100 protein-coding genes and 3 pseudogenes (2 of these 103 only partly in view) are annotated in these 115343 nt (G+C 71.7%); 55 read left to right on the top strand and 48 right to left on the bottom strand.

All coding sequences use genetic code 11. From position 1 onward, the window contains the following. The 4 genes and pseudogenes from M8J73_RS02870 to ppk2 form a co-directional block, all read right to left on the bottom strand. Positions 1–1129: pseudogene (locus M8J73_RS02870) on the bottom strand (globin domain-containing protein); it reaches 180 nt to the left of the window's first position. A 236-nt stretch (positions 1130–1365) separates the two neighbouring features. Beyond that, a complete protein-coding gene (locus tag M8J73_RS02875; RefSeq protein WP_055538332.1) occupies positions 1366–1776 on the bottom strand; it encodes a pyridoxamine 5'-phosphate oxidase family protein in 411 nt (136 codons plus the stop codon). 131 nt (positions 1777–1907) lie between these two features. Continuing rightward, the gene (locus tag M8J73_RS02880) at positions 1908–2609 is read right to left on the bottom strand and encodes a response regulator (RefSeq protein ID WP_055538333.1); all 702 of its coding nucleotides are present in this window, start codon (positions 2607–2609) and stop codon (positions 1908–1910) included. A gap of 646 nt (positions 2610–3255) precedes the next feature. Then, positions 3256–4059 (bottom strand): polyphosphate kinase 2, encoded by an 804-nt coding sequence (ppk2, locus tag M8J73_RS02885; RefSeq protein WP_055538334.1) that lies wholly within the window; start codon positions 4057–4059, stop codon positions 3256–3258. A 49-nt stretch (positions 4060–4108) separates the two neighbouring features. Here ppk2 and M8J73_RS02890 point away from each other — a divergent pair, with 49 nt between their 5' ends. Next, positions 4109–6490, top strand: coding sequence for a phosphoketolase family protein (locus tag M8J73_RS02890; RefSeq protein WP_055538335.1), 2382 nt, complete (start codon positions 4109–4111; stop codon positions 6488–6490). A 65-nt stretch (positions 6491–6555) separates the two neighbouring features. Here M8J73_RS02890 and M8J73_RS02895 read toward each other — a convergent pair whose 3' ends face one another. Continuing rightward, the gene (locus tag M8J73_RS02895; RefSeq protein ID WP_055538336.1) at positions 6556–6933 is read right to left on the bottom strand and encodes an STAS domain-containing protein; all 378 of its coding nucleotides are present in this window, start codon (positions 6931–6933) and stop codon (positions 6556–6558) included. Positions 6934–7117: 184 nt separating this feature from the next. Between M8J73_RS02895 and M8J73_RS02900 the strand changes: the two genes are divergently transcribed. The 6 genes from M8J73_RS02900 to M8J73_RS02925 all read left to right on the top strand — a co-directional run bounded on the left by M8J73_RS02900 (position 7118) and on the right by M8J73_RS02925 (position 14963). Then, positions 7118–8188, top strand: coding sequence for a zinc-dependent alcohol dehydrogenase family protein (locus M8J73_RS02900; RefSeq protein ID WP_055538337.1), 1071 nt, complete (start codon positions 7118–7120; stop codon positions 8186–8188). Between the two features lie 342 nt (positions 8189–8530). Beyond that, a complete protein-coding gene (locus M8J73_RS02905) occupies positions 8531–10249 on the top strand; it encodes a sensor histidine kinase (protein ID WP_249828186.1) in 1719 nt (572 codons plus the stop codon). Positions 10250–10403: 154 nt separating this feature from the next. Further along, positions 10404–11213, top strand: coding sequence for an MBL fold metallo-hydrolase (locus M8J73_RS02910; RefSeq protein ID WP_055537290.1), 810 nt, complete (start codon positions 10404–10406; stop codon positions 11211–11213). Between the two features lie 110 nt (positions 11214–11323). Continuing rightward, positions 11324–12670: a flavin-containing monooxygenase gene (locus tag M8J73_RS02915; RefSeq protein ID WP_055537291.1), complete on the top strand. Its 1347-nt coding sequence runs from the start codon at positions 11324–11326 to the stop codon at positions 12668–12670. Next, positions 12667–13545 (top strand): SDR family NAD(P)-dependent oxidoreductase, encoded by an 879-nt coding sequence (locus tag M8J73_RS02920; RefSeq protein ID WP_055537292.1) that lies wholly within the window; start codon positions 12667–12669, stop codon positions 13543–13545. Before M8J73_RS02915 ends, M8J73_RS02920 begins: the two co-directional genes overlap by 4 nt. After that, positions 13542–14963 (top strand): aldehyde dehydrogenase family protein, encoded by a 1422-nt coding sequence (locus tag M8J73_RS02925; RefSeq protein WP_055537293.1) that lies wholly within the window; start codon positions 13542–13544, stop codon positions 14961–14963. Before M8J73_RS02920 ends, M8J73_RS02925 begins: the two co-directional genes overlap by 4 nt. A gap of 41 nt (positions 14964–15004) precedes the next feature. Here M8J73_RS02925 and M8J73_RS02930 read toward each other — a convergent pair whose 3' ends face one another. After that, complete coding sequence (locus tag M8J73_RS02930) at positions 15005–16108, bottom strand: AraC family transcriptional regulator (protein WP_055537294.1); 1104 nt, start codon at positions 16106–16108, stop codon at positions 15005–15007. 113 nt (positions 16109–16221) lie between these two features. After that, positions 16222–17094, bottom strand: coding sequence for an NAD(P)-dependent oxidoreductase (locus M8J73_RS02935; protein WP_443739052.1), 873 nt, complete (start codon positions 17092–17094; stop codon positions 16222–16224). Positions 17095–17285: 191 nt separating this feature from the next. Between M8J73_RS02935 and M8J73_RS02940 the strand changes: the two genes are divergently transcribed. Beyond that, positions 17286–17882, top strand: coding sequence for a TetR/AcrR family transcriptional regulator (locus M8J73_RS02940; RefSeq protein ID WP_249828187.1), 597 nt, complete (start codon positions 17286–17288; stop codon positions 17880–17882). A gap of 5 nt (positions 17883–17887) precedes the next feature. Here M8J73_RS02940 and M8J73_RS02945 read toward each other — a convergent pair whose 3' ends face one another. From M8J73_RS02945 to M8J73_RS02955, 3 genes are all read right to left on the bottom strand, one after another. Next, positions 17888–19072: a pyridoxal phosphate-dependent aminotransferase gene (locus tag M8J73_RS02945; RefSeq protein ID WP_055538866.1), complete on the bottom strand. Its 1185-nt coding sequence runs from the start codon at positions 19070–19072 to the stop codon at positions 17888–17890. A gap of 100 nt (positions 19073–19172) precedes the next feature. Beyond that, a complete protein-coding gene (locus tag M8J73_RS02950) occupies positions 19173–19721 on the bottom strand; it encodes a DUF1062 domain-containing protein (RefSeq protein ID WP_055538865.1) in 549 nt (182 codons plus the stop codon). Positions 19722–19924: 203 nt separating this feature from the next. Next, the gene (locus M8J73_RS02955) at positions 19925–22618 is read right to left on the bottom strand and encodes a cellulosome protein (protein ID WP_079054845.1); all 2694 of its coding nucleotides are present in this window, start codon (positions 22616–22618) and stop codon (positions 19925–19927) included. A gap of 304 nt (positions 22619–22922) precedes the next feature. Here M8J73_RS02955 and M8J73_RS02960 point away from each other — a divergent pair, with 304 nt between their 5' ends. The 6 genes from M8J73_RS02960 to M8J73_RS02985 all read left to right on the top strand — a co-directional run bounded on the left by M8J73_RS02960 (position 22923) and on the right by M8J73_RS02985 (position 31008). Further along, on the top strand, positions 22923–23972 hold the full coding sequence (locus tag M8J73_RS02960) for a LacI family DNA-binding transcriptional regulator (protein WP_055538864.1): 1050 nt from the start codon (positions 22923–22925) through the stop codon (positions 23970–23972). A 183-nt stretch (positions 23973–24155) separates the two neighbouring features. Further along, positions 24156–25400, top strand: a complete 1245-nt coding sequence (locus tag M8J73_RS02965) for a sugar ABC transporter substrate-binding protein (protein ID WP_055538863.1) — start codon at positions 24156–24158, stop codon at positions 25398–25400. A 21-nt stretch (positions 25401–25421) separates the two neighbouring features. Next, on the top strand, positions 25422–26408 hold the full coding sequence (locus M8J73_RS02970; RefSeq protein WP_055538862.1) for a carbohydrate ABC transporter permease: 987 nt from the start codon (positions 25422–25424) through the stop codon (positions 26406–26408). Next, the gene (locus tag M8J73_RS02975; protein WP_055538861.1) at positions 26405–27229 is read left to right on the top strand and encodes a carbohydrate ABC transporter permease; all 825 of its coding nucleotides are present in this window, start codon (positions 26405–26407) and stop codon (positions 27227–27229) included. Before M8J73_RS02970 ends, M8J73_RS02975 begins: the two co-directional genes overlap by 4 nt. Positions 27230–27310: 81 nt before the next feature. Then, complete coding sequence (locus M8J73_RS02980; RefSeq protein ID WP_055538860.1) at positions 27311–29068, top strand: amylo-alpha-1,6-glucosidase; 1758 nt, start codon at positions 27311–27313, stop codon at positions 29066–29068. 59 nt (positions 29069–29127) lie between these two features. Then, the gene (locus M8J73_RS02985) at positions 29128–31008 is read left to right on the top strand and encodes an RICIN domain-containing protein (RefSeq protein WP_249828188.1); all 1881 of its coding nucleotides are present in this window, start codon (positions 29128–29130) and stop codon (positions 31006–31008) included. Between the two features lie 50 nt (positions 31009–31058). On the opposite strand, the gene M8J73_RS02990 is transcribed toward M8J73_RS02985, so the two are convergent. Together M8J73_RS02990 and M8J73_RS02995 are read right to left on the bottom strand one after the other, a co-directional pair. Continuing rightward, complete coding sequence (locus tag M8J73_RS02990) at positions 31059–31376, bottom strand: SUKH-4 family immunity protein (protein ID WP_249828189.1); 318 nt, start codon at positions 31374–31376, stop codon at positions 31059–31061. Between the two features lie 53 nt (positions 31377–31429). Beyond that, positions 31430–31777, bottom strand: a complete 348-nt coding sequence (locus tag M8J73_RS02995; protein ID WP_107465644.1) for a VOC family protein — start codon at positions 31775–31777, stop codon at positions 31430–31432. A 131-nt stretch (positions 31778–31908) separates the two neighbouring features. On the opposite strand from M8J73_RS02995, the gene M8J73_RS03000 reads away from it, so the two are divergent. After that, complete coding sequence (locus tag M8J73_RS03000; protein WP_055542893.1) at positions 31909–32481, top strand: MarR family winged helix-turn-helix transcriptional regulator; 573 nt, start codon at positions 31909–31911, stop codon at positions 32479–32481. Positions 32482–32684: 203 nt separating this feature from the next. Continuing rightward, complete coding sequence (locus tag M8J73_RS03005; protein WP_249828190.1) at positions 32685–35369, top strand: winged helix-turn-helix domain-containing protein; 2685 nt, start codon at positions 32685–32687, stop codon at positions 35367–35369. Positions 35370–35397: 28 nt separating this feature from the next. On the opposite strand, the gene M8J73_RS03010 is transcribed toward M8J73_RS03005, so the two are convergent. From M8J73_RS03010 to M8J73_RS03025, 4 genes are read right to left on the bottom strand one after another with little or no spacing between them, the layout of a single operon-like run. Further along, positions 35398–35547 (bottom strand): hypothetical protein, encoded by a 150-nt coding sequence (locus M8J73_RS03010; protein ID WP_249828191.1) that lies wholly within the window; start codon positions 35545–35547, stop codon positions 35398–35400. After that, the gene (locus M8J73_RS03015) at positions 35534–36541 is read right to left on the bottom strand and encodes a zinc-dependent alcohol dehydrogenase (RefSeq protein WP_249828192.1); all 1008 of its coding nucleotides are present in this window, start codon (positions 36539–36541) and stop codon (positions 35534–35536) included. The genes M8J73_RS03010 and M8J73_RS03015 overlap by 14 nt, the downstream gene beginning before the upstream one ends. A gap of 11 nt (positions 36542–36552) precedes the next feature. Next, entirely contained in the window at positions 36553–37413 is an 861-nt protein-coding gene (locus M8J73_RS03020) for a fumarylacetoacetate hydrolase family protein (protein ID WP_249828193.1), read from the bottom strand. A gap of 39 nt (positions 37414–37452) precedes the next feature. Beyond that, positions 37453–38301, bottom strand: a complete 849-nt coding sequence (locus M8J73_RS03025; protein WP_249828194.1) for an IclR family transcriptional regulator — start codon at positions 38299–38301, stop codon at positions 37453–37455. A 47-nt stretch (positions 38302–38348) separates the two neighbouring features. Here M8J73_RS03025 and M8J73_RS03030 point away from each other — a divergent pair, with 47 nt between their 5' ends. The 9 genes from M8J73_RS03030 (at position 38349) to M8J73_RS03070 (ending at position 47505) form a co-directional block, all read left to right on the top strand. Continuing rightward, positions 38349–40064, top strand: coding sequence for an IlvD/Edd family dehydratase (locus M8J73_RS03030; RefSeq protein ID WP_206187774.1), 1716 nt, complete (start codon positions 38349–38351; stop codon positions 40062–40064). Positions 40065–40233: 169 nt separating this feature from the next. Then, a complete protein-coding gene (locus M8J73_RS03035; protein WP_055537379.1) occupies positions 40234–41889 on the top strand; it encodes an FAD-dependent oxidoreductase in 1656 nt (551 codons plus the stop codon). 290 nt (positions 41890–42179) lie between these two features. After that, a complete protein-coding gene (locus tag M8J73_RS03040; RefSeq protein ID WP_055537378.1) occupies positions 42180–43337 on the top strand; it encodes a SchA/CurD-like domain-containing protein in 1158 nt (385 codons plus the stop codon). Between the two features lie 68 nt (positions 43338–43405). Further along, positions 43406–43858 carry a cupin domain-containing protein gene (locus tag M8J73_RS03045; protein WP_372503882.1) on the top strand — a complete coding sequence of 151 codons (453 nt, stop codon included), beginning with the start codon at positions 43406–43408 and terminating at the stop codon, positions 43856–43858. Continuing rightward, positions 43855–45120, top strand: a complete 1266-nt coding sequence (locus tag M8J73_RS03050; RefSeq protein ID WP_055537377.1) for a beta-ketoacyl-[acyl-carrier-protein] synthase family protein — start codon at positions 43855–43857, stop codon at positions 45118–45120. Before M8J73_RS03045 ends, M8J73_RS03050 begins: the two co-directional genes overlap by 4 nt. Next, positions 45120–46373, top strand: coding sequence for a ketosynthase chain-length factor (locus M8J73_RS03055; protein ID WP_055537376.1), 1254 nt, complete (start codon positions 45120–45122; stop codon positions 46371–46373). Before M8J73_RS03050 ends, M8J73_RS03055 begins: the two co-directional genes overlap by 1 nt. A gap of 41 nt (positions 46374–46414) precedes the next feature. Continuing rightward, positions 46415–46672 (top strand): acyl carrier protein, encoded by a 258-nt coding sequence (locus tag M8J73_RS03060; RefSeq protein WP_055522076.1) that lies wholly within the window; start codon positions 46415–46417, stop codon positions 46670–46672. Position 46673: 1 nt separating this feature from the next. Continuing rightward, positions 46674–47153, top strand: a complete 480-nt coding sequence (locus M8J73_RS03065) for an SRPBCC family protein (protein ID WP_055522077.1) — start codon at positions 46674–46676, stop codon at positions 47151–47153. Positions 47154–47172: 19 nt separating this feature from the next. Further along, positions 47173–47505 (top strand): TcmI family type II polyketide cyclase, encoded by a 333-nt coding sequence (locus tag M8J73_RS03070; RefSeq protein WP_055537375.1) that lies wholly within the window; start codon positions 47173–47175, stop codon positions 47503–47505. A gap of 93 nt (positions 47506–47598) precedes the next feature. Here M8J73_RS03070 and M8J73_RS03075 read toward each other — a convergent pair whose 3' ends face one another. Both M8J73_RS03075 and M8J73_RS03080 read right to left on the bottom strand, forming a co-directional pair. Then, positions 47599–48627 carry a methyltransferase gene (locus tag M8J73_RS03075; protein WP_055537374.1) on the bottom strand — a complete coding sequence of 343 codons (1029 nt, stop codon included), beginning with the start codon at positions 48625–48627 and terminating at the stop codon, positions 47599–47601. Positions 48628–48685: 58 nt separating this feature from the next. Further along, entirely contained in the window at positions 48686–49747 is a 1062-nt protein-coding gene (locus M8J73_RS03080) for a right-handed parallel beta-helix repeat-containing protein (protein WP_055537373.1), read from the bottom strand. A gap of 589 nt (positions 49748–50336) precedes the next feature. Here M8J73_RS03080 and M8J73_RS03085 point away from each other — a divergent pair. From M8J73_RS03085 to M8J73_RS03095, 3 genes are all read left to right on the top strand, one after another. Then, on the top strand, positions 50337–51983 hold the full coding sequence (locus tag M8J73_RS03085) for a glycoside hydrolase family 27 protein (protein ID WP_055537372.1): 1647 nt from the start codon (positions 50337–50339) through the stop codon (positions 51981–51983). A 130-nt stretch (positions 51984–52113) separates the two neighbouring features. Then, entirely contained in the window at positions 52114–53472 is a 1359-nt protein-coding gene (locus tag M8J73_RS03090) for a glycoside hydrolase family 43 protein (protein ID WP_240501034.1), read from the top strand. Positions 53473–53650: 178 nt separating this feature from the next. Further along, positions 53651–53854, top strand: coding sequence for a cold-shock protein (locus M8J73_RS03095; RefSeq protein WP_055522082.1), 204 nt, complete (start codon positions 53651–53653; stop codon positions 53852–53854). 114 nt (positions 53855–53968) lie between these two features. Here the strand turns inward: M8J73_RS03095 and M8J73_RS03100 are convergent, their stop codons facing one another. After that, positions 53969–54139, bottom strand: a complete 171-nt coding sequence (locus tag M8J73_RS03100; RefSeq protein WP_055522083.1) for a DUF5670 family protein — start codon at positions 54137–54139, stop codon at positions 53969–53971. Positions 54140–54387: 248 nt separating this feature from the next. Here M8J73_RS03100 and M8J73_RS03105 point away from each other — a divergent pair, with 248 nt between their 5' ends. Then, entirely contained in the window at positions 54388–54813 is a 426-nt protein-coding gene (locus M8J73_RS03105; protein ID WP_055537371.1) for a DUF6003 family protein, read from the top strand. A 396-nt stretch (positions 54814–55209) separates the two neighbouring features. Continuing rightward, positions 55210–56523: an RICIN domain-containing protein gene (locus M8J73_RS03110; protein ID WP_055537370.1), complete on the top strand. Its 1314-nt coding sequence runs from the start codon at positions 55210–55212 to the stop codon at positions 56521–56523. Between the two features lie 75 nt (positions 56524–56598). Here the strand turns inward: M8J73_RS03110 and M8J73_RS03115 are convergent. Beyond that, positions 56599–56871: pseudogene (locus M8J73_RS03115) on the bottom strand (MFS transporter); the annotation flags it as partial. On the opposite strand from M8J73_RS03115, the pseudogene M8J73_RS03120 reads away from it, so the two are divergent. Then, a pseudogene (locus tag M8J73_RS03120) lies at positions 56871–57374 on the top strand (ArsR/SmtB family transcription factor); the annotation flags it as partial. The pseudogenes M8J73_RS03115 and M8J73_RS03120 overlap by 1 nt on opposite strands. 115 nt (positions 57375–57489) lie before the next feature. Here M8J73_RS03120 and M8J73_RS03125 read toward each other — a convergent pair. From M8J73_RS03125 to M8J73_RS03150, 6 genes are read right to left on the bottom strand one after another with little or no spacing between them, the layout of a single operon-like run. After that, positions 57490–58410 carry a hypothetical protein gene (locus M8J73_RS03125; RefSeq protein WP_157873057.1) on the bottom strand — a complete coding sequence of 307 codons (921 nt, stop codon included), beginning with the start codon at positions 58408–58410 and terminating at the stop codon, positions 57490–57492. A gap of 27 nt (positions 58411–58437) precedes the next feature. Continuing rightward, positions 58438–60183 carry an IclR family transcriptional regulator domain-containing protein gene (locus tag M8J73_RS03130; RefSeq protein WP_055537367.1) on the bottom strand — a complete coding sequence of 582 codons (1746 nt, stop codon included), beginning with the start codon at positions 60181–60183 and terminating at the stop codon, positions 58438–58440. A gap of 46 nt (positions 60184–60229) precedes the next feature. Continuing rightward, a complete protein-coding gene (locus tag M8J73_RS03135) occupies positions 60230–61063 on the bottom strand; it encodes an ABC transporter ATP-binding protein (RefSeq protein WP_055537366.1) in 834 nt (277 codons plus the stop codon). Positions 61064–61077: 14 nt separating this feature from the next. Beyond that, entirely contained in the window at positions 61078–61875 is a 798-nt protein-coding gene (locus M8J73_RS03140; protein WP_055537365.1) for an ABC transporter permease, read from the bottom strand. Positions 61876–61880: 5 nt separating this feature from the next. After that, positions 61881–62747 carry an ABC transporter permease gene (locus tag M8J73_RS03145; RefSeq protein WP_079054686.1) on the bottom strand — a complete coding sequence of 289 codons (867 nt, stop codon included), beginning with the start codon at positions 62745–62747 and terminating at the stop codon, positions 61881–61883. Between the two features lie 19 nt (positions 62748–62766). Next, positions 62767–63741 carry an ABC transporter substrate-binding protein gene (locus M8J73_RS03150; protein WP_055537364.1) on the bottom strand — a complete coding sequence of 325 codons (975 nt, stop codon included), beginning with the start codon at positions 63739–63741 and terminating at the stop codon, positions 62767–62769. A gap of 292 nt (positions 63742–64033) precedes the next feature. On the opposite strand from M8J73_RS03150, the gene M8J73_RS03155 reads away from it, so the two are divergent. Both M8J73_RS03155 and M8J73_RS03160 read left to right on the top strand, forming a co-directional pair. Continuing rightward, the gene (locus tag M8J73_RS03155) at positions 64034–64975 is read left to right on the top strand and encodes an alpha/beta hydrolase (RefSeq protein WP_240501030.1); all 942 of its coding nucleotides are present in this window, start codon (positions 64034–64036) and stop codon (positions 64973–64975) included. Positions 64976–65216: 241 nt separating this feature from the next. Beyond that, positions 65217–66287, top strand: coding sequence for a hypothetical protein (locus tag M8J73_RS03160; RefSeq protein WP_157873056.1), 1071 nt, complete (start codon positions 65217–65219; stop codon positions 66285–66287). A gap of 30 nt (positions 66288–66317) precedes the next feature. Here the strand turns inward: M8J73_RS03160 and M8J73_RS03165 are convergent, their stop codons facing one another. Beyond that, positions 66318–69344: an aminotransferase class III-fold pyridoxal phosphate-dependent enzyme gene (locus tag M8J73_RS03165; protein WP_055537361.1), complete on the bottom strand. Its 3027-nt coding sequence runs from the start codon at positions 69342–69344 to the stop codon at positions 66318–66320. Positions 69345–69723: 379 nt separating this feature from the next. On the opposite strand from M8J73_RS03165, the gene M8J73_RS03170 reads away from it, so the two are divergent. The 7 genes from M8J73_RS03170 (at position 69724) to M8J73_RS03200 (ending at position 76680) form a co-directional block, all read left to right on the top strand. After that, positions 69724–70941, top strand: coding sequence for a PucR family transcriptional regulator (locus tag M8J73_RS03170; protein WP_055537360.1), 1218 nt, complete (start codon positions 69724–69726; stop codon positions 70939–70941). 314 nt (positions 70942–71255) lie between these two features. Further along, positions 71256–71939, top strand: coding sequence for a haloacid dehalogenase type II (locus tag M8J73_RS03175; RefSeq protein ID WP_055537381.1), 684 nt, complete (start codon positions 71256–71258; stop codon positions 71937–71939). A 56-nt stretch (positions 71940–71995) separates the two neighbouring features. Then, on the top strand, positions 71996–73279 hold the full coding sequence (locus M8J73_RS03180; RefSeq protein WP_249828195.1) for an NAD(P)/FAD-dependent oxidoreductase: 1284 nt from the start codon (positions 71996–71998) through the stop codon (positions 73277–73279). A 192-nt stretch (positions 73280–73471) separates the two neighbouring features. Further along, positions 73472–73594 (top strand): hypothetical protein, encoded by a 123-nt coding sequence (locus M8J73_RS45450; RefSeq protein ID WP_338060033.1) that lies wholly within the window; start codon positions 73472–73474, stop codon positions 73592–73594. A 457-nt stretch (positions 73595–74051) separates the two neighbouring features. Continuing rightward, positions 74052–75725: an MFS transporter gene (locus M8J73_RS03190; protein WP_249828196.1), complete on the top strand. Its 1674-nt coding sequence runs from the start codon at positions 74052–74054 to the stop codon at positions 75723–75725. Positions 75726–75736: 11 nt separating this feature from the next. Further along, positions 75737–76327 carry a hypothetical protein gene (locus tag M8J73_RS03195; RefSeq protein WP_240501795.1) on the top strand — a complete coding sequence of 197 codons (591 nt, stop codon included), beginning with the start codon at positions 75737–75739 and terminating at the stop codon, positions 76325–76327. Positions 76328–76482: 155 nt separating this feature from the next. Further along, positions 76483–76680, top strand: coding sequence for a DUF8691 family protein (locus M8J73_RS03200; protein ID WP_055543260.1), 198 nt, complete (start codon positions 76483–76485; stop codon positions 76678–76680). Positions 76681–76691: 11 nt separating this feature from the next. On the opposite strand, the gene M8J73_RS03205 is transcribed toward M8J73_RS03200, so the two are convergent. Beyond that, positions 76692–77360 carry a potassium channel family protein gene (locus tag M8J73_RS03205; protein ID WP_308408332.1) on the bottom strand — a complete coding sequence of 223 codons (669 nt, stop codon included), beginning with the start codon at positions 77358–77360 and terminating at the stop codon, positions 76692–76694. A gap of 253 nt (positions 77361–77613) precedes the next feature. On the opposite strand from M8J73_RS03205, the gene M8J73_RS03210 reads away from it, so the two are divergent. The 6 genes from M8J73_RS03210 to M8J73_RS03235 all read left to right on the top strand — a co-directional run bounded on the left by M8J73_RS03210 (position 77614) and on the right by M8J73_RS03235 (position 82836). Further along, positions 77614–78366 carry an HdeD family acid-resistance protein gene (locus M8J73_RS03210; protein WP_372503883.1) on the top strand — a complete coding sequence of 251 codons (753 nt, stop codon included), beginning with the start codon at positions 77614–77616 and terminating at the stop codon, positions 78364–78366. A 133-nt stretch (positions 78367–78499) separates the two neighbouring features. After that, on the top strand, positions 78500–79312 hold the full coding sequence (locus tag M8J73_RS03215) for a YhjD/YihY/BrkB family envelope integrity protein (RefSeq protein ID WP_055542214.1): 813 nt from the start codon (positions 78500–78502) through the stop codon (positions 79310–79312). A gap of 139 nt (positions 79313–79451) precedes the next feature. Beyond that, positions 79452–79892: an SHOCT domain-containing protein gene (locus M8J73_RS03220; RefSeq protein WP_055542213.1), complete on the top strand. Its 441-nt coding sequence runs from the start codon at positions 79452–79454 to the stop codon at positions 79890–79892. A 64-nt stretch (positions 79893–79956) separates the two neighbouring features. Next, on the top strand, positions 79957–80397 hold the full coding sequence (locus M8J73_RS03225) for a DUF7144 family membrane protein (RefSeq protein ID WP_055542212.1): 441 nt from the start codon (positions 79957–79959) through the stop codon (positions 80395–80397). 34 nt (positions 80398–80431) lie between these two features. Continuing rightward, positions 80432–81934 (top strand): diacylglycerol/lipid kinase family protein, encoded by a 1503-nt coding sequence (locus tag M8J73_RS03230; RefSeq protein ID WP_079055190.1) that lies wholly within the window; start codon positions 80432–80434, stop codon positions 81932–81934. Positions 81935–81981: 47 nt separating this feature from the next. After that, positions 81982–82836, top strand: a complete 855-nt coding sequence (locus M8J73_RS03235) for a class II glutamine amidotransferase (protein ID WP_055542211.1) — start codon at positions 81982–81984, stop codon at positions 82834–82836. Between the two features lie 48 nt (positions 82837–82884). Here M8J73_RS03235 and M8J73_RS03240 read toward each other — a convergent pair whose 3' ends face one another. The 10 genes from M8J73_RS03240 to M8J73_RS03285 form a co-directional block, all read right to left on the bottom strand. Next, a complete protein-coding gene (locus M8J73_RS03240; protein ID WP_240501698.1) occupies positions 82885–83673 on the bottom strand; it encodes a gamma-glutamyl-gamma-aminobutyrate hydrolase family protein in 789 nt (262 codons plus the stop codon). Continuing rightward, positions 83670–85160 (bottom strand): aldehyde dehydrogenase, encoded by a 1491-nt coding sequence (locus M8J73_RS03245; protein WP_249828198.1) that lies wholly within the window; start codon positions 85158–85160, stop codon positions 83670–83672. The genes M8J73_RS03240 and M8J73_RS03245 overlap by 4 nt, the downstream gene beginning before the upstream one ends. Before the next feature lie 115 nt (positions 85161–85275). Then, positions 85276–86733 (bottom strand): APC family permease, encoded by a 1458-nt coding sequence (locus M8J73_RS03250; protein ID WP_055540916.1) that lies wholly within the window; start codon positions 86731–86733, stop codon positions 85276–85278. A gap of 220 nt (positions 86734–86953) precedes the next feature. Beyond that, positions 86954–87616, bottom strand: a complete 663-nt coding sequence (locus tag M8J73_RS03255; RefSeq protein ID WP_055540917.1) for a TetR/AcrR family transcriptional regulator — start codon at positions 87614–87616, stop codon at positions 86954–86956. Positions 87617–87728: 112 nt separating this feature from the next. Continuing rightward, positions 87729–88574: a fumarylacetoacetate hydrolase family protein gene (locus tag M8J73_RS03260; RefSeq protein WP_055540918.1), complete on the bottom strand. Its 846-nt coding sequence runs from the start codon at positions 88572–88574 to the stop codon at positions 87729–87731. Beyond that, a complete protein-coding gene (locus M8J73_RS03265) occupies positions 88567–89487 on the bottom strand; it encodes a 3,4-dihydroxyphenylacetate 2,3-dioxygenase (protein WP_055540919.1) in 921 nt (306 codons plus the stop codon). Before M8J73_RS03265 ends, M8J73_RS03260 begins: the two co-directional genes overlap by 8 nt. After that, on the bottom strand, positions 89480–90940 hold the full coding sequence (locus M8J73_RS03270; RefSeq protein WP_249828199.1) for an aldehyde dehydrogenase: 1461 nt from the start codon (positions 90938–90940) through the stop codon (positions 89480–89482). The genes M8J73_RS03265 and M8J73_RS03270 overlap by 8 nt, the downstream gene beginning before the upstream one ends. Positions 90941–91104: 164 nt before the next feature. After that, positions 91105–91917 (bottom strand): acetoacetate decarboxylase family protein, encoded by an 813-nt coding sequence (locus tag M8J73_RS03275; protein ID WP_055539803.1) that lies wholly within the window; start codon positions 91915–91917, stop codon positions 91105–91107. A 14-nt stretch (positions 91918–91931) separates the two neighbouring features. Continuing rightward, positions 91932–93131, bottom strand: a complete 1200-nt coding sequence (locus tag M8J73_RS03280) for an NAD(P)/FAD-dependent oxidoreductase (protein ID WP_055539802.1) — start codon at positions 93129–93131, stop codon at positions 91932–91934. A 2-nt stretch (positions 93132–93133) separates the two neighbouring features. Beyond that, complete coding sequence (locus tag M8J73_RS03285; RefSeq protein WP_055512415.1) at positions 93134–93322, bottom strand: ferredoxin; 189 nt, start codon at positions 93320–93322, stop codon at positions 93134–93136. 167 nt (positions 93323–93489) lie between these two features. Here M8J73_RS03285 and M8J73_RS03290 point away from each other — a divergent pair, with 167 nt between their 5' ends. Next, positions 93490–94845 (top strand): glutamine synthetase family protein, encoded by a 1356-nt coding sequence (locus tag M8J73_RS03290; protein WP_055539801.1) that lies wholly within the window; start codon positions 93490–93492, stop codon positions 94843–94845. Between the two features lie 20 nt (positions 94846–94865). Then, entirely contained in the window at positions 94866–96164 is a 1299-nt protein-coding gene (locus M8J73_RS03295) for a cytochrome P450 (RefSeq protein WP_055539800.1), read from the top strand. A 50-nt stretch (positions 96165–96214) separates the two neighbouring features. Here the strand turns inward: M8J73_RS03295 and M8J73_RS03300 are convergent, their stop codons facing one another. Then, positions 96215–96931 carry a DUF6215 domain-containing protein gene (locus tag M8J73_RS03300; protein WP_249828200.1) on the bottom strand — a complete coding sequence of 239 codons (717 nt, stop codon included), beginning with the start codon at positions 96929–96931 and terminating at the stop codon, positions 96215–96217. A gap of 119 nt (positions 96932–97050) precedes the next feature. Here M8J73_RS03300 and M8J73_RS03305 point away from each other — a divergent pair, with 119 nt between their 5' ends. Both M8J73_RS03305 and M8J73_RS03310 read left to right on the top strand, forming a co-directional pair. Then, positions 97051–98073 (top strand): Gfo/Idh/MocA family protein, encoded by a 1023-nt coding sequence (locus tag M8J73_RS03305; protein ID WP_249828201.1) that lies wholly within the window; start codon positions 97051–97053, stop codon positions 98071–98073. A 122-nt stretch (positions 98074–98195) separates the two neighbouring features. Next, positions 98196–98957, top strand: coding sequence for an SDR family oxidoreductase (locus M8J73_RS03310; protein ID WP_249828202.1), 762 nt, complete (start codon positions 98196–98198; stop codon positions 98955–98957). Positions 98958–99399: 442 nt separating this feature from the next. Here M8J73_RS03310 and katG read toward each other — a convergent pair whose 3' ends face one another. Further along, positions 99400–101616, bottom strand: a complete 2217-nt coding sequence (gene katG / locus M8J73_RS03320) for a catalase/peroxidase HPI (protein WP_249828203.1) — start codon at positions 101614–101616, stop codon at positions 99400–99402. A gap of 32 nt (positions 101617–101648) precedes the next feature. Then, positions 101649–102089, bottom strand: a complete 441-nt coding sequence (locus tag M8J73_RS03325; protein ID WP_055512387.1) for a Fur family transcriptional regulator — start codon at positions 102087–102089, stop codon at positions 101649–101651. Positions 102090–102218: 129 nt separating this feature from the next. Here M8J73_RS03325 and M8J73_RS03330 point away from each other — a divergent pair, with 129 nt between their 5' ends. Together M8J73_RS03330 and M8J73_RS03335 are read left to right on the top strand one after the other, a co-directional pair. Further along, a complete protein-coding gene (locus M8J73_RS03330; RefSeq protein ID WP_055537678.1) occupies positions 102219–102899 on the top strand; it encodes a phosphoribosyltransferase in 681 nt (226 codons plus the stop codon). A 383-nt stretch (positions 102900–103282) separates the two neighbouring features. Further along, complete coding sequence (locus M8J73_RS03335; RefSeq protein ID WP_249828257.1) at positions 103283–103921, top strand: UdgX family uracil-DNA binding protein; 639 nt, start codon at positions 103283–103285, stop codon at positions 103919–103921. Positions 103922–103944: 23 nt separating this feature from the next. Here M8J73_RS03335 and M8J73_RS03340 read toward each other — a convergent pair whose 3' ends face one another. Continuing rightward, positions 103945–104145: a hypothetical protein gene (locus tag M8J73_RS03340; protein ID WP_249828204.1), complete on the bottom strand. Its 201-nt coding sequence runs from the start codon at positions 104143–104145 to the stop codon at positions 103945–103947. A 31-nt stretch (positions 104146–104176) separates the two neighbouring features. Here M8J73_RS03340 and M8J73_RS03345 point away from each other — a divergent pair, with 31 nt between their 5' ends. After that, entirely contained in the window at positions 104177–104716 is a 540-nt protein-coding gene (locus M8J73_RS03345; RefSeq protein ID WP_055537742.1) for a GNAT family N-acetyltransferase, read from the top strand. Between the two features lie 60 nt (positions 104717–104776). Here the strand turns inward: M8J73_RS03345 and M8J73_RS03350 are convergent, their stop codons facing one another. The 6 genes from M8J73_RS03350 to rhaI all read right to left on the bottom strand — a co-directional run bounded on the left by M8J73_RS03350 (position 104777) and on the right by rhaI (position 112967). Continuing rightward, positions 104777–105424 (bottom strand): LutC/YkgG family protein, encoded by a 648-nt coding sequence (locus M8J73_RS03350; protein ID WP_055537743.1) that lies wholly within the window; start codon positions 105422–105424, stop codon positions 104777–104779. Continuing rightward, positions 105421–106974 (bottom strand): LutB/LldF family L-lactate oxidation iron-sulfur protein, encoded by a 1554-nt coding sequence (locus tag M8J73_RS03355; protein ID WP_055537744.1) that lies wholly within the window; start codon positions 106972–106974, stop codon positions 105421–105423. The genes M8J73_RS03350 and M8J73_RS03355 overlap by 4 nt, the downstream gene beginning before the upstream one ends. A 148-nt stretch (positions 106975–107122) precedes the next feature. Further along, the gene (locus tag M8J73_RS03360) at positions 107123–107878 is read right to left on the bottom strand and encodes a (Fe-S)-binding protein (RefSeq protein WP_055537745.1); all 756 of its coding nucleotides are present in this window, start codon (positions 107876–107878) and stop codon (positions 107123–107125) included. A gap of 150 nt (positions 107879–108028) precedes the next feature. Further along, on the bottom strand, positions 108029–109489 hold the full coding sequence (locus M8J73_RS03365; protein ID WP_055537746.1) for a rhamnulokinase: 1461 nt from the start codon (positions 109487–109489) through the stop codon (positions 108029–108031). Then, positions 109486–111525 (bottom strand): bifunctional aldolase/short-chain dehydrogenase, encoded by a 2040-nt coding sequence (locus M8J73_RS03370; RefSeq protein WP_249828205.1) that lies wholly within the window; start codon positions 111523–111525, stop codon positions 109486–109488. Before M8J73_RS03370 ends, M8J73_RS03365 begins: the two co-directional genes overlap by 4 nt. Before the next feature lie 281 nt (positions 111526–111806). Continuing rightward, a complete protein-coding gene (gene rhaI, locus M8J73_RS03375) occupies positions 111807–112967 on the bottom strand; it encodes an L-rhamnose isomerase (RefSeq protein ID WP_249828206.1) in 1161 nt (386 codons plus the stop codon). Positions 112968–113222: 255 nt separating this feature from the next. On the opposite strand from rhaI, the gene M8J73_RS03380 reads away from it, so the two are divergent. Together M8J73_RS03380 and M8J73_RS03385 are read left to right on the top strand one after the other, a co-directional pair. Then, positions 113223–114740: a sugar ABC transporter ATP-binding protein gene (locus tag M8J73_RS03380; RefSeq protein WP_055541497.1), complete on the top strand. Its 1518-nt coding sequence runs from the start codon at positions 113223–113225 to the stop codon at positions 114738–114740. After that, positions 114737–115343 carry the 5' portion of an ABC transporter permease gene (locus M8J73_RS03385; protein WP_055541498.1) on the top strand. 434 nt of this gene lie beyond the right edge of the window, so 607 of the gene's 1041 nt are visible here — the first part of the coding sequence; it begins with the start codon at positions 114737–114739; its stop codon lies off the right edge, out of view. The genes M8J73_RS03380 and M8J73_RS03385 overlap by 4 nt, the downstream gene beginning before the upstream one ends.

Raw genomic sequence — 115343 nt, forward strand, 5'->3', positions numbered from 1 at the left:
CTCCGCGCCGGCCCGGTCGGACCCGTCGGCCCGGTCCGCCCCGGCGGCCCGCTCGACCTGTTCGGCTTGCGCGGTCGGCTGGGTCGGCTGGGTCGGCGCCGTCGGCTCGGCCGGTTCGGGGTGCTCGTACCAGAAGACGGCGCGGGCACCCGGCAGCCGCTCGACGAGCGCACGGGTCTCGGCGCGCAGGGCGTGGTCGGCGGGGGAGCGGTCGGCGTGCAACACCAGCACCGGGCGGGTCGAGCCGACGGCGACGAGATGCGCCAGGATGCCGGTCATCGGCGTGCAGCCGATGCCCGCGGAGACCAGCACGACCGGGGACCCGGCGTCGGCCGGACCGTCGAGGAAGACATCGCCGAACGGCGCCGACAGGGGTCAGCTCGTCGCCCGCGGACACCCGCTCGTGCAGCAGGGTGGAGACCTCGCCGTCCGGCGTGCCCTCCGCCGCGGCGACCCGCTTCACGGTGATCCGCCGCAGACCGTCGCCCGGGTCGGAGGAGAGGCTGTACTGCCGTACCTGGTGCACACCGTCCGCCAAGCGCACACGGACGCTCACGTACTGGCCGGCCCGGGCCCGCGGCGCGGGTCCCCCGCCGGCGGGGCGCAGCAGGAACGACACCGTGTCCGGGGTCTCCGTACGGCGCTCGACGACCGTCCACGGCCGCCACACCTCGCCGGGCGTCACGCCCGCGTCCTGGTACAGCCGGGCCTCCCGGCCGATCAGCGCGCCCGCCATCAGCCAGTACACCTCGTCCCAGGCCGCCGCGACCTCCGGGGTGACGGCGTCACCGAGCACCTCGGCTATCGCGCCGAAGAGGTACTTGTGGACGATCGTGTACTGGTCGTCGGTGACCCCGACCGCCGCGTGCTTGTGCGCGATCCGGTCCAGCAGCGTGTCCGGGCGGGTGTCCGGGTCGTCCAGCAGCGCGGTCGCGAACCCGGCGATCGACCCGGCCAGGGCCCGGCGCTGCGCACCGCTCGCCTGGTTGCCGCGGTTGAACATCCCGTCGAGCAGCTCGGGACGGTCGCGGAACATCGCGCCGTAGAAGCGGGCGGTGATCTCGTCGAGCGCTCCGGCGACCGCGGGCAGGGTGGCGCGGACGACGGCGGCGGACTCTTCGGACAGCATGAGGCCTCCCAGGAATGGGCGGAAGGGGTGGGGTCGGGCGCCGTGTCCCCTCAGGGCGCCGGTCTTCTGTGTATCAGGCAACGGACCGCGTTTCGGCGCCGTTCGCCCGTTACCGGCGACGTGGGGACCAATGGCCCCATCGAGTCGGGAGCATCGGCCCCACGGGTGCGGCCGATGTGGGACCGGGCGGCCCCGGAACGACCTCCCAAGAGCCCTGTCATGCCGCCGATGCCCGGTCAGCGCGTGCCGAGTTCACGGCCCGTGATCATCTCGGACGCGATCCGCACGAAGACCTCGTGCCGTGCGGGCATCCAGGAGGCGGGGCCGGTGCGGGACAGCCGCTCGTGCTCGACGGGATCGGTCACCACGTCGGCCCGGCCGGTGACGACGACACTCCAGCCGGACCGGGTGACCGGGTCGAACTCGTCGCCCTCGAACGCGACGACGACACCGTCGATCGCCCGCACCAGGTCGGAGCCGGCCGACGTGCACAGGACCACGGCGTCGTCGCCGTCGAGGGCGAAGTTGACCGGCAGCACGGCGGGCAGCGCGCGCCGGGTGTAGACCACCCGCCCGACCGGCACCTTGGCCAGCAGTCTCAGGCACTCCTGCCGGTCGAGCACGCGGAACGCATCAATCTGAACCATCAGCCCATCGTCCGTACGACACCCGAACACGGGTAGGGCCGGTCGGCCCGTTCTCCAGCCCGTCCGGCCGGGGTCGGGGTCGGGGTCGCGCGGGGGCGCCGGGCGCCCCCGTAGAGGCGGCCCGTGTGCGTTCAGCCCGGCCGGTGTTCGCCCGGGGCCGGTCGGTCCAGGTGGGTGGCGAGGACGGCGGCCTGGACGCGGCGTTGGACGCCCAGCTTGGCGAGGAGGCGGGAGATGTGGTTCTTGACGGTCTTCTCGGACAGGTAGAGCTTCTTGCCGATCTCCCGGTTGGTGAGCCCCTCGCCGATCAGCGCGAGGATGTCCCGCTCCCTCGGCGACAGCGTCGCCAGTTCCGACGGCTCGACCGGGCCCGGCGCCGGCTCGGCCCGCAGCGACCGCATCAGCCGGGCGGTGGTCGCGGGGTCCAGCATCGACTGGCCGGAGGCCACCGTACGGACCGCGGAGACCAGGTCCGACCCCTTGATCTGCTTGAGGACGTACCCGGAGGCCCCGGCCATGATCGCGTCGAGCAGGGCCTCCTCGTCGTCGAACGACGTCAGCATCAGACACGTCAGCCCCGGCATCCGGCTGCGCAGCTCACGGCAGACCGAGATGCCGTCGCCGTCCGGCAGCCGCACGTCGAGGACGGCGACGTCGGGCCGCAGCGCCGGGCCCCGCACCAGAGCCTGCTCGACGGTGCCGGCGTCGCCGATCACCGAGATGTCCGGCTCGGAGTCGAGCAGATCGGCGAGGCCCCGCCGGACGACCTCGTGATCGTCGAGCAGGAACACCCGGATCGGGTTCTGCTCGGTGAAAGTACGTGGCTCGGACATCGTGGCCCCTAGGGTCTGTCGTTTGGATCACGCCTGGGCCGCGGGGTTTGGCACGCGCATCTGCGGCGTTGTCGTCGGTCGCCGACTCCCCCACGCTCGAGCAACCTCGCGCGGGGGGACCCCCATCGCGTTGACTTCCCTCCTCCGCCTTGCAGTTGCACGCACCAAACCCCGCTCACCGGCGGTCATCAGGATGCCGTAGCCCGAAGTCGGCATGATCCAAACGACCGGCCCTCGTTCCCCGGCGAAGAGGACAGATCCAGATCACGGGTCTGCCCATGATGTCGATCATCACGCCGCCGGGCCGCCCGCACTAGGGCCGATCGGCCCCCACGAGCGCACCCTCCGCGCGCCGGCGTGCCCGGGCGCCGCGCCAGGGGCCACCGGGTCCGCCGCCCGGGCCGTCCGGCCCAGTCGTCGCGGCCCTTCGGCATCCGGCGCGACCGGCCGCCGTCGGCGAGGGTGGGGGAGACGAGGTCGAGCGACACCGGGTCGCGGCCCGGCCACGGACGAAAGGGAGCACCTCCATGGCCGTACACCAGCACCTGCCCGCACACCAGCACCTCCGGTGAGGGTGACCGTGGTGGCCTGCCTTTCGGAGCGTCGCCGCCGTCAGGAGCATCGGCGGCGTTCGGAGCGCCGCCGTTCAGAGTTTCGCCGCGTGGTCCGGGACGTAGGTCCGCAGATCGCGCGGAGGGCGCTGGTAGCCGGTCGACGCGGGACGCTCGGGCAGTTCCAGCACCGGCGGCGGGACGTCGTGGTACGGCACGGAGGCCAGCAGGTGGGCGATCATGTTCAGCCGGGCCCGCCGCTTGTCGTCGCTCTCCACCACGAACCAGCGCGCCTCGGTGATGTCGGTGTGCACCATCATCACGTCCTTGGCCTGCGAGTACGTCTCCCAGCGGGAGATCGACTCCAGGTCCATCGGCGACAGCTTCCAGCGCCGCAGCGGATCCTCCAGCCGCTTGCGGAACCGGTCCTGCTGCTCGGTGTCGCTCACCGAGAACCAGTACTTGCGCAGCAGGATCCCGTCCTCCACCAGCATCCGCTCGAAGATGGGGCACTGTCGCAGGAAAAGTTGGTACTCCTCCTCAGTGCAGAAACCCATCACATGCTCGACCCCGGCCCGGTTGTACCAGGACCGGTCGAACAGCACGATCTCCCCGGCCGCCGGAAGGTGCTGGATGTACCGCTGGAAGTACCACTGGCCGCGCTCGCGCTCCGTCGGCTTCGGCAGCGCGGCGATCCGGGCGATGCGCGGGTTCAGATGCTCGGCGACCCGTTTGATCGTGCCGCCCTTGCCGGCCGCGTCCCGCCCCTCGAAGATCACGACCAGTCGGGCGCCCGTCGTCCGAACCCATTCCTGGAGCTTCGCCAACTCCGTCTGCAGACGCAGCAGTTCCTCTTCGTACGCCGCGCGCGGCACCCTCGTCGCCTTCTTGCCGGCCATGCCGCCTCCACCGCCCTATGACCCCCGCCGATGAGTTCCGGAGTCACCCATGACCAAGGTCGAACACCAGAACGTCACCGTACTTTCCGACGACGAGCTGCGCACCCTGGACGCCCACTGGAGGGCCGCCAACTACCTGGCCGCCGGACAGATCTACCTGATGGCGAACCCGCTGCTGACCGAGCCGCTGCGGCCGGAGCACATCAAACCGCGGCTCCTCGGACACTGGGGCACCTCGCCCGGCCTCAACCTCGTGCACACCCACCTCAACCGTGTGATCAAGGCACGAGGACTGGACGCGCTGTGCGTCTGGGGCCCCGGCCACGGAGGGCCGTCCGTGCTCGCCAACTCCTGGCTGGAGGGCAGCTACAGCGAGATCTACCCCGACGTCCCGCGGGACGCGCAAGGCATGGAGCGGCTGTTCCGGCAGTTCTCCTTCCCCGGCGGGGTGCCGAGCCATGTCGCCCCGGAGACCCCCGGCTCCATCCACGAGGGCGGCGAACTCGGCTACTCGCTGGCCCACGCGTACGGCGCCGCCTTCGACAACCCGGACCTGCTGGTCGCCTGTGTGATCGGGGACGGCGAGGCGGAGACCGGGCCGCTGGCGGCCGCCTGGCACTCGAACAAGTTCCTGGACCCGGTGCACGACGGCGCGGTCCTGCCGATCCTCCACCTCAACGGCTACAAGATCGCCAACCCGACCGTCCTCGCCCGCCTCCCCGAGAGCGAGTTGGACACCCTCCTGCGCGGCTACGGGCACGTCCCGATCCATGTCACCGGCGACGACCCGGCGCAGGTGCACCGCGCGATGGCCGCGGCCCTCGACGAGGCCCTCGACCGGATCGCCCTCATGCAGCGCACCGCCCGCGAGGACGGCGTCACCGAGCGCGTGCACTGGCCGGTGATCGTCCTGCGCACCCCGAAGGGCTGGACCGGCCCCGCCGAGGTCGACGGGGAGCCCGTCGAGGGAACCTGGCGCGCCCACCAGGTCCCGCTCGCCGGGGTACGGGAGAACCCGGACCACCTGCGGCAGTTGGAGGCGTGGCTCCGCTCGTACCGGCCGCAGGACCTGTTCGGCCCCGACGGCCGGCCCGTCCCCGACGTCCTCGCCTGCGTCCCCGAGGGCCCCCGCCGCCTCGGCGCCACCCCGCACGCCAACGGCGGTCTCCTCGTCCGTGACCTGCCCGTCCGCTCCCTCGACGACTTCGCCGTCCCGGTGGAGAAGCCCGGCACCACCCTCCACGAGCCGACCCGCGTCCTCGGCGGCCTCCTGGAAGCCGTCATGAACGACACCCGCGCCCGCCGGGACTTCCGCGTCGTCGGCCCGGACGAGACGGCCTCCAACCGGCTCCAGGCCGTCTTCGACGCCAGCGGCAAGGCATGGCAGGCCGGGATGCTGCCGGTGGACGAGCACCTGGACCGGCACGGCCGGGTACTGGAGATCCTCTCCGAGCACACCTGCCAGGGCTGGTTGGAGGGCTACCTCCTCACCGGCCGGCACGGCCTGTTCTCCTGCTACGAGGCGTTCGTCCACATCGTCGACTCCATGGTCAACCAGCACATCAAGTGGCTGCGGACCTCCCGCGAGCTGCCCTGGCGGGCCCCCATCGCCTCCCTCAACTACCTGCTCACCTCCCACGTCTGGCGCCAGGACCACAACGGCTTCTCCCACCAGGACCCCGGCTTCGTCGACCACGTCCTCAACAAGAGCCCCGAGGTCGTCCGGGTCTATCTGCCGCCGGACGCCAACACCCTGCTGTCCGTCGCGGACCACGTCCTGCGCAGCCGGGACTACGTCAACGTCGTCGTGGCCGGCAAGCAGCCCTGCTACGACTGGCTGTCCATGGACGCCGCCCGCGCCCACTGCGCGCGCGGCGCGGGCATCTGGGACTGGGCCGGCACGGAGAACGGCGGCGAACCCGACGTCGTCCTCGCCTGCGCCGGCGACGTCCCCACGCAGGAGGTGCTGGCCGCCGCGCAGCTGCTGCGCCGGCACCTTCCCGGACTCGCGGTGCGTGTGGTGAACGTCGTCGACATGACCCGGCTGCTGCCGCGGGAGGAACACCCGCACGGGATGAGCGACTTCGAGTACGACGGGCTGTTCACCACCGACAAGCCGGTGATCTTCGCCTACCACGGCTACCCGTGGCTGATCCACCGCCTCGCCTACCGCCGCACCGGCCACCGGAACCTGCACGTCCGCGGCTACAAGGAGTCCGGCACGACGACCACGCCGTTCGACATGGTCGTCCGCAACGACCTCGACCGCTACCGCCTGGTCATGGACGTCATCGACCGCGTCCCCGGCCTGGCCGTCCGTGCCGCCGCCGTACGGCAGCGGATGGCCGACGCCCGGACCCGCCACCACGCCTGGATCCGCGAGCACGGCACCGACCTGCCCGAGGTCGCCGACTGGACCTGGAACGCCTGACGGCCGCGGTCCACCGGGGGAACGCCTCCACCGGTGGACCGCAGGCCGTCGCGTACGCGGGCGGTTCAGCGGGCCGCGGCGGGCACCGGGCCCGCCGGCTCCCCGGGCAGCCGGGAACCCACCTCGAACACGTCGGTCAGGCCGGTGCAGCGCAGCAGCCTCAGGAAGCCGGAGTCGTCGGTGACCAGGCGGAGCCGGCCGTGCTGGTCCCGCGCGCGATTCCGGGCCCGGCACAGCACGCCGAGCCCGGAGCAGTCGATGAAGTCGACCGGGCGCAGGTCCAGCACCAGGTCGGGGTGGGGACGGGAGGTCAGGGCGTCCAGACGGGCCGCGAGCGCGGGAGCCGTCACGACGTCTATCTCGCCCCGCAGTGTCACAACGGTCGCGCCGCCGGAGGTGCGGTGCGTGCGGTACGGCGCGGACCCGGTGTCGTTCTCGTCCATGAGACGAGACAAGCCCTGGTGACCGGGTCGGCGGTAGGGCCGTTCGGTCCCTCTTGTGCCGGCCCGAACGGGACCGGGGGTCCGCACCGCGGCCCGGGCGGGCCCGTGCGAGGTTTGACTCCAGCGGACAAGCTGGATGGGTGGGACCTTCCCCGGCACGCCCAGAAGGACGGTGAGGAGCGTCATGAAAGGCTTCGTCTTCCACGGACCCGGCCAGTCGGCCTGGCAGGACATCCCGGACCCCGCGCTCAAGGACCCGACCGACGCGGTCGTACGGGTCGACGCCGTGACCATCTGCGGCACGGACCTGCACATCCTCAAGGGCGACGTCCCCGACGTGCGTCCCGGCACGGTCCTCGGGCACGAGGCCGTCGGCGAGATCGTCGAGATCGGCAGCGACGTCCGCACCGTACGCCCCGGCGACCGCGTGCTGGTCTCCTGCATCAGCGCTTGCGGCCGCTGCCGCTTCTGCCGGGAGAGCGCCTACGGCCAGTGCAGGGGCGGCGGGGGCTGGATCCTCGGCCATCTGATCGACGGCACCCAGGCCGAGTACGTCCGCGTCCCCTTCGCCGACCTGTCCGTCCACGTGCTGCCCAGCACGGTCGGCAACGAGGACGCCGTGCTCCTCGCGGACATCTTCCCGACCTCCTACGAGGTGGGCGTGCTCAACGGGCACGTGCGGCCCGGGGACACCGTCGCCGTCGTCGGGGCCGGCCCCATCGGTCTCGCCGCGATCGCCACGGCCCGGCTGTTCGCACCCGAGCGGATCGTCGCCGTGGATCCGGCGGCGTCCCGGCTGGAGGCCGCCAAGCGGCTCGGCGCCGATGCCGTGGCCGACTCCCGTGAGGACCCCGAGCAGCTCGTCGCCGACCTCACGGACGGGCTCGGCGCCGACGTGGTCATCGAGGCGGTCGGTCTGCCGGAGAGCTTCGAGGCGTGCACCCGCATGGTGCGCCCCGGCGGCCACGTGGCCAACGTCGGCGTGCACGGCAAGCCCGCCGTGCTCCACCTCGAAGACCTGTGGATCAAGAACGTCACCCTCACCACCGGCCTGGTCGACACCAGTTCCACCCCCACGCTGCTGCGCATGGCCGCCGCCGGGCGCCTGCCCACCGCGGACCTGGTCACCCACACGTTCCCGCTGCACCACATGGAGGAGGCGTACGACGTCTTCGGCCGCGCCGCCGACACCGGAGCCCTGAAGGTGGTACTCGGCGACCTGCCGCACCGGGAGGTCTCCGTCCGCGCGGCCTGACGCCAGTCAGCACTGCCCCTCGGCGCCGACGTGGCCTCGGCGTCGGCCCATCCGGTGCCGCCCTCGCGGCGGCGTACACGCGGAACGGAGCGACACCGCGGGGGATCGGTGCCGCTCCTCGTTCCATTGTCCCTCCGACCCCACCCGTCCCGCAGGGGCCGAAGGTCCCGACCTCGGGGACCGCCCCGGCGCCGTCCGCTGCCCTTCGCCGCAGGCCGAGCTGCCCGCCCGGTCCCCGCCGGGTCGGCCGGATTCGCTACCGTGCCACGCGGCCGACCATTACGTTGGCCACAGGGCCGGACCGGTGGGGTCCGTCGGACAGGGGACCGGAGGAACCGTCAGGTGGGACGCTCGGAGGAGGCCCGGGTACGGCTGCCACAGCTGAGGCTGGACGAACTGCTGGAGGAGCTCCAGGCGCGCCTGGACGCCGCACGCGGCACCCGGGACCGCGTGCACAGCCTGCTGGAGGCGGTGCTCTCGGTGGGCCGGGAGCTGGACCTTGAGCAGGCCCTGCGCAGCATCGTGGAGGCCGCCGCCGTGCTCGTCGACGCCGAGTACGCGGCCCTCGGGGTCATCGGCCCCGACGGCAAACGTCTGTCCGCCTTCCACACGGTCGGCGTGGGCGAGGAGCAGATCGCCCGGATCGGCCCCTTCCCGGAGGGCCACGGCATCCTGGGCGAGCTGATCCGGCACCCCGAGCCCCTGCGCCTGGCGAAGCTCTCCGACCACCCGGCGTCGTACGGCTTCCCGCCCCACCACCCGCCGATGAACACCTTCCTCGGCGTCCCGATCCGGGTCCGCGACCAGGTCTTCGGGAACCTGTACCTGACCGAGAAGCGCGGCGGTGCCCAGTTCGACGAGGAGGACGTCTCGGTCACCCTCACCCTGGCCGTCGCGGCGGGCGTCGCGATCGACAACGCCCGCCTCTACGCGGAGTCCCGGCTCCGTGAGCGCTGGCTGCGGGCGAACGCCGAGATCGTGCACCGTCTGATGGCCGGCGGGGACCGCACCGAGGTCCTCGGCCTGATCGCCGACCGGGCCCGCGAGATCACCGGCGCCGCCCTCGCAGGGGTCGCGATGCCGATGGAGGAGACGGACTCGCTGTCCGTCGAACTCGCCCTCGGCCAGGAGGCGGAGACCTTGAACGGTCTGGTCCTGCCCGTGGAGGGCAGCCTCCTCGGCGAGGCATTCGCCGGGGCGACCGCCGTCACCAGCCCGGACGTCGTCCACGACGTACGGGTCTCGGCGGGGGCACCGGGCTTCACCGGCCTCGGACCGGCCGTCGCCGTCCCCGTCGGCACCGGCGAGAGCGGCGTCCGAGGTGTGCTGCTCCTGGTGCGGGAGGCGGGGCGGCCGGCGTTCACGGAGAAGGAGATCGACCTCCTGCGGGGCTTCGCCGCCCAGGCGGCGATCGCGATGGAGCTCGCGGAACGCAGGCTGGAGGCCGAGGAGGTCGCGGTCCTCAAGGACCGTGACCGGATCGCCCGGGACCTGCACGATCTGGCCATTCAGCGGCTGTTCGCCACCGGGATGACCCTGCAGAGCGCGGGCCGTTTCATCGAGCACACCGAGGCCTCCGAACGTGTCTCGCGGGCCGTGGACGACCTGGACGAGACCATCAAGATCATCAGGTCGACGATCTTCGGCCTGCGCACCCGCGAGGGAGTGGCGGGCACCGGCCTGCGGGCCCGCACCGTACGGGTGGTCGGGGACGCGGCGCCGGTCGTGGGCTTCGCCCCCAGCGTGCGCATGGAGGGCCTGCTGGACACCGAGGTGCCCAAGGAGATCGCCGACCACGCGGTGGCCGTCCTGTCCGAGGCCCTCACCAACATCGCCCGCCACGCCCGCGCCGACCGCGCCGAGGTCGTCCTCGCCACCGACGGGACCGAGCTGCGGCTCTCCGTCACCGACAATGGCGTGGGCGTCCCGGCCGGGGGCCGCCGCAGCGGACTGCGCAACATGGCCGAACGCGCCGAGCAGCTCGGCGGCGGATTCGAGCTCACGGAGCCCCCGGGCGGAGGCACCGCCCTGGTGTGGTGCGTCCCGCTGAAGCACCCCTGACACGCGGCGCCGGGCGGAGCGCGGTCCTGGCGCCGCGCACCACCCCGCCCCGCATCCGCCGGGGCCCCCACCCCACCCCGCATCCGCCGGGGGCCCGTCCCCCCAGTCCCCGTCACCGTTACCCCTACGTCGACCCTCCGGAGGTCGTACTGCCATGAGGGTCCATCACCTCAACTGCGGAACCCTGCTCCCGCCCACCGCCCGGCTGGTCTGCCATGTCCTCCTCGTCGAGGCGCCGAACGGCCTGGTCCTGGTGGACTCCGGCTTCGGACTGCACGACATCGACGACCCGGGCCGGCGTCTCGGAGGGTCACGCCGGCTGCTCAGGCCCGTGCTGAAGGCGGAGGAGACGGCGGCCCGCCAGGTCGAGGCCCTCGGGTTCCGCCGCGAGGACGTCCGCCACATCGTCCTCACCCACTTCGACCTGGACCACATCGGCGGACTGTCCGACTTCCCCGACGCCCAGGTGCACACCACCGCGGCCGAGGTCCGCGGGGCCATCACCTCCCCGTCCCGGCGGGAGCGGAACCGCTACAGGCCCGTCCAGTGGGCGCACGGCCCGAAACTCGTCGACCACACCCCGGACGGCGAGGCTTGGCGCGGCTTCGCCGCCGCCAAGGAACTCGACACCATCGCCCCCGGCATCGTCCTGATCTCCCTGCCGGGCCACACCCGCGGCCACGCCTGCGTCGCCGTCGACACCGGTGACCGCTGGATCCTGCACGCCGGCGACTCCTTCTTCCACCGCGGCCTCGTCGACGGCCGCACCCCGGTGCCGCGTGTCCTGCGGGCCACGGAAGCGCTGCTCGCCCACGACTTCCCGCAGGTGCGCGCCAACCACGCCCGCCTGGCCGAGCTGCACCGGCGGGGCGACGCGGACCTGACCATCGTCAACGCGCACGACCCGGTCCTGTTCGAGAAGGCACGCGCCGGGCATCCCGGCGGCCCCGCCGCTGGCCGCTGAGGCCCCCTCTTTGACCGCGAGGACCAGTTCTTCCCGCCCCGTAGCTCCGTAGGTTCCCCTTCAACCCCTCGACGAGGGGGCCGCGAACGGCCGGACAAGGGAACTGGTTCATGGAAACAAGCCGGTACGACACATGCGTGATCGGGGCGGGGCCCGCGGGGCTGGCGGTCGCCAGGGCCCTGTCGGAGCGGAACCTGCCGTACACCCACCTCGAACGGCACACCGGGCCGGGCGGCATCTGGGACATCGACAACCCGGGCAGCCCGATGTACGAGTCGGCCCACTTCATCTCCAGCAGGACCCTCTCCGGCTTCGGCGGGTTCCCGATGCCGGAGACCTTCGCGGACTACCCGCCGCACCGGCAGATCCTGTCGTATCTGACGTCCTTCGCCGACGCCTACCGGCTGACCGAGCGCATCGAGTTCGGCGTGGAGGTCGAGCACGTCGAGAAGAACGCCGACGGCACCTGGACGGTCACCCGGACCGACGGCCGGCAGACCAGGCACGGCCAGGTCGTGATCTGCACGGGCGCCCAGTGGCACCCCAACGTGCCGGAGATCCCCGGCCACTTCACCGGCGAGGTCCGCCACACGGTCGGCTACCGCAGTGCGGAGGAACTGCGCGGCAAGCGGGTCCTGGTGGTCGGCGCCGGGAACTCCGGCTGCGACATCGCCTGCGACGCGGCCCGCAGCGCGGACCACGCGGTGATCAGCATGCGCCGCGGCTACTGGTTCATCCCCAAGCATCTCTTCGGCCGGCCCGTGGACACCATCGCGAGCGGCGGGCCCCACCTGCCGATGTGGCTGGCCCAGCGGGTCTTCGGCACCCTTCTGCGGCTCATCAACGGCGACCCGACGCGCCTCGGCCTGCCGAAGCCGGACCACAAGCTGTTCGAGACGCACCCCGCGATCAACTCGCTGCTGATCCACCACCTCCAGCACGGCGACATCACCGCCCGGCCGGGGATCGCCCGCACCGAGGGCCGCACCGTCCACTTCACCGACGGCACCCGCGACGACTTCGACCTGATCCTGCTGGCCACCGGATACGTCCACAAGGTGCCGGTCGCCCAGAAGTACTTCGGCGACGAACAGCACCCCGACCTCTATCTGTCGTCGTTCTCCCGCGACCACGAGGGCCTCTTCGGCGTCGGCTTCATCGAGACCAACTCCGGCGCCTACCAGCTGTTCGACACCCAGGCCCAGCTGATCGCCGGGTACATCCACGACACACGGCACCGGCTGCCGAACGCGGAGCGGTTCGCCCGCATGATCCGCACCGACCGCCCCGACCTGTCCGGCGGCATCAAGTTCGTCGCCTCACCCCGCCACACCGGCTACGTCGACAGCACCGCCATCGTGAAGCACCTCTCCAGGATCGCCGCCGACATGGGCTGGCGCACCGCGGGCCAGCCCCCGGCCGTGCGGTCCCCGCGACACTCGGAGGCGCTGTCATGAGCCGCTACGACTTCCACGACAAGGTCATGCTGGTGACCGGCGGCGCCGGCGGGATCGGCAGCGCCCTGTGCCACCGCTTCGCCGCCGGAGGCGCCCGCTGTGTCGTCGTCGACCTCGACGAGGGGCGCGCCCGACGCGTCGCCGCCGAACTGCCCGGCACGGGCCACACCGCCCTCGCCTGCGACCTGACGGACCGGACCCAGGTCGAGCACCTCTTCGAACAGGTCGCCGACGTGTACGGCCGACTGGACGTGCTGGTCAACAACGTCGGCATGACCAGCGCCGAACGCTTCGACGTCCGCAGCGTCGAGAGCATCGAGCGGGAGATCACCGTCAACCTGACGTCGCCGCTCGTCACCACCAGGATCGCCGTACCGCTGCTGCGGGCCGCGCGGGACGCCCGCGTGGTCACCACCGTCTCCCTCGGCGGGATCTTCCCCCTGGGCGAGACCCCCATCTACACGGCGTCGAAGTTCGGGTTGCGCGGCGCGATGCTCGCCATCGGCCTGGACCTCCGCGGCAAGGGCATCCTCGCCGGGTCCGTCCTGCCGTCGGCGACCGACACCCGGATGCTCCGCCAGGAAGCGGTCGACGGCGGCAACTCGCTCCAGTTCCAGGACGTGCCGCAGCAGCCCGCCGACGTGGTGGCCGCCGTGGTGAGCCTTCTCGACCGGCCCCGGCTGGAGGCGTACCCCCGGCCCGGCGAGTCCCGGCTGGTGCGGCTCGCGATGCTGGTGCCGAACCTGCTGCCGAGGATGTTCCCGCTGTTCCGGCAGCGCGGCGAACGTGGCATGGCCCGCTACCTCGACGAACTGCGCCGCCGCGGACTGGCCCGGCAGGTCGACGGACGCTGGGAACTGGTGGAGGAGGCATGACCGTCGTCGAGAACACCGCCGTGCTGACCGTCGTCGACCCGGCCACCGGGGAGCTGATCACCACGGTGGCCGCCACCAGCGCCGAAGGGGTCGCCGAGGCCGCCGAGCGGGCCCGGCGGGTCCATGAGTCCGGGGTGTGGTCGCGGCTGCCCGTCCGGGAGCGCGCCGCGGTACTGCTGCGCCTCGCCGACCTGATGGAACGCGACACCGGGATCCTCGCCCGGCTGGACAGCGAGGACGCGGGAAAGCCCATCACGGAGTGTCTCACCGGTGATGTGCCGGGCGCCGTCGAGTCGATCCGCTGGTTCGCCGAGGCGGCCGACAAGGTCTTCGGCCGGGTCTCCGCGGGCGGACCGGACGCCCTGGGCCTGGTCACCCGGGAACCGATCGGGGTGGTGGCGGCGATCCTGCCCTGGAACTATCCCCTCGCCATGACCGCCTGGAAGGTCGGCCCCGCCCTCGCCGCGGGCAACTGCCTGCTGGTCAAGCCCGCCGAGGCTACCCCGCGCTCGGCCCTGCACCTGGCCCGGCTCGCCGCCGAGGCGGGTCTGCCCGACGGTGTCCTCACGGTCCTCACCGGCCATGGCTCCGTCACCGGAGCCGCCCTCGCCCGCAGCCCCCTCGTGGGCGCCCTGTCGTTCACCGGTTCCACCGCCACCGGACGGCGCATCCTCAAGGACGCCGCCGACAGCAACTTCAAACGCGTGTCGCTGGAGATGGGCGGCAAGAGCCCCCAGGTGCTGATGGCCGACGCCCTCTCCTACGGCGACGAACTCATCGACCACATGATCGAGTCCGCGTTCCTCACGATGGGGCAGAACTGCACGGCCGGGTCCCGTGTCCTGGTCCACCGCGACATCGCCGACGAGGTGGTGGAGCGGTTCACCACCGCCGCGCGGCGCCTGGTCATCGGCCACCCGGCGGACCCCGACACCCAGGTGGGACCGCTGATCGACCGGGCGGCGTTCGCCCGGGTCGCGGCGGCGGTCGACGCCGCACGGGAGGGCGGGGCCCGTGTCCACACCGGCGGCCTGCCCCACGGCCTGCCCCGGTACGGGGCCTACTACCCGCCCACCGTGATCACCCGCCCGCCCGAGGGCAGCGACGTCCTCACCAAGGAACTGTTCGGCCCGGTCGTCACCGTCCAGATGTTCACCTCCGAGGACGAGGCGATACGCCTGGCCAACGCCACCGAGTACGGGCTCGCCGCGTCGGTCTGGACCCGCGACCTCGACACCGCGCTCCGCCTCGCGCGCGGCGTCGAGGCGGGGGTGGTGTCCGTCAACGCCTACAGCGAGGGCGACATCACCACGCCGTTCGGCGGCTGGAAGCAGTCCGGCTTCGGCGGCGCGGAGAAGTCGACCGACGCCTTCCACCAGTGGACGCGTGAGAAGACGGTCTGGATCCGGACGCGCTGAGACCGAGGACCGCCGGACGCCGACGGGGCATCGGCCGGACGTCAGGCTGACGCCCCGCCGACCGCCCCCCGGCGCTCCAGCAGCCTCGCCCGCAGTTCCACCGGTGTCACACCGTGCCAGCGCCGCACCGCCCGCCGGAGCGCCCGCACGTCGGCGAAGCCGGCCTGCCGGGTGATGTCACGCAGCGTCGACTCGGGCCGTGGGAGGAGCTGTTCGACCCTCTCCCGGCGCACTCCGTCCACGAGCGCCTCGTACGTGGTGCCGCACTCGGCGAGCCGGCGGCGCAGGGTGCGTTCGCTGGACGCGTGCCGGCGGGCCTGCTCCACGAAGGAGGGGACGTCCGGGAGGCTCTGTGCGATGGACACCTCCAGCACTTCGAGGAGGTCCTGCTGGTCGCGGCGTGACGCCAGCAGCGAGTCCAGCAGCTCCAGGGTCGACGTATAGGTGATGGAGTCCCGGCCCGGCTGCGTCGCACGCACCCAGCGGGCCGGGAACACCAGGCGGTTGCCGGGGGCGCCGAAGCGCAGCGGGCAGCGGAACAGCTCCTCGAACCGCCGGGTGTCGCGCGGCGCGGGGAACGCGAAGTCGACGACCTCGGGGGCGAACGAGGCGCCCACGTTCAGCCGGGTGAGGGTGGCCGCGCTGGAGTACGCCTCCTCGATCAGGAAGACGGCGACCGCGGGGTCCAGCGCCGGGTCCGGCAGGTCGGCGCGCAGCACGTAGCCGTCGCCCTCCCAGCGGGCCGACCACACCAGCATCGCCCCCGACAGGTTCTGGTAGCGCAAGCCCGTCTCGATGGCCTCCTGGAAGGTCTCGGCGGCCATCATGGCGAGGCCGAGCGGCCCCCACGCGGTGAGATGCTGCGCCGCGCCGACCCGCAGTCCCAGGTGTTCGTCCCCGGTCCGCTCCAGAGCCCGGCGGATGACGTCGCTGCCCTGCCGGTAGGAGACGCGCAGCGCGGCGGACCGCATGACCGTGGCGTCCAGCCCGACCTCGTCGAGCACGGGCCGTAGATCGACACCGTCCTCCTCGGCGACCCGAGCGAGATACCGCAGGATGTTGGGCGCGATGGTGGCGGAGGTACTGCGACTGGTACCTGAGCGCGTGGCCGCGGCGGAGGTCGCCGGGTCGGAAGCATCGTGCATCGCGTTCCCTCTCGCCCGGGCCGTCCCTGGCCTCACTGTAGGCAACGGGGCCCCGGCCTGTCGCGGGCGTGGCCGCCCAGGCCCCCTGCGCGGCAACCAGGAGCGCCGGGCCCTCAGGGCGTGCGGTGACGGTGGTTCCCGCGGGCACCGTCCGTCCGCGCCTCCAGGGCGCGCACCACGGCCACCATGTCCTCCCCGCCGAAGCCCTGCTCGACGGTCTCGCCGTAGAGCGTGTGGCAGACGTCGAGGAGCGGGGAGGCCAGGTCGGCCTCGCGGGCGGCCTCTGCGATCAGACGGTTGTTCTTCAGGACGTCCGCGGCGGCGGCCTGCACCGCGAAGTCACGGGTCAGCAGCTTGGGCCCCTTCATCCGGGAGACGGCGCTGGCCATCGGCCCCGCGTCCAGCACGTCCCGCAGCAGCCCCCGGTCGAGACCGTGCCGGTCGGCGAAGTGGAACGCCTCGGCGAGCCCGGTGACCAGCGTGATCAGGAACAGGTTCACGGAGAACTTCATCAGCAGCGCACCCGGAACGGCCCCGCAGCCGAACGTCTCCCGGCACAGGGGAGCGAGCAGGGGCCGTACGGTCGCCACGGCGTCCTCGTCGCCCGCGAGCATCCCCACCAACTCGCCCCGCTCGGCCGGAACTCGGGAGCCGGAGACCGGTGCCTCGACGTACTGCCCTCCGGACGCGCGGATGTCGTCCCGCAGACCGGCCGAGAACTCGGCGGAGGTCGTGCCCATGTGGACGACCGTGCGTCCGGCGACACGGGCGGCGAAATCGGGGGTGCCGCGGCCCAGGACCGCGTCGACAGCGGCCTCGTCGGCCAGCATCAGGAACACGGTCCCGGCCCGCTCGAACACCTCACCCGGGCCCGCCGCGACCTCGGCACCGGCGGCACGCAGGGGCACGCACCGGTCCGGGGTGCGGTTCCAGACGACGAGGGGTGTCCCGGCACGGGCCAGGTTGAGGGCCATGGGCTGCCCCATGACCCCGAGGCCGATGAAACCGACGTCCACGACGCCCTGCCTTCCCGGCCCGCCGACGAGCCCCGCTGCCCCGCACCCGACTATGACAGCGGTCATAGTAGCCCTCGCTATGACAGCGGTCATAGGGTGGCGCCATGAGGGCGGCGGGGAAACCGTCGGGCCGGGGAGCGCGGAAGGCGGGAGGTCGGGGCATGGCGCAGTCCGTACGGGGGCCGCGGGAGCGGATGGTCTTCAGCGCGGCCCAGCTGATCCGGCGCGACGGGGTCGCGGCCACCGGTATGCGGGAGGTCGCCGCCCACGCCGGGGCGCCGCGCGGCTCGTTGCAGCACTACTTCCCCGGCGGCAAGGAGCAGCTGGTCAACGAGGCCGTGGACTGGGCGGGCCGGTACGCCGGCAAGCGGGTCGCCCGCTTCCTCGCCGCGCTGGACGAGCCGACACCCGGCGGGCTGTTCGCCGAGATGGTGCGCCAGTGGACCGACGAGTACGAGACCGCCGGGTTCGCGGGCGGCTGCCCCGTCGCCGCCGCGACGGTGGACTGCGCCGAGTCCGCCGCGTCCACACGGGCCGCGGCCGCCGCCGCGTTCGCCGGCTGGACCGGCCCGGTGGCGGCGGCGCTGACGGACATGGGGGTGCCCGAGGAGCGGGCCGGATCGCTCGCCACGCTCATGATCAGCGCACTGGAGGGGGCGATACTGATGGCCAGGGCCGAGCGCGACGTCCGTGCCCTGACCACCGTCGCCAGGGAACTCGGCCCCCTCCTCGACGCGGCGGTCAGCGAGTCCGGCTGACCGCCCTACCCCAGAGTGGCCAGGAACTTCCCCAGCCGGGCGATGCCCTCGCGCAGGTCCTCGGCCGACGCCGCGTACGACAGCCGCACATGGGTTTCCGCCGTGCCCACGCCGAAGTCCCGGCCCGGGGTCAGGGCGACCTGGGCCTCCCGCAGGGCCCGTTCGCAGAACTCCCACGAGGTGAGCCCGGTGCCGCTGACGTCGAAGTAGACGTAGAAGGCGCCGTCGGGTGGTACCGGGACCGGCAGCCCGATGCGGCGCAGTCCGTCCAGGACGAGCGCCCGCCGCTCGGCGAACTCCACCCGGCGGGCCTCGCACACCGCCAGGGACTCCGGGGTGAAGCAGGCGAGGGCGGCCAGCTGGGCCGGGGCGGACGCGCACAGGAAGTAGTTCTGGGCCAGGCGCTCCAGCGCCGGTACGAGCGGCTCGGGCACGACGCACCAGCCGAGCCGCCAGCCGGTCATCCCGAAGTACTTCGAGAAGCTGTTGATGACGACGGCACCGGGGTCGAACGACAGGGCGCTGCGCGGCGGCCGTCCCTGCCCGTCGTGGTCGCCGAGGTCGAGGTAGATCTCGTCGACGAGCCGCCACGCGTCCCGTTCGCGGGCCGCCTCGCAGATCGCCGCGAGTTCGCCGGCCGGCACCGAGGTGCCCGTCGGGTTGGACGGCGTGGCGACCATGACCCCGCGGGTGCGCTCCGTCCAGCCGGCCCGCACCGAGGAGGCGGTCAACTGGTACCGGCCCTCGGCGGTGGTGGGGACGAGGGTGACGCGGGCACCGAAGCTCTCGACGATCTGCCGGTTGCACGGGTACGCCGGGTCCGCGATGAGCACCTCGTCACCGGGGTCGACGAGCGCGGCGGCGGCCAGCAGCAGCGCCGCCGAGGCGCCCGCGGTGACAACGACCCGGGCCGGGTCGACCTCGACGCCGTGCTGCTCCGCGTAGAACCGGGCGATGGCCTGGCGCAGCGCGGGCAGCCCGAGGGCCGCCGTGTAGGTCAGGGGGCGCCCGTCCATGGCCTCCCGCATCGCGTCCAGCACGGCGGGCGGCGCACCGAAGTCCGGTTCCCCGAGGCTCAGTTTGACGACATGGTGCCCCTGGGCCTCCAGGGCGGCGGCGTGCTTGCCGAACTCCATCGCGTAGAACGGGGCGACCGCCCGGGCGCGCTCCGAGATCCGTACGTTGCTCATACCGGGACCTTAAGCGCGCCCACCCCGACCGACACAGCCCCCTGCCCACGGGGGGCCTGCCCGGCGGACTCGCAGGGCAGGCCCCCTTTCCGTGGAACGCTCAGCGCTTGAGCGTGAAGGTGAAGTCGCCGGAGAGCCTGCTGTTCAGCCGGACCGCCGAGACGAGCTTCCCTTCCTCGATCAGCCGCTCCACCTCGGCCCGCGGAAGACCGCAGCCCTCGGCGATCAGCCGTACCGGTCGCACGGGGATCGGCGCCGCGAAGCGGACCGACACGTCGATCACCTCGCGGTCCGGAAGTTCCGCACCGCCGGTGTCGAGACGCCAGGCGCCGTCCCAGTCGAGGGCGACGTGATGACGGCGCCGTACGACCGGATCCCGCAGCACCTCGGCCGCCAGCGAGGGATCGTTGTCGTGCATCCGGTCCAGGAGCTCCGGTCGGACGGAACGCACCTGCGTCCGCTCCAGGACCGTGAGCTTCGCGGTGTCCCCGCACCGCGTGCAGAGCACGAGGAGCCAGGCGTCGATGAGCTTGTGGTGGGCGTTGACACGGAATTTGCCGTTCGCACGGAAGCGCTCCGACGCGCACGCGGAGCAGCGACGCACGACGAGCGGCAGGCAGGTGGGCATGACCACCCAGGTGGTGAGCACAGAAGTACACCGGTTTCAGTGAGAAGTCCGCAGCAGGAAGCAGCGCGGCGCACGGACAGGCGCGACGCGCGACAGATCAGCAGTCGGGAGGTCTCACACGGTGTACAACGGCACGTCCTTGATCGGGCGACTCGGGTCGGCAGCACGGTAGCGGCGCGCGTCGGCGTCGTTCCACCGATTTACGCGCGCCGCACCGGCCCCGACTACCTCGCGGCCAGCGGTGTCACACCGATCCGGTCGATGACCGGGGCGTACGGCGACCGCTGGTCGTACTGGTTGGAGGTGTCGCCGTCGAAGTCGGGCAGTTCCTCCGCGGTGAAGGTGAGCCGGTTGGCGCCTTTCTTCAGGGTGACGGGGACGGTCAGGTCCCAGAAGTTGTTGAAGTGGAAGGTCGTCGGGAACAGGATCCGCCGGGTCGCGCCGCCGTTGATCGAGAGGTCGGCGTGGCGGGCGATCGGGTCGGGGTTGTAGTGGGTGGCGGGTGCCTGCTCCGCGTTGGAGTAGCTGATGGTCAGCGCGTGCCGGCCGGGCCGCTCGGCGACGACGTCGAACGTCAGCGCGTTGGCCCTGCCGTCACCGATGTCGGTGACCGCCCTGCCGTTCGAGGCGAAGGTGAACGCGTCGGTCACCCTGGCGGCCCCTGTCACCGTGCCGTCCTCCGCCTGGTACACGCGGGTCTTCAGGGAGCCGGTGGACGGGGCGACCAGGAGCCGGTCGAGGGTGAGTTCACGGGCGGCGCCGGTGACGGTGATCTTGTTGATGCCGCCGGAGAGGAAGACCCGCACCCGGTCCGTGCCCTTCCTGGCCCCGCCGACCTCGGGCACGTCGAGGCGCTCGCCGTTGAGCGAGAGGCCCGCCCGACCTCCGCCGAGGTGGTCGACCGACACGGTGGCCTCGCCGTCGCCGGGCGCGTACACCCAGAACGTCGCCGAGTCGCCCTTCGCCAGCGGCACGGTGCCGGGACCCGAGGCGCCGGGCCGGCCGTAGTCCGGCCGCGTCCCGGAGAGCGAGGCGTACGCGGCCTCGTAGATCGCGGGGGCGGTCACCTGCTCGTCGCGCAGGGCGAGGTCGATCTTGTCGATGATCGCGTCGCCCTTGGTGACGCCGAGGTCGGGGTCCTGTGCCGCGAGCGTGATCCGGTGTGTGCCGGCGGTCAGTTCGACCGTGGTGTCGGTGTGGCCCCAGACGACCCACTTGTAGCCGAGCGGCAGCCGCAGCTCCCGTGGATCCTTCCCGTCGACCCGCAGGAAGACATTGGTCGGGCCCTGCTCCTTCACCAGGTCGTACAGGTTGTAGGAGTTGGCGAAGACGCTCAGGTCGTAGGTGCCGTCCCGCGGGACGTCGACGTCGAAGGCCAGGACCCCGTCGGAGCCGGTGCGCAGCCCGCCCACGTCGTAGGCGCCGGACGTCGCGAATTTGCCCACGTCCGAGGGTGTCCCCTCGGGGCCGTTCCTGGAGTACCCCTTGCCGGTGTAGGTGGCGTTCTCCGCCTCGTAGGTCCGGCGCCAGCTCACCGACGGCGCGGCTGGCTCCCCGCCGTTGCCGCCGGGGGAGAGGATGACCTGGTACGCCGACATCTCGTTCATGCCGGTCATCGGCAGGGTCACCGAACCGTCGGCGCCGACCGTCACCTCCCGGTCCGAGAGCCGCAGCGGCTGCGCCGAGTCACCGACCTGGCCGGTCCACGGGATCTCCTGGACCGTGGCCCGCACGGTCGTCCCGAACAGCGCGGGGTCGATGTTCCGGAACACGATGTCCGCGTCACCGCCCTGCCCGCCGAAGAGGGCCCGGGACTGTTTCTTGTCCTCGTCCAGGGTCGCCACGCCCTGGAGCGTGTACTGCTGGTTGGGGTGCGGGGCGGTCACCTCGACGGTGTGCCCGGACATCTGCGCGTAGGCATGGAACAGCCACCACTGGCCGTTGCCCTTGTTGGCCTCCACGGCCGAGTCGTTGAGGTTGCCGTCGATGTTCCAGTACGCCAGGTCGGCGTCGATCTTGGACTCCTCGATGGCGGAGATCCACTGGACGACCTGCCCCGGCACCGACAGGTGGTAGTTGTGGCCGTACTCGTTGACATTGATCGGCAGCGGGCCGACGCCGATCTCCTTCTCCCACCGCCGGTAGGTGGCCACGCTCGTGCGGACCTTGGCGGGTGAGGACAGCTCGTGCCAGGTCATCACGTCCGGCACGACGTCATGGGCCTTCGCGTACCGCAGGAAGCCCTTGATCTCGTCGTAGAGGACCGAGGTGTTGGGGCCGGCGATCCGCGCCTCGGGGTCGAGGGCCTTGATGAGCCGGTAGGTGTCCTTCCAGGCCGCGAAGAAGTGCCGCGGGTCGTCGAGCCAGGAGACCTTGTCGTAGCTCCACTCGCCCGTGCCGAACATGTTCCCCTCGGGTTCGTTGAAGGGGACGTAGACGACATGGTCCTTGTACGCGCCCATCGTCTTGACCTGGGCGACCTGCTTGCTGATCTTCTGCTGGAAGTCCGCGAGCCGTGCGGGGCCGTCGGCACCCGGCCACTGGTAGGGGAAGCCGCGGTAGATGTCGGTCATGTAGATGTAGACGTCCTTGCCGCCGGAGTCCACGAACGGCGGAAGCATCTCCAACGCGTCGGCGCCCGGATGCTGGGGACCGTCCTGCGCCTTCGTCGACACCGTGCGCAGCCCCATCCCCTCGATGAGGTTGCGGCTCGGTACGCCGTCGCCGTAGACGCCGTACAGGGAGCCGGAGGCGCCGCCGTGGAAGGCGCCGGTGTCGGTGCCGAGATCGATGACGAGCCGTTCCGGCTCCGCCGCGCCGGCGGTGCCCAGGGTGGGTCCGGCGAGCACGGTGGCGAGGGCCGTGACCGCGGTGGCACCGGCTGCCGCGGCTCGGATGCTGCTGCGATTGCGTCGCACTGAGGTCTCCGTGAGGTGATCCGCCCAGGGCCGAACCGGTTCGATGGGACGCGGGGTGGGGGAGCCCGGCATCTCGGGGGTCGAGTCGAGGACCGAGTGACAGTCGTGCGGCTCTGTCGAACCGGTTCGCCGGAACCTAGCATCGCCGCATGCCCCCAGCAATACTCCTGACAGGGACCCGTGCACAGGCCGCGCAGAGTTCGGCGCGAGGGGTTGACAGTGCCCGGGGCGGCTCCTACGTTCCCTTCACGCGAACCGGTTCGACGAACGGTTCGCCCGCGAACCGGTTCGACGAGGGAGTGCCGTGAACATCGGTGAGATCGCCAAGCGGGCCGGTGTCTCGCGGAGCACCGTGTCGTACGCGCTGAGCGGCAAGCGTCCGGTGTCGGACGAGACCCGCGAGAAGATCCAGCGGGTCATCGACGACCTCGGGTACCGGCCCAACGCGAGCGCCCGTGCTCTCGCCAACGGCCGGACCAGCACGATCGGTCTGGTCTTCCCGCCGGCCGGCAACCACTACACCGGGATGCAGCTCGACTTCATCGGCAGTGTCGTGGAGGCCGCGGCGGCCCATGACTACGACGTGCTGCTGTCGCCGAGCGGTGTGGACAGCGACCGGTCGTTCCAGCGGCTGCTGGGGGAGCGGCGGGTCGACGGGGCGATCCTGATGGAGATCAGGTTGCGGGACGACCGGGTCGATCACCTGGCCGAACTGGACTTCCCCTCCGTCACCATCGGCCGCACCGCCCGGCCCGAGGGCACCTGGTGGGTGGGCCTGGACCACACCGCGCTGGCCGCGGCGTGCGTCCACCACCTCGCCGACCTCGGCCACCGCCGGGTCGCCTTCGTCAACCGGCCCGAGCAACTCCTGCGGGCGGGCTACGAGTCCGCGCACCGGGGGCTGGACGGCTTCACCAAGGCCGCCGCGGAACGCGGGCTGACCGTACAGACGTACTGCTGCGGCGACGACCCCGCCTCGGGGCAGGCGTGCCTGGAGCGGATCCTGCACGACGACCCGGCCACCACGGCCCTGGTCACCCTGAACGAGGCCGCCCTGGGCGGTCTCTACCGGGGGCTCGCCCACGCGGGCCGCCATGTACCGCGCGACTTCTCCGTGACCGGAGTGGTGGCGTCCCGGTGGGCGGAGACGGTGACCCCGCAGCTCACCGCGGCGGACGTACCGGCGGAGGAGATGGGCCGGCGCGCCGTCGACCTGCTCATCGAGCGCCTCGACCACCCCGGTGCCGCTCCCCGCCACCACCTCCTCGCCCCGCCGATCTCCCTGCGGGCCAGCACCGGCCCCGCCGGCGGCGCCTCCTTCGCCGACGCCCCGACACCCTTCAGCCCCTCCTGAACCGCGACTCCCAGAGCCGCCGACCCCCGAGCCGCAAGCCCGAGCCGCACTCCTTCTCCGCACCGGTCACCCGGACCCGACACCCCTGACATGGCCGTTCGGTGTGCCCGTATGCCTCTCTTCCGCCCCTCTCACGGCACAGCCGTGCCTGGAAGCAAGGAACCCGCCATGCGTAGAACCGCCATGCGTAGAACCAGAAGCCGCCGTCTCCTCGCCACGGCCCTGACGACCGTCGTCGCCGTCGTCGGCACCGCCTGCTCCTCCGGTTCGGGCAGCACCGGTGCCGCCCAGGACGCGGACGGTGGCACGTACACGATCTGGGACCCGTACCCGCAGTTCGACAAGGGCTCGGCCTGGGCGAAGCTGCTCGACGACTGCGGCACCAAGGCCGGGGTCAAGGTCAAGCGGACCGCTTTCGACACCAGCGACCTGTCGAACAAGGCGCTGCTGGCCGCGCAGCAGGACAACTCCGCCGACGTGCTCATCGTCGACAACCCGGTGGTGTCGACGCTGGCCGAGGCGGGCGTCCTCACCACGACCGACGAGAACGAGCTGGACACCTCCAAGACGGACCCGAACCTGCTCGCGGCCGGCCAGTCCGGCGGCAAGACCTACGGCACACCGATCGGCGCCAACACCCTTGCCCTCTACTACAACAAGGAGGTGCTGAAGAAGGCCGGTGTGGACGTCGCCTCGGTGAAGGACTGGACGTCGCTGACGGCGGCGCTGGCGAAGGTGAAGAAGGCCGGCAAGAAGGGCATCACGTTCTCGGCGATCGGCACGGAGGAGGGCAGCTTCCAGTTCCTGCCGTGGTTCTGGGGCTCCGGCGCCCAACTGACCGACCTCGACTCCGACCAGGCCGTCTCCGCGCTGTCGCTGTGGAAGGGCTGGCTGGAGAAGGGGTACGCCCCGAACTCGGTCATCAACAACACGCAGACGACCAGCTGGCAGGAGTTCGCGAGCGGCGACTACGCGTTCGCGGAGAACGGCACCTGGCAGCTCGCAGGCGCCGAGAAGGCGGGCTTCGACTACGGCGTCCTGCCCATACCCGGTGTCAACGGCGGCAACGCCGCGGCCCCGACCGGCGGTGAGTTCGTGACCCTGCCCGTGCAGGGCGACACCGGCCGCTACGCCACCGCGCGGAAGCTGGCCACCTGCCTGACCAGCACGCAGAACCTGTTCGACACCGACACCACCCTGTCCTACGTGGCTCCCACCGCCGAAGTGCAGGACAAGCAGGTCGCGGCCAACGCCCAGCTCAAGCCCTGGGTGGACGCGGTCAAGGCGGCCAAGGGCCGTACCAGCGACGACCTGGGCACCAAGTACCCGAAGATCTCCGAGCAGTTGTGGAAGGCCGTCCAGTCCGCCCTCAGCGGTGCCGGGTCTCCGAAGGACGCGCTGGCCAAGGCGCAGTCCGCCGCCCGGTGACCGGGAACGGCCGGTCCGCAGATGAATCACGTGACACACATGCCGGATCGCCGGCCCGCACAGGTCCGTAAGGGGGCGGCGGCCACCGCCGCCCCGCGACCTGCCGACGCGCGAGCACGGCGCCGCCCGACCTCCCCGCAGTGGGCCGCCTGGGCGTTCCTCGCCCCGGTCACCCTCTACCTCGCTCTCTTCTACGCCTATCCGCTCTACCGCAACCTCGACCTGAGCCTGCGGAACTACACGGTCCGGTCCTTCGTCCAGGGCGACGCGCCGTTCACCGGCCTGGCCAACTACACGAAAATCTTCGACGACCCGACCTTCGCGCCCGCCCTGCTGCACACCGTCGTCTTCACCACTGTGTGCCTGGTCTTCCAGTACGCGATCGGGCTGGCCCTCGCGGTCTTCTTCCACCAGCACTTCCGGCTCTCGGCGACCCTCCGGGCCCTGTTCCTGGTGCCGTGGCTGCTGCCGCTGATCGTGTCCGGCTCGACCTGGTCGTGGATGCTCAACAGCGACTCCGGCATCGTCAACGCGGCCCTGCACACCGTCGGCATCGGCCCGGTGAACTGGCTGACCTCCCCCGACTGGTCGCTGACCTCGGTGATCATCGCGAACATCTGGATCGGCGTCCCGTTCAACCTGGTCGTGCTCCACAGCGGCCTCCAGTCCATCCCCGAAAACCTCTACGAGGCCGCCGCCCTCGACGGGGCGAACGCCTGGCAGCGGTTCTGGCGGATCACCTTCCCGCTGCTGCGACCCGTGTCGGCGATCACGCTGCTGCTGGGGCTGGTCTACACGCTCAAGGTCTTCGACATCATCTGGATCATGACCAAGGGCGGCCCCGCCGACTCCTCGACCACCTTCGCCACCTGGTCCTACCAGCTGGGATTCGGCAATCTCCTGCCCGCCTTCGGGCCTGGCGCCGCCGTCGGCAACCTGCTCGTCGTCGCGGCCCTGGTGTTCGGCCTGATCTACCTGAAGGTCCAGCGAAAGCAGGCACTGTCATGAACCGAAGCGCCGCACGCTCCTGGTGGAAGACCGCCCTCGGCCTCCTCCTGACCGGGATCATGCTCTTCCCGGTCTACTGGATGCTCAACGTGTCGCTCACCCCCGAGCAGGACATGCGCAAGAGCCCACCGGACCTCTTCCCCGCGCACGGCACCCTCGACGGCTACCGCACCGTGCTGGACGAGCAGGTGCCGTACCTCGGCACCAGCCTCGTCGTCGGCCTGGGCACCGTCGTCCTCACCGTGGCCCTGGCCGCGCCCGCCGGGTACGCGCTGGCCAAGCTGCGCCCGCGCGGCGGCGGCATCCTCAGCTTCCTGCTGCTGGCGGCCCAGATGATCCCCGGCATCATCATGGCGATGGGCTTCTACGCCATCTACCTCCAGCTCGGTCTGCTCCAGTCGGTGCCCGGCCTGATCGTCGCCGACTCCACGCTCGCCGTCCCCTTCGGCGTGCTCATCTTCACCGCGTTCATGTCCGGCATCCCCGGCGAACTGCTCCAGGCCGCGAAGACCGACGGCGCCGGGGCGCTGCGCACCTTCGTGTCGATCGTCCTGCCGATGAGCCGCAACGCCGTCGTCACGGTGTCGCTGTTCGCGTTCCTGTGGTCGTGGTCCGACTTCGTCTTCGCCGGGACCCTCGTCAACGGCGGCGCCCACGAGCCGATCACGCTCGGCATCTACCACTACATAGGCAACAACAACCAGGAGTGGAACGCCATCATGGCCACCGCCGTCGTGGCCTCCCTGCCGGCCGCGGTCATCCTCGTCCTCGCGCAGCGGTACGTCGCCGCGGGCGTCACCGCCGGCGCGGTCAAGGACTGACCTCCCCCCTGCTCGCCCTCACGGCTCCACCGCCTCCCGGTGGCGGCGAGATCCCCCCTGCCCGAGAAACGAGTGACCCCCATGACCGCCGCACCGTCCGGCCCGGCCTTCTCCGTCCACGACATCCCCTTCAGCACGTACGGGTCCTGGTTCGGCATCTCTCCCGTGCTGGCGGAGAAGACCCGGGCCGAGGACCTCCACCTCGTCTCCCACCAGAACGGCATGCACGCCGTGCTGCGCCTGGTCCCCCTGGACCCGGCGACGGGCGGCCGGACCGACACCCGCGTCGAGGCGACCCCCGGCCTGCTCACATGGACCGGCCCGACCGGCCGGGTCGACCTCGCCTACGAGACACCGGACACCGTACGGCTGCGGGGCAGCGGCCTCGCCCTCGCGCTCCGGGCGGCCGCCCGGACCCTCACACCGTTCAGCGGCACCTACTTCTACCGGGAGCCCGGCACCGACGCGTACGTCCTCACCTCGTACGAGACCGGGCGGCGCTACCGGATCACCGTCCTGTCCGGCACCGTCACCGAGGCGCCCGGCGCGCAGGCGCTGGGCGGCGCGGACCGCGGTGTCACCGTCGGCGCCGAGGCCGGCGGCCCCTGGGAGGTCGCCGTCGAGGAGTACGAGACCGCACGCCGCCCCTACGCCTCGACCGCCGGCTTCGACCAGGTCGTGGCGGCCGCGCGCACCGCGTTCACCGCGTTCGCCGACCGTGTGGCGCCCTGGCGCTCGGCCGCGACCCCGGCCGCCGAACTCGCCGCCTACGTGTTGTGGTCGGCGACGGTCCGCCCACGGGGCTTCGTGACCCGGCCCGCGGTGCTGATGTCCAAGCACTGGATGGACAAGGTGTGGAGCTGGGACCACTGCTTCAACGCCCTCGCCCTCGCCCCCGGCGCCCCCGACCTGGCCTGGGACCAGTTCTCCCTGCCCTTCGACCACCAGGACGAGGCCGGTGCCCTGCCCGACTCGGTCACCCACTCCGAGGTCCTGCACAACTTCGTCAAGCCCCCCATCCACGGCTGGACCCTCGGCCTGCTGCGCCGACGGCTCCCCGAACCCCTCACCCACGCACAACTCACCGAGGCGTACGACCGGTTGACCCGCTGGACGGACTTCTGGCTCACCGCCCGCCGAGCACCCGGTGCCGCCCTGCCCCACTACCAGCACGGCAACGACAGCGGCTGGGACAACGCCACCACCTTCGACCCCGCACGTGTCGTCGTCACCGCCGACCTGGCCGCCTTCCTCACCCTGCAACTTCGCGAACTCGCCTCACTGGCCGACGAGTTGGGGCGGCCGGACGACGCCCGCCGCTGGACACGGACGGCCGACGAGACCCAGGCCGCGATGCTCGACGACCTGTGGAAGGGCGACCGGTTCGCCGCCCGGGCGGCCGACACCGGCGAGACCTGGACCAGCGCGAGCCTGCTCGACCTGATGCCCATCGCCCTCGGGGAGCACCTGCCGGAGTCCGTCGGCGCCGCCCTCGCCGACCGGATCGAGACCCACCTCACCCCGCACGGCCTGGCCACCGAACAGCCCGACTCGCCGCACTACCTCCCCGACGGCTACTGGCGCGGCCCGATCTGGGCGCCGTCCACCGTGCTCGTCGAGGACGGTCTGCGCCGCGCCGGCCACCACCGGCTCGCCGACCGGATCAGCGCCCGCTTCCGCGCCCTGTGCGAGACGTCCGGCTTCGCCGAGAACTTCGACGCCCTCACCGGCACGGGCCTGCGCGACCGCGCCTACACCTGGACCGCCGCCGCCTACCTGCTCCTCGCCGAGGCCCCCACGCTCCGCCCCGCCGACCCGGCCCGAACGGCCGGTGGCTGACAGTCCACCCGGGCCGAGCCGCGCCCGGGCAGTACCGTCCGACCCCCAGGAGATGCACTATGCCCACCCGTCGTAGACGTGCCTCGCTCAGCGGCGAGCACGGACCGGTCCGCCCCGGAGCCCGCCGTCCGCGTGGTGCCGTCGCGCTGACCGCGCTGCTCGTGTCGTTCGCCACCGCCGTCGTCGTCCCCGGTGCCCCGGCGCGCGCGGCCGACACCTCGATCACCGTCGACTTCTCCACCGCCGGCGGTGCCCCCACCTACCGGGCCTCGGGGACCATCTACGGGATGACCGAGAATGGCTCGCTGCCCCAGGACCACTTCTACAAGGACATCAAGTGGAGGTTCATGCGGGCGGGAGGAGCCCAGCTGGACAAGCCGGGCGGCTGGGTGGCCGGTAAGTACGACCGCCGGTGGACCAGCACCCTGGCCCAGTACAAGCGGACCAAGGCGCTCGGCGGAACCTTCGTCATGCTGGTGCACGACTTGTGGGGCGCGGACGGGACCACCACGCCCACCTTCCCCGGTGACAACGGGGACTGGTCCGGCTTCGACGCCTTCTACGACCGTCTCCTCGGGGATGTGAAGGCCGCGGGCATGACCGACATCGAGTGGGACATCTGGAACGAGCCCGACTGCCGCTCGTTCTGGGGCTCGGGCCAGGCCCAGTACCTGCAGATGTGGAAGCGCTCCTACCAGAAGATCCGGGCCGCCGTCCCCGGCGCCGTCGTCGTCGGGCCGAGCACCTGCAGCAAGCCCTCCGGGAGCAACACCTGGTGGAACACGTATCTCGACTACGTGAAGGCGAACGACGCCGAGCCGGACACCTACAGCTGGCACGATCTGCCCGGTGACCCGGTCGCCGACAGCAACGCGGTGAAGTCCATGCTGTCGGCACGGTCGATGACGACGAGCCGTCCGTTCCAGGTCAACGAGTACGCCGGCACCAGCGAGCAGAACCCGGGCCGTGGCGGCTGGTACATCTCCCGCCTGGAGCGGGCCGGGGCCGACGGCCTGCGCGCCAACTGGGCGTCCGCGAACAATCTGCACGACTTCCAGGCGAAGCTGCTCACGAAGAACAGCACCGGCCAGTACCTGCCGCTGGGCGAGTGGTTCCTCTACCGGTACTACGGTTCGCAGACCGGGAACGTCGTGAAGGTCACGGCCGGCAGCAACACCGACGGGCTGGCGACCAAGGACAACGCCGCGCGGAACGCCAGGATTCTGCTGGGCAGCAACGGCAACACCGGCAACGTCACCGTGAACCTCGACCGTCTCGACACCACCTCCGTGGTGGAGAACAGCCGGGTCCGCGCGATCGTCCAGCGCGTACCGAACAACGGCGGCGCCGCGGTGACCGGCCCGGAGACGGTCTCCGACCGGACCCTGACCGTCAGCGGCGACTCGGCCTCGGTGAGCGTGCCGTGGACGAACGCCTCCGACGGCTACACCGTCACCCTGCTCCCGCCGTCCGACACCACCGTCTCCACCGTGGCCGTCGCCCAGCACAGTGGCCAGTGCCTGGACGACACCAACCGCTCCACCGCCAACGGCACGCAGTACCAGCAGTTCCACTGCGAGGGCGGCTACCAGCAGATGCTGGACTTCAAGCCGGTCGCCGGGCGGGCGGACACCTACACCATCGTCAACGAGCACAGCGGCAAGTGCCTGGACGTCGCCAGTGCGTCCACCGCCGACGGCGCCGCGGTCATCCAGTACACCTGCAACGGCTCCACGAACCAGATGTTCACCCTCAAGCCCGTCACCGCCCTCGGCAACGGCCAGGACTACCAGCTGGTCGCCGTCCACAGCGGCAAGTGCGTCGACGTCAGCCAGATCTCCACCGCGGCGGGCGCGAAGATCCACCAGTGGCCGTGCGACCCGGCGAGCGCGCTGAGCACCAAGAAGAACCAGATCTGGCGCCTCCTCGGCAAGATCTGACGCACTCGGGGGGCCGCGGACGGCAACCGCGGCCCTCTTCCGGAGCAGACCTACTGGAGGCGTTGAGCGGCGCGTGCGAGATTGCGTCGGTAGAGGGCTACGGCCTGCTCCGCCGGGAGGTTCGGGACGGTGACCGTCTCGCCGGTCTCCTTGGAGACCACGACCTTGGCGCCGCCCGGCGGAGCGGGCAGCGGACGGCCGGAGGGATCGGTGCGGGGCGGAAGGACCGCGTACACCAGATAGCCGACGTCGAACTCGTGGACGTGCAACTCGGCGGGGGAGCCGTCGGCCGACCGCGGCCGGGCGTACCGGGCCCGGACCAGCGCGACGGCCTGCTCCGGGGTGAGGGGCGGCGTACCGGAAGCCATGGGTGTCGTCCTGCGTGTCCTGTCCGAGGGAGGGGGCGGCCGGCGGGCGGCGGTCAGAGCTGGGCGGGGGCGCCGCCGAAGCCGATCTCGTTGCCGTCCGGGTCGTGGTACGTGATCTTGCGGACGCCGTTGGCGTACGTCTCCCGGTTCGCGGGCTTCAGGCCCCGGTCCGTGATCCCCTCGACACGGGCGTCGAGGTCGTCGACGAACACGGTGTGCAGGGCGTGACCGCCGCGCCCCGGCCGGTGCTCGATGTACACGTACCGGTGCTCCGCCAGCTCCCACACGGCCTCCGTGTCGTTCGGGATGAACGTCGGCGGCGAACCGAACAGGCGTTCGTACCAGCCGAGTGCCGCTTCGTAGTCGTTGACGAGGACGCCTGCGAACAGTTCGACGGACATGACGCCATGGTAGGGCCGAGGCGCTCTCCGGGCGGGGGACGTGATCACCGCTCGCGTCGCCGCGCTCCGTACAATTTGGAGCCGAACGACATCTGAGATCCGATGTGCCCATGGCGTCAAGGAGTGTGCCCGTGCCCGGCCAACGATCCATCACACAAGCCGAGAAGCTGGCGGAGGCGAAGCTCGGGGGCATCCCCGTCCGCCACGAGCAGATGGCCGTCGTCGCCAACATCTACCGGGCCGCGTCGGCGGTGCGGCAGCACCTGGAGAACTCGGTGCTGCGCGGCGCCGACCTGACCTGGACGGCGTTCGTCGTGCTGTGGGTGGTCTGGATCTGGGGCGAGTCGGAGACCCGGCACGTCGCGGAGGAGGCGGGCATCTCCAAGGGGACGCTCACCGGGGTCTCCCGGACGCTGGAGAAGCGGGGGTTGCTGCGGCGGGCCGGGCACCCCACCGACGGCCGGCTGGTGCTGCTCAGCCTCACCGAGGAGGGCGAGGAACTGATGCGGCGCGTGTTCCCCGCGTTCAACGAGGAGGAGGCCTTCGTCGCCGCGCAGCTCGACGTCGACGAGTGCCGCAGCGTCGCCGACGGACTGCGGCGCGTCGTCCTCCAGGTCGAGGAGCACGGCGAGGAGCGCCGCCTCGCCCTCCTCGACGGCGCGGCCCCGGCTCCCCGCCGCAGCGGCCGCCGGCCGCAGTCCTAGCGAGCCGCGCGCCCCTGGCGGAGCGAAGCCCTTGGCCTGCCCCGCCCTTTCTCCGGCCCCGCCTTGGCTCGGGCGCAGCCCTCGTGGCCCGTCTCTCGAACGGCAGGGCCCCGAACGGCAATGTTCCGCCGGACGGGCGGGCAGGCGTGAACACTGGGATGCTGAGGACGGACAACCTGTCCACGACCTGACGAACGCAGGTGGTGAGCGCCGTGGCTGGGGTCGAGCACAACGCATCGGGGGGAGCCCCTGAGCGGGCCGACCCCAAGGGCGACCCGTTCCTGCGGACCCGGTTCGCCGTACCCGTACGCCCGACCACGTTCCTGCGCCGGGACCGGCTGGTCGCACGCCTGGACGAAGCCGGGCGGACGCCGCTGACGCTCGTGGAGGGCGCCGCCGGCGCGGGCAAGACGCTGCTGGCCGCCGACTGGGCGGCCGGGCGGGACGGCCCCGTGGCCTGGCTCACCGCCGACACCGTCGGCCAGGTCGGCGGCATGTTCTGGGCGTACCTCCTGGAGGCCCTCCGCCTCTGCGGCGCGGGCCTGCCGGAGGTCGACCCGCCCACGGACGCCCGCCGAGTCGACCCCGCGACCCTGACCCGGCTCGCCACCGCGCTGAGCGCGCGCGAACGGCCCGTGACGGTGGTCCTCGACGAGTTCGACCGGGTCACCGCCCCCGAGGTGCCGGACCAGCTCGACTTCGTCCTGCACCACGCGGGCGCGGGGCTGCGCCTGGTCCTCGTCACCCGCACCGAACCGCTGCTGCCGCTGCACCGCTACCGGGTGGCGGGCGAGGTCACCGAGATCAGGGACGCCGAGCTGGCCTTCACCCCGGAGGAGGCCGCCATCCTGCTGAAGCTGCACGGACTGCGCCTCCCGCCGGCCGAGGCCGACGCGCTCGTGGAGCGGACCCGCGGCTGGGCGGCGGGGCTGCGGCTGTGCGCCCTCGCGGCACGCGAGAGCCCGCACCCGGAGACCTACCTCAAGGAGTTCGAGGCCGACCGCACCCCGATGGCCGACTACCTGCTGGCGGAGGTGCTCAAGCGGCAGACCCCCGAGACACAGGACCTCCTGCTCCGGACCAGCGTCCTCGACCGCTTCTGCCCCGACCTGGCGAACGCGCTGACCGGCCGCCTCGACGCCGAGCCCATCCTGGCCGGGCTGCACCGCGCCAACGCGTTCGTGGAGCACCTCGGCCACACCTGGTACCGCCTCCACCCGCTGTTCGGCGAGATACTCCGCGCCCACCTCCATGAGCGGGCGCCCGGTCTCGAACCCGAACTGCACCGCAGGGCCGCCGAGTGGCTGCGCGACTCCGGCTCCCTCACGGAGACCCTCGACCACGGCGCCGCGGCGGGCGTCTGGGACTTCACCGCCGGTGTCCTCGTCGACGACCTCGCCATCGGCCAGCTCTTCACCGGACTGCGCTCCGACGAACTGGCCGACCTGTTCTCCCGGATGAGCCCCGAGGCGACGAGCCCCGCCACCGACCTGGTCCGCGCGGCCCGCGAACTGGCCCGGCACGACGTCGACCGGGGCCTGGCCCACCTGCGGCACGCGGAGGAGAGCCTCGTGGCGCGGGGCCCCGCCGAGGACGCCACCGACCTCGCGGCCGCCTGGCTGAGCTGCGCCCTGCTGGAGGCCGTGGTGGCCCGGCAGACCGGATCGCCCGGCAAGGCGCTCCGGGCGGTGGCGGCGGCCGAGAGACTGAGCAACCGGATCCCCGCCGACCTGCTGGAGAAGCATCCGGAACTCACCGCGCAGCTCGTGGCCCACCTGGGCTCGGCCCTGCTGTGGGCCGGCCGCTTCGAGGACGCCCGTACGGCCCTGTCCTCGGTGGCCGACGCCTCCGGCGGAGCGGCCACCGAACTCCTGCGCGCCGACTGCCTGGGCCGCCTGGCGCTGATCGACTGCCTGAACGGCTGGACCGGCCGGGCGGAGCGCACCGCGCGCGCGGCGACGGCCGTGGCGGAGCGGTGCGGACCGCCGCAGCCGTCCGGCTGCGGTGTCGGACGACTGGTCCTGGCCGCCGTGGCCGTCGACCACGACGACCTCGCCTCCGCCGAGTCCCTCCTGGAGACCGTGGACAGCGCGGAGACCGTGCTGCGCGACCCGGTGCTGGACGCCGGTCAGGCCCTCACGACCGCGCGGCTGCTGCTGGCACGCGACCGGACCCGGGCGGCACTGCGAGCCGTACGGTCGCCCGTCCCCGCCGAGGTGGCCTCCCCCTGGGCGGAGGCGTGCACCACGCTGATCACCTCCGACGTCCACCTCGCCGAGGGCCGGCCCGAGGAGGCCGCCGAACTGCTCCGGTCACTGCCCGAGGACCAGCCCGCGTGCGCGGTGGGCGCCGCCCGCGCCCAGCTGGCGGCCGGCCGGCCCGACGTGGCGCTCGACCTGCTCGACCGGGCGCACCCGGAGGAGCGCGGCGGCCCCGCGGTGTCCGTCCGCGCCACCCTGGTCCGCGCGCAGGCCGCGTACCAGGCGGGCGACCCCGCCGCCACCCGCCGGCTCCTCGCCCGGGCCCTGCACCAGGCGCGCCGCGACGAACTGCGTCGGCCCTTCCAGGAGACGGGCCCCTGGATCCGGCCGTTCCTCGCCGCGCCGCCCCTGCGGGAACTGGCGGCGGGCTGGCTCCAGCCCGGCACCGCCCACCCGGACGCCACCCCCGCCACCGAGGACCCCGCGGTGATCGTGGAACAGCTGAGCGGACGCGAGCGGGACGTTCTGCGGCGGGCCGCCGAGATGATGTCGACGGAGGAGATCGCCGCCGACCTGTATGTGTCGGTGAACACCGTGAAGACCCATCTCAAGAGCGCCTACCGCAAGCTGGCCGTGAACCGCCGCAACGACGCGGTGCGGCGCGCCCGCGAACTCCGGTTGCTCTGACGGTCCCGGTGCCCTCCGGGGTGCGCCCTCAGCCCAGGCGCCGGACCACTGCCTCGGCTACTCCTTGGGCGCTGCCGGGGTTCTGCTCTCGGGGGTCGAGAGGCACCGGGCCGCCGGCGGTGCCGGCGACGGTGATCTCGTACCCGGCCGCGCCGTACCCCGCTTCACGGGGTGACATGGATCTTCGGTCCGGGTCCCGCGCCCGCCGGGCGTCGGCCGGCGAGGACGGGGCCGACCTCGTCGAGGCCCACGGTCGCGGCGACGAGCGGTCCGGGGTCGACCGTCGCGTCGGCGTACGCGCGGATCGTGGCGTCGAGACCGGGGGACGCGGACAGGATGCCGACCGCCGTGACGTCCTTGAGGACGAGGGCGCGGGTGTCGAGGTGACTGGGCTCCCCGGCCAGCCCGATGTACACGAGACGGCCGCCCGGCTCGACGAGTTCCAGGGCCCTCGCCGGCAGCGGGGCGGCGTTCGAGGCGTCCACGACCGCGTCGAAGGGCAGGTCGGGCACCGAGTCCTCCGTCCAGACGTGCTCGAAGCCCAGGCCGTGGGCGAAGGCGAGAGAGCCCTCGGTGGCTCCCATCAGATGGACCTCGGCACCGGCGGCACGCAGGAACATCGCGGTCAGCAGGCCGATCGTCCCCGGGCCGAGCACCAGGGCGCGGTCACCGGGGCTCGGCGCGGCGGCCCGCGCGGCGCGCAGGGCGTTGCCGCCCGGCTCGACGAGCGCGCCGAGGACGGCGTCGACGGAGTCGGGCAGGGCGTGCAGCGAGAAGACCGGAACGGCGAGCCGCTCCGCCAGCGCTCCGGCCCGCGCACCGCGGATGCCGACCTCCTGTCGCGCCTCGCACACATGCCGGCGCCCGCGCAGACAGCGGCGGCAGCCGCCGCAGCCGAGCATCGTGTCGCCCATGACGCGGCGGCCGATCCAGCCGGGGTCGACACCGTCCCCGACCTCCGTGACACGTCCGCACCACTCATGGCCCGGCCGTACGGGGTAGGCGGCGTGCCCCTGATGGAGGTAGGCCATCTCGCCGGTGAAGAACTCCACGTCGGTGCCGCACACGCCGACCCGTTCGACGTCGACCACGGCCTCGCCGGGGCCCGCCACGGGCGAGGGCACCTCCCGCACCTCGTACGCGCCGGGGCCGGTCAGCACGAAGGCACGCATGGGGCGTCGGCTCACCGGGGCGCCACGACGCGCTGCCGCTGGGTGCCGAGGTGCCTGATGCCCAGTTCCATCACGTCACCGGGCCGGAGATAGGTGGGCGGGGTCAGGCCCATGCCGACGCCGGGCGGGGTGCCGGTGTTGATGAGGTCGCCGGGTTCCAGGACGAGGAACTGACTGAGGTAGTGCACGATGAAGTACGGGTCGAAGATCATCGTCTTGGTGCTGCCGGTCTGCCGCCGCACCCCGTTGACGTCCAGCCACATGTCGAGCGCGAGGACGTCGTCGATCTCGTCGGCGGTGGCGAGCCAGGGGCCCGCCGGGTTGAACGTCTCGGCGGACTTGCCCTTGGCCCACTGGCCGCCCCGCTCCAGCTGGAAGCCGCGCTCGCTGACGTCGTTGACGACCACATAGCCGGCGATCGCGTCGCGGGCCTCCTCGACCGACTCCAGATAGGAGGTGCGGCGGCCGATGACGATGCCGAGCTCCACCTCCCAGTCCGTCCTCGTCGAGCCGCGCGGGATGCGCACGTCGTCGTTCGGGCCGATCAGGGTGTTGGGCGACTTGGTGAACAGGATCGGCTCGTCCGGCACCGGCATGCCGCTCTCGGCCGCGTGGTCACGGTAGTTGAGCCCGATGCACAGGATCTGGTGCGGGCGGGCGAACGGGGCGCCGACGCGCTCCCCGGCGAAACGCGACACCCGGCCCGCGGCCACGCGTTCGGCCACCAGGGGGCGTACGCGGTCCAGGCCGCCGGAGCCGAAGAAACGCTCGTCGAAGTCCGTGGCGGTGTCGGAGAGGTCGACATACGTCTCGTCGTCGATACGGGCGACGGGCTTCTCGTCGCCGGGGGCGCCGATGCGCATGAGGTACACGGGGCTGTCTCCAGGGTGGGGCGGGGGAGCGGGGGCGGGTCAGGTGTGCGGCCCGGCGAGCGGACCGAGCAGTGTCCGGATCTCGTCGAGCGCGTCCACCAGGGCGGTCAGGGGTGTCCGATAGGCGAGGGCACTGATGCTCACCGCGCCGGACGGAGCCGTGGGCGAGGTGAGGTACACGGGCAGGGCGAGGCAGTGCACACCGGCCTCGTTCTCCTGGTCGTCGCACGCATAGCCCTGGACGGCCGCCGCCCCGAGCGCGGCGTGCAGGTCGGCCGCCGTGCACAGCGTCCGGGACGTCCGGCGCTCGGGCGGCACGTCGCCGACCCACGCCCGGACCTCCTCCAGGGACGTCAACTCCCGGGCGAGCAGCACCTTTCCGACCGCCGTGGAGTGGGCGGGGTTGCGGCCACCGATCGTCGACGTCAGCCGGACGGCCCCCGTGGGCGGGTCGACCTTCGCGCGGTAGACGACCTCCCGGCCGTCCAGCACCGCGTAGTGCGCCGTCTCCCCGAACCGGTCCGCCAGCGCCTCCAGCACCGGACGGACCCGGACATGCTCGGGCCGCGCCTCGTGGTGCGCGAACGCCATGCGCAGGAACTCGTCGCCGAGCACATAGCGGCCGCTGTCGTCCTGGTCGGCGAGACCGGCCCGGCGCAGGGCGCCCAGCGCCCGGTGCACGGTCGGCTTGGGACTGCCGATCACCCGGGTCAGCTCGTCCAGACCCACCCCGTCGGGATACCGGGCCAGCTCCTTGAGCACGGCGAGCACCCGGTCCGAGCCCACGAGACGGCCACCCTCCGGGCCGGCCGCGCCGCCGTCCTCGGACCCGGTCGTGCCGGCCCCGGCGGGGTCTGTCGATTCGTCGTACGTCTGCGTATCCTGCATGGCGTTCCAGACTGTAGATCGTCGTACCGATTACTGGAAAGGGCTCGATGGTGAGGCTCCGCAGCGCGCAGTGGTACGAGGGGCAGGACCGCAACTCCTACATCCACCGGGCGTGGATGCGCAGAGGCGTGCCGGACGACGCCTTCACCGGCCGGCCCCAGATCGCCATCGCCAACACCGCCTCCGACCTCACCCCCTGCAACGCCCACCTCGACGAGGTGGCCGCCTCGGTCCGCAACGGCGTGTACGAGGCGGGCGGCATCCCCCTGGACCTGCCTGTGGTGTCGCTGGGGGAGACGAACGTACGGCCCACCGCCATGCTGTGGCGCAACATGGCGGCCATGGCCACCGAGGAGATGCTGCGGGCCAACCCCATCGACGGCGTCGTCCTCCTCGGCGGCTGCGACAAGACGATCCCCTCCCTGCTGATGGCCGCCGCGTCGGTGGACCTGCCCGCGGTGGTGGTCCCGGGCGGCCCGATGCTCAACGGCACCTTCCGCGGCAGCCTGCTGGGTTGCGGCACCGGGGTGTGGCAGCTGTCGGAGGAGGTCCGCGCGGGCACGCTCTCCCAGGAGCAGTTCCTCCGCTCCGAGTCGGCGATGATCCGCAGCCGGGGCCACTGCAACACGATGGGCACGGCGTCGACGATGGCCCTGGTCGCCGAAGCCCTCGGCACCGTGGTCCCCGGCGTGGCCGGCACCCCCGCCCCGGACAGCCGGCTGCTGGAGTCCGCGCACCACACCGGCCGGCTGGCCGTGGACATGGTCGCCGTCGACCGGCGGCCCGGGACCTTCCTGACCAAGGGGTCCTTCCACAACGCGATCGTGGCCCTCGCCGCCATCGGCGGCTCCACCAACGCGGTCGTCCACCTCCTCGCGATCGCGGGCCGACTGGGCATCGACCTGACGCTCGACGACTTCGACCGCATCGGCTCACGCGTCCCCGTCCTGGTGGACCTACAGCCGGCGGGCCGCTTCCTGATGGAGGATCTCCACCGCGCCGGCGGCCTGCTCGCCGTGCTGCGCGAGGTCCGCGACCTGCTCGACCCCGAGGCGCTGACCGTCACCGGCGAGCCGCTCGTGACGTACCTGGACGACGCGCCGATCTGGGACACCGAGGTCATCCGCACCCGCGCCGAACCGCTGGTCGCCGAGGGCGGCATCGCCGTCCTGCGCGGCAACCTCGCCCCCGACGGCGCCGTCGTCAAACCGGCCGCCGCCTCCCCGCACCTGCTCCGCCACCGGGGCCGGGCCGTCGTCTTCGACTCCATCGAGGACTTCCGGGCACGCATCGACGACCCCGACCTCGACGTGGACGCCGACTCCGTCCTCGTCCTGCGCGGCTGCGGCCCCAAGGGCTACCCGGGCATGCCCGAGGTCTCCAACATGCCGCTGCCGAGGAAACTCCTCGAACAGGGCGTCCGCGACATGGTCCGCGTCTGCGACGGCCGGATGAGCGGCACCGCCTACGGCACCGTCGTGCTCCATGTGGCCCCGGAGGCCGCGGCCGGCGGCCCCCTCGCGCTCGTCCGCACGGGGGACGTCATCGTCCTCGACGTCGAGGCCCGCCGCATCGAGGTCGACGTACCCGCCGACGAACTCGCCCGCCGCACCCCCGACAAGGCCACGGTCGACGGCTACGCCGCCCCCCGCCGCGGCTGGGAACGCCTCTACGTCGACCACGTCACGCAGGCCGACACCGGCGCCGACCTCGACTTCCTGACCGGCTCGAGCGGATCCGAGGTGAGCCGCGAGTCCCACTGACGGCCCTGCCTCCGCCCCGCCCGACGCCACGCGGGCGGCCCGCCCGCGACTCGGCGAAACGGGCGGTCCAGCGGGTGAAGCGTGACGCGGCCCCCGTACCGCGGGGCATGCATGAACCGCACGGCCGCATGCGGCCGAATCGACGGCCACGCAGCACTGGAGGCGAGCGGTGAACCCAAGAGACGATCAAACCGACCCCACGACTCCTCAGGTCCCGGTCCTCATCGTCGGCGGTTCCCTCGTCGGCCTGTCGACCTCGCTGTTCCTGGGCCGACTGGGGGTACGGCACATCCTGGTGGAGCGCCACGCCGGCACCTCCATCCACCCCCGAGGACGAGGCAACAACGTCCGCACGATGGAACTGTTCCGGGCCGCCGGCGTCGAGCCGGGGATCCGGGAGGCCGCCGCCACGCTGGCCGACAACCACGGCATCCTGCAGACACCCACGCTGGTCGGCGACGCGGGGGAGTGGCTGTTCAAGGAGATCGACGCGGGCGGCGGCCTCGCCCGGTTCAGCCCCAGCGCCTGGTGCCTGTGCAGCCAGAACGACCTGGAGCCGGTCCTGCTCGACCACGCGAGGAACCTCGGCGGCGACCTGCGCTACGCCACCGAGCTGATGTCGTTCACCGACGACCCCTCCGGCGTCACCGCCGTGGTCAAGAGCCGCGAGACGGGCGAGCACACCACCATCCGCGCGCAGTACCTCGTCGCCGCCGACGGCCCCCGCAGCCCCGTCCGCGAGCAGCTCGGCATCGAGCAGAGCGGTCCCGGGGACCTCTTCCACAACGTCAGCATCACCTTCCGCTCCCGCCGGCTCGCCGACGTCGTCGGTGACCGGCGCTTCATCGTCTGCTACCTGACCAGCCCGGAAGCCGACGGCGCGCTGCTGCCCGTGGACAACCGGGAGAACTGGGTGTTCCACGCCCCCTGGCACCCCGAACACGGCGAAACCCTGGAGGAGTTCACCGACGAGCGGTGCGTCGCACACATCCGCCGCGCGATCGGCGACGCCGACCTCGACGTGGAGATCACCGGCAGGGCCCCCTGGCACGCGGCCCAGCGGGTCGCCCGCCGCTACCGGTCGGGCCGCGTCTTCCTGGCCGGTGACTCGGCCCACGAGATGTCCCCCACCGGGGCGTTCGGCTCCAACACCGGCATCCAGGACGCCCACAACCTGGCGTGGAAGCTGGCCGCGGTGCTGGGCGGCTGGGCCGGGGAGGGACTGCTCGACACATACGACGCCGAACGCCGCCCGGTGGCGGAGGCGACCAGCGCCCGCGCCGCCGCACGGTCGGTCGAGCACAGCCATCCCGGTTTCGCCCCGCCCCCCGGCGCGCAGGGCGGCGGCCCCCAGCGCGGCATCCTCAACGTGGCCCTCGGCTACCGCTATCCGCAGGGCGCCGTCGTCGGCGCCGACCCCGCCACACCGGCCGTACCGGAGCGCCTCGACCTGTCCGGGGAACCCGGCAGCAGGGCACCCCACGTACCGGTACGCCACCGGGGCGAACAGATCTCCACCCTCGACCTCTACGAACGGTCGTTCGTCCTCCTCAGCGACGCCGACGCCCCGAGCGGATGGCACGAGGCCGCCGTCCGTCTCGCCGCGTCGACGCCCGTCCCCCTGACGTCGTACCGGCTCGGCGACGGGCCCGACGCCGAGCTGACACCCGTCGGCGGCGCGAGCTGGTCGGCCGCCCACGGCACGACATCCTCGGGCGCCGTCCTCGTCCGCCCCGACGGGTTCGTGGCGTGGCGATCCACGGAACGGGTCACCGACCCCGAGACGACCCTGCGCCAGGTCCTGGACACCGTCCTGGCCCTCTGACCCCCGGAAACGACGCCACACACCACAGGGGGGCCGACCGGCCGCCCCCCTGACGGTGCGCCGGAAACGCCAGCCGCTGTTGCCGTCACGCCCTCGTCGCGTGATGGCCACAGCGGCTTTCCCATGGGCGCGGACGGCCGCCCGCCGTCGCGCGCGGGGCCCCGCCTTTCGCGTCGAGCCGATGGAGGTCACCTGGGCAGAGCACACGAGTCGCGCGCTTCCCGAGCCGGGCACAGGATCGAGAAACCGACATTCGTCCGCCTCCGCCCAACGAAGGAGAAGTGCGCAGGATGACCACCACATCTGACCGCCTTTCGGAACCGCCGGCGTCACCGGCATCGCAGCGCGTCTCCCAGTCCGTGTTCGACGGCTCCCGGCTGCGGGTCGTCCTGCTGGTCGACGTCCACGACGGTGCCCAGCAGCGGTTCCTGGAGGCGTACGAGGGCCTGTGCAACCAGGTCGCGTCCGTCCCCGGGCATGTCAGCGACCAGCTGTGCCAGTCCATCGAGAACCCCTCCCAATGGCTCATCACGAGCGAGTGGGAGAGCGCCCCGCCCTTCCTCACCTGGGTCAACAGCGAGGAACACGTACGGATGGTGGAGCCGCTGCACAGCTGCGTCCGCGACACCCGGTCCCTGCGCTTCCACATCGTCCGCGAGACCGGCGGCCCGGCCGGCGAGGCCGCGTCCGGGCAGCGCCGCCTCCAGGCGTCACCCCGCATCGGTGACGGCGTGATCCGGCACGCGCTCACCTTCACCGTCAAGCCGGGCAGCGAGGACGTCGTCGCCAAGATCCTCGCCGACTACGACCCGCCGAAGCCGCAGGTCGACGCCACCACCCGGCTCTGCCGCACCTCCCTGTTCATGCACGGCAACCGGGTCGTGCGGGCCATCGAGGTCCGGGGCGACCTGCTCGCCGCGCTGCGGCACGTCGCCCGTCAGCCCGAGGTGCGAGCCGTCGAGGAGGCCATCAACCCGTACCTGGAGCAGGACCGGGACCTCGACGACCCGGAGTCCGCCCGCCTCTTCTTCACCCGCGCGGCCCTGCCCGCCGTGCACCACGTGACGGCGGGCCAGGAGAGCGGGAACGCCGAACGGCGCGCCTACTACTACCCCGCCCGCGAGGGCTGCGGCATGCGCCTCGCGGAACTGCTCGCCCGGCAGGACGCGGCGGCCGCGGACGACACGCTCGGACCGGTGCTGCGCAGCACGATCTTCCACCGCGACGACGTCGTGGTGCGGCTGGTCGATGTCCGCGCCGGGTCCGACACCGATGCCGACGCCGTCTTCGGCCCCGCGGACCGGGGACAGGCGGCCGAGCTGATGGCGCTTCTCGACGAGGGAGCCCTCGGCGTGAACGGTTCCGCACCCGAGAAGGGCGCCCACGCTCCCCTCGTGACGGCCGCCCACATGCGTCTCGTGACCGACCGCCGCGCGCCCGGCGCCTGACCGCCGTCCCTTCCCCGGGCCGTGACAGCCCCTCTCGTCTTTCCACAGCACCAGTTCGGAGGAACGCCGTGACGAACAGCCATCCCGCGATCGTGGATCTCAGTGAGATCGAGCCCAACACCAGGCGCGGTGGCGATCTACGCGCCATGCTCACCCCCACCACAGTCGGCTCCACCAGCGGTTTCATGGGCGTGGCCATCGTGCAGCCCGGCGACCGCATCGCCGAGCACTACCACCCGTACTCCGAGGAGTTCATCTACGTCGTCTGCGGGCAGCTGGAGGTCGACCTGGACGGTGAACCCCATCCGCTGCTGCCCGAGCAGGGCCTGATGATCCCCGCCCACGTACGGCACCGCTTCCGCAACGTCGGCAACGTGGAGGCCCGCCTGGTCTTCCACCTCGGCCCGCTGGCCCCCAGCCCGCCGCTCGGCCACGTCGACACCGAGGAGACCGACGCCGCGCCGGTCGCGGCCCACGAGAGCGGCCACCGGATCGCCGAGCGAAGTCGAGTGGGCTCATGACCAGGCGCGTCGCGGTCACCGGCATCGGCGTCGTCGCCCCCGGCGGGATCGGCATACCGGCGTTCTGGGATCTCCTCGCGAACGGCCGCACGGCGACGCGGGGCATCACGTTCTTCGACCCGTCCGGACTGCGTTCACGGATCGCCGCCGAGTGCGACTTCGACCCGTCGGCCCACGGGCTGACGGCGGAGGAGGTCGCACGCTGCGACCGGTACATCCAGTTCGCGCTGGCCGCGGGGGAGGAGGCGGTACGGGACTCCGGCCTCGACCTCGCCGCCGAGAACCCCTGGCGCGTCGGCGTCTCCCTGGGTACCGCCGTCGGCGGAACCACCCGGCTGGAGCACGACTACGTCCTGGTCAGCCATGGCGGGCAGCGCTGGGACGTGGACCACCGGGAGGCGGGTCCGCATCTGCACCGGGCGTTCTCGCCCAGCACCCTCGCCTCGACGGTGGCGGAGCGGTTCGAGGCGCGCGGGCCGGTGCAGACCGTCTCCACCGGCTGCACCTCGGGCCTCGACGCCGTCGGGTACGCCTTCCACACGATCGAGGAGGGCAGGGCCGACGTGTGCATGGCGGGTGCCTCCGACTCCCCGATCTCCCCCATCACGATGGCCTGCTTCGACGCGATCAAGGCCACCTCCCCGAACAACGACGATCCCGCCCACGCCTCCCGGCCCTTCGATGCCGATCGCAACGGGTTCGTCATGGGCGAGGGCGGAGCGGTACTCGTCCTGGAGGAGCTGGAACACGCCCGGGCGCGCGGCGCGCACGTCTATTGCGAGCTCGGCGGTTACGCCACCTTCGGCAACGCCTACCACATGACCGGCCTGACCACCGAGGGCCTGGAGATGGCCCGCGCCATCGAGGGCGCCCTCGACCATGCCCGGCTCGACGGCACGGCCATCGACTACGTCAACGCCCACGGGTCGGGAACCCAGCAGAACGACCGACACGAGACGGCCGCGGTCAAACGGGTCCTGGGCGCCCACGCCTACGACACGCCCATGAGCTCCATCAAGTCCATGGTGGGCCACTCCCTCGGCGCGATCGGAGCGATCGAGGTCGTCGCCTGCGTGCTGGCCCTGGCCCACCAGGTCGTCCCGCCCACCGCGAACTACGAGACCCCGGACCCCGAGTGCGACCTGGACTACGTCCCGCGCGTGGCCCGGGAGCGGCGGCTGAACAGCGTCCTCTCCGTGGGCAGCGGCTTCGGCGGCTTCCAGTCCGCGGTGGTCCTCACCCGGCCGAAGGGAAAGACGTGATGAGCGAACCGCACACCCGGCGCGCCGTCGTCACCGGGATCGGCGTGGTGGCGCCCAACGGAACCAGCACCGAGACCTTCTGGAAGGCGACCAGGGAAGGCATCAGCGTGCTGGACCGGGTCACCCGCGAAGGGTGCGAGCATCTGCCGCTGCGTGTGGCCGGTGAGATCCGGGACTTCGATCCGCCCTCGGCGGTCGAGGAGCGCTACCTCGTCCAGACCGACCGCTTCACCCACTTCGCCATGGCGGCGGCCGACCTGGCGATCGACGAGGCCGGCCTCAACCGGTCCGACACCGACGCCTCGCCGTTCTCCGTGGGCGTGGTCACCGCGGCCGGTTCAGGCGGCGGCGAGTTCGGCCAGCGGGAACTGCAGCAGCTGTGGGACAAGGGCAGCCGCTACGTGGGCCCTTACCAGTCCATCGCCTGGTTCTACGCCGCGAGCACCGGCCAGATCTCCATCCGCCGCGGCTTCAAGGGCCCCTGCGGAGTGGTCGCCGCCGACGAGGCCGGCGGTCTGGACGCGCTGGCGCACGCGGCGCGGGCCGTACGACGCGGCACGGACGTCCTGGTGGCCGGGGCGACCGAGGCGCCCCTGGCCCCCTACTCGATGGTCTGCCAGCTCGGCTACGAGGAGCTGAGCACGGAGGAGGTCCCGGAGTGCGCCTACCGCCCGTTCACCTCCGCGGCCTGCGGGTTCGTGCCTGCCGAGGGCGGCGCGATGCTCGTCGTCGAGGCCGAGACATCGGCCCGGGAAAGGGGAGCGTCCGCACGGGCGACGCTGGCGGGGCACGCGGCGACGTTCACCGGCGCCTCCCGCTGGCGGCAGTCCCGCGAGGGGTTGGCGCAGGCCATCCGGGGCGCCCTGGAGGAGGCCGCCTGCGCACCCGAGGAGATCGACGTGGTCTTCGCCGACGCCCTCGGCGTACCGGAGGCGGACCGTGCCGAGGCCCTGGCGATCGCGGACGCGCTGGGCGCCCACGGCCGGCGGGTCCCGGTGACGGCACCGAAGACCGCGATCGGCCGGGGCTACTGCGCGGCACCCGTCCTGGACGTCGCCGCGGCGGTGCTCGCGATGGAGCACGGCGTGATCCCCCCCACCCCCAACGTCCACGACGTCTGCCACGACCTGGACCTCGTGACGACGCGGGCCCGCGCCACCGAGCTGCGCACGGCGCTGGTCCTCAGCCGTGGACTCATGGGGTCGAACTCGGCGCTGGTGCTACGGCGCGGCGCCACCGAGGCCTCCCAGTGAGGCCTCGTCAGCACACATCACGGAGCAAGGAGAGAAACCGCATGAGTGAGAACATCACGGCGGAAGAGCTGGCCGAGCTGATGAAGAAGGCCGCCGGCATCACCGTGGCCCCCGAGGAACTCAGGGAGCGTTCGGACGACAGCTTCGACACCTTCGGCATCGACTCGCTCGGGCTGCTCGGCATCGTGGGCGAGTTGGAGAAGCGCTACGGCACGCCGATGCCCCCGGACTCGGAGAAGAGCAAGAGCCCCCGACAGTTCCTCGACGCCGTCAACAGCGCACTTCCCGCGGGAGCCTGACATGGCCGGACACACGCAGAACGAGATCACCATCGGCGCACCGGTCGACCTGGTCTGGGACATGACCAACGACGTCGAGAACTGGCCGCAGCTGTTCAGCGAGTACGCCTCCGCCGACATCATCTCGCGGGAGGGGAACCGGACCACGTTCCGGCTGACCATGCACCCCGACGAGAACGGCACCGTGTGGACCTGGGTCTCGGAGCGGGAGACCGACCGCGACACCCTCAGCGTGCGGGCCCGCCGCATCGAGACCGGCCCCTTCGCCCACATGAACATCCTGTGGCAGTACGAGGAGGTCCCGGCCGGCACCCGCATGGTGTGGACGCAGGACTTCGAGATGAAGCCGGACGCACCGGTCGACGACGCCTGGATGACGGACAACATCAACCGGAACTCCAAGGTGCAGATGGCCCTGATCCGGGACCGTATCGAGCAGGCCGCCAAGGAACGCCGGCTCGTGCCGACGCTGTCCGACTGATCCGACGGAGGACAGCACGATGCACCAGTCTCTGATCGTCGCCCGGATGGCCCCGGGGTCGGCCCCCGACATCGCCGATGTGTTCGGGGAGTCGGACCGGGGGGAACTGCCCCACCTGGTGGGGGTCGCCCGCCGCAGCCTCTTCCAGTTCGGTGATGTGTACCTGCACCTCATCGAGTCCGAGCGGGACCCCGGCCCCGCCATCGCCAAGGCGGCCGGGCACCCCCTGTTCCAGGACGTCAGCGAACGGCTGTCGGCGTACGTCACCGCCTACGACCCGGCGACCTGGCGTTCGCCGAAGGACGCGATGGCGCACTGCTTCTACCGCTGGGAGCGGGAGACCCCCTCCTGAACCGGTGGGACCGAGGCGCGGCGCCGGGTCGCCGGGCACACGACACTGTGTGCCCGGCGACCGGCTGCCCGGGGGATCCGCCGGGGGAGGCGGTCACCCGGGGACGGTGCAGTCGAACGCGTGCAGGTAGGGGTTGACGGGGCGGATGTCGCCGATGACGAGGCCCGCGTCGGTGAGCCTGGCGACCATGCTCTCGGTGGTGTGCTTGGCCCCTCCGACGTTGAGGAGGAGCAGCAGGTCCATGGCGGTGCTGAACCGCATGGAGGGCGTGTCGTCGACGAGGTTCTCGATGACGATGACCCGTGCTCCGGGACCGCCCGCCTCGATGACGTTGCGCAGGGTCCGGCGGGTGCTGTCCTCGTCCCACTCCAGGATGTTCTTGATGATGTACACATCGGCGCGGGCCGGGACGGCCGTACGGCAGTCCCCGGGGACGATGCGCATCCGGTCCGCGAGCGCGCCGCCCGGCCGCAGCCGCGGGTCGGCGTTCTCCACGACACGCGGCAGGTCGAGCAGGATGCCGGTCAGCGACGGGTGCTTCTCCAGCAGGCTTGCCACCACATGCCCCTGGCCGCCACCGATGTCGGCCACGGTCGAGCTCCCCGACAGGTCGAGGAACTGCGCGACGTCCCGCGCGGACTGCGCGCTGGAGGTCGTCATGGCGCGGTTGAAGACATCGGCCGATTCCGGCGCGTCGTTGTTGAGGTAGTCGAAGAACTCCTTCCCGTACAGGTCCTCGACGACGTTCCGGCCGGAGCGGACCGCCTCGTCCAGCCGGGGCCAGGCGTCCCAGGTCCAGGGTTCGGTGCACCACAGCGCGATGAAGTGCAGGCTGTCCGGGGCGTCCTCGCGCAGTTGCCGGGACATGTCGGTGTGGACGAAGGTCCCGTCCGATCGCTCGGCGAAGATGCCGTAGCAGGTCAGCGCCCGCAACAGCCGGCGCAGCGGCTTCGGTTCGGCCTTCACCGCGGCGGCGAGGTCCGTCACCGGCATCGGGTCGTCACCGAGGGCGTCGGCGACCCCGAGCCGCGCGGCCGCACGGATGGCGGCGGCGCACGCGGCCCCGAACACCAGCTCCCGGAGCCGCATGGCCGGCGGTGGTGCAGTCTGTGCGGTCGTCATGCGCCGCTTCCTTTTCTCGAGTTCATGAGTGACCGTCCATGGACGACCACGGCGCCGGTCAGCACAGCCCCGTGGGCAGGGACGCCCGGCAGGAGTTGCGTTCGAAGGTGTTGGTCTGGGCGGTGTCCGCGTTGATGAGGTCCGCGGGCGCATTGCCCGTCACCAAGTTGTCGACGATCCTGTTCCGCTCGTTGGGGGTCCCCACGAAGCTCTTGTAGAGGACGATGCCGCCGGACAGCGAAGAGGTGCCGGCGTGGTCCATGACCCGGTTCCGTGCCACCAGGATGTCCTCGGTACCGGTCAGCACGATGCCGGAGCCCTGGATCGCCTCCAGGCGCGAGCTCTTGGGGCAGGACTTGTTGTTCTGGGCGACGAGGTTGTCCCGTACGGTGAGGGCGCCGGTCTTCGGCTTGTTCTCGTCGCCGACGACGAAGATGCCCCCGCAGTTGCCGGTCATGTGGTTGTCCGCGACGGTGAGGTTGCGCAGGCGCCGGACGGTGATGCCGATCCTGTTGTCCGACACGTGGTTGCGTTCGACCACGGTCGCCCGGGTGTCCTGGGCGCCCTCCTCGGCCTTGATGGCGTTCGCGAGGAACAGCCCGGCGTCGCCGTTGCCCCGGGCGGTGTTCGACCGGAGCACGCTGCGCACCGAACGCTCCAGCGCGATGCCCCAGACCCCGTTCTTCGTCGCGGTCACCCGGCGCACGGTCAGCCGGTCGGTCGACGTGGCGACCACACCGCTCCCGGTGAAGCCGGTCACGGTGAGGGAGGCGAGGGTGACGCCGGCGACGCTGCGGGCCTTCGTCCCGGTCACGCAGATGCCGTTGGCGCCCTGGGCGCAGCCACTGCCGGCGTTCGTCTTGGCCGGCTTGATGACGGCGCCGCGGCCCATGCCGCGCAGAGTGATCCGCGGCGTGGTGATCGTGACGCTCTCGTGGTACGTGCCGGAGGCCAGGAGAACGGTGTCTCCGGGCTTCGCGGAGTCCACCGCTTTCTGGATCGACTTCCCGGGATGGACCACGTGGATCCTGTGATGGGCGGCGACCGGCGGGGCGGCCCCGAGTCCCGTGCCGATGACCGCTGCCGTACAGACCAGGGAGGCGAAATGCGATTTTTTCATATTTAGCACGTTATTTCGCGAGGCCGGTGAACGGGCCGGATAGACCATCCGGTGGCGTGTCACTCCACGGCGAGGCCGATTCCCCAGCTGTCTACCGCGGCGGGAAGGGCTCCGCGGCCGTCGACTTCCTGCGCTCTCCCTCCGGGGTGAAGGTGACGGACCGACGGAAGGGGCCGTCATCGAAGCGCACCGCGAGAAGAAGGGGTTGCTCGTGTTCTCAGTCGTGGTCGCGCCCGGGTCGGCGAGGTGGCCGTGTATCTCTTCGGCAGGACGGGCTTGACCGACGCTCGGCGCACGATGCGATCCAGACATCGAAACATTCGGAATGGGTGGGTGTCCGGTCGACGCGTTTGTTGTTGTCGTGCCTCGGATTGATGTGACCTTTTCCTCTGTATCGGCGCGAGGGAGCAGTGTTCACGCCCGGAAGGTGTTGACATGTTCACGCGTCTCTCTAGGATCCGTCACACCCAAACTTTCCGAATCCGGTTCGAAATTTCGTATCCACCCCCATCCATCCCTGAGTCGACATGTCATGGGCGTGACATGAGGGGTGGTTCCCCCCACGGTGCTCTCCCCGAAAGGAGCCCCCGTGCCCACACGATCAGGCAGGCGACTGCTCCATGTCCTGGCCGCCGCCGCACTGACGGTCGCCGCATCAGTGACGGCCTCCGTCCACTCCACCGCCACCGCCGCGCCGGGCAGCCCGGCGCTCACTCCGCCCCTGGGGTGGAACAGTTGGAACAGCTTCGGGTGCGGGATCACCGAGGCGCAGGTGCGTCAGGCCGCGGACGCGATGGTGTCCTCGGGGATGAAGGACGCGGGCTACCAGTACGTGGTGGTGGACGACTGCTGGTTCGACCCGCAGCGCGACGGAGCGGGCAACCTGCGGGCCAACCCGACCAAGTTCCCCAGCGGGATGAAGGCGCTCGGCGACTACATCCACAGCAAGGGACTGAAGTTCGGCATCTACCAGGTGCCGGGTGAACGCACGTGCGCGCAGACCACCGGTGCCTACCCGGGGTCGACGGGCAGCAGGGGGCACGAGGCGCAGGACGCCGCCACGTTCGCCTCATGGGGCGTCGACTATCTGAAGTACGACTGGTGTTCCTCCAGCGGCACCCGTGACGAGCAGGTCGCCCGGTTCACCGTCATGCGCGACGCGCTGCGCGCCACCGGGCGGCCGATCGTCTACAGCATCAACCCCAACAGCTTCCACGCGATCACCGGCTCCACGTACAACTGGGGTGAGGTGGCGGATCTGTGGCGGACGACGGAGGACCTGCTCGACATCTGGCAGAACAACAACACCAACAGCTACCCCATGGGGGTCGGCAACGTCCTGGATGTCACCGCACCCCTGGCCGCACAGTCCGGCCCGGGTCACTGGAACGACCCGGACATGCTGGTCGTCGGGCGTCCCGGGCTGTCGCTGACCGAGTCGCGTTCCCACTTCGCCCTGTGGGCGCTGATGGCGGCCCCGCTGATGGCCGGCAACGACATCCGCACCATGTCCGCCGACGTCAGCGCCATCCTGCGCAACCCGCGCCTGCTCGCGGTCAACCAGGACCGGCTCGGCGCCGGCGGCCGCCGCGTCCGTGACGACGGCAGCACCGAGGTGTTCGCCAAACCCCTCGCCGACGGCTCCGTCGCCGTGGGCCTGTTCAACCGGGGCGGCAGCGCCGCGACCGTCACCACCACCGCCGCCCAAGTCGGCCTCACCGGGGGACCGTTCACCCTCACCGACCTGTGGACCGGTGCCACCTCCAGCACCACCGGCCAGGTCTCCGCGAGCGTGCCCGCCCACGGCGTCGCCGTGTTCCGGGTCAGCGGCGGCAGCGCACTGGCCGCCACCACCGCCCGCCTGCGCGGCACCGGGTCCGGCCGCTGCCTGGACGTGGACCGCGCCTCCACCGCGGCCGGGACGGCGGCCTTGATCTGGGACTGCCACACCGCCGCCAACCAGCTGTGGACCACCTGGGCCGGCGGCGAGATCCGCGTCTTCGGCGACAAGTGCCTGGACGCCAACAACCAGGGGACCACCAACGGCACCCGCGTCATCATCTGGCCCTGCAACGGCCAGGACAACCAGAAGTGGACCACGCAGGCCGACGGGTCGATCCGCAACGTCCGTTCCGGGCTGTGCCTCGACGTCAACGGGTCCGGCACCGCCAACGGCACCGCGGCGGTCCTGTGGAGCTGCAACGGACAGTCCGGCCAGAAGTGGAGCCGCACATGAGGGACATCGCGCACCGTCCGCCAGCTCCTGCGCCTACCGGGATTCCCCGGAGGCCGTGGTGATCCCCGCTCGGCGGTCATCCGCCCCCAGAGCGCGGCTCACCCGGGCAGTCCCCTGGATCACGGGCCTCGTGCTGGCGTTCGCCCTTGTTCCCGCCGTGGTGCAGCCCTCGGCGGCCAGGGCCGACAACCCCATCGTGCAGCACGTCTACACCGCCGACCCGGCTCCCCTGGTCCATGACGGACGGGTCTACCTCTACACCGGGCACGACGAGGACGGGTCCACCTACTTCACCATGAAGGACTGGCGGGTCTGGTCCTCGGCCGACATGGTCAACTGGACCGACCACGGCTCTCCGCTCAGCCTCGCCACGTTCAGCTGGGCGTCCGCCGACGCTTGGGCGGGACAGGCCGTGCAGCGGGGCGGCCGGTTCTACTGGTACGTGCCGGTGAAGAACCGGGCGACCGGCCGGATGGCCATCGGCGTGGCCGTCGCGGACAGCCCCACCGGCCCGTTCCGGGACGCCCTCGGCCGCCCGCTGGTGGAGAACGGCGAGATCGACCCGAGCGTCTTCATCGACGACAACGGCCAGGCGTACCTGTACTGGGGCAACCCGAACCTCTGGTACGTCAAGCTGAACGCCGACATGACCTCCTACTCGGGCAGCCCCACCCGGATCCCGCTCACCACCGCCGGGTTCGGCACCCGCACCGGCGACCCCAACCGGCCCACCCTGTACGAGGAAGGCCCCTGGGTCTACAAACGGAACGGGCTGTACTACCTGGTGTTCGCGGCCAAGTGCTGCTCGGAGTTCATCGCCTACTCCACGGCGCCCGGCCCGACCGGTCCCTGGACCTACCGGGGGACCGTCATGCCCACCCAGGGCAGCAGCTTCACCAACCACCCGGGCATCATCGACTTCAAGGGAAATTCGTACTTCTTCTACCACAACGGTGCGCTCCCCGGCGGGGGCGGCTACACCCGCTCGGTCGCGGTGGAGAGGTTCTCCTACAACGCCGACGGCACGATCCCGACGATCACCATGACGAACACCGGGGCGCCTCAGGTCGGCACGCTCAATCCGTATGTGCGCCAGGAGGCCGAGACGATCGCCTGGGGTTCCGGGATCGAGACCGAACCGGCCGCGGAAGGCGGCATGAACGTCGGCTGGATCGAGAACGGAGACCACCTCAAGGTCAAGGGCGTGGCCTTCGGGTCGGGCGCGTCCTCGTTCGCCGCGCGGGTGGCCTCCGGCAGCAGCGGCGGCACCGTGGAACTGCGCCTGGGCTCCCCGAACGGGACGGTCGTCGGCCGGTGCGGTGTGCCGGGCACCGGGGGCTGGCAGACATGGACGACGGTCAACTGCCCGGTGAGCGGCGCCACCGGCACCCAGGACCTCTACCTGCGCTTCACCGGAGGGAGCGGCTATCTGCTCAACATCAACTGGTGGCAGTTCACGGCGGGCACGGCCCTGACCGCACCGCGCTAGCCCACATCGGCGGCCCCGGGCTCCGGGCCCGCTCGAACTTCGGCGAGGAACCGCTGTGTCGCCGGTCGGGTGAGCCGGGGGTTACGGGGTAGAAAAGCTGTGGCTCGTGCGAGTGCACCGAGCCGGAGCATGCCCGGATGAAGGGCTGTTCCCGGGCATGAACGAAGGATCGAACAGTATGGCAAGCGGCACCGTCAAGTGGTTCAACTCGGAGAAGGGCTTCGGTTTCATCGAGCAGGACGGCGGAGGCCCCGACGTCTTCGCCCACTACTCCGAGATCAAGGGCTCCGGCTACCGCGAGCTGACCGAGGGTGAGCACGTCACCTTCGACATCGGCCAGGGCCAGAAGGGCCCCCAGGCCCAGAACATCGTCCGGGGCTGACCGGACCCAGGAGCGCGGAGCGGGGCGGCTGCGGACCCGCAGCCGCCCCGCTCCCGGCTCAGGCCGCTGCTCCGCGCGTCGGCCTCACCTGTGCGTGTTGGTGCGTAGTGCCGCCTACCAGCGGTACCAGCGGCCCCGCTGACCACTGGGGCCCGTGGAGCGGGCGACGAAGCCGAGCAGCCAGAGCACCAGCACGATGACGGCGATCCACCACAGCGCCTTCAGGGCGAAACCGGCGCCGAAAAGGATCAGAGCCAGCAGCAGAACGAGCAACAAAGGAACCATTTCTTTCCACCTCCGCCCCGCCGTTTGCCCGGCCGTCGCGGCTCCACACCCTCAAGACCTGCGGGTTTTTTGTCCTCGGACGGGGGCACTCTGACGGGCTGACCAAGCAGTTCCCCGCCCGCGCCGGCCGCCGCGCCGGTCGAACCGGCCACGCGGGAGTTCCCCCAGTTCGACGTCACCATCACGAAATTCGGGGTAATGGGACGTCATCCGATCGCCGTCTCACACCGATGTGAAGGAGAAAAAGGATGACCGACGACGCCTACCTGTTCCTGCTGGACGACGTGTCCTCGTCGCTCGGAGTGGCCCCCGCCGCCGTCGGTGATCTCGCCTGCATGGAAACCCCCGCCGTACACGGATGGCTGGACGCCCACGGAATCACGCGCACCTCACCACAGCTGCGTCTGCTGCCGCCGGAGGAGACCGCGGCGATCCCCGAGGGAGCGGAACGGCTGCCCGTCCCGCTGAGCGACGAGGAGACGAGCCGGCTCCGCCACCAGTTGGTACCGGAGCCGCTCGCGCGGATCGAGGAGGAGCTGCTCTCCTACCGGGACTGCGCGGACGGCCGGGACGGCCTGATCGGGCGCGCACTGGCCGCCGGCGTGCCGCCGCACCGCATCGCCGAACTGACCGGGGTGGACCCCGAGACGGTGACCGCCGCGGCGGACGCCTGATCGCGTTCGATTCGAGCCACTTCCGGCCGCCGCGCGGTCACCGGGGCAGGGCAGTCACCGTACGCGGTTGTCGCCCTGCCCCGTTGCCGTCAACTCGCCCTAGACATGGGACGGATGCGGTTCCAGTCGAGGTTGGCGTGGCTATTGACAGTCACAGGGGTGTGTGGAATCACTAACGACATGGGATGCCTGAGGGTTCCCAGTGAATGATCTCGGGGCGTTCTGGCCCCTTCGGAACGGCACGGCGCTCTCCGTCCCGTTCCCCGCGCATCCGAGGAACAGAATGCGGCCTTCGTCCGTTCTGCCTCGGATCGACCGGCACTGCGTTTCCACCCGCACTCCCCTTCCATCTGTCGAGCACGGAAGAAGGAGAACATGAGACGCCAACCGCTCCTGATGTCCCTCGTGGCCGCGCTGATCCTCGTCCTGACGACCGCGGGAAGCTCCTTGGGCAGCACCCCCGGGGCGCCACCCTCGGCCACGAGGGCCGCGGCCGCGGGCAGCGCCGGATGCGGCAAGCCCCCGGCGCTGAGCAGCGGCACCCGTACGATCCAGAGCGGCGGCCAGACCCGCAGCTACATCCTGCGGGTCCCGGCCGGCTACGACAGCAACCGCCCCTACCGGCTGATCTTCGGCTTCCACTGGCGGGGCGGTACGGCCAACGACGTCGACTCGGGCGGAACGGACGGATACAACTGGTCCTACTACGGTCTGCGGCGCCTGGCGGACACCGCCAACAACGGCACGATCTTCGTCGCCCCCCAGGGCAACGGCAACGGCTGGGCCAACCCCGGAGGCCAGGACCTGGCCTTCGTCGACGCCATGGTCAGCCAGATCCAGGCCGGCCTGTGCGTCGACACCGCCCAGCTGTTCGCCGCGGGCTTCAGCTACGGCGGCGGCATGTCGTACGCCATCGCCTGCTCGCGGGCCACGGTCTTCCGCGCCGTCGCGGTCTACTCCGGCGCGAACCTCAGCGGATGCAACGGCGGCACCCAGCCGATCGCCTACATGGGTCTGCACGGCCTCAGGGACAACGTGCTGCCCATCTCCCTCGGACGGGAACTGCGCGACACCTTCGTCCGGAACAACGGCTGCACCCGGCAGAACCCGCCCGAGCCGGCATCCGGAAGCCTCCGGCACATCATCACCACGTACTCCGGTTGCAGGTCCGGATACCCGGTCGTCTGGGCGGCGTTCGACGGCGGCCACGACCCCGGTCCGCTGGAGGGGTCCACCGGGAGCGGCTGGCGCACCTGGACGTCGGGCGCGGTGTGGCAGTTCTTCACCCAGTTCGACTCGAACACGCCACCGCCGCAGCCCTCCGACAGCCAGAAGATCGTCGGCCAGCAGTCGGGTCGCTGCCTCGACATCAACAACTCCACCACCACCAACGGCACCCAGGCTCAGCTGTGGGACTGCAACGGCGGCTCCAACCAGCGCTGGACCCACACCGCAGGCAAGCAGCTGGTCGTCTACGGCAACAAGTGCCTGGGGGTCGGCCAGTCCGCGGGCAACGGCTCCCCCGTGGCGATCTGGGACTGCAATAGCCAGGCGGACCAGCAGTGGACCGTCGGCGCCGACGGCACGATCACCGCGGTGCAGTCCGGCCTCTGCCTCGACGCCGCCGGCCAGGGCACAGCCAACGGCACGAAGATCCAGCTGTGGAGCTGCTCGGGCGGCGCGAACCAGCGCTGGCGCCAGGAGAACTGACCACCGCACGCCGGGACGGCTCCTGTCCCTGCCGCCGTTCGACCGACCGCATCGCGACGAGGAGACCGGTCCCGCTCAGCGGGCGACTGCGGCGGTGGACAGGAGCGTCGCGGCGGCGAGGCTGCCCCGGAGGGCGGCCGGACCGTGGGGTGCGAGAGCGGTGATGACCGCGGGGGAGACGGCGAGTCCGAAGCCTGTGGAGCGCTGGAAGCGGGCGAGGGCACGTCCGAGGACATGCGCGGGGGCGAGGGCGGTGACGAGCGCGGTGGCGCTGCACGCGTAGAGGATCTCGCCGAGGGCGCAGACCACGGACACCGCGGCCACGGCCGGCGCACCCCAGCCGTGGCCGCCAGGGCGTCCGAGGGGCCCTCGCCTCGGTCTCCGGCGCGGTCACCCTGTCGCCGGACGGTGACAGCATCGTCGTGGACGAACTCCAGGACAACGCGACCTCCGCCCACGGCACCGGGGTCACCTTCATCCCCAGCCACTTCGGTCGCCCGCACCTGGTGGTGATCCACGCGCCCGGATGGCGGCCGGTGGTGCAGTACCCCGTGGCCGAGCCGAGTCCGTCGGAGCCGGTGCCGCTGGAAACGGTCGCCCTGCGGCTGGAGGCACTCGCCCATCCGGTACGGCTGCGGCTCCTGCGCACCCTGGCCCGGGGCCCGCACACCACCGGTGAGCCTGCCCACGCCTGGGAACTCACGCCCCCGGAGGTCTCCCGCCACCCCGCCGTCCTGCGTCGCGCGGGCCTGCTGGAAACCCAGCGGCACGGGCGGTACGTCCACTACACCCTCAACCTGGCCGAGATGACGACGCTGGGCACAGATCTGCTGGAAGCCGTCCTGCGCTGATCCGTACGCGTCGCTGCGGGGGATCCGCGGAGCCCGTCCCGCGAGCCGGGCCCGCACAGGCTGTGCCTGGACGGTCGACGAGGTGACCCGGAGGACCACCTGTCCCCACGCCCCGTCAGACGTCCCCCAGGAACCGGCGCCGGTGCGCGAGGTGGCGTGCCCGGGCCGCCGCGACCTGCTGCCGCATCCGGGCCTCCAGGCGCTCGCGGACGTGGGGGTCCGGTGACCACCACTCGCCCCCGGCCTCCGCCTGCCAGTCCTTATGAGCCTCCGGGCGGGCCCCCAACTGGAGGCGCCGGCAGCGGCAGGGCCGGTGGTACTGGCGGCCGGGGTGGTGGAACCCCTGGCCGGGATCCCATCGCGCCAGGAGGCGGGCGACCTGGGTCTCACCGTGGTGTGCGGCCAGATCCCGGACGCGGTCGGTGTACGTCAGCAGTTCCAACTCCCAGTGGGGCACGCAGTATTGGCACAACGGCGCCGACGGGCCGTTCGCGTCGGCCAGGTCGGTGATGGCGTCGGCCAGTGGCCGGGGCAGGCGGCCGTGGGCCGCGAGGTGGGCGAGGGCGCTGAGATCCCTGACGGGATGGGGCGCCTCCCAGGCCGCCTTGATGGGTTTGGCGGCCAGCACACGGTCCCCGGTGTCAGGGTGCCGGGCCAGGAGACGGACGTCGAACAGCGCGCACTGTTCGTCGGCAAGGCCGAAGGATTCCTCCGAGGGATCGATCGCCCACCTGAGGTGGTACTTCCATGCGTCCGAGGTGGACAGGGGATCGAGCGGACAGATGAGGACGTGCGGTTGCTCCGCCCACAACCGGGGCCGCACGTCCTCCATCGTGGCGCCCGGCGGCGAGGAGGTCGTGCAGCGGTGCAGGGAGGTGATGCGGGCACTGAACAGGCGCAGCCGTAGGACGGCAGTGGACGCGGGATCGAGATCCGCAGGGGGCCTGACCGCGATGACCGCGTGCCCGTCGAGAACCCCGGCCGGCAACTCCGACTCGAACCGCAGGTCCAGCGGCACCGGTGCGACTCCATTCATGGCGACAACGTCCCTCGTTGAGGTCCCTCAGGAAACGGGAACGTGCACGAACCTACCGGTGACGTGCAGATCGGCCTCCAGCGAGTCGGCCGTGGCGCGCAGCTCCGGCACGATGTCCATGACGCACTCGGCGGCCGAGCCTCGCCCGCTGTGCATATGGACGTTGATCGCGGCGACGACCACCCCCTCGCGGTCACGCACCGGCACGGCGATGGAGCGGAGACCTTCCTCCAGTTCGTCGTCGACCAGCGCGTACCCGTCGTCCCGGACCCGTTCGAGTATCGCCTCCAGGTCGGTGGGCCTGGTGACGGTGCGCGGGGTCAGCGCCTCCAGCCGTACGTGGGCGAGCCAGGCGGCACGCCTCTCGGCCGGCAGACTCGCCACCAGGACCCGGCCGGCGGATGTCGCGTGGGCGGGTACGCGGGAGCCCGCCGCGATGTCGACGTCCATGATGCGGCCCGCGGTCACCGAGAGCGCGCACTGGACGTGGTCGTCGGTGAGCACGGCCAGGGACGTGGAGTTCCTCACCCTCCTGGTCAGAGCGGTGAGATGGGGGCGGGCGATGTGGGTGAGTGTGGCCTTGGACAGCGGGGGAAACCCCAGGGACAGGACCCGTGGCGCGAGCCGGAACGCCCGCCCCTCGACGATGACATGGCCGAGGTGCTGGAGAGTGATCAAGGCCCGGCGCGCTGTGGCCCGGGGCAATCCGGTGCGCTCGGCGACCTCGGAGAGCGTCAGTTCGGCCCGGCCCTCGCCGAACGCGGTGATCGCGGTCAGGCCGCGGGCCAGTGACGTGATGAACTCCCCGCCCAGTTCTTGTTTGGAGGCGCTGGTCCAAGCGGCGAGGTCGGTCGCCCCGATCGGCCCCTTCACCGCATCCCGCCCGTTCGCCCCATTCGGCCCGCTCGGCCCGCTCGCCCTTTCGGGCGGTGGTGCCATGGCCAGTTCCCGCTCCATGGCGGTGACCGCGGTGCGGAGTCTCGGCAGGAGGGAGTCGCGCAACGAGTCCGCGCTGTGTCTGCTGGTGTGGCTCACGGCACTCGCCACACAGGCGATCCGGCCGTCCGGCGTGCGCACGGGGACGGACAGGGCCACGAGGCCCGGCTCGATCAGCTGGTCGTCCAGGGCCCAGCCCCGCAGCCGCGCCTCTTCCACCCGTCGCGGGAAGTCCGCGGTGGCGGCGTCGTGCGCGCGCCGGGGTATGGCGGGGAAGCCGAGGTCTTCTGGGTCGGCCAGCTGCCGCTCCCGCCATCGAGCCCAGTTCTGGGCACTCCATTCCGTTGCCAGCAGGGGGCCCGGTGCCGTGCGTTCCGCGGGCAGCAGGTCGCCGATGCGGAAGCTCAGGGACAGGGCGCGCCGGCGGATCGCCTGGTGGATGAACCGGATGCCGTCACCGTCCGCCACCGCGAGGGAGACCGACTCGTCCAGCGCGTCGGCGAGGGCGTCGGCGTGCCCGCTCAGCAGGCCGGGGAGGCGCAGCGCGGCCAGATACGCGTTGCCCAGTTCCATCAGACGGGGAGCCAGGGCGGCGTTGCTGCCGTCGAGGCGGACGTATCCCATACGGGCGAGGGTCGCGGCGACCCGGTCGACGGTGGAGCGGGCCAACCCGGTGGCCCGGCCCAGATCGCTGAGCGTCGCCGCCCCTCCGGCATCGGTGAGTCCGCACAGCACGGCGATCCCGCGCATGAGGGGGGTGACGGCTTCCTCGGGCGGCACGGGCGGCACGGGCGACAGCGCGGAGTCGCCGGGCGGCGCCTCGTGTGTCGATGTCATGGCGTCTCCGCGGCTCTTCCTGGGGTTCGGTTCGGCGGCGGACGCGTCAGGACTTCGTGGTCTGCGGGGCGAGGTTCTCGCTGCGGTCGGCGGGTGGTGCCTCCCTGTCGCCGTGGTGGTGTTTGGCGCGCTGGATCTGTTCGTAGACGTGCGCGCGCAGTTCGGCGAAGCGGGTGCTGGAGCGGGTGTGCAACTGGTCGCGCTCGTCGGGGAGGTCGATGGTCAGGTCCTCCTGCACCACGGTCGGTGACGTGGACAGGATGAGGGTGCGCTGGCCGAGGTAGACGGCCTCGTCGATGTCGTGGGTGACGAACAGGACGGTGACGCCCAGTTCGCGCCACAACCGCCGGATGAGGTCCTCCAGTTCGGCGCGGGTCTGCGCGTCGACGGCGGCGAACGGCTCGTCCATGAGCAGCACCTTCGGTTCGAAGGCGACGGCGCGGGCGATGGCCACGCGCTGTTGCATTCCTCCGGAGAGCTGCCAGGGGTAGGCCCGGTGGGCGTCGGCGAGGCCGACCACCTCCAGGGCGTGGTCCACGAGTTCCCTCTCTCGGGCCTTGCCGAGCTTCTTGCGGCGCAGGGGCAGGGCGACGTTGTCGCGGACGTTCATCCAGGCGAACAGGGAGCGGCCGTACTCCTGGAAGACCACCGCCATGCCGGGCGGGGGCCCGGTGACCGGGCTGCCGTCCAGGCGCACCTCGCCGCCGGTCGGGGCCAGCAGTCCCGCCATGCACTTCAGCAGGGTGGTCTTGCCGCAGCCCGACGGGCCCACCAGGCAGACGAGTTCACCGGCGCCGATGTGAAAGGTCAGGTTCCGCAGGGCCTCGACGTTGCGGTGCCGTCCGGTGTAGATCTTCTGCAGGTCGCGTACGTCGAGCATCGCTCGTCTCCTTGTCAGGGGTTGCGCTGCGCGCGGCGCAGGCCGTGGTACCAGGCCAGGACCCGGTTCTCGGCGAACCGGAAGAGCAGTGACAGGGCGAAGCCGAGCAGTCCGAGCAGCAGGACGCCGCTCCACATCTCGGGGATGGCGAAGGAGCGCTGGAACTGCACGATGGTGAAGCCGAGCCCGTTGCTGGCGGCGAACATCTCGCTGATGACCATGAGGATGATCGCGATGGACAGCGCCTGCCGCATGCCGGTGATGATCTGGGGGCTGGCCGAGCGCAGGGTCAGGTGCCACAGCCGGGACGGTCCGGTGATGCCGTAGGACCGGCAGGTGTCGCTCAGCACCTCGTCGACGGCGCGCACCCCTTCGACGGTGTTGAGCAGGATCGGCCATATGCAGCCACTGACGATGACGATCACCTTCATGGTGTCGCCGATGCCCGCGAACAGCATGATGACGGGCACGAGCACCGGTGGCGGTATGGCCCGGAAGAGTTCCAGGACGGGCTCGAGGACATCGCGTACGACGCGGCTCGTGCCGATCACCAGGCCGAGCCCCACCCCGGCGACGACGGCGAGGAGATAGCCCGCGGCCAGCCGCGCGAGGCTCGGTACGACGTCGGACAGGAGCCGCTCGCCCGTCCATACCTCCCCGAACCTGCCGAGGACGGTGGAGAGCGGGGGGACGTAGAAGTCGGTGCTCCCTGCGGTGGCGAACCACCACACGGCGAACAGGACCGCGGGCAGACCCAGGGCCAGCAGCACACGCCGGACGAGGGTGATGACGGTGGTCGTCGTCCGGGTCATGGGGCTCATCCCTCCCTGCGGATGGACTGGTGCCAGTGCAGCGCGCGACGCTCCACCGCGCGCGCCATCAGGTTGATCGTGACGCCGAGCACTCCGGTGACGAGGACCAGGGCGTAGACCCGGGGCACGGCTCCGGAGTTCTGCGCCACAGCGATCTGGTTGCCCAACCCCGGTGCGCCGATGACGAGTTCGGCGGTGATGGTGAGCACGAGGGCCACGGTGGCGGCCAGCCGCACGCCCGTCATCACATACGGCAGCGCGGTGGGCCACATGACGTACCGCACCCGTCCCCAGGTGCCCAACCGGTAGCTGCGGGCGGTGTCGTCGGCCACCGGGTCGACGTCCTGCATGCCGGCCAGCACCTGGACCAGGACCTGCCAGAACGCGGCGTACACCACGAGCAGGAGTTTCGACCTCAGGTCGGTGCCGTAGAGCAGGACCGCCACCGGGATCAGGGCCACGGACGGGATCGGGCGGAGGAACTCGATCGTGGAGGCGGTGACCGCCCGCAGCAGGGGCACGGAACCGATCACGATTCCGGCCACCACTCCCGCCACGACGGCGATGGCCAGGCCGAGGCCCCACCCTGTCAGGGTGTCACCCAGCGCGGTCCAGAACGCGTCCTCGGTGAGCATCTGCCCCAGGGCCTCGGCCGTCCTCGACGCGGGCGGGAGGTAGTCGGCGGACACCACAGGGGTGCGTGGCAGCACTTCGAGCAGCGCCACGAGCCCGGTCAGGCCGGCCAGTCCCCGCAGCGGGGTGACGAGTCCGGCCGGTGTGCGCCGGGATCGGCCGCCACCCGGCCCGCCGGGAACGGTCCCGGCGCCTTCGAGCGTCTTCGTCAGCACAGGAGTGCTCCCGGATTCGGTCATGAGGAGATTCCGGGCCCGGTCATGAGAACAGGGCGTCCAGGTCCGGCTTCTTGCCGCCGAAGATGCCGTCCTTCTCGCCGAGCGAGGCCAACTTCTCCAGGGAGGCCATGTCGTACTCCGCGGGCCAGGTCGGCAGCGTCAGGTCCTTCAGCACCGCACCGTCGATCTTGGTGTAGGTGGTGAGCGTCTGACGTGCCTCGTCGGGGTGTTCGGAGGCGTACTTCAGCGACTCGGTCATGGCCTCGGTGAACTTCTTCACCAGGTCGGGGTTCTCCTTGAGGAGCTTGACGGAGGTGAAGTACGTCGCGATGGTGAGCTTCGGGTCGGTCTCGGCGAACGGCGAGGCCACGACGCGGGCGCCCTGACCCTTGGCGATGGTCAGCGCGGGCTCACCCATCCACGCGGCGTCGATCCGCCCGCCGTCGAGGGCGGCCGGCATCTGGTCGAACGGCATCTCCACGAAGGTGACCTTCGAGGGGTCGCCGCCGTCCTGGCGCACCACTTCACGGACCGTGGTGTCGCCGATGTTCTGCAGGGTGTTGACCGCCACCTTCTTGCCGGCCAGCTCCTTGGCGGACTTGATGGGGCTGTCCTTCTTGACGGCGACCCCGCTGATGTCCGTGCCCGTGTCGCCGGTGGAGGCGGCCCCGTTGACCACCGACTTGATCGGAACTCCCTTGGTCTGGGCGATCATCAGGGAGGTGACGTTGCTGAAGCCGAACTGGAACTGACCGCTGACCACACCGGGGACGATCGCGGCGCCGCCCTGGGCGAGTTCCATCTTCAGCTCGATGCCGCGCTTGCCGAAGAAGTCCTTCTTCTGCCCCAGGTACAGCGGGGCCACATCGACGATCGGGATGATGCCGACGGTGACCTGTGTGGTCTTCCCGTCCGAGGACGGCGAACCGCCGCTCGACGACGAGGAGGATCCACAACCGGCCGCCGCCGCGACCGTCACCACGGCTATGGCACAACCGAGAACACGCCTTCGCATACGGCTCCTCCTGAGATGTGCGCGATACGCACAATGTTTCGTGGGCCGAACAAGCAAGCGGGACGCTAGGGCCCGGCCTTGGCGGGGTCAAGGTGTGGCGCACCGCGAGTTTTTCGTTGTCCTGAAGTCGTGCGTGGCTGGAGTCGCCCGGTGAGCCTCGGTCGGGCCGCGCCCGGGACACGCGGGGTTGACAGTGCCGCTGCGTGCGCGGAAGCTCGTGTTCCGCAGGTTGTGAATCTGACTTCACGAGGCGAACGGAATGGGCCCGCGCGAGCACCCCGGAGCGAGAAACGTGGACGTGACCAAGGACCTCGCCTACGCGCCCGCCGATCCGCCCGGCACTCAGGGTCATTTACTGGACCTGTACCTCCCCCGCAGCGTGCGGCCGACACCGCTGGTGATCTTCTCCAGCGGCTCAGGCTGGCTGGCGGACAGCGGCCGCCAGGGCGCCGACCAGGTCGCCGCGCGGCTCAACCCGCGCGGATTCGCCGTCGCCGGAGTGGCCGTCCGCTCCAGCGGACAGGCCCGGTTCCCCGCTCAATTGCACGACATCAAGGCAGCGATCCGCTGGCTGCGCGCCCATGCGACGACCTACAACCTCGACCCCGGGCGCATCGCCATCATGGGCGACTCTTCGGGCGGCTGGGTCACTGCGATGGCGGCGGTCACGGGGGACATCCCGCACCTGGAGGGCGAGGTCGGCACACGCGGCCCCTCCAGCGCCGTCCAGGCGGCCGTGCCGTTCTACCCGCCGACCGACTTCCTTCAGATGGACGCCCACATGGTGGACGGCTGCAAGCCGTTCAATGAGGTGTTCGGCCTCACCGGCTGCCACGCCGACCCACGTTCGCCCGAGTCGCTGCTGCTCGGCTTCCCGATCAAGGACCACCCCGACCGGGTCGCGGCGGCCAACCCGCTCACCTACATCGGAGCCCGGCGCACCCCGCCGTTCCTGGTCTTCCATGGTGAGCGGGACCTCTTCGTGCCGTACCACCAGAGCCGCCTGCTGTACGAGAGGCTGGCCGCCACCGGCAACGAAGCCCGTCTGGTCTCCCTCCCGCACGCCGGGCACGGCCCGCTCGTCGCCATGCTCACCGACCAGGAGACACACAGGGACGCCTACGAGGAGAGCGCCGAGCAGGGGCGCACCACACCGCCGCGCCCCACGACCCCCTCCTGGCAGACCGTCGTCTCCTTCCTGGAACAGCGGCTGACTGTGCCGAGTGCGAAGTGAACCGAGCGCCTGCTGACCGCCGCGCGGGCCTCGGCCACCACATCCCACCCTCTTGCGACTCCTGTACGATCGCGCACCAGTTGTTCGCCCCAGGAATGGTGGAACGTTGCGAGTGGCCGCCCCGGCGGACGTGCTGCGCCGAACGGAGCGTTGGTTCATCCGCGAAGGCACGCCCACGATGATCGAAGGTTACGGTTTCGCCAGGAACGTCCTTCCTCGGATGCTGCCGACCCTCTGCTTCGTGACTCTCGCCAGTCTCGTCTGGCTCGTGCCGTTCAAGGGCGTGGGCTCAGGGCGGTGGGTCCTGCTCGGCACCGTGGCCGTCGTGACACTGGCCAGCTGGGCGGCGATCAGGCTGTTCGTCAGGCGACTGCCCCGCGTCTCACCCAAGGCCACGGTCGGGGTCCTCAGCGCCTACGCGGCGATGCCGATCGCGGTCCCCCTGCTCCAGGTCGCCGTCGATGACACCGTCACACCGCCCGGCGGCAAGGGCGCCGGTTTCCTGGGGTTCGTCGTCTTCTTCGCCGCCGTCTTCGTCACCACGGCCACCGCCACGGCGTACGGCGTCGGCGCGCTGATGCGCCGTGCGGTCCGCCACGCTGTCCACGACCTGCGCAACAGTGCGCACCTGATGGGGCGAGCCCTGCCGCCCATGTTGTTCGTGACGCTGTTCATCTTCTTCACCGGCGAACTGTGGCAGGCCATGAACAGGCTGTCCTGGCTGAGGCTCGCCCTGATCGTCGTGTTGTTCGTGGGAGTCACGGTGCTCGCCGCCGCCGCCCGTCTGCGCGACGAGATCGGGCGGGTCGAGCAGGACCTCAGCCCGCCCCTGCTGTCGAGGGCCTGCCGGCGAACACCCCTCGCCTCCGTGGACATCGACGGGCTGACACCCGGGGCGGCACTCGATCCCGTTTCCCTCAACAAGCGCCAGGTGCGCAACCTGCTGTTGTTGTTCGCTCTCCGTCAGCTGGTGCAGGCCGCGGTGTTCGGTCTCGGGCTGTTCCTCTTCTTCCTCGTCCTCGGTCTGATCGTGGTCACGCCGGAAACGGCGGAACAGTGGATCGGATCCCCGCCCGTCTACTCGGTCCTCCTGCCTGACGCCCCGCTCGCGCTCCTGCGCAACGCCACACTCATCGCCGCGTTCGGCAGCATGTACTTCGCCATCACCTCGATGACCGACGCCGACCACCGACGGGAGTTCTTCGCCCCGATCATCGACGAGGTCGAACGGATCCTCGCGGTGCACGCCGTCTACCTGGCGCTCGGCTCCCGCCAGAACGCCGACGAGACCGGAGCCGCCGCCGACGGGTGACGCCGCCGCCGGTCAGCCGTGGGCACCGTCTCAGGACTGAACGGCCGAGCGCAGCTCGGGCAGGGACAGGACCTCGTCCAGTGCGTCGACGTAGAGATCCACGTGCTCGCGGCGGAAGGTCATGGGCGGTTTGATCTTCAGTACGTTGTCGTGCACACCGTTGGGGAAGACGATGACGCCTCGCTCCTTCATGAGTTCGGTGACGATGAAGGCCTGCTCCGTGGCAGGCACCTTGGTGGTGCGGTCGCGGACCAGTTCGACGCCGAGGTAGAGCCCTTGGGCTCGCACATCGCCTATGAGTGGTTGTCGGCGCTGGAGTTCGCGCAGCGACTGCGCGAAGTACCCTCCCACGTTCACGGCGTTCTCCCTCAGCCCGTCCCGCTCGACGATGTCGAGCACGGCCTCGCCGATCGCGCAGGAGACCGGGTTGCCGCCGAAGGTGTTGAAGTACTTCATGCCCGTGTCGAACGCGTCGGCGATCTCCCGGGTCGTGACCACCGCCGCGAGGGGGTGCCCGTTCCCGAGCGGCTTGCCCATCGTGACGATGTCCGGGACCACTCCCTGGAGCTCAAACCCCCACCAGGGCCCGAGTCGTCCGACGCCGACCTGGACCTCGTCGGAGACGCACAGGGCGCCCGCCCGCCTGGCAGCGGTGAACACGCCGTCGAGGTAGCCGTCGGGGAACACGATGTTCCCACCCGATCCCATCAGGGACTCGGCGATGAAGGCGGCCGGGGGTCGGCCGTCGGCCGAGATCCGCTCGATGACGGCCGCGGCGTCGCGCGCGTACTTGGCTCCGGCGTCCGCGTCGTCGTACCCGTAGGCGCCGCGGTAGCGGTCCGGGATGACGACCTCGTGGGTGGTGGGGGGTGCGCCGGCGCCTCCGGGGCCCTTGTAACGGTTCGGGCTGATCCCCGTCACCACGCCGGTGTTGCCGTGGTACGCGCCGTCGATGTTGACGAGGTGCCGGCGCCCTGTCACCTGGCGGGCGATCCGCAGCGCCAGGTCGTTCGCCTCGCTGCCGGTGCACACGAGGAAGACGACCTCGAGCGGGTCGGGCAGCGTGGCCACCAGCTTCCGCACGTAACTGGCGATCTGCGGGTAGACGAAACGGCTGTTGGTGTTGAGCTTGCGCAGTTGTCGGGTGGCGGCGGCCGTCACCCGTGGCTCGGCGTGGCCGACGTGGGTGACGTTGTTCAGCGAGTCCAGATAGGCCAGGCCGTCCTCGTCGTGGAACCACACGTCCCGCCCGCGCACCAGATTCATCGGCTCGCGGTAGTAGTTGCGCTGGGAGCGGGCGATGTGGCGACGGCGCACGGCCACGACGTCGTCGACGGCGGGGGCCGCGGCGGGGGAGCCGGTGAACCCGAGGAGCCGGGCGGGGTCGGGTGACAGCCGGCTCCAGACCTGCCGCGCGGAGGGCGGCACCGCGCGAGGCGGCGGCCACGTGGCCATCCGCGCGGTGCGGTGGACCTGCACCTGGACGCGGGGCCCGAGCGGGTCCGTACCCTCGCTCACGCCGGCGCGTCCCAACGGCGCCCCCGCCGGGACCCTCGCCGCGACGGGCGGCGAGCCGTCCAACCCCCACCAGCAGGTCCAGAACTCCACCCCCTGGACCGCGTGTCGCAGCACCAACGGCTCATCGGGGCCACCGTGGGACTCGACGACCCCGGACAGCGGGCTGGCGACCTCCTCGGCGTCCGCCAGGATCAGCGTGCCGCCGACCTGCACCGTCGCGGGCTCCTCGACTCCCGGGCGGCGCCGGCCCCCCAGGAGCAGCGAGGCGCTGAGGTGGGGCACGTAACCCCGCCGCCGACGTCCCTCGAGGACGCCGTCGACGCGCACGCGTACCGCCTCCGCGTCGTGCCAGTCGATCTCGTCGTAGAGATCACTGGCCGGTCGCAGGTCGACCAGCCGCGGAGCCGGTGCGTGTGGGGCACCCTCTCGGGCCGCCTCCGCCACGACCTCTTCCCACCGCCCATGCTCCCGCGTCGGGGGGAGCCCGCACGCGACGCGGAACGTCGCCTCGGCGACCTCCGGGCAGATATCGGCCACCTGTGCGATCGTCGGCCAGGTGTGCTGCACGCGGGTCCGCCCGTACGGTGTGTCGCTCTCGGCGACCCGGCGCGTCCACGTCACGGCGTTCATGCACAGCCGGGCGGCCGCCAGCGGATGGACGGCCGCCAGTTCCTCCGCCGTGAGGGGGAGCACCGAGTGGAAGCCGGCCACGACCTCGGCCGCCGCGGCGAGCGGGTCGGCCTTGCGCACCATGGCGTAGCCCGCCGCGATCGCCACCTCCGCCGCGCGCACACCGTAGAGCGAGTCGCCCAGGTCCACGATGCCCGAGATCCGCGGCACCCCGGCCTCGTCGGCGTCGGCCAGGACGTTGGCGTCGTTGAGATCCTGGTGCAGGACGCTCCACGGCAGCCGGTCCAGGGCGGGCAGGAGATCGTCGTACCAGCCCATGATCGTGCGCACCGACTCCCGCCGGTCCGCCTCCTGGACGGCGTGCAACGACGCCTCGACGATCTCGGCGGCCCGGCGCATGTCCCAGTCGTGCGGTGCCAGGCCCACCGGCGGCTCCATGCTGGAGAGTCCGAGGCTCAGCCGCCCAGCGGCTTCTCCCAGCCGACGCAGAAGTGCCGCGGGATGGTCGTCGAGATCCGCCAGGCCCCGACCCTCCAGCCAGCTCATCACACGGACCACGTGCGTCCGGCCCTCGTGGACGACGCCGGCCAGGAGCTGCCCCTCGCGTGTCGGGACCAGCCGAGGCACCGGAAGGTCGGGAACGGTGGCGGCGAGATGCTGGAGGAGCGCGTTCTGCCAGAGGACATCGGGCGAGTCCGGCTCCGCGACGGTGACCCGGACGAAGTAGCGCGTGCCGTCGTCGCCGGTGATCCGGACGTTCTGGTCGACCTCCCCTCCCAGTGGGTGCTGGACGTATCCCCCGAGTCCGAAGGACTGCCGCAGCACGTGATCGAGGAGCGTGCCCGGCAACTGGCAGGTGGGACCGGGGACGGCCGCTCCGTCCCGGTCGGTGGTGGTCACTGAGGTCATCGGTGCGTTCTCTCTCTCGTCGTCAGGCCGCACATGACTCACTCACATGGGGCCTGCGTTCACGTGCTCGGGTCACCCGCGTCACGCGCTCGGTCTCGGCCTGATCCCTGCCGCGCCGCCGGTCGGTTCCCGGACGGTCCGATCGACGCGGTTCCCATGAGAGGGCGGGCGTAGCCGCCGCGGCGGGCCTCTGTGGCTGCTCCACGTGCGTGGCCTGCCACGGCTCTCCAGCCCGAGGTGCTGCGTCAGTGAAGCACCGCGGAGAATCCGGCAACAAGGGACGTGAGGCCGCGACATCCACCCTGTAGTTTGTGCTTGTGCACAATCTCGGTACGGCTGTTGTCGGGAGAAGGCGGTCTGTCGGGAGAAGGCGGTCCTCATGAGCAGTTCGGGACGCTCCCCGGGTGGGGCCCGCCACGACGCCGTTCAGGCGATCGCGCGCCGGCTCCTCGACGAACGCCTCGACGAACTGACCTCTCGTGCTCTCGCGAAGCTGGAAGCCGAGGAGGCCGCCTATGCGTCGGCCGACTGGGACCCGGTCCAGAAACGGGAGGGGATGCGACGAACCCTCGAACTCGCCCTGACCCGGCTGGCCGGCGGTCCCGTGCCCGCGGCGGTCTCACGCGCCACCGAGGACGTGGGACGCGAGCGGGCGGAACAGGCGTTCCCCCTGACCGCTCTCATGCACTCCTTCCAGCTGGACCTCAGGACCCTGTGGGAGGCCGTGCTGGAGGAGGGGCGAGCACGGGGCATCAGCGCCGATCCCGACTTCCTCGACGGGTTGATCCGCGTCTGGGAGGCGACGGACGCCAACAGCGTCGAAGTCGTCGACGCCTACCGCCGCACCGAACGCGACCTGGCGAGCCGTCGTACGGAGGTACGCAACCGAGCCTTCAGCCGCCTCGTCCTGGAAGGCGAGCAGGACCCCTCCACGGTCGCCGAGGCGTCGACGTTGCTGGGCTTCTCCGAGCGCGTCGCCCTGACCGTGGTCGTGGTCGAATCCGTTCCCACCGGGGACCCGGCTCTGTCCCACGTCGACGACGCGCTGCGTCGGGGCGGCCTGCTGCGGCACTTCGGCTGGATGGGCGACGAACTCCTCGGCATCATCCGCCACGGACGGCTGGACCAGGAGGCCGTGCTCGCCCTGCTCCAGCCGTTCGCCCCGTGGCGCTGCGGCGTCGCGGAAGTCCCCGGGCTGGCGCTGACCGCGCGGGGCATCCGGTTCGCGCGCGCCGCGATCCGCAGCTCCACGCGGTCCGGAGTGCGGCATGTGGAGGGCCACTGGGTCGGGGCGATCATGTCGGCGCAGGAAGAGCTCCCCGGCGCGATGGCCACCGGCGTGCTGCGCCCACTCCTCGGGCTGCGTGACAGCGACAGCGTCCTCGAGACCCTGCGCTGCTACTTCGACCTGGGCTCGGTCGCCGAGGTGGCCGCCCGCACCTACCGCCACCGGAACACGGTGGGCAATCGCCTGCAGGCCGCGGAAGAGGCGACCGGGCTGAAGCTGTCCAGGCCGGCCGACGCCGCCCGGCTGGTCCTCGCCCTGGCCTGGCTGGACACGGACGCGGGCGCCCGCTTCCGGGCGGCGGTGTCCTGATCCCCGGAACGCGCTGATTGTGCACAGGCACAATACGCGCGGTCGATCTCGCGGCCTCACGTCCCTTGTTGCCGGGTTCTCCACGGTGCTTCACTGACGCATCACCTCGGTGGGAGAAACGCTCATCGCACTCGGAGCAGCAGTGCTGCTGCCGCCGACTGCCTGACCGGCATCCACCGTCCTCGACGGGTCGCCGCCAACGCCGTGGCGGGCCCCTGAACCACCCCCGATACGGCGAACCAGGCCGCACTCGACGAGTTCGTGGCTCCCCGCCGCGCGAGGTGTCCCATATGCCCGGAAAGAGGTTGAACGTCATGCGTCAGATCGTCACCTTCGATGCCTACGGCACCCTGGTCGACTTCCAGCTCGGCCCCACCACCCTGAAGGTCCTCGCCGACCGGCTGGACCTGGACCGTCTGAACGTCGACGAGTTCCTCGACGACTTCCGCATCATGCGGTTCCACGCCGTCCTGGAGGCGTACCGCCCTTTCCACGAGGTGCTGCCCGCCAGCCTGGAGACAGCGATGCGGCTGCACGGCCTGGAGTACCGGCAGTCCGACGGCGAGGCCCTGGTCGCGGCCGTGCCCACCTTCGGCCCTCACCCCGAGGTCCCGGCCGCCCTGCGGGCGCTGAAGTCCCGGTACGAGATCGCCATCATCTCCAACACGGACGACGACCTCATCGCCCAGAACCTGGCGAACATCGGCGTCGAGTTCGACCATGTCATCACCGCCCAGCAGGCCAAGGCGTACAAGCCGTCCCGGCAGACCTTCGAGTACGCCTTCCAGGCCATGGACATCGACCCCGCCCAGGTCATCCACGTGGCCCAGGGCTGGGAGTACGACCTCATCCCCACCCGCGACCTCGGCCTCGCGCGCCGCGTGTGGATCAACCGCTACGGCCACAACGGCTCCATGGGAGCCCGCGGCAGCGCCGACTACCAGCCCTTCGACGAGCTGCCCGACCTGTCCGGTCTGCCGGCCCTGCTCGGCTGCTGAGGCCGGGACCTAGAGAAACACCCCTGGACGACCAGGAAGACCCGAGGACGTACGTCATGAAGCAGATCCCCTACTGGCTCGACACCGCCCCCGCCTTTCCCGACCGGACCGGCAAGCCCCTGCCCGAGCGGGCGGACCTGGTGGTCGTCGGCGGCGGCCTCACCGGCCTGTCCACCGCCTACCACGCGGCCCGCAAGGGTGCCCACGTCGTCCTCGTGGAGAAGGACAAGGTCGGCTCGGGCGCCTCCGGACGCAACGGCAGCATGTGCACCCAGGGCATCACGATCAGCCCCGCCGAGGCGCGCAAGCGCTACGGGCAGCCGCGGGCCAGGGAACTGTACGACGCCTTCCGCACGGCGGTGGACGTCGTGGAGGAGCTGACGGTCAAGGAGCGGATCAACTGCGACTTCCACCGCGTAGGGCGTCTGGGGGTCGCGTTCAAGCCGCGGCACTTCGAGAGCATGCGGGACAAGCAGCGCGACCTGGCCGAGAACTTCGGCCACGAGACCACGCTCCTGAGCAAGAACGATCTCCGCGCCGAGCTGGGCTCCGACTACTACCACGGAGCCCTCCTCGACCCGCTCAGCGCGCACCTGCACGTCGGCAAGTACGTCCACGGCCTCGCCGAGGCCGCCGAACGCGCCGGCGCCGAGATCCACGAACGCAACGCCGCCGTCGCACTGCACCGCGTCCCGGCGGGCGGTTTCCGCGTCGAGACCCTGCACGGCACCATCCGCGCCCAGCAGGTCATGGCGGCCACCGACGCCTACAGCGACAAGGCCATGCCCTGGTTCCGCAAGCGGCTGATCAACGTCGGCAGCTTCGTCATCGTCACCGAGCCGCTGGGCGAGGAACGGGCCCGGCAGCTGATCCGCAACAACCGCGTGGTCGTGGACTCCAAGAACATCGGCCACTACATCCGCATCACCCCCGACCACCGCCTCGCCTTCGGCGGCCGGGCCCGCTTCGCCCCCTCCGACCCCGCCTCGGACCTCAAGAGCGGTGACGTCCTGAAGCGGGAACTGGCCGAGATCTTCCCGCAGGTGGCGGACGTGCGGATCGACTACGTGTGGGGCGGCATGGTCGGCTTCTCCTGGGACCGAGTCCCGCACGCGGGCGAGGCCGACGGCCTGTACTACTCCATGGGTTACTGCGGCCACGGCGTCCAGATGGCCACCTACATGGGCCGCGCCATGGCCGAGGTGATGGATGGCCACCCGGAGGCGAACCCCCTGCGCGGCTTCGGCTTCCCCAAGGTTCCGGTGCCGTTCTACAACGGCACCGCCTGGTTCCTGCCCTTCGGCGGGGCGTACTACAAAGCCAAGGACCGACTGCGCTGACCACCGGCGCTTCATCGGAAGGGGCCGGAGTACCTTGGACCGCTGATCAGCCTGTTCTTGGTGAGCGCGGAAGAGGATTCGTCGATGGGGCGTCCTGAACCACCGGTCGACCCCGCGGCCGGCCCCGTGCAGCAACTCGCCCATGAGCTTCGGGAGCTGCGCCGTTCGGCGGGCGGCGTGTCGTACCGGACCATGGCGAAGAAGGCCGGCTTCTCGGTGACGACCCCGGCGAAAGCGGCGAGCGGCGAGCGACTGCCGTCGCCGTCGGCAGGGGTCTCGGCGAGATTCCAAAGCCGGTCGAGCATGTCCAGGTAGGCGCCGGAGCCGCCGTCCAGCTGCCAGCGGATCTTGGGGTCGTCGACATCGTCGGTGCCCATCCACCCCTGGATGATCACCAGGAATCCGAGAAGGACGGACAAGGCGACCACGATGGTGACGCTGGTGGGCATGTCGTTCTCCGGTTGTTCGACGTGCGGCGATGTCACCACCGACGCTCACAGCCGGGCGGTTGTTTGGCAGGCCCCTGTTGCCGCCGCGGACAATTCCAACGGTCCAGCGGTCCAGCGCCGGCGGCGCGGCCGTCATCCAGTGGCCGGGGACCGGCGGCACCAACCACGCGGCGGTCACCTCTCATGCCGTGGCCGCCTCGCCCGTGGCGGGTGAGGCGCGCGGTGGGGTTCTGAGCTGCGATGGACGTGGCGGCCGGTCGGCGGAGGGCCGCTGTCCGGGTCGCCCCACCGGTGTCCCGGGCCGACTCGGCGAGGTGGGCGGCGTGGCGCACTGGCGGGCTCTGATCGTTCTCGGCACGGCCCAGTTCCTCATGGTGCTGGACACCTCCGTCATGAATGTCTCGATCAGTCAGCTGGTCGAGGACTTCGACACCGAGGTCACGGCCATCCAGGCCGTCATCACCCTGTACGCGCTGGTCATGGCCGCGTTCATGCTCATCGGAGGTCGCCTCGGGGACATCCTCGGGCGACGCCGCGTCTTCCTCCTGGGCCTCGTCGTCTACGCCATCGGATCGGCCCTGACCGCCGTGGCCCCCACCCTGTGGGTCCTGACGCTGGGCTGGTCCGTCATCGAGGGCATCGGGGCCGCCATGGTGCTGCCGGCCATGGCGGCCCTCGTCGCCGAGTCCTATCGCGGCCGGGACCGGGCCGTCGCCTACGGCGTCATCGGCGGGCTCGCGGGTGCGGGCATCGCGGTCGGCCCGCTGCTGGGCGGCTGGGTCACCACGTACCTCACCTGGCGGCTGGTCTTCGCCGGTGAGGTGGTGGTCGTCGTGACCGTCCTCTGCTTCCGCCGGGTGATCGCCGACTACCCGCGGACCGGGCCGCGCCCCCGGCTGGACGTCGTCGGCGCGACCCTCTCGGCCGCCGGGCTCGGCCTGGGCGTACTGGGAGTGCTCCAGAGCGGAACCTGGGGCTGGGTGCAGCCCCGGAACCCGCCCTTCACCATCCTCGGATTCGCGCCCACCCTGTTCGTCGTCGCCGCCGGAGTGGCCGTCCTGGCCTTCTTCCGGCACTGGGAACGGCACCGGGAGCGCGAGCACCGCGACCCCCTGGTGCATCTGTCGCTGCTGGGCGTCCCCGCGCTGCGATCCGGCCTGATGACGCTGGTGAGCCAGAACCTCATCTTGCTCGGCCTGTTCTTCACCATCCCGCTGTACCTCCAGGTCGTCCAGGGATTCGACGCGTTCCAGACGGGACTGCGGCTGCTCCCGGTGTCCGCCACCATGCTCGTCGCGTCCACCGTCGCCGCCCGGCTGGGCCGGCGGGTGGGACCGCGCCGCATGGTCCGGCTGGGCCTCGCCGCACTCGTCGGGGCCGTCGTGTGGCTGCTGGCGACCATCGACCCCGTCATCGACGACGCGCAGTTCGCCTGCGCCATGGCCCTGCTCGGCGTGGGCATGGGCATGCTCGCCTCGCAACTGGGCAACGTCGTCCAGTCCAGCGTGGACGAGGAGGCGCGCAGCGAGGCCGGCGGTATGCAGTTCACCGCGCAGAACCTGGGCTCCGCGCTGGGTACGGCACTCATGGGCTCGATTCTCGTCGGCGCGCTCGCCCACGCCTTCACCTCCCAGGTCGCCGACGACCCGCGGCTGTCGGAGGAGACCCGCGAGCGCACGAGTGTCGCCCTGGAGGCCGGGATCTCCTTCGTCCCCACCGATCAGGTGCGCTCCGCCGCCGAGCGGGCCGGGCTGCCGCCGTCCGAGGTCGAGGCGCTCACCGACGCCTACGCCACCGCCCAGTTGAACGGCCTCAAGGCGGCCCTCCTCGCCGCCGGCGGCATCACCCTCGCCAGCTACCTCGTCACACCGCATCTGCCGACGGGGCGGACCGTAGGGACCGGAGGGACGGGAGGGGCCGGCGGGAAAGGCCCGGCGGTGCCGTCGGACACCGCCGCCCCGGCCGCCGGAACGCCCCGGTCGACCCGCCGCCCATGAAGGGGGTTCCCGTGTCCGAGAGCGACCGGACCACCGCCCACGACCGGACCACCGGCCAGGCACAGGACACCGCCCAGGAACAGACCACGCCCCCCGCGCGCGCCTACGCCCGGGCCCGGCGGGCCGAGCGTCACGCCCACGCGGACTACACGGGCGGCATCTACGGCTCCATGCTGGCGGCGTCCGTGGTCCTCGGCGCCGGCACCCTGGGATCCTTCCCGCGGCTGGAGATCGTGCTGCTGTTGCTGCTCACCGGCATCGTCTTCTGGATCGCGCACGTGCACGCCGTGCTGTTCGGGGAACGCCTCGCCCAACGGGCCCTGGACCGCCGGGTCGTCCTGCGCGTCTGCCAGGAGGAGTGGCCGATCATGAAGGCCGCCGTCCCGCCCGCCCTGGCGGTGGCGGTCAGCCCGCTCCTCGGTCTGGATGTCCAGGGCGCCGTCTGGCTGGCGCTCGCCGTGGCCCTGGCCGGGCAGGTGGGCTGGTCCGTCGCGGCGGCACGGTGGGCCGGCGCCTCCTGGCGTCTCGTCCTGATCGCCGCGTCCGTCAATGTGCTGCTCGGCGTGCCGATCCTCTGCTTCAAGCTCTTCCTCAAACACTGATCGGGCCCCTCGACCGGACCACCGTCATGGGGCCTCGGCGTCCACCGTCACGGGCAGTTCACCTGCACCGGGTGAGGTCCCGGGACGCACCGACCGGCACGATCGTCGGGAGAGGGACGGAGTTCGCACCCCGGCCGCCCGCGGGAGAACAGCTCATGCGCTACGAGATCCGCGTCGAGGGACATATGTCGGAGACGCTGGCCAAGGCCTTTCCGGAGCTGGATCATGTGCTGATGTCCGGACAGACCCTGCTGTTCGGCCACGTCATCGACGAGGCACACCTGTACGGGCTGCTGGCCCGCTGCCGGTCGCTGGGCCTGCGGGTCGTGGAGATGCGCCAACTGCCGGAATGAGCCGGAACGACTCACGGCCCGGACGCGCGGTCCCGTCCCTCCGGCCCGGACGCGCGACCCCGCCCCTGCGGCCCGGTACCGGAGCCGTCCGAGGCGGACGGCTCGCCTCCACGCCGACGCAGCCCCACCTCGACCGCCGTCGCCAGCACCCGCGCGGCACCGCCCACGAGCAGCAGACCCACCACCATCTGGATCATGGTCGCCACCCGCCCCGTCTCCGAACGGGCGGTGATGTCGCCGAAGCCGACGGTGGTGAACGTCGTCAGCGTGTAGTACAGGGAGTCCGTCCTGGTCATCGGCTCGGTGAAGGAGCCGGGCGTGGTGCGGTCCATCAGGTAGTACGTCGTCGCGAACAGCACCAGGAACACGACGAGGGTCAGGGTGAGGGACTCGACGGCCCGCAGACGCGGATAGGGCGAGCGTGTGATGGTCCTGACCTGCCACACGAACAGCAGCACGACCGCCAGCAGACCGCCCGCGATCAGAGTCAGGGCACCGCCGGTGCGGTACTCCTCCAAGGGCAGGAGGTAGTACGCGGTGAGGAGACCGGCGGCCATCAGCACCGTCCGGGCGACCACCGCGCGCGTCGCCCGCCGACGGGTACGCCGTTCACGGTTCCGCCGGGAGTCGGCCGCGCGGGAGCGGCCATGGCCCGCCCGCTTCTCAGAGGGATCACTCATCTCGTTCCCATCCTCTCCGCCGCGCGGTCGACGCGCGCCTCCGCTCGGCGCCACGGAGCACGCCCGCCCCTGCCCGTACTGCGCCTCCGGCGCGCGCCCCGCCTCCGGCCCAGGCCCGTGGCCACGCCTCCGGGTCACCCGCCGCGGGTGACCCGGCGGTCGGCCGGACGGGGGACGCTGGCCCCGTCGGCCACCACGTGGCCGTGGCCACGGGCGTGCGAACGCCCCGCGTGACAGTGCGAGGAGGACCTCCATGACCGCGCCGCACGACCCCGCGTCGGCCTCCGGACGCACGGGCGGACCCGACCCCACGGCCCCCCGACCGATGGTGCCCCCAGGCCCTCCGGCCCACCGCCCCACGGCAGCCCCCGGCTCCGCGGTCCATGCCTCCCCGACAGGTGCCGGCTCCGTGGGCTCCCGGTCCGGGGACGGGCCGACGGAGGTGCTCGGGGGGCTCGGCGGGTCCTGGGCCTGGCTGCTGGGGGCGGCCGTCGCCACGATCGTGCCCGGCATCCTCGTCCTCGTCTGGCCGGACGAGACCCTGCACGTCCTCGCGGTCCTCGTCGGCCTTCACCTGCTCGTGCTCGGCGGCTTCCGCTTCGTCGCGGCGTTCGCCCACCCCGACCACGGCGAACGCTTCCCCGGACTGCTGATCGCCGTGCTGTACGTGGTGGCCGGAGTGCTGTGCCTGCGGAACCCCCTGCAGACCATCACCGCCCTGGCGCTGATCGTCGGCATGGTGTGGCTCGTGACGGGCCTCCTCGCCCTGTACACGGCCATGTCCTCAAAGGACCTTCCCCACCGCGGCTTCCTCCTCGGCGCCGCGATCCTCGGCGTCGTCGCGGGGGTCGTGGTGCTGGCCCTCCCGGCCGAGTCCGCGCGTGCCCTGACCCGGCTGCTCGGCCTGTGGCTCGTCCTGCTCGGCCTGGCCGAGGGCGCCGTCGCCCTCGCCGGGCGCACCGCACTCGGCCGCGCGTCCGCCCTCAGGAGCAGCGATGGCCGCTGAGCCCGGAGGAGGGACGGCCGCCGAGAAGGCCCCGGGCGGGCCGAGCTGTCGTCGAACTCCCGCTGCTCGGGCGCCTTCACCTTCGCCCGCAGCGCGGCCCCGCGGTGACGCGGAGCGAGCGGCCTTCCGAGCCATGACCGGACGGTTGCGCGCGGGTCCCGCCGCGCGGCTCCTGCCCCACCTGTCGGCCCTCAACGTGGTGGAGGGCTCCGTGCGGCTGGCCGCCCAGGCCTTCGTCACGGCGCTCCCCCTGCTGATGACGGTGGCGGCCTTCGCCCCCGGAGCGGTCCAGGACCTGCTGGTCGACTCGTTCCGCGCGGTTCTGGGAGTCCGCGGCGACACCGTCGACGAGATGCGTCAGACCTTCGACGCGACCGGCACCACCCGCGACACCGTGGGTGCCTTCGGGGTGATGATCACCCTCGTCTCCGCCACCGCCTTCAGCCGGGCGCTCCAGGCGGTGTGCGAACGGTGCTGGCACCTGCCCAGGGCGCCCCTCCGGGCGGTGACGGTGTGGCGCTGGCTGCTCTGGCTCGTGGTCTGGCTGGGCGCCCTGCTGCTCCAGGCACCGCTGCGCGGCGGCTTCGGTCTGGGCACCGCGACGGGGCTGGTGCTGTCGGTGCTGGCGGCGCCGCTGCTGTGGTGGTGGTCCCAGCATCTGCTGCTGGGCGGACGGATCGGCTGGCGGGAACTGCTCCCCGGAGCCGTACTGGCGGGAACGGGCACGGTGGCGCTGAGCTGGGCGGCCCGCCTGTTCATGCCGGCGGCCATGCAGCGCGGCCTGGAGGAGTTCGGTCCGCTCGGACCGGTGTTCACGTTCCTGTCCTGGTTGATCGCGGTGTTCCTGGTCGCCGTGTCCGGCCTGGCCCTCGGCCCCGTGGTCGCGGCCACCGGCTGGTACCGGACGGCCCGCCTCCCGCGCCGCCGGCCCCCGGACCACGGGTGAGCCGAGGGGCCACCGGTCCGCGCCGCCGGCGACGCGGCTTCACCCTTCTCGGGTGAGGACGCGCGGTCCCCACCGTGGGCACGCTGAGGGGGCAAGGCCCGGGCATGACTGCCGGGCATGGGCAGGACGGAGGAGAGACATGAGTGGGCCGACCTATCTCGCGTACGACTATCCACTGCTGAGCGCCTTCTGGACGATGCTGGTGTTCTTCCTGTGGATCATGTGGTTCGTCCTGCTGTTCCGTGTGATCGTCGACATCTTCCGCGACGACGAGCTGAGCGGCTGGGCCAAGGCGGGCTGGCTGGTGTTCGCGATCGTCCTGCCCTTCCTGGGTGTGTTCGTCTACGTGGTCGCCCGCGGCAAGAACATGGGGCGCCGCGAGGTGGCGCAGGCCCGGGCCCAGCAGCAGGCGTTCGACAGCTATATCCGTGAGACCGCCGCCGGTTCCGGTGGCCGGACCAGCAGCGTCGACGAACTGACCAGGCTCTCCGAGATCCGGGCCCGCGGTGACATCACCGACGAGGAGTTCCGCCGGGCCAAGGAACTGGTGCTGAGCGGCTCCGGTGCCCCGGAACGCTGACTCACGTCCCCCACTCCTCCGGTCGCCGACCGCGCCCGGAGCACACACGAAACGAGGCAGCAGCATGGCAACCACACACCACACCCGCCCCACCCGCGAACACTCGGCCAGGCAGGGATGGGCCGTCGGACTGACGGCGTTCGCCGCCGTCATGCTCCTGATCGCCGGTGTCCTCGACGTGATGCGCGGTATCGCGGCGATCGCCGAGGACGACATCTTCGTCGCGACCCGCAACTACGTCTACGAGTTCGACCTCACCAGCTGGGGCTGGATCCACCTGATCCTGGGTGCCGTCGCCCTGATCGTGAGCGCCGGGCTGTTCCAGACGTCCACGTGGGCGCGTGTCGCGGGCGTGGGGATCGCCTCGCTCATCATCATCGCGAACTTCCTCTCGCTGCCGTACTACCCGGCGTGGTCGATCGTGATGATCGCGATGTCGGCGTTCGTCATCTGGGCCCTGTGCGTGGTGCGCAAGGACGACTCCCTCGCTTCGAGCGGCATGTGAGAGGAGGAGGAACGGAGGAAGGGAAGGGCACCGCATGAACGGCCGTGGCTCCGCGTCCGGGAGACGGGCCGGCCACGCCGGGCGGCGGGCCGGTGGGGGCCCGGGCGGGAAAGCCCGCGGTCAGGGCCCCACCGGAGGCACCGGAGGCGGCGCCGAGGAGAGCGCCGCCGACGACCGGAGCCCCGCCGGTGGGGGCCGTGCCGGTGGCGGCAGCGCCGGATGGGCGCGGCTCGCCCTGTTGGCCCTGGCCGCGAGTGTCCTCGTCCCTCTGGTGACCGTGGGCCCACGAGGTCTCCTCTGGGCCGCGGTCGGTCTCGCCGGACTGGCTCTCGCCGCCGTCGGGTTGTGGTGGACCCTGGCCCACACCGGCCTCGTACGGACGGCCGGCGTGGTGCTGTGCGCGACCGCACCCCTCCTGGTGCCGGCGGTGTACGCCGCCACCGGCGTGCTGTGGCCGGTCCTGGTCTCCCTCGCCCTGTGGGTCCTGGCCATGGCCGCGGCCCACATCGCGGTGGCGTACCGGAACCCCGAGCACGGGCAGGGTCCCGCCCGGCCACCGCGTCACCCCTGGATCCTGATGAACCCGCGCTCCGGAGGCGGCAAGGTCGGCCGCTTCCACCTGGAGGAGAAGGCGCGGGCGGCGGGCGCCGAGGTCGTCCTCCTCGACCGCGGACAACAGGACGTGGCCGAGCTGGCCCGGCAGGCCGTGGCCGAGGGAGCCGATCTGCTGGCGGTGGCCGGGGGAGACGGCACCCAGGCCCTGGTGGCCGAGGTGGCGGCCCGGCACGACCTGCCCTTCCTGGTGATCCCCGCCGGTACCCGCAACCACTTCGCCCTCGACCTCGGCCTCGACCGTGACGATCCCGCCCGGGCCCTTCAGGCACTGACCGACGGTGTCGAACTCCGGGTCGACCTCGGGTTCGCCGCCGACCGCGTCTTCGTCAACAACGCCTCCTTCGGGACGTACGCCGCCGTCGTGGGCGACCCCGACTACCGCGGCAGGAAGGTGCGCACGAGTCTGCGGATGCTGCCCGGCCTCCTCACGGGCGCCGACGCCCCCCGGCTGGGCCTGCGAGCGGGTGACACACGGGCCGACGGGCTGCAGGCGCTGCTCATCAGCAACAACCCCTATCTGCGGGCCGTCGACTCGGCGCGCCCGGGGCGCCGGCAACGGATGGACTCGGGACTGCTCGGCCTGGTGTGCGTCCGGGTCGGCAACACCGCGCAGGCCGCCCGCATGGTCCGCGGCGCCCGTTCCGGCGGCCTGCTGCGGCTCACCGCCCGCACGGCGGTCGTCGAGGCGGACACGGCCACCGTCCCGGTCGGCATCGACGGCGAGCACGTTCTGCTGCCGGCGCCGGTGCGGTGCCGACTGGAGCCGGGAGCGCTCCGGGTCCGGGTACCGCGCGACCGTCCGGGAACCCCGCTCAGTGGAGCGACGGCCGACTGGCCGCGCGTCACCCGGCTCGCGCTGGGCCGGCCGTCCCCGGGCGAGCCGCGCTCCCCCAGGGCCACCGGGTCCGGGAGAACCGGGTGAGACGCGCCGGTCGGCGCACACCGAAACACCAAGAAAGGCGGAGACCCATGTGCCGGTGGCTTGCCTACTCGGGAACACCAGTGCTGCTCGACACCATCCTGTACCGGCCCGAGCACTCGCTGATCGACCAGAGCCTGCACGCCCGGATGGGCGTGGAGACGACCAACGGCGACGGATTCGGCGTCGGCTGGTACGACACGAGCCCGCACACCAGCACCCCGGCCGTCTTCCGGGACATCGGACCGGCGTGGAGCAACCGGAACCTGCGGGAGATCGCCGACCACGTCGAGTCCCCGCTGTTCTTCGCGCACATCCGGGCGACCACCGGCACGGCCGTGCAGCAGACCAACTGCCATCCGTTCCGGCACGGCCGCTGGATGTGGATGCACAACGGCGCGATCGCCGAGTTCCACCGGATGCGCCGGGACCTCGCACTCGTCGTCGACCCGGAGCTGTTCCTCGACATGGAGGGATCGACGGACTCCGAGATGATGTTCTACCTGGCGCTCACCTTCGGTCTGGAGGAGGACCCGCCGGGCGCGGTCGCGCGGATGGCGGGCCTGGTCGAGCGGGTCGGCCGCGAGCACGGCGTGGAGTTCCCGCTCCAGATGACGGTGGCCGTCACGGAGGGACAACGGCTGTGGGCCTTCCGCTACTCCAGCCAGGGCGCCTCGCGTTCGCTGTACTACAGCACCCATGTGGAGACGCTGCGGTCGCTCCACCCCGACCTGACCTTCCTGCGCGAGGTCTCCGACGACACCCGGCTCGTCGTCTCCGAGCCGCTGGGTGATCTGCCCGGCGCCTGGAACAAGGTCCCGGAGAGCAGCTACGGCGTGGTGCAGCCGGGCGGCGACGAACTGCTCCCGTTCGCCCCGAGCCCCGAACCGGTCCTCAGCTCTTGAACCGGTTCCCAGCCCCTTGAACCGGTTCGGGGCTCCGTGCACCTGGCCTCAGCCCTTGAACCCGTTCTCGGTCCCCGAACCCGCGCTCAGCTCCGGTTCGCGGGCGGCCCGGACGAGGGCGTCGAAGAGGTTCTGCTGGGCCGGGTCGTCGGCGGCTGTGTCCTCGGGATGCCACTGGACGGCCGTGAACCAGCCGCGCGCACCGGTGAGTTCGAGTGCCTCGGCGGTGCCGTCCACCGCGGTGGCCGTCACCTCCAGCCCCGTGCCGAGGCGGTCGACACGCTGGTGGTGGTAGCAGGACGCGTCGACCTTCTCGGCGCCCGTCGCACGGGCCACCTCCGACGCCGGTCGCAGCGTGACGGGGTGCACGAGATGCCGGTGCTCGCGCTCCGGGCCGCCCATGTCCTGCTCCAGGGTGCCACCGAGGGCGACGTTGACGACCTGGAGGCCCCGGCAGACCGCCAGCAGGGGCAGACCCAGGGCGAGCGTCTCGTGGGCGACCGCCAGGTCGAAGGCGTCCTGCGTCTCGTCCACGTCGTACACAGCGGCGTGGGTGTCGGTCGCGCCGTAGCGGTGCGGGGCGAGGTCGCCGCCACCGGGCAGCAGGACGCCGTCGAAGCGGGCGAGGCGGGCCGCCACGTCCCCGGCGGCGGGGTGCACGCTCACCGGCTCCCCGCCGGCCCGCCACACCGCCTCGATCAGGGCGCGGGCGTTGACCTCGGCGGCGTACCGGAGCGCGGACGTGGTGGCGGCGAACCGGGCCGGAATCGCGATCAGGGGTCGACGAGGCGTCAGGGGGCGCGTGGGCGTCAGGGGCCGTGTGGACGAAGGGGTCACAGCTGGATCCAGGTGGTCTTCAGTTCGGTGTACTTGTCGATGGCGTGCGCGGACTTGTCGCGGCCGTTGCCCGACTGCTTCATGCCGCCGAAGGGGACGCTGAGGTCGCCCTCCTCGTAGCAGTTGACCCAGACGGTGCCCGCCCTCAGGGCGCGGGAGACCCGGTGCGCGGTGGACAGGTCGGAGGTCCACAGGCCGGCGGCGAGGCCGTACTCGGTGGCGTTGGCCAGCCGCACGGCCTCGTCGAGGTCGTCGAACGTCAGCACGGAGAGCACCGGGCCGAAGATCTCCTCGCGGGCCAGGCGCATGCCCGGGTCCACCCCGTCGAAGACGGTGGGCCGCAGATAGCTGCCGCCGGTGCCGGTCAGGGTGCGCTCGCCGCCGGTCAGCAGCCGCGCGCCCTCCTCGCGGCCGGTGCCGATGTGGTCGAGGACGCGCTCCAGATGGGCCTCGCCGACCAGGGCGCCCATCTCGGTCGCCGGGTCGAGCGGGTCGCCGACGCGCAGCTCCCGGGCGCGGGCCACGATCGCCTCGGTGACGCGCTCGGCGACGGAGGAGTGGACCAGCAGCCGGGAGGGTGCGGTGCACATCTCTCCCTGGTTGAAGAAGATGCCCCAGGCGGCGGTGGCGGCGGCCTTCTCCAGGTCGGGGGCGTCGGGAAGGATGATGTTCGGTGACTTGCCGCCGAGTTCGAGCCAGACCCGCTTGAGGTTGGAGTCGGCGGCGTAGCGCAGGAAGTGGCGGCCGACCGCGGTGGAACCGGTGAACGCCAGCACGTCCACGTCCGGGTGCAGCCCGATGGCCCGCCCGGCGACCGGTCCGTCGCCGGTGACGACGTTGAGGACGCCCGGCGGCAGTCCGGCCTCGGTGGCGATCCGGCCGAGGAGCAGCGCCGAGAGGGGGGAGTTCTCCGACGGCTTCAGGACGACCGTGCAGCCGGCGGCGAGGGCCGGGGCGACTTTCCAACTGGCCAGCGTCAGGGGGAAGTTCCACGGCACGACGGCGCCGACGACCCCGGCGGGCTCCCGGGTGACGAGGGCGAGGGTGTCGGCGGCGGTGTGGGGGGACTCGTCGGTGAGTTTGTCGGCCAGCTGCCCGTACCAGCGGAACGTGTTGATCGCGGCCCGCAGTTCGATCCCGTAGGCGTCCGTGATCGGCTTGCCCATCTCCAGGCTGATGGTCAGGGCCAGCCTCTCCCGGTGTTCTTCGAGGAGTTCGGCGACGCGCAGCAGGATCCGACCGCGGTCGGCGGGTGCGAGGCGGGGCCAGGGGCCGGAGTCGAAGGCGCGGCGCGCGGCGGCCACGGCCAGGTCGACCTCGGCGGGGCGGGCGTCGGCGACCTCGCGCAGGACATGTCCGTTGCGGGGCGAGACGACGGTGAACGCGGTGCCACCGCCCGGCTCGTCCGCCCCGTCGATGTGGTGGTGGGCAGGCAGGTCCAGGTCCTTGGCGCTGCGCAGGAGGTCGTCGTGGGCGAGGGCCGGCATCGGCTCTCCTCTTCCTGAGTCGGGTGGGCGGCAGGTCGGATCGGTGGCGGGGAGTGGGCCGACGGCGGCACCAGGGGAGTGGTGCCGCCGTCGGCCGCGGGGCGGGACGTCGGGGTCAGCCCGCGGCGGCGTGGCTCCGCCGGGTCAGCCGGGCCGCGACGAGCCCCAGGGCCAGCACGACGGGCACGGTCAGCTGGAGCCAGAGGGCGGTGGTGGGGTCGCCGCCGATGAGCGTGGTGAAGTTCTCGATGATCAGCCAGATCGCGCCGGCGATGCCGAGGGCGCCCAGGACGGGGGCGATCAGCGTGTTCCAGAGCCGGGTGTCGACGCGGGAGCGGCGGAAGAAGACGACCACGGACACGGAGGTCAGGAAGTACAGCAGCATGATCGCGAGGACGGCGACCCCGCTGAACCAGGAGAAGAGGGTCAGGACCGGGTCCTTGCCGAGGAGCGCGAACGGGACGACGAGGGCCACCGCGATGACGGTCTGGACGGTGCCGGCGACCCAGGGGGAGTGACGGCCGTTGAGCGCGGTCAGACCGTGCGGCAGCAGGCCCTCACGCCCCAGGGAGAACAGATAGCGGTTGGCGGAGTTGTGGAAGGCGAGGATGCCCGCGAACAGCGACGTGGCCAGCAGGATCGGAAGGACGTCGCCGGTCCACGCGCCGAACAGGTCGGCGATCGGGGCGAACACCCAGGCGGCGGCGTCGCCGCTCTCCAGCGCCTTGCCCGCGTCCGCCGTCGCCCTGGACGCGCCGTGCGCGGAGACCAGCATCCACGACGTGAAGGCGAAGAACACGGTGATCACGGCGACCGACAGATAGGTGGCCCGGGGGACGGTTCTCCTCGGTTCCCGCGCCTCCTCGCCGTAGATGGCGGTGGCCTCGAAGCCGAACATCGACGCCACCGCGAACATCAGCGCCACACCCGGGGCGCCCTGGAGGGCCGCGTCCGGCGAGAAGCTGTCGGTGAAGCCGAGACCCTCGGGACCGCCGCCCTTGAAGAAGGTCACCAGGGCGAAGGCGATGAGGATGCTGAACTCCGCGAGGACGAACACGGCGAGCACCTTGGCGCCCATCTCGATGCCGGCGGCGCCCAGCACCTGCACGACCGCCATCGTGACCAGCGCCCACACCCACCAGGCGACGCCGAGGCCGGTGTAGTGCTCGACGAGGCCGCTCATGGTCGCGCCGTACAGCCCGTACATGGCGGCCTGGATCGCGCAGTAGGCGAACAGGGCCACGGCGGCGCTGCCGGAGCCCGTCGACCGGCCGAGTCCTTTGCCGATGTACGTGTAGAAGGCGCCGGCGTCCACGACATGGCGGCCCATGGCGACGAAGCCGATGGAGAACAGCAGGACCACCACGCCGGCCGCGACATACGCGGCGGGGGCACCGGCCCCGTTGCCGATGACGACGGCGATGGGCACGGCACCGGCGATGCCGGTCAGGGGGGCCTGGGCGGAGAGAACGAAGAAGAGGATGCCCAGGACGCCGAGGGAGTCGGGCTTGAGCCTGCTTGCCGTGGAGGAACCTTGCGAGGTGTGCGGGGCGACCGCCGTCTGACTGTCCACTCGGATCACCTGTCGGGGACGGGGAGGGATGGAGGTTCGTTTCGGGTCAAACGAATTGCCTTATCGTGGGCTTGAACTATCCGTTTGGCAAGGGGGTCAGGGCAAAGATTTTCCACTGGGTGGACACCCCCGTGCGCAGACCTCCGACGGCGGCGCGCGCGACACGACGAGGCCCCGGACGAAAGGGCGTCCGGGGCCTCGGAAAGCGCAGGTGGGAGGGCTACTCGGCGGTGTCCCCGCCGTCGGAGCGGTCGGCGTCCCCGCCGTCGACGCGGCCGTTGTCGCCGTCGGCTTCGAGGAGCCGCAGCAGCCCGCGCAGCCGCTCCACGGCGGCGTCCGTGACCTCCGGCTCGCCCAGCACGAGCTGATGCAGCACCAGACCGTCGAGCGCGGCGAACACCAGCCGGACCAGCGCCTGGTCGGCGTCGGCCGGCAGCATGCGGCTCAGCTCGCGCCGGGTGGCGTCGAAGTACTCGTCGTAGAGCGCCCTCAGCTGCGGCAGCAGCTCGGGGCGGCGGCGGGACTCCAGCAGCAGCTCGTACTGGAACGCCTGCCGCCCGGGGTCCGCCGTGACCATCTCCGACAGGCCTGTCGAGAAGTCGGCGACCTTGCCGGTGCCGGGTTCGAGCGCGCTGACGCTCAGCGATGTGCGGATGGTGTGGGCGAGCGCCTCCTCGATCAGCGCGTCCCGCGAGCCGAAGTGGTGGACGACGAGGCCGTGGGTGACCCCGGCCTCCTCCGCGACGGCCCGGTAGGTGAGCTTGCGCAGTCCGCCCCGTGCCACCACCCGGACAGCGGCGTTCAGCAGGGCCTCCCGCCCCTCGCCGTAGTGCAGGCGCTTGCGTGGCTTCCGGCTCTTGGGCACGTCGGCGGAATCGGTCATGCCGGTGACCCTACCTGTACGGTTCCCGGCTCCCGCGGGGTGGCCGAGGGGCCCGCCGTACCGCACCGGGCGCCCGGTGCGGCGGCCCGGTGCGGCAGGACTCGGGGCGGTGTCAGCGCTTGGGCGGGCGGATGCCGCGGAACTCCCAGTCGCCGCCGAGCGCGGTGGACAGCACCTCCTCGGACTCGGTGGGCTGCGCGCCGACGTCGCCGCGGATCGGGGTGGGGCCGGTCACGATGTGGTTGGTGAGCCGTCCGAGGCCCTCCACCTCGACCTCGACGACGTCACCGGGTCGCACGGGCCGGGAGTTGGCCGGTGTGCCCGACAGCAGGACGTCGCCCGGGTACAGGGTGATGGTGCGGGCGATGTCCGCGACGAGGTAGTGCATGTCCCACTGCATCTCGTCGGTCGATCCGTCCTGGACGACCTCGCCGTTGACGTAGGTCCGCAGGCTCTTGCCGTGGAAGTCCCAGTCGGTGACCAGTCCGGGGCCGAGCGGGCAGAGGGTGTCGGAGCCCTTGACCCGGAGCATGGAGCCCGCGTCGGTGTCGCGGAAGTCGTGCAGGCCGTAGTCGTTGGCGACGGTGTACCCGGCGATGTACTCCCCGGCCTCGGCGGGGGAGATGTTGCGCGCGGTCTTCCCGATGACGATGGCGACCTCGCCCTCGTAGTTGAGCCACTTGCAGCCCTCGGGGCGGACGATGGCGCCCTTGTGGGAGTTGAGGGCCGAGGTCGGCTTGTGGAAGTAGGTGGGGGTGTCCGGCAGCTCGATGCCGAACTCGTCGACGCGGCTGCGGTGGTTGAGGTGGACGGCGATCACCTTCGACGGCACGACCGGCGGCAGGTGGTGCGCGTCCTCGGTCTTGACGCGGCGGCCGTCCCCGGCGACCAGTTCTTCCCCGTCGACGGTGACCTGGACGGCGGCGCCGTCGAGGAGGATGCGGCGGTACTCAGGCATGGGAGGACTCCTGTACGGGGGTGTGGGATGCGGTCCAGCCGTCGGCGGGCCGGTCGAACCAGAGGTGCACCTGGCCGGTGCCGATCGAGTTCTCGTACTCCCCGTACTGCCGGGCCCTGGCCGTGCAGGCGCGCTCGCCGAGGGCGCCGGCCATCATCAGGTAGTGGAAGAACTTCGCCTCCGGCTTGAACTTCCAGAACTCGTCCATGGTGTCCAGGACCCGGTCGTGGCGTCCCTCCTTGAACCAGGCGATCCGCTCGTAGTCGGCCGCCCGCGCCTCGGGGGTGAAGATGTGCACCGGGTCGCTGGCCTCGTGGTCGCGCAGCTCGCGCAGCGGCCAGAAGGTGTGCGACAGGGCGCCGGAGGCGATCAGCAGCACCCGGCGGCCCGGTGTGGCCGCGATGCCGTCGGCGAGGGCCCGCCCCAGCCGCAGATGGTCCTCCATGTCGCCGGTCTGGCAGACCCCGATGGTCACCCACCGCTTGTCGGGCAGGCCCTCGCCGAGGAACTTCCAGAGGTTGATGGTGGCGTAGTAGATCGGCAGGTAGTCGTCGTCGATCGCGGTGATCCAGGTGCCGTGCTTGTCCGCGAACTTCTCGATGTTGTGGGCGAGTTCGGGGTCGCCCGGGAAGTCGTACGGCATCCGGCACATACCGCGCGGCAGTTCCTCGGAGGTGAACAGCCCGGCCCGCCGCTGCTGCGCGGTGACCACGAACTCGACGGTGGTCGCCCAGTGCGAGTCGAGGACCACGACCGTGTCGTAGTCGTCCCGTTCGAAGACGTCCTTGCGGAGCTGGTGCAGGCCGGTGACGAGGGTGATCTCCTTGCCCTCGTTGAGCTCCAGCCGGTCCTCTTCCGGCAGCACGATGGTGGGGACATGGGCGAGGAGGCCCGCCCCGACGATCTCACCCATGGTTGTTCCATCCGTTCGGTGCGGTGACCGTGTTCTTCACGTCGCAGTAGAAGTCGAAGCTCCAGGTGCCGCCCTCGCGGCCGACTCCGGAGTGGCGGGAGCCGCCGAAGGGCGCCTGGAGGTCGCGGACGAAGAAGCAGTTGACCCAGACCGTGCCCGCGACGAGGCGGGCGGTGACCCGGTCGGCGCGGGCCGGGTCACCGGTGACGAGGGTGGCGGCCAGCCCGAAGCGGGTGTCGTTGGCCAACCGGACGGCCTCGTCCTCGTCGGTGAACGTCTGCAGGGTGAGGACCGGTCCGAAGACCTCCTCCTGCACGATCTCCGAGTCCTGGGCGACATCGGTGAGCAGGGTGGGCGCGTAGTACTGGCCGTCTCCCCGGTGCCCGCCGATCACCGCGCGGGCCCCGGCCGTGATCGCGCGCTGCACGAACCCGTCGATCTTCTCCAGCTGCCGGGGGTGGATGTTGGGCCCGATGTCGGTGGCCTCGTCCCGTGGATCACCCTGCTTCAGCGCGCTCGCCTTCTCGACGAACCGCCGGGTGAACTCCTCCGCGATCGACTCCTCGACCAGGAAGCGCGTCGCGGCCAGGCACACCTGCCCGGCGTTGTCGTACTGCTCCACCGCGAGGTCGACGGCAAGGTCCAGGTCCGCGTCGGCGAACACCAGCAGCGGGGACTTGCCGCCGAGTTCGAGGCTGAGCGGGGTGAGGTGGGCGGCGGCCGATGCGGCGATCCGCCTGGCCGTGGGCACCGAGCCGGTGAAGCTGATGCGGCGCACGTCCGGGTGCGAGGTGAGGGCGTCGCCGATCTCGGCGCCGTAGCCCTGCACGACGTTCAGCACGCCGGCCGGCAGTCCCTCCTCGGCGGCGATGTCGGCGAGCAGGGAGGCCGTCAGCGGTGACCACTCGGCGGGCTTCAGCACCACGGTGTCGCCGGCGGCGAGCGCCGGGGCGACCTTCCACGTGGCGAGCATCAGTGGGGCGTTCCACGGGGTGATCAGGACGCAGGGGCCCGCCGGGTCCCACGACACGTGGTTCGTGTGCCCGCGCGTCTCGAAGTCCTCGTGCTCCAGCTGGAGCAGCCAGTCCGCGAAGAAGCGGAAGTTGTGCGCCACCCGGGGCATCACGCCGCGCCGGTGGGACCGCAGCAGGGCTCCGTTGTCGGTGGTCTCGACGACGGCGAGCTCCTCCAGGCGCTTCTCGACCCCGTCGGCGATCGCGTGCAGGATCCGCGCCCGCTCCGCCCGCGAGGTCGCGGCCCACCGGGGGAACGCGGCCTTCGCGGCGGCGACGGCGGCCTCGGCCTCGGCGGGCCCACCGCGGGCGATCTCGCCGAGCACGGCGCCGTCGATGGGGGAGTGGTCGGGGAAGGTGTCGGGGGAGGCGACGCGTTGGCCGCCGATCCAGTGCCGGGTGTCGACGGAGACTCCGCCGACGACGATCTTGTCAGACATGGGGAGGGTGTCCTTTGCAGCGAAGGGGAGGTGCGCCGACCCAGGGGCGCGGGACGGATCGACTTGCGGCTGTGCCGCGTGGGCGCGGCGCGCCACGGGCGGCCCGCCGGGCTCAAACGCCGGGCTCAAACGCCGGGCTCAAACGCCGGGCTCAAACGCCGGGCTCAGTCGGCCGCTGCTCCCGACATCCCGGACTCCAGCAGCCGCCCGCCGTCCCACACCACGCCGACCTGCCGGTAGTACGCGGCGATCGGCTCCTCCACCGTCAGCCGCGCCAACTCCTCCGTCGGCGCCTCGAACAGCTCCAGCTCCGCGTCGCCGACCCAGGGCTGCCCGCCCTCGAAGGAGGCCGCGCCGGACTCGATCAGCTCGTCCAGCGCCAGTCCCTTCCCCTTCTCGATCGACGGCAGCCACCGGTGGTGGGCCATGGGGTGGGCGTTGACGAAGCCGTTCGTCTCCGACGGCTCCCGCAGCGTCACCACCGTCTGGGCGAGCCGCCGGTCCGCCGCGGCGAGCGTCGCCCCGAAGCGGGCCCCCGCCTCGATCCGCGGAGCGGGCCCGTACGGATGGGGCCGCGTCTGGTGGATGGACCCGAGCTTCTTCGGGTAGCCCTGGTGCAGCCCGCGGGCGATCGCGAAGTCCTTGTCGACCCAGATGTACACGCACCGCGAGTAGGTCCGCCCCTGGTACGAGCACCGGACGACCGCGAAGGCCTCCTTGTACTGGGAGAGCACCGGGTCGAGCAGCTCCGTGCCGGACGCCGAGCAGGACTGCCAGTCGGCCCAGATCAGCGCCACCGCGCCCGGGTCCTCGTCGGCGAGTTCCAGCGGCTCCGGCAGCAGCTCACGCACCCGTGCCGGGTCCGTGCGGTACTCGACGGTGAGCAGGTCGCCCGAGTAGCGCCAGGGCGGGGAGGGGATCAGCGACGAGGAGCCCGTCGCCGTCTTGGGGTGGAGAAATCCACGGACGGTCGTCATGGTGAGGCGGTTCCTTACGCGGTGAGGGCGGGCTGCTTCAGGAGGTCGGCGCGGTGGCGGGCGGCGGCGGAGGCGATGGCCGGGCCGCCGAGGGCGACGACACCGACCAGCCGGTCGTCGCGGTGGTAGCCGACCAGGACGTCCCCGGCCGGGTCGCCCTCCAGGACACGTACGTCGTCCTTGCCGAGGGCGGGTGCGCCGAAGGACTGGAGCCGGAAGTCGTGCTGGTCGCTCCAGAAGGTGGGCAGCGGCGCGAACGGCGCGGGCGTGGCGCCGGTGAGGACCTTGGCCGCGTGCTTGGCGGTGTCGGTGGGGATGCACCAGTGCTCGACCCGGCGCGGTACGCCGTCGTAGCGGGCGTTGGGAAAGCGCGCCACGTCGCCCACCGCGACGACCTCCGGCCGTCCGCCGACCCGCAGCTGCTCGTCGGTGAGCACTCCGTCGGTCAGGTCGAGGCCGTTGCCGCCCAGCCACTCGGTGTTGGCGAGCGACCCGACCGACTCCACCACCACGTCGGCGGGCAGCACGGTCCCGTCGTCGAGGATCACCCCGGTGACATGGTCCTCGCCCGCGAAGCCGGCGACGCCGGTCCCGAGGGCGAAGCGCACACCGCGCTCCTCGTGCCGGGCCAGCAGCGCGCTGCCGAGCAGCTCGCCGAGCGGGCCGACCATGGGCAGCGGCAGCGGATCGACGACGGTCACCTCGGTGACACCGAGGCCGACGGCGGTCGCGGCCACCTCGCAGCCGATGAACCCGGCGCCGACGACGACCACCCGGGCGCCGGGCCGGGTCAGCTCCCCCCTTAGGCCCTGCGCGTCGGCGAGGGTGCGGACCGTGTGGCGTCCGGCGAGGGGGCCGGGGCAGCGCAGCCGCCGGGGCCGCATCCCGGTGGCGGCCACCAGCCCGTCGTACGACAGCTCCGAGCCGTCGTCGAGGACGACGGTCCGCTCGGCGAGGCGGGACGCGACGACCCTGGTGCCGAGGCGCCACTCCACGTCGGCCACGCTCGCGCGGGGCCGGAAGGCGAGGGACGCGAAGGGCGCCTTCCCGGCCAGCACCTCCTTGGAGAGCGGGGGCCGGTTGTAGGGCATGTGGGGCTCGTCGCCGACGAGCGTGATCGCCCCGGTCCAGCCGGCCGCGCGCAACTGCTCGGCGGCGCGCAGACCGGCCATGGAGGCGCCGGCGACGACGACGCGTGCGCTGGTGGAAGCCATGGTCAGGCCTCGATCCGGATGGCCTGGAGCGGACAGACGTCGGCGGCTTCCTCGACCTCGTCGAGCAGCGCGTCGTCGGGGTCGCTGACGTAGGCCAGCCGCCCGTTCGCGTCCAGCTGGAAGACCTCGGGGGCGGCGAAAACGCACTGGCCGTGGTCCTGGCACTTGTTCATGTCGACGACGACCTTCATGGCCGGTCCTCCTCAGGTCATTTGGCTTCAAACAACATAGGAAGCCGCACACCCCTGGTCAATACCTGTCCAGCTGGATAATTTTTTGGCCTCAGCCCCTTGCGGGCCGCTGGACCCCTTCTTATCGTTTGGGCTCAAATCATCTGCCTGCCGCCGAGGAGACAACGGTGAGCGCATCCCCAACACCGGACATTCGTCAGCACCAGGAGCGGCTCGCCGCCGAGGGCATCGACGTGGTCCGCGTGACCTACCCCGATCTCATCGGCACCGACCGCGCCCGGGACGTCCTGCTCGACAGCCTCCCCACGGCCTACGCACACGGCCTCACCTTCTGTCGGGCCGTCTACCACACCTCCCCCCAGGGGGATGTCGTCCCGGTGCCCGGCGGCCTCGACGCGGGGCTGCCCGACATCCACGTACGACCGGACCTCGACACCCTGGTCCCGCTGCCGTGGGAACCCGGCGTCGCCTCCTGCCTCGGGGAGACCGTCGACCCGGCCACCGGGTCACCCGCCCCCGAGTCGCCCCGCGACCTGCTGCGCACCGTGCTCGCCCGCTGCGCCGAACAGGGTCTGACCCCGATCGTCGGACCCGAGCTGGAGTACTTCCTGTGCGACGAGGACCCGGCGTCCCCGAGCGGCTGGAAGCGCTACTCGGGTGCGGCCGGAGTCGTCTACACCGCCGGCCTGCGCGCCGACCCCGACAACCATCTGCTGCGCACCCTGCGCCACCTCCGCGACCTGCGGATCGGCGCCACCAACGGCAACCACGAGTTCGACGGCGGGCAGTTCGAGATCAACCTCGACCACTCCGAGGCGCTGTCGGCCGCCGACCGGTCCTTCCGCTTCAAGGCCGCCGTCAAGGAGCTCGCCCGCAAGGAGGGCCGACTCGCCACCTTCATGGCCAAGCCGTTCAACGACGCCGGCGGCTCCGGCTTCCACCTCCATCTGTCCTGCGACGACGAGCGCGGGAAGAACGCCTTCGACGACCCGTCCGGCGCCCACGGCCTGTCCGCCACCGCCCGGCACGCCCTCGCCGGCATCCTCGCCCACGCCCCGGCCCTCGCCGCCCTCGCCAACCCGACGGTCAACTCCTACAAGCGCTTCGGGCCCGACACCCTCGCGCCCTGGCTGATCGACTGGGGGCTCGACAACCGCAGCGCCATGGTCCGCGTCCCGCCGGAGCGCGGTTCCGGCGCCCGGCTCGAACTGCGGCTCGGCGACGCCAGCGCCAACCCGTACCTGCTGATCGCGGGCACCGTCGCCGCCGCGCTCCTCGGAGTCCGGGCGGGCGAGGAACCCCCCGCCCCGCTGGAGGGCTACGGCTACGACACCGCCCGCTCGGCCGTCCTGCCCATGAACCTGTCCGACGCCCTCGACGCGCTGGAGGCGGACACCGCCCTCACCGAGGTCCTCGGCAAGGACTTCACCACCTCGTACCTCGGCTACAAGCGCAACGAGGTCGAACGCTTCCACCGGCACGTCACCGACTGGGAGTTCACCGAGTACGCCTACCACCTGTGACGTCCAGGAGAACCAAGACCATGACGACTTCCGCCCACCTCCCCTCCGTTCGCGAGGCCCTCCAGGAGCCCCTGCCACTGGCCGACGTGGACCTCGCCGACCTCGGCAACTTCACCGACGGCGTCACCCCCTGGCGCATGTTCCACACCCTGCGCCACGAGGACCCGGTGCACTGGCAGCCCGAGGACGCCCCCAACTCCGGCTTCTGGGCCGTCACCCGGCACGCCGACATCGCCCGGGTCGACCGGGACGCCGAGACGTTCACCTCGACCAGGTTCGTCAACCTGGAGGAGGTCGACGACGACCAGATCAAGACCCGTGCCTCCATCCTGGAGATGGACGGCGTACGCCACCGCGCGCTGCGCAGCGTGATCCAGCGGCAGTTCGGCGCGGGCGTGATCAACGGCTACACCGACTTCCTGCGCGGTCTGACGGCCACCACGCTGGACGCGGCCCTGGCGAAGGGCACCTTCGACTTCGTCGCCGATGTCTCCGCGGACTTCCCCATCAACGTCCTCGCCCGGCTGCTGGACGTGCCGCCGGAGGACAACCAGAAGCTCATCGACTGGGGCAACCGCATCATCGGCAACACCGACCCCGACTACGCGGACGTCCTGCTGCACAGCGAGGAGAGCGAGAAGTACCGGCATCTGCCGTTCCGTTCGCCCGCCTCGGTGGAGGTCTTCGAGTACGGCCGCGAACTGGCCCGGCAGCGGCGCGGCGGTGACGGCACCGACCTGGTGTCCCGCCTGGTCAACGCCGCCCCCCGCGACGGGGTCCCGCTCTCCGCGCAGGACTTCGACAACTACTTCCTGCTGCTGGTGGTGGCCGGCAACGAGACCACCCGCCACACCATCTCCCACTCCATGCTGGCCCTGCTCCAGCACCCCGAGCAGCTCGCCCGCCTCCAGGAGGACCCGTCGCTGATCCCGGTCGCGGTCGAGGAGTTCCTGCGCTGGGCGTCGCCCGTCTACCACTTCCGCCGCACCGCGACCCGGGACGTGGAGCTGGGCGGCAAGCACATCAAGGAGGGCGAGAAGGTCGTCATGTGGTTCGCCTCCGGCAACCGCGACGAGGAGGTCTTCGGCAACCCGTACGACTTCGACGTGGCCCGGCAGAACAACGACCACGTCACCTTCGGCAAGGGCAGCCCACACCTGTGCCTCGGCAATCTGCTGGCCCGCACCGAGATCCGCATCATGTTCGAGGAGTTGATCCCCCGACTCGCCGACATCCGGCTCGCCGGTGACGTCCCGCGCGTGCGGTCCAACTTCGTCAACGGCATCAAGAAGCTGCCGGTCGAGGTGACCCTGGACTGACGGTCATGGGACGTCTCCTCCCGGCTGAGCGGGTGGCGTGTGTCCCCGGCTCAGCCGGACTTCCAGCCGGGGAGCGTCGGCAGCACCTTCTCGGCGATGCGGAACAGCGCCGCGTCGTCCGGCGGCAGCCGGTCCTCACGCCAGATGACCAGATCGTAGGAATCGCCCTTGTCCTTGGTGTCGCTCGCCACCAGCAGATGGCGGGCGACACCGCCGGGGCCCGACGTGGCGTCGCCACCGTCGAGCCGGAAGGAGATGGCGATCGTCTGACCCGAGTAGAGCACCGCCTTGTGTCCCAGGACCGTCCTGGACTGGGCCCCGGCGCCGAGGTAGTCCATCGACTCCGCGACCGGGAGATCGTCGTACGACGCCGAGATCTGTACGGTGTGGGACTCCAGTTCGACCTTCGCCTCGGGGGTGATGGTCTTGGTGCCACTGGCCCAGCGGGACTCGCTCTCGCTGCCCGACGCGTACTCCGCCTCCTCGAGCGGTGTGCCGACGAGCTTCGGCAGGTCCTTGCGGTTCAGCGCGGCGCACAACTGCGCCCCGGAGACCCGCTTCCTCGGCGCCGGTGAGGCGTCGTCCGAGGTCGAGCAGGTGGCCGGCCCGCTGTCCGTGCCCGGTCCGGCGAAGGCGTCCTGCAGCCACAGGCCACCGGCCACCACCCCGAACAGGACGAACGCCAGGATCGCCTGGCCCCACGCCCCCGTGCCCTTCTCGGGCGCCCCTTGACGGTCGTTCATGTCCCCCACGCCGAGGTCCCCCATGCCTGTGTCCCCCACCCCATGTGCGCGCGCCGTGCGCGCCGGGGGAGCTTAACGGGTGATCGTTCGGCGCGCGGACAATATTGCGATCATGTGATCGCCCCGTCGAGCGAAGGACCCGTATGACTCAGCAGAGCTCCCTCGGTGTCGCCGTCATCGGCACCGGCCGGATGGGCGCCGACCATGTGCGCCGGATCAACGAGGTCACCAGCGGCGCCCATGTCGCCGCCGTCGTCGATCTCGACACCGACCGGGCCGAGGCGGTCGCCGCCGGCGTCGGCGGCTGCGCGGCCTTCGCCGACCCCGCCGAGGCGCTGGCCTCGCCGGGCGTCGACGCCGTGCTCGTCGCCTCGCCGGGCCCGGCCCACGAGGCGGCTCTGCTCACCGCCTTCGCGCACGACCTGCCCGTCCTGTGCGAGAAGCCCCTCACCCCGGACACCGCCGCCGCGCTCCGCCTGCTGGAGGCCGAACAGCGGCTCGGCCACCGCAGGGTGCAGGTGGGATTCATGCGCCGCTACGACCGCGAGTACGTCAGGCTCAAGACTCTGCTGGACAGCGGGGACCTGGGCCGCCCGCTGATGCTGCACAACCGGCACCGCAACCCCGAGAACCCGCCCGGCTTCACCAGCGCCATGGCCATCAACGACTCCGTGGCCCACGAGATGGACATCACCCGCTGGCTCCTCGGCCAGGAGGTCACCGCCGTCACCGTGCTGCGCCCCCGGCCGTCCGGGAACGCCCCCGAGGGCCTCGCCGACCCCCAGTTCGTCGTCCTGGAGACCGACGGCGGCGCCCTCTCCGACGTCGAGATCTACCTCAACGCCCGCTACGGCTACCAGGTCCAGGCCGAGGCCGTCTGCGAGCACGGCACGGCCCGCATCGGCGACGGGCACGACCTGCTCGTCACCGCGGCGGGACGCTGGGGCGGCACGGTCACCCCCGGCTACCTGGAGCGCTTCGAGGACGCCTACGACCGCGAGGTCCAGGCGTGGGTCGACGCCACCCGCCGCGGCGAGGTGACCGGACCCGGCATCTGGGACGGGTACGCCGTCGCGGCGATCTGCGAGGCGGCCGTCCGCTCCCAGACAGAGGGGGGCCGCGTCGAGGTCCACCTCGTCGACCGCCCCGCCTTCTACGGCGCCTGACCTCGACACCTCCCGCCCGGTGGGCATGCTCAGTTCAAAGGCGAGTGCAAGGGGCGAGTGCAAGGCCAAGTTGAGGGGCCAGTGCAAGGGCGCAGGACGCGCCCCGGCGGGAGGGCTGAGGTATGGGAATCGAGGACGGCAAGCAGGCGCGACCCCTGGCCGGGAAGACCGCGCTGATCACCGGCGCGGGCACCGGCATCGGTCGGGAGACGGCGCTGCTGCTGGCCGAGGAGGGCGCCACCGTCGTCCTCGCCGGACGACGCCGGCATGCGCTGGACGAGGTCGCCGCCGCCGTCACGGGAAGCGGTGGCGCGGCCTTCACCCGCCCCACGCACATCGAGAACGCCGAGGACGTACGGGCACTCGTCGCCTGGAGCAGGGACACCGCCGGGCCCGTCGACATCCTCGTCAACAACGCGGGCGGCGCGGGCCGGGTCGTCGACGTCCGCTGGACCGGCGAGGACGAGTGGAACGCCGTCATGGGCGTCAACCTCACCGCGGTCTATCTGCTCACCCAGGCCGTCCTCCCGGACATGCTGGAGCGTGGCGGCGGCTCCATCGTCACGATCTCCTCCCTGGCCGCGATCCGGCCCACCCTGCTCGGCGGCGCCCCCTACGGCGCCGCGAAGGCCGGCGTGCGGAACTTCATGGCGTACCTGCGCAACAGCTACCGCGACGAGGGCATCCGGGCGACCTGCGTCCTGCCCGGCGCGGTCGACACGCCGGCCCACGACACCCGCGCCGTACCGCCGGGCCCGGAGCAGCGGGCGGCCATGGTGCGGCCCGAGGACGTGGCGCGCGCCGTGCTGCTGTGCGTCTCGCTCCCGGAGCGCACGCTGATCGAGGAACTGGTCATCGCGCCCACCGTGCAGCGGCACCCGTGACGGACGGCATCACAGGCTCGTCAGCACCTGCGGCGACATCGTCTTGATCATGGTGTTGGTCCAGCGCATCTGGCGCAGTGTGCGGCCTGGTCAGCCGGTCCGGGGCGGCGTTCGCCTGCCGGCCGAAGAGGTCCTTGGGCTCCAGCCTGCCGCGGTTGACCCGGTCGGCGGCCCTGCCGCGCACCCCGACGATCCGGCCGTCGAGGACCGCGATGTCCACGGCGTCGCCCCCGGAGGCCACGGCTCGGCACGGCCCCGTACGGGGTGCGCAGCGGAGCCGCACAGCGAGGCCCCGGGCCGTCCACGGGTGCCCATACGCGGACGTCCGGGCCGGCCCGTGGGGGCCGACCCGGACGCCGGGGGCGGACGGGGGCGGATCAGCGCCGCCCCGCGTCACTCGGGGGCCGGGTCCCTGCGGGGGGACCCGTGGACGCCCCGTGGATCAGACGAGGTCGAACCGGTCCAGGTCGGAGACCTTGGCCCACGCCGCGACGAAGTCCTTGACGAACTTCTCCTTGGCGTCGTCGCTCGCGTACACCTCGGCGAGGGCACGCAGCTCGGAGTTCGAGCCGAAGACCAGGTCGGCACGGGTGCCGGTCCACTTGACCTCGCCGGTGGCCGCGTCACGGCCCTCGAACAGGGTCTGGTCCTCGGAGGTGGACTTCCACGTCGTGCCCAGGTCGAGCAGGTTGACGAAGAAGTCGTTGGTGAGCTTGCCCGGGGTCTCGGTGAAGACGCCGTGCTTGGAGCCGCCCGTGTTGGCGCCCAGGACGCGCAGACCGCCGACGAGGGCCGTCATCTCGGGAGCGCTCAGGGTGAGCAGGTTCGCCCGGTCGAGCAGCAGGTACTCGGCGGGGAGGCGGTTGCCCTTGCCCAGGTAGTTGCGGAAGCCGTCGGAGGTCGGCTCCAGCGCGGCGAACGACTCGACGTCGGTGTGCTCCTCCGTCGCGTCCACACGGCCCGGCGTGAAGGGGACCTCCACGTCGAAGCCGGCGTCCTTGGCGGCCTTCTCCACGGCGGCGGCACCACCGAGGATGATCAGGTCGGCCAGGGAGACCTTCTTGGCGCCGGTGTTGAACCCGGCCTGGACGCCCTCCAGGACGCTCAGGACGTGACGCAGCTCGTCCGGGTTGTTGACCTCCCAGCCGCGCTGCGGCTCCAGGCGGATACGGGCGCCGTTGGCACCGCCGCGCTTGTCGCTGCCGCGGAAGGTGGACGCCGACGCCCAGGCGGTGGAGACCAGCTGGGAGACGGTGAGACCCGAGTCGAGCAGCTTGGCCTTGAGCGCCGCGATGTCGGCGGCGTCGATGGCCTCGCCCTCGGCCTGGGGCAGCGGGTCCTGCCAGAGCAGCGTCTCCTCCGGGACCTCCGGGCCGAGGTACAGCGACTTCGGGCCCATGTCACGGTGGGTCAGCTTGTACCAGGCGCGGGCGAAGGCGTCCGCGAACTGGTCGGGGTTCTCGTAGAAGCGACGGGAGATCTGCTCGTAGACCGGGTCGAAGCGCAGCGACAGGTCGGTGGTGAGCATGGTCGGCAGGTGCTTCTTCGACGCGTCGTGCGCGTCCGGGATGATCGCCTCGGCGTTCTTCGCCACCCACTGCTTGGCGCCGGCCGGGGACTCCGTCAGCTCGTACTCGTACTCGAAGAGGTTCTTGAAGAAGCCGTTGCTCCACTGGGTCGGCGTGGCCGTCCAGGTCACCTCGAGGCCGGAGGTGATGGTGTCGCCGCCCTTGCCGGTGCCGTAGCTGGACTTCCAGCCGAGGCCCTGCTCCTCCAGGGAGGCGGCCTCGGGGTCGGCGCCGACGTTGTCCGCGGGGCCCGCGCCGTGGGTCTTGCCGAAGGTGTGACCACCGGCGATGAGGGCGACGGTCTCCTCGTCGTCCATCGCCATGCGGCGGAACGTCTCACGGATGTCGCGGGCGGCCGCGACCGGGTCCGGGTTGCCGTTGGGGCCCTCGGGGTTGACGTAGATCAGACCCATCTGGACGGCGCCGAGCGGGTTCTCCAGCTCGCGGTCGCCGGAGTAGCGCTGGTCGTCGAGCCAGGTGGTCTCGGGACCCCAGTACACGTCCTCCTCGGCCTCCCAGACGTCCACGCGGCCGCCGCCGAAGCCGAAGGTCTCGAAGCCCATCTGCTCCAGCGCGACATTGCCGGTGAGGATCATGAGGTCGGCCCAGGAGATGGACTGGCCGTACTTCTTCTTGACGGGCCACAGCAGACGGCGGGCCTTGTCCAGGTTGGCGTTGTCCGGCCAGCTGTTCAGCGGCGCGAAGCGCTGCTGACCGGCGCCGGCGCCACCACGGCCGTCGCTGATGCGGTAGGTGCCGGCGCTGTGCCAGGCCATACGGATCATCAGCGGGCCGTAGTTGCCGAAGTCGGCCGGCCACCAGTCCTGCGAGGTGGTCAGTACCTCGGCGATGTCCTGCTTCACGGCGGCCAGGTCGAGGTTCTTGAAGGCCTCGGCGTAGTCGAAGTCCTCACCGAGGGGGTTCGCCACGGCGGGGTTCTTGGCGAGGATCTTCAGGTTGAGCCGCTCCGGCCACCACTGACGGTTACCGCCACCCTGAGTGGGGTGCGCTGCACGGCCGTGGGCGACCGGGCAACCGCCTGCACCCTCTGCCTTCTGATCCGTGACGATCGCGTCGTGGTTCTCAGTCATGGGAGTCCTTCCGAACTGGGTGGATCACGGTGCTAACTGCTGGCTTTGGCTTGCGAGCACTGAGGGCACAGGCCCCAGTAGATGACCTCGGCCTCGTCGATCGCGAAGCCGCGGTCGTCGGACGCCGTCAGGCACGGGGCGTGGCCCACCGCACAGTCGACGTCGACCACGGCACCGCAGGACCGGCACACGAGGTGATGGTGGTTGTCCCCGACACGGCCCTCGTACAGGGCCGGGCTGCCGGGTGGTTCGAGACGGCGCACGAGTCCCGCTTCGGTGAGCGCGCTGAGCGCGTCGTACACGGCCTGGACGGATATGTGGCCGACGCGATCGCGCACGCCGGAGGCGATCGCCTCGACGCCGAGATGGTCGCCGTCCCGGACGGTCTCCAGCAGAGCGACCCGCGCGGCCGTCACCCGCAGGCCGGCACCGCGCAGCTCCTCGGCGGTGGTCGGAGTCTGGGGCTCGGTCATGGCGACAACCTACCCCCTTAAACACGAATAGTTCAAGAAAACGAATGACCCAAGTTTGGTGAACGGTTTCGGACACGTCCGGCGTGGACGGGCGGCTCGTGGGCGGCGACACTGGAGGGGAGGGACGTCATGAATCCGCAGCTGAGCCGTGGTGGAGCCCCGGCGGTGACGCGTTTCCGCGACCGGTCGCACGCCGGGCGCGAGCTGGCCGCGCGCCTGCGCCCGCAAGGGGAGAGGGGCGAGCTGCCCGACCCGGTCGTCCTCGCCCTGCCGCGCGGTGGCGTCCCCGTCGCCCGGGAGGTCGCACGGGCGCTGGGCGCGCCCCTCGACGTGCTCGTGGCCCGCAAGATCGGCGCGCCGTTCCAGCCGGAACTCGGTGTCGGCGCGATCGTCGGCGACGCCCCGCCCCTGTTCGACCGGTCGGCGCTCGCCGCGCTGGGGCTCACCGAGGCCGACCTCGCCCCCGTCGTCGCACGGGAGCGGGACGAACTCCGCCGCCGCGAGCACCGCTACCGGGGCGGCCGTCCCGCCCTCGACCTGCGCGGCCGCACCGCGATCGTCGTCGACGACGGCCTGGCGACCGGCGTCACGGCCCGCGCCGCGCTGCGCGCCGCCCGCCGGGCACACCCCGCGCGCCTGATCCTCGCCGTGCCCGTCGGTGCCCCCGAGTCCGTCGAGCTGCTGCGCGGCGAGGCGGACGTGGTGATCTGCCTGCGCAGCCCGTACGGCTTCCGCGCGGTCGGCCACTGGTACGACAACTTCGACCAGCTCACGGACGCGGACGTCCTGGCGGTGCTGGCGGACGCCTGACTTGCGGCAGGGCGGGGCGGGACGGGGCGGAGCGCCGGGCGGGCGCGGGCGTGCTGCTGCGGACGGGTGCCGGGCGGGGTGGATCCACGTCGGTCGGGGTACCCGGATCGGGCCCCGACCACCCGCTCCGGTGAGGGAGGTGGACCCGTATGAGCCCTACGCGACCTACGAGCGACGCGTGGACACGGTCTTCGGGCGGAGACACGAGGCCCACGACCGGGGGCACGAGGCCTGCGAGTGGAGGCACGCGGTCCGCTGGCGGAGGGGCGCGGTCTGCGACCGGGACGCGGGCCGGCAGCGGCGGCGGGAGCCGGCCCGGAAGCGACAGGGAAGCCGCGAATGCCTCGCGGGACGGCGGCCGGGCGTACGACGCCGGGCCGTTCCTGCCGAGTCGTGGCGGCCTCGCGGCGTACCGGCGCGCAGCGGCTGACTGCCGCGGCTGCCCGCTGCACGAGGACGCCACCCAGACGGTCTTCGGCGCCGGCCCGGAGTCCGCGAGGATCCTCCTCGTGGGGGAGCAGCCCGGCGACCAGGAGGACCGGCAGGGCGAGCCCTTCGTCGGCCCCGCCGGGCGGCTGCTGCGGCGGGCCGCCGAGGAGGCCGGGATCGACATGGACGAGGCGTATGTGACCAACGCCGTCAAGCACTTCAAGTTCGTACGAGCGCCGGGCGGCGGCAAGCGCCGCATCCACAAGGCGCCCGAACTCCGGGAGGTGGCCGCGTGCCACCCCTGGCTGCGTGCCGAACTGCGCCTGGTGCACCCCGAGATCGTGGTGGCCCTCGGCGCGACCGCCGGGAAGGCACTGCTGGGCAGTTCCTTCCGGGTCACCAAGGACCGGGGCGCCCTGCTGCCACTGCCGGGCGACGACGAGGACCAGGACGGCCGCCCTCATGTCGTCGCCACGCTCCACCCGTCGGCCGTCCTGCGCGCCGACGACCGCGAGGGCGCGTACGCGGGGCTGGTGGCGGACCTCAGGGTGGCGGCGGAGGCGCTCGCCGGGGGCGGCGGGGCGGGGAGCTGAACTCCGAGTGCGTACGGGGTCGCCTACGGCTTGAGCCCGACCCCACCGAAGCAGTCGACGTCCCTCGGCTCGTCATCACGTCCGGAGCCGGAGCAGGAGGGGGAGCCGGAGCCGGAGCGGGAGCGGGAGCGGGAGCTGATGCCGGTGCCGGTGCCGGTCTTGACCCCGCTCGGGCTGTCGCCCGCGCCGTCCGCTCGCTCGGCCCGCCACCGGCCCACGGACACCAGCCCCCTGACCACCTGTTAGCGTGCGCGGATGGAAGCTCTGGGACCCGTGGCCTGGCAGCCTGAGCCGATCCGTACCGAGAGGCTCGTGCTCCGTGACCCCGAGCCCCAGGACCGGGCGGCGTTCATCGAGTTGCACTCCTCGCCGGAGGTGCACACCTACCTCGGTGGTCCCCGGCCACGTGACGAACTCGAACGGGAGATGCCCGAGGTGCCCGAGCGGTGGCCCGGGAGCTTCGTCGTCGATCTCGGCGGGGAGATGATCGGTCACGTCCTGCTCAGGCGAGCGACGGGGCACCGTCGCCCGGCCGCCGCGGGCAAGCTCGACCTCGGCTACCTCTTTCTCCCCCGGGCCTGGGGACACGGATACGCGGCCGAGGCGTGCGCGGCGGCCCTCGGCTGGCTGACCGCCGCGCTCCCCGGCGAGCCGGTGGTCCTCACCACCCAGACCGCCAACACCCCCTCGATGCGCCTCGCCACGAAACTGGGCTTCACCGAGGCGGAACGCTTCGAGGCCTGGGATGCCGAACAGTGGCTCGGCATACGGTCCCCGGCCACGCCGTCCAGGTGAGTCGCGGCGGAACCGTCGGTGAGGAGGCGCATGCGCGCACCTCGCTTCACCCGTCGCGGCTCACTCGCCACCGTCCCCGCTGACCAGCACCACCTCCAGTGTGCGTGGGCCGTGGACTCCCTCCACTCGGTCCAGTTCGATGTCGCTCGTCGCGGAGGGGCCGGAGATCCAGGTCAGCGGGCGGGTGGGGTCGAGGCGTTCCAGGGCCAGGGGGACCGAGGGGACGACCTGGTCGGGGGCGCGTACGACGCAGATGTGGTGGTCGGGGACCAGCGTGATGCGGCGGCGGCCCTGGTCCGGGGAGCCGTCCAGGACGATCGTGCCGGTCTCCGCGATCGCGAGCGCGCAGGCCGTGACCACGCTGTCCACCTCGTCCAGTTCGTGCGGCGTGCTCCCAGCCCGGTCGGCGACCCGGGTCACCTCCGTCGCCGACAGCCACTCCTCGGGCAGTGCGGGCGGCGCGAGGACCGAGGACGAGCCGTGCGCGGCCAGCAACTCCGCGATGACGCCGGGGAGTCCGGCCGTATCCGTGCGGTGCACGATCGCCCGGTAGTCGGCCAGGTTCTCGGCCAGCAGGTCCACCGTCTCCGCCGCGTTCCGTTCGCCGTGCTCCCGGAGGTACGTTCGCGGAACGGCCTGCTCGTCGTCGCGTCGCACGTCGGCGAGCGCGCGCCGCACCCGACCCAGGATCAGATCCCTGCTGCTCACTTGCCGCTGTCCTCTCCGCCGCCGGTCCACTCGCCGTTCCCGTCTGCGCGGGCGCCGTCCGCGGCCCCCTGTTCCGTCCGCCCCCCGTTCGTCCGCTGCCACCAGTCGCGGAACGGTTCCGCCGGCAGCGTCGGCAGGGCGCGGCTCGCGCTCCACGCCATGCCGGGGCCCGGCAGCGTGCGGGGGTGGAAGCGGCGGGTGCGGGACGCCAGCCGCTGGCCGGTGCGCAGCGCGGCGGGGTGCGTGAAGGCCCAGCGCGCCGCCCGCATCGCCGCCCGCTCGGCGGCATGGCCCTTCGCTGGCTTGAGGACGACCTTGGCGCCCTTCTCGGTCACCTGCCCGCCCTGCGCGACGCGCTCCCGCAGATGCACCAGCACCTCCGGGATGTCGATGGCCACCGGGCACACCTCGTAGCAGGCGCCGCACAGCGACGACGCGTAGGGCAGCGACGCGTCGATCTCGCTTCCCGTGCCCCGGAGTTGCGGGCTGAGGATGGCTCCGATGGGGCCCGGGTAGACCGAGCCGTACGCGTGGCCGCCCGCCCGCTCGTACACGGGGCACACGTTCAGGCACGCCGAGCAGCGGATGCAGCGCAGTGCCTGGCGGCCGACCTCGTCGGCGAGCGTGTCGGTGCGGCCGTTGTCGATGAGGACGAGGTGGAAGGTGCTCGGGCCGTCGGCCGTCCCGGAGTCCGTCGTGCCGGTCCACATCGAGGTGTACGGGTTCATCCGCTCGGCCGTGGAGGAGCGGGGCAGGGTCTGGAGGAAGACCTCCAGATCCTGCCAGGTCGGCACGATCTTCTCGATCCCGACGACCGAGATCAGCGTCTCCGGCAGGGTGAGGCACATCCGGCCGTTGCCCTCCGACTCCACCACGACCAGCGTGCCCGTGTCGGCGACCATGAAGTTGGCCCCGGAGACACCGACCTTGGCCCGCAGGAACTTCTCCCGCAGATGCAGGCGTGCCGCCTCCGCCAACTCGGCGGGCGTGTCGGTCAGTCCCTCGGGCGCCGGGCGGCCCCACTCGCTCATCTCCTTCGCGAAGATGTCCCGGATCTCGCCCCGGTTGCGGTGGATCGCGGGGACGAGGATGTGCGACGGGCGGTCCTTGCCCAACTGCACGATCAGCTCGGCGAGATCCGTCTCGTAGGCGCGGATGCCCTCGGCCTCCAGCGCCTCGTTCAGCCCGATCTCCTGCGTCGCCATCGACTTGACCTTGACGACCTCCGTCTCACCGGTCGCCTTGACCAGATAGGTCACGATGCGGTTGGCCTCGTCCGCGTCGGCGGCCCAGTGGACGGTACCGCCCGCCGCCGTCACCGACTCCTCCAACTGCACCAGGTAGCGGTCGAGATGGCGGAGTGTGTGGTCCTTGATCCGCTTGCCGGCCTCGCGCAGCTCCGCCCAGTCCGACACCTCCGTGACGGCCTTCGCCCGCTTCGCGCGGATCGTGTGCGTGGCGTGCCGCAGATTGCCGCGCAGCGTCGCGTTGTGCACGGCCTCGTGCGCCGCCTTCGGAAACGCCGGCATCCCGACGAACGTCCCACTCACGCGCCGCCCCCGATCCTGCTCGCCGAGGTCCTGCCCGCCGAAGTCCCGTCCACCGCAGTCCTGTTCGCCGAAGTGCCAGCCCCCGCGGTCTCGCCCCCCGCGGTCTCGCCCCCCGCGGTCTCGTTCACCGTGTTCTCCGTACGGCCGGTCATACCAGCGGCTCCTCTTCCGTGCTCGCCAGGATCTCCGCGATGTGCACCGGTCGCATGCCCGTGCGCAGCCGGGCCATGGTGCCGCCGATGTGCATCAGACACGAGTTGTCGGCCGCGCACAGCACGTCCGCGCCCGTCGACTCCGCGTTGCGCACCTTGTCGCGGCCCATCGCCGCCGAGACGTCGGAGTTCTTCACGGCGAAGGTGCCGCCGAAACCGCAGCACTCCTCCGCCCCCGGCAGCTCCACCAGCTCCAGCCCCTTCACCGCCTGGAGCAGCCGGCGCGGCCGCTCGCCGAGCCCGAGACCGCGCAGCCCGTGGCAGGTCGGGTGGTAGGTGACCTTGTGCGGGTAGTACGCCCCGACGTCCGTCACGCCCAGCACGTCCACCAGGAACTCGGTCAGCTCGTACGTCTTCGGTACGACCGGCGCGAGCGTGCGCGCCAGCGTGTCGCCGCGCCCCTCGGCCCGCGCCCGCTCACCCATCCGCGGATACAGCTCCCGCACCATCGCCCCGCATGAGCCGGACGGCGTCACGATCGCCTCGTACCCATCGAATACATCGGAGAACTTCCGAGCCAGGGGTTCCGCTTGATGTCGGTACCCGGTGTTGTAGTGGGCCTGCCCGCAGCAGGTCTGATCCATCGGGAAGTCCACGTCGATGCCCAGCCTGGTCAGCAGTTTCACCACGGCGCGGCCGGTGTCCGGATAGAGCGTGTCGTTGACACAGGTCAGGAACAGAGCGACACGCATCGCGGCTCCTCGAGGGTCGGTCATCGGATGAAAGCAGGGTACGACGTCAATGCCCGCAGGGCGAGGGGCCCCACTGGCTGGAATCGCCACACGGGGCCCGCCCCTCCTTGGGTGCCCGTCATTGGAAGCCCGTCTTTGGGCCAGCGCCCCTCACGCCCGCGCGAGCCGATCCTCCGCCGCGCGCCACGCCGCCGGGTCGCCCTGCGGCTCGTACCGCACCAGCGGCTGCGTGCGGGCGACGAGTCGGCGCATCGAGGCCCGGTCGCCGACGACACCGTGCGTACGGGCCTGGACCAGGACGTTGCCCAGGGCGGCCGCCTCCGCCGGACCCGCCACCACCGGCAGCCCGCAGGCGTCGGCGGTGAGTTGGCACAGCAGGGCGTTTCGGGTGCCGCCGCCGACGATGTGGACGACGTCCACCGGGTGGTCGGCGAGAGCCTGGGCCTCGGCGACGGCCCGCCGGTGGGCGAGGGCGAGGGAGTCGAGGATGCAGCGGGTGATCTCGGCGGGGGAGGAGGGCACCGGCTGCCCCGACTCCCGGCACGCCGCGGCGATCCGCTCCGGCATCCGGCCCGGCGCGAGGAACGCCGAGTCCCCGGCGTCCACGACCGACCGCAGCGCCGGCACCCCGGCGGCGGCCCGCAGCAGCTCCCCGAGATCCGGGTCCCCCCAGTCCCGTACGCACTCCTGAAGCAGCCACAGGCCCATGATGTTCCGCAGGTAGCGGACCGTGCCGTCGAGCCCCAGCTCATTGGTGAAGTTGGCGGCCCGGCTCTCCTCGGTCAGTACGGGCGCGTCCAGCTCCAGCCCGGCCAGCGACCAGGTGCCGGTGCAGATGTACGCGAACCGCTCACCGGTGGCGGGTACGGCCGCGACCGCCGAGGCGGTGTCGTGGGAGCCCACGGTCGTCACCGGCACCGGGCCGGTCAGCCCCGTCTCCTCCAGCACCCGCGGCAGCAGCAGCCCCGCCGGGTCGCCCGGCCGCCGCAGCGGTGCGAACAGCTCCAGGTCGACCCCGAGCCGCTCCGCCACGCCGTACGCCCAGTCACGGGTGCGCGGATCGATCAGCTGGGTCGTGGAGGCGTTCGTCAGCTCCGTGCCCGACTCGCCCGTGAGCCAGTACGACAGCAGGTCCGGGATCAGCAGCAGCCGCCTCGCGTACGCCAGCTGCGCCGACGACCTGGCGGCGACCAGCTGGTACAGCGTGTTGAACGGCGCGTACTGCAACCCGGTGGCCGCGTACAGCTCGGCGGCGGGCACGCTGGCCCACACCTTCTCGGCGACGCCGTCGGTGCGGGTGTCCCGGTAGTGCGCCGGGTTGCCGAGGAGGGCCCCGTCGGCGTCCAGCAGGCCGTAGTCGACGGCCCAGCTGTCGATACCGACGGAGTCGACCCGCCCGGCCGCCCTCAGCCCGTCGAGGACGCCCGCGTACAGGGCGAGCACGTCCCAGCGCAGCCCCTCGGGCGTCCGCACCGGCCGGTTGGGGAACCGGTGCGCCTCGACCAGCTCCAGCGAATCCCGGTTCGCCCGGCCGACCATGACCCGCCCGCTGGACGCGCCGAGGTCGACCGCGGCGTACGACTTCACCGCCGTGCTCACCGCCGTGCTCATCGCAGGAAGGCGGCGGCGACGCCGGCGTCGACCGGGACGTGCAGCCCCGTGGTGTGCGTCAACTCCCCGCCGGTCAGCGCGAACACGGCGTTGGCGACGTGCTCCGGCAGCACCTCCCGCTTTAGGATGGTCCGCTGCGCGTAGAACTCGCCGAGCTTCTCCTCCTCGATGCCGTACGTCGCCGCCCGCTGGGCGCCCCAGCCGCCCGCGAAGATGCCGGACCCGCGCACCACACCGTCCGGGTTGACGCCGTTGACACGGATGCCGTGCCCGCCCAGCTCGGCGGCGAGCAGCCGCACCTGGTGGGCCTGGTCGGCCTTGGTGGCGGAGTACGCGACGTTGTTGGGGCCGGCGAAGACGGCGTTCTTGGAGGCGATGTAGACGATGTCGCCGCCCAGCTTCTGCGCGATCATCACCCGCGCCGCCTCACGCGACACGAGGAACGAACCGCGGGCCATGATGTCGTGCTGGAGGTCCCAGTCCTTGGCGGAGGTCTCCAGCAGCGGCTTGGAGATCGAGACACCGGCGTTGTTGACGACGAGATCGACCCCGCCGAAGGCGAGCACGGCCGCCTTGACGGCCCCGGCGATCTGCTCCTCGTCGGTCACGTCGACGGTCACGGCGACAGCCCTGTCCGGCCCGCCCAGCTCCTCGGCCACGGCGGCGGCGTTCTCGCCGTTGAGGTCGGCGACGACGACACACGCCCCCTCCGCGACCAGCCGGTGCGCGATCGCCCTGCCGATCCCGCTGCCCGCGCCCGTCACCAGTGCCACCCGCGTGGCCAGCGGCTTCGGTTTCGGCATCCGCTGGAGCTTGGCCTCCTCCAAGGCCCAGTACTCGATGCGGAACTTCTCCGACTCCTCGATCGGCGCGTACGTGGAGACCGCCTCGGCGCCCCGCATCACATGGATCGCGTTGACGTAGAACTCTCCGGCCACGCGCGCCGTCTGCTTGTCCTTGCCGAAGCTGAACATGCCCACGCCCGGGATCAGCACGATCGCCGGGTCGGCGCCCCGCATCGCGGGGGAGTCGGGCTCGGCGTGCCGCCGGTAGTAGGCGGCGTACTCCTCGCGGTACCCGGCGTGCAGCTCCTTCAGCCGGGCGATCGCCGTGTCCAGGTCCGCGGTCGGGGGCAGGTCCAGCACGAGCGGGCGGACCTTCGTACGGAGGAAGTGGTCCGGGCACGAGGTGCCCAGCGCGGCGAGCCGCGGGTGCTCCGCGCGCGCCAGGAAGTCGAGCACGACGTCGGAGTCGGTGAAGTGCCCCACCTGCGGCCTGTCCTGCGAGGCGATGGCCCGGACGTACGGGGCCAGCGCGGCGGCCCGCTCCCGGCGCGCACCGGGCTCCAGCGCCTCGTACCCCTCGACGACCGGCCCGAACGGCTCGGCCTTCCCCTTCTCCTCGAGGAACGCCTCGGCGGTGCGGATGATGTGGAGCGAGTTCCGCTCGCACTCCTCGGCGGTGTCGCCCCAGGCGGTGATGCCGTGCCCGCCGAGCACACAGCCGACGGCCCCCGGGTTGTCCCGCTTCACGGCGGCGATGTCCAGCCCCAGCTGGAAGCCGGGCCGCCGCCACGGCACCCACACCACGCTGTCCCCGAAACACTCGGCGGTCAGCTTCTCCCCGTCGGCCGCGCAGGCCAGCGCGATCCCGGAGTCCGGGTGCAGATGGTCCACGTGGGCGGCGTCCACGAGCCCGTGCATGGCCGTGTCGATCGACGGGGCGGCCCCGCCCTTGCCGTGCAGGCAGTAGTCGAACGCGGCGACCATCTCGTCCTCGCGCTCCACCCCCGGGTAGACGTCGACGAGCGCCCGCATGCGGTCCAGCCGCAGCACGGCCAGCCCGGCCTCGGTGAGCGTCCCGAGGTCGCCCCCGGACCCCTTCACCCACATCAGCTCCACCTCACCCCCGGTGACGGGATCGGTGTCGACCCCCTTGGCGGACGCGTTGCCACCGGCGTAGTTGGTGTTCCGGGGATCGGAACCGAGACGGCGGGACCGGGCGAGCAGGGCGGCGGCTTCGGGATGGGTGGCCATGTGCGATCAATCCTTACGGTGAGACGAGTACGGGGCAGGAGGGTGTACGGGGTTCAGCTCGGGGGTCGGGGGTGCGTGGCAGGGTGCGGGTGAGTGGGGCTTCTCGCGCAGTTCCCCGCGCCCCTTGAAAGCCCAGGCCCGCGCCCCTGAAGAGCAGGGGGCGCAGCCCCTGCTCTTCAGGGGCGCGGGGAACTGCGCGACCAGCCACGAACGGCCCGCAGCCCGCAACGAACAAGAACAGGCAGACGAGACGCGGCATCGGCTTCAGCCCAGCGCCGCGGTCACGCCCCCCAACCCGCCTGCTCTCCCCCCACCCGCTCCTCAACGATCTTCGAACCCCACCCGGACCGCCGGTACGCGGCAAGCGGTTCGGGATCCAGCCCCATCTCCTCCCGCACCTCCCGCAGCAGCGGCCGCACATCCGTGTTGTACGCGTCCATCAGCACCGCGTTGGCCTCCAGCACATCCCCGGCCCGCTGAGCGGAGCACAGCGCCTCCCGGTCCACCAGCAGAGCCTTCGCCGTGGCCTCCTGGACGTTCATCACCGACCGGATGATCGCCGGGATCTTCGCCTCGATGTTGTGGCACTGGTCGAGCATGAACGCGACGTCGGGAGTGAACCCACCCCCGCGCACCACCTCGTACATGATCCGGAACAGCTGGAACGGGTCGGCCGCGCCCACCATCAGGTCGTCGTCGGCGTAGAACCGCGAGTTGAAGTCGAACGCGCCGAGCTTCCCCTCCCGCAGCAGCGTCGCCACGATGAACTCGATGTTCGTGCCGGGCGCGTGATGCCCGGTGTCGACGACGACCCGCGCCTTCGGCCCGAGCTTCAGGCAGTGGGCATAGGCGGTGCCCCAGTCCGGGACGTCGGTCGTGTAGAACGCCGGCTCGAAGAACTTGTACTCCAGCAGCATCCGCTGCCCGTCGCCGAGCCGCTCGTACACCTCGGCCAGCCCCTCGGCCAGCCGGTCCTGGCGCTCGCGCACATCGTCCTGACCGGGGTAGTTCGTGCCGTCCGCGAACCACAGCTTCAGATCGCGGGACCCGGTGGCGTCCATGATGTCGACGCACTCCAGCAGATGGTCGACGGCCTTGCGGCGGACCACCGCGTCCGGGTGGCAGACGCTGCCCAGCTTGTAGTCGTCGTCCTGGAAGGTGTTGGAGTTGATCGCGCCGAGCCGCACGCCCCGCTGCTCCGCGTGCTTCGCCAGAGCCGCGTAGTCGTCGACCCTGTCCCAGGGGATGTGCAGGGCCACCGTCGGGGCCACGCCCGTGAACTCGTGCACCTTGCCGGCGTCGTCGAGCTTCTCCCAGGGGTTGCGGGGCACACCGGCCTGGGCGAAGACCTTGAAACGGGTTCCGGAGTTTCCGTACGCCCACGACGGCGTCTCGACGGCCTGGGTCTTGAGGGCGGCCTTCACCGCGGCGAGCTCGGTCACGTCAGGGCTCCTACCGGCTTTGATGTCTGAAACGATTCAGCACGGGAAACTATGAGCGGCTCGCTCGACTGTCAACCCCCCAGGTCAAGGCAGGCGTCCGTGACCCCGTGGTGGGCACTTCTATCGAAAGATTTTCGACCGCAACCCATTGACGTGACCTGCGTGGGGTGCCTAACGTCCCGGCAACCTAGTTGAAACCTTTCACGACGCGGTGAGGGCTCGGCCCTCCGCCACCGGCGTCGTCGAGGAGCCCCCATGACAGACCGGTCCGACACGGGTCCGGCCCCCGTGCTCGCGCTGAAGGGCATCTCCAAGTCCTTCGGCGCCGTACGCGCCCTGCGGGACGTGTCCCTCGAACTGTTCCCGGGCGAGGTGCACGCGCTCGCCGGTGAGAACGGAGCGGGCAAGTCGACCCTGATCAAGACGCTCGCCGGGGTGCACCGACCGGACTCCGGTGAGGTGCTCCTCGACGGAGTGCCCACGGTGTTCCACGGTCCGGCCGACGCACGCGACGCGGGCATCGCCGTGATCTACCAGGAGCCCACGCTCTTTCCCGACCTGTCGATCGCCGAGAACATCTTCATGGGCCGCCGGCCCCGGCGCGCCCTCGGCCGGATCGACCACAAGGCCACCCACACGGCGACCCTCGCCCTGATGCGGCGGCTCGGCGTCGAACTCGACCCCGACCGCCCGGCGCGCGGCCTGTCCATCGCCGACCAGCAGATCGTCGAGATCGCCAAGGCGCTCTCCTTCGACGCCCGCGTCCTGATCATGGACGAGCCGACCGCGGCGCTCACCGGCAGCGAGGTCGCCCGCCTCTTCGGCGTCGTCCGCGCCCTGCGCGAGCAGGGCTCCGCCGTCCTGTTCATCTCCCACCGCCTGGAGGAGATCTTCCAGATCTGCCGACGGGTCACCACCCTCCGCGACGGCGCCCGGATCTCCAGCGAACCCGTCGACGGCATGACCGAGGACGACCTGGTGCGCCGCATGGTGGGCCGCGACCTGGAGGAGCTGTACCCCAAGCAGGAGGTCGAGCCCGGCGAGGTCGCCCTGAGCGTGCGCCGGCTGACCCGTGAGGGCGTCTTCACCGATGTCTCCTTCGACGTCCGCCGCGGCGAGATCGTCGGCCTGGCCGGCCTCGTCGGCGCCGGCCGCACCGAGGTGGCCCGGGCCGTCTTCGGCGTCGACCGCTGGGACGCGGGCGAGGTCGCCGTCGACGGCAGGCCCCTCACCAACGGGGCGCCCTCCACCGCCATGTCCGCCGGGCTCGCCCTGGTCCCCGAGGACCGCCGTGCCCAGGGCCTGGTGATGGACATGTCCATCGAGCGCAATATCGGTCTCACCGGCCTTCGGACGACCGTGAAGGGCGGCCTCGTGGACCGCGGCGCCGAGCGCAGCCGCTCCCTCGACTGGGCGGTCAAGCTCCAGGTGAAGTACGCCCGCCTCGCGGACACCGTCAACACGCTGTCCGGCGGCAACCAGCAGAAGGTCGTCCTCGCCAAATGGCTGGCCACCGGCCCGAAGGTGCTGATCGTCGACGAGCCGACCCGCGGCATCGACGTCTGCACCAAGGCCGAGGTGCACCGCCTCCTCAGCCGGCTCGCCGCCGACGGCGTGGCGGTCCTGATGATCTCGTCCGACCTGCCCGAGATCCTCGGCATGGCCGACCGCGTGCTCGTGATGCACGAGGGCCGGCTCACCGCCGAGATCCCTCGCTCCGAAGCCACCGAGGAAACCGTGATGGCCGCAGCCACGGGGAGGGCAGCCGCATGACGGTGACCGCCCCCGAGAACACCCCCGTCGCCGAGGTGCCCAGGTCCAGCGGCACCCGGCTCGTGGACCGCGTCTTCAAGATGCGTGAACTCGCCATCCTGGTCGTCTTCTTGGCGATGATCGTCGTCACCCGGCTCGGCAACAGCGAGTTCCTCACCGAGCAGGGCATCAAGGACCTGCTGCTGAACGCGACCATCCTGGTGCTGGTCGCCGTCGGCCAGTCCATGGTCGTCATCACCCGCAACGTCGACCTGTCGGTCGGCTCCACGCTCGGCATCAGCGCCTTCGCCGCCGGCAGCCATCTTCAGGGCGGAGGGAACGCGGTCGTGGCCGTACTCCTGGCGGTCCTGACAGGCATCGGCTTCGGCCTGCTCAACGGGCTGCTCGTCAGCCTCGGCCAAGTGCCCGCCCTCGTCGTCACCCTCGGCACGCTCTACATCATCCGCGGCATCGACTCGATCTGGGTCGGCTCCCGGCAGATCGTCGCCTCCGGACTGCCGGACGGGTTCATCGACTTCGGCTCCGGCGGCATCCTCGCGGTGCCCTACCTCGCCCTGATCGCGCTCGTCGTCCTGGTGGCGACGGCCTACTACCTGAAGCACT

This window comes from Streptomyces neyagawaensis, from assembly GCF_023516595.1.
GTDB classification, from domain to species: domain Bacteria; phylum Actinomycetota; class Actinomycetes; order Streptomycetales; family Streptomycetaceae; genus Streptomyces; species Streptomyces neyagawaensis.

Bases quoted from the DNA above. Each gene is read 5' to 3' on its own strand.
- M8J73_RS02875 (WP_055538332.1), bottom strand. From the start codon at position 1,776: ATGGTTCAGATTGATGCGTTCCGCGTGCTCGACCGGCAGGAGTGCCTG.
- M8J73_RS02880 (WP_055538333.1), bottom strand. From the start codon at position 2,609: ATGTCCGAGCCACGTACTTTCACCGAGCAGAACCCGATCCGGGTGTTC.
- ppk2 (WP_055538334.1), bottom strand. From the start codon at position 4,059: ATGGCCGGCAAGAAGGCGACGAGGGTGCCGCGCGCGGCGTACGAAGAG.
- M8J73_RS02890 (WP_055538335.1), top strand. From the start codon at position 4,109: ATGACCAAGGTCGAACACCAGAACGTCACCGTACTTTCCGACGACGAG.
- M8J73_RS02895 (WP_055538336.1), bottom strand. From the start codon at position 6,933: ATGGACGAGAACGACACCGGGTCCGCGCCGTACCGCACGCACCGCACC.
- M8J73_RS02900 (WP_055538337.1), top strand. From the start codon at position 7,118: ATGAAAGGCTTCGTCTTCCACGGACCCGGCCAGTCGGCCTGGCAGGAC.
- M8J73_RS02910 (WP_055537290.1), top strand. From the start codon at position 10,404: ATGAGGGTCCATCACCTCAACTGCGGAACCCTGCTCCCGCCCACCGCC.
- M8J73_RS02915 (WP_055537291.1), top strand. From the start codon at position 11,324: ATGGAAACAAGCCGGTACGACACATGCGTGATCGGGGCGGGGCCCGCG.
- M8J73_RS02920 (WP_055537292.1), top strand. From the start codon at position 12,667: ATGAGCCGCTACGACTTCCACGACAAGGTCATGCTGGTGACCGGCGGC.
- M8J73_RS02925 (WP_055537293.1), top strand. From the start codon at position 13,542: ATGACCGTCGTCGAGAACACCGCCGTGCTGACCGTCGTCGACCCGGCC.
- M8J73_RS02930 (WP_055537294.1), bottom strand. From the start codon at position 16,108: ATGCACGATGCTTCCGACCCGGCGACCTCCGCCGCGGCCACGCGCTCA.
- M8J73_RS02935 (WP_443739052.1), bottom strand. From the start codon at position 17,094: ATGGGGCAGCCCATGGCCCTCAACCTGGCCCGTGCCGGGACACCCCTC.
- M8J73_RS02940 (WP_249828187.1), top strand. From the start codon at position 17,286: ATGGCGCAGTCCGTACGGGGGCCGCGGGAGCGGATGGTCTTCAGCGCG.
- M8J73_RS02945 (WP_055538866.1), bottom strand. From the start codon at position 19,072: ATGAGCAACGTACGGATCTCGGAGCGCGCCCGGGCGGTCGCCCCGTTC.
- M8J73_RS02965 (WP_055538863.1), top strand. From the start codon at position 24,156: ATGCGTAGAACCAGAAGCCGCCGTCTCCTCGCCACGGCCCTGACGACC.
- M8J73_RS02970 (WP_055538862.1), top strand. From the start codon at position 25,422: ATGAATCACGTGACACACATGCCGGATCGCCGGCCCGCACAGGTCCGT.
- M8J73_RS02975 (WP_055538861.1), top strand. From the start codon at position 26,405: ATGAACCGAAGCGCCGCACGCTCCTGGTGGAAGACCGCCCTCGGCCTC.
- M8J73_RS02980 (WP_055538860.1), top strand. From the start codon at position 27,311: ATGACCGCCGCACCGTCCGGCCCGGCCTTCTCCGTCCACGACATCCCC.
- M8J73_RS02985 (WP_249828188.1), top strand. From the start codon at position 29,128: ATGCCCACCCGTCGTAGACGTGCCTCGCTCAGCGGCGAGCACGGACCG.
- M8J73_RS02990 (WP_249828189.1), bottom strand. From the start codon at position 31,376: ATGGCTTCCGGTACGCCGCCCCTCACCCCGGAGCAGGCCGTCGCGCTG.
- M8J73_RS02995 (WP_107465644.1), bottom strand. From the start codon at position 31,777: ATGTCCGTCGAACTGTTCGCAGGCGTCCTCGTCAACGACTACGAAGCG.
- M8J73_RS03010 (WP_249828191.1), bottom strand. From the start codon at position 35,547: ATGTCACCCCGTGAAGCGGGGTACGGCGCGGCCGGGTACGAGATCACC.
- M8J73_RS03015 (WP_249828192.1), bottom strand. From the start codon at position 36,541: ATGCGTGCCTTCGTGCTGACCGGCCCCGGCGCGTACGAGGTGCGGGAG.
- M8J73_RS03025 (WP_249828194.1), bottom strand. From the start codon at position 38,301: ATGCAGGATACGCAGACGTACGACGAATCGACAGACCCCGCCGGGGCC.
- M8J73_RS03030 (WP_206187774.1), top strand. From the start codon at position 38,349: ATGGTGAGGCTCCGCAGCGCGCAGTGGTACGAGGGGCAGGACCGCAAC.
- M8J73_RS03040 (WP_055537378.1), top strand. From the start codon at position 42,180: ATGACCACCACATCTGACCGCCTTTCGGAACCGCCGGCGTCACCGGCA.
- M8J73_RS03050 (WP_055537377.1), top strand. From the start codon at position 43,855: ATGACCAGGCGCGTCGCGGTCACCGGCATCGGCGTCGTCGCCCCCGGC.
- M8J73_RS03055 (WP_055537376.1), top strand. From the start codon at position 45,120: ATGAGCGAACCGCACACCCGGCGCGCCGTCGTCACCGGGATCGGCGTG.
- M8J73_RS03060 (WP_055522076.1), top strand. From the start codon at position 46,415: ATGAGTGAGAACATCACGGCGGAAGAGCTGGCCGAGCTGATGAAGAAG.
- M8J73_RS03065 (WP_055522077.1), top strand. From the start codon at position 46,674: ATGGCCGGACACACGCAGAACGAGATCACCATCGGCGCACCGGTCGAC.
- M8J73_RS03070 (WP_055537375.1), top strand. From the start codon at position 47,173: ATGCACCAGTCTCTGATCGTCGCCCGGATGGCCCCGGGGTCGGCCCCC.
- M8J73_RS03075 (WP_055537374.1), bottom strand. From the start codon at position 48,627: ATGACGACCGCACAGACTGCACCACCGCCGGCCATGCGGCTCCGGGAG.
- M8J73_RS03080 (WP_055537373.1), bottom strand. From the start codon at position 49,747: ATGAAAAAATCGCATTTCGCCTCCCTGGTCTGTACGGCAGCGGTCATC.
- M8J73_RS03095 (WP_055522082.1), top strand. From the start codon at position 53,651: ATGGCAAGCGGCACCGTCAAGTGGTTCAACTCGGAGAAGGGCTTCGGT.
- M8J73_RS03100 (WP_055522083.1), bottom strand. From the start codon at position 54,139: ATGGTTCCTTTGTTGCTCGTTCTGCTGCTGGCTCTGATCCTTTTCGGC.
- M8J73_RS03105 (WP_055537371.1), top strand. From the start codon at position 54,388: ATGACCGACGACGCCTACCTGTTCCTGCTGGACGACGTGTCCTCGTCG.
- M8J73_RS03110 (WP_055537370.1), top strand. From the start codon at position 55,210: ATGTCCCTCGTGGCCGCGCTGATCCTCGTCCTGACGACCGCGGGAAGC.
- M8J73_RS03125 (WP_157873057.1), bottom strand. From the start codon at position 58,410: ATGAATGGAGTCGCACCGGTGCCGCTGGACCTGCGGTTCGAGTCGGAG.
- M8J73_RS03130 (WP_055537367.1), bottom strand. From the start codon at position 60,183: ATGACATCGACACACGAGGCGCCGCCCGGCGACTCCGCGCTGTCGCCC.
- M8J73_RS03135 (WP_055537366.1), bottom strand. From the start codon at position 61,063: ATGCTCGACGTACGCGACCTGCAGAAGATCTACACCGGACGGCACCGC.
- M8J73_RS03140 (WP_055537365.1), bottom strand. From the start codon at position 61,875: ATGACCCGGACGACGACCACCGTCATCACCCTCGTCCGGCGTGTGCTG.
- M8J73_RS03145 (WP_079054686.1), bottom strand. From the start codon at position 62,747: ATGACCGAATCCGGGAGCACTCCTGTGCTGACGAAGACGCTCGAAGGC.
- M8J73_RS03150 (WP_055537364.1), bottom strand. From the start codon at position 63,741: ATGCGAAGGCGTGTTCTCGGTTGTGCCATAGCCGTGGTGACGGTCGCG.
- M8J73_RS03165 (WP_055537361.1), bottom strand. From the start codon at position 69,344: ATGACCTCAGTGACCACCACCGACCGGGACGGAGCGGCCGTCCCCGGT.
- M8J73_RS03170 (WP_055537360.1), top strand. From the start codon at position 69,724: ATGAGCAGTTCGGGACGCTCCCCGGGTGGGGCCCGCCACGACGCCGTT.
- M8J73_RS03175 (WP_055537381.1), top strand. From the start codon at position 71,256: ATGCGTCAGATCGTCACCTTCGATGCCTACGGCACCCTGGTCGACTTC.
- M8J73_RS03180 (WP_249828195.1), top strand. From the start codon at position 71,996: ATGAAGCAGATCCCCTACTGGCTCGACACCGCCCCCGCCTTTCCCGAC.
- M8J73_RS45450 (WP_338060033.1), top strand. From the start codon at position 73,472: ATGGCGAAGAAGGCCGGCTTCTCGGTGACGACCCCGGCGAAAGCGGCG.
- M8J73_RS03200 (WP_055543260.1), top strand. From the start codon at position 76,483: ATGCGCTACGAGATCCGCGTCGAGGGACATATGTCGGAGACGCTGGCC.
- M8J73_RS03205 (WP_308408332.1), bottom strand. From the start codon at position 77,360: ATGAGTGATCCCTCTGAGAAGCGGGCGGGCCATGGCCGCTCCCGCGCG.
- M8J73_RS03210 (WP_372503883.1), top strand. From the start codon at position 77,614: ATGACCGCGCCGCACGACCCCGCGTCGGCCTCCGGACGCACGGGCGGA.
- M8J73_RS03215 (WP_055542214.1), top strand. From the start codon at position 78,500: ATGACCGGACGGTTGCGCGCGGGTCCCGCCGCGCGGCTCCTGCCCCAC.
- M8J73_RS03220 (WP_055542213.1), top strand. From the start codon at position 79,452: ATGAGTGGGCCGACCTATCTCGCGTACGACTATCCACTGCTGAGCGCC.
- M8J73_RS03225 (WP_055542212.1), top strand. From the start codon at position 79,957: ATGGCAACCACACACCACACCCGCCCCACCCGCGAACACTCGGCCAGG.
- M8J73_RS03230 (WP_079055190.1), top strand. From the start codon at position 80,432: ATGAACGGCCGTGGCTCCGCGTCCGGGAGACGGGCCGGCCACGCCGGG.
- M8J73_RS03235 (WP_055542211.1), top strand. From the start codon at position 81,982: ATGTGCCGGTGGCTTGCCTACTCGGGAACACCAGTGCTGCTCGACACC.
- M8J73_RS03245 (WP_249828198.1), bottom strand. From the start codon at position 85,160: ATGCCGGCCCTCGCCCACGACGACCTCCTGCGCAGCGCCAAGGACCTG.
- M8J73_RS03255 (WP_055540917.1), bottom strand. From the start codon at position 87,616: ATGACCGATTCCGCCGACGTGCCCAAGAGCCGGAAGCCACGCAAGCGC.
- M8J73_RS03260 (WP_055540918.1), bottom strand. From the start codon at position 88,574: ATGCCTGAGTACCGCCGCATCCTCCTCGACGGCGCCGCCGTCCAGGTC.
- M8J73_RS03265 (WP_055540919.1), bottom strand. From the start codon at position 89,487: ATGGGTGAGATCGTCGGGGCGGGCCTCCTCGCCCATGTCCCCACCATC.
- M8J73_RS03270 (WP_249828199.1), bottom strand. From the start codon at position 90,940: ATGTCTGACAAGATCGTCGTCGGCGGAGTCTCCGTCGACACCCGGCAC.
- M8J73_RS03275 (WP_055539803.1), bottom strand. From the start codon at position 91,917: ATGACGACCGTCCGTGGATTTCTCCACCCCAAGACGGCGACGGGCTCC.
- M8J73_RS03280 (WP_055539802.1), bottom strand. From the start codon at position 93,131: ATGGCTTCCACCAGCGCACGCGTCGTCGTCGCCGGCGCCTCCATGGCC.
- M8J73_RS03285 (WP_055512415.1), bottom strand. From the start codon at position 93,322: ATGAAGGTCGTCGTCGACATGAACAAGTGCCAGGACCACGGCCAGTGC.
- M8J73_RS03295 (WP_055539800.1), top strand. From the start codon at position 94,866: ATGACGACTTCCGCCCACCTCCCCTCCGTTCGCGAGGCCCTCCAGGAG.
- M8J73_RS03300 (WP_249828200.1), bottom strand. From the start codon at position 96,931: ATGGGGGACCTCGGCGTGGGGGACATGAACGACCGTCAAGGGGCGCCC.
- M8J73_RS03305 (WP_249828201.1), top strand. From the start codon at position 97,051: ATGACTCAGCAGAGCTCCCTCGGTGTCGCCGTCATCGGCACCGGCCGG.
- M8J73_RS03310 (WP_249828202.1), top strand. From the start codon at position 98,196: ATGGGAATCGAGGACGGCAAGCAGGCGCGACCCCTGGCCGGGAAGACC.
- katG (WP_249828203.1), bottom strand. From the start codon at position 101,616: ATGACTGAGAACCACGACGCGATCGTCACGGATCAGAAGGCAGAGGGT.
- M8J73_RS03325 (WP_055512387.1), bottom strand. From the start codon at position 102,089: ATGACCGAGCCCCAGACTCCGACCACCGCCGAGGAGCTGCGCGGTGCC.
- M8J73_RS03330 (WP_055537678.1), top strand. From the start codon at position 102,219: ATGAATCCGCAGCTGAGCCGTGGTGGAGCCCCGGCGGTGACGCGTTTC.
- M8J73_RS03345 (WP_055537742.1), top strand. From the start codon at position 104,177: ATGGAAGCTCTGGGACCCGTGGCCTGGCAGCCTGAGCCGATCCGTACC.
- M8J73_RS03360 (WP_055537745.1), bottom strand. From the start codon at position 107,878: ATGCGTGTCGCTCTGTTCCTGACCTGTGTCAACGACACGCTCTATCCG.
- M8J73_RS03365 (WP_055537746.1), bottom strand. From the start codon at position 109,489: ATGAGCACGGCGGTGAGCACGGCGGTGAAGTCGTACGCCGCGGTCGAC.
- M8J73_RS03370 (WP_249828205.1), bottom strand. From the start codon at position 111,525: ATGGCCACCCATCCCGAAGCCGCCGCCCTGCTCGCCCGGTCCCGCCGT.
- M8J73_RS03380 (WP_055541497.1), top strand. From the start codon at position 113,223: ATGACAGACCGGTCCGACACGGGTCCGGCCCCCGTGCTCGCGCTGAAG.